102 protein-coding genes and 1 tRNA gene (1 of these 103 running past the window's edge) are annotated in these 115,343 nt (G+C 62.3%); 61 read left to right on the forward strand and 42 right to left on the reverse strand.

The genetic code is table 11. The annotated features are described in order from the left end of the window. The coding region (locus AD664_RS07870) for a transposase (protein ID WP_157061553.1) at window positions 1-254 on the forward strand (254 nt) is incomplete at its 5' end. Between the two features lie 111 nt (window positions 255-365). Here AD664_RS07870 and AD664_RS07875 read toward each other — a convergent pair. The 4 genes from AD664_RS07875 to AD664_RS07890 form a co-directional block, all read right to left on the reverse strand. Further along, the gene (locus AD664_RS07875; protein ID WP_053145740.1) at window positions 366-770 is read right to left on the reverse strand and encodes a SufE family protein; all 405 of its coding nucleotides are present in this window, start codon (window positions 768-770) and stop codon (window positions 366-368) included. After that, window positions 767-1,972 (reverse strand): cysteine desulfurase, encoded by a 1,206-nt coding sequence (locus AD664_RS07880; protein ID WP_053145741.1) that lies wholly within the window; start codon window positions 1,970-1,972, stop codon window positions 767-769. Before AD664_RS07880 ends, AD664_RS07875 begins: the two co-directional genes overlap by 4 nt. A gap of 74 nt (window positions 1,973-2,046) precedes the next feature. Then, on the reverse strand, window positions 2,047-3,081 hold the full coding sequence (gene dapD, locus AD664_RS07885) for a 2,3,4,5-tetrahydropyridine-2,6-dicarboxylate N-succinyltransferase (protein ID WP_047736705.1): 1,035 nt from the start codon (window positions 3,079-3,081) through the stop codon (window positions 2,047-2,049). Between the two features lie 33 nt (window positions 3,082-3,114). Further along, window positions 3,115-3,477, reverse strand: a complete 363-nt coding sequence (locus AD664_RS07890) for an ArsC family reductase (RefSeq protein WP_053145743.1) — start codon at window positions 3,475-3,477, stop codon at window positions 3,115-3,117. Window positions 3,478-3,684: 207 nt separating this feature from the next. Between AD664_RS07890 and AD664_RS07895 the strand changes: the two genes are divergently transcribed. Beyond that, window positions 3,685-5,322 carry a Na+/H+ antiporter gene (locus AD664_RS07895; protein ID WP_053145745.1) on the forward strand — a complete coding sequence of 546 codons (1,638 nt, stop codon included), beginning with the start codon at window positions 3,685-3,687 and terminating at the stop codon, window positions 5,320-5,322. A gap of 322 nt (window positions 5,323-5,644) precedes the next feature. Here the strand turns inward: AD664_RS07895 and dapC are convergent, their stop codons facing one another. From dapC to map, 3 genes are all read right to left on the reverse strand, one after another. Continuing rightward, the gene (gene dapC, locus AD664_RS07900; RefSeq protein WP_042732547.1) at window positions 5,645-6,844 is read right to left on the reverse strand and encodes a succinyldiaminopimelate transaminase; all 1,200 of its coding nucleotides are present in this window, start codon (window positions 6,842-6,844) and stop codon (window positions 5,645-5,647) included. Window positions 6,845-6,981: 137 nt separating this feature from the next. Next, window positions 6,982-9,684, reverse strand: a complete 2,703-nt coding sequence (locus tag AD664_RS07905) for a [protein-PII] uridylyltransferase (RefSeq protein ID WP_053145747.1) — start codon at window positions 9,682-9,684, stop codon at window positions 6,982-6,984. A 47-nt stretch (window positions 9,685-9,731) separates the two neighbouring features. Beyond that, window positions 9,732-10,514 carry a type I methionyl aminopeptidase gene (gene map / locus AD664_RS07910; protein ID WP_042732549.1) on the reverse strand — a complete coding sequence of 261 codons (783 nt, stop codon included), beginning with the start codon at window positions 10,512-10,514 and terminating at the stop codon, window positions 9,732-9,734. 464 nt (window positions 10,515-10,978) lie between these two features. Here map and rpsB point away from each other — a divergent pair, with 464 nt between their 5' ends. From rpsB to ispD, 23 genes are all read left to right on the forward strand, one after another. Continuing rightward, on the forward strand, window positions 10,979-11,716 hold the full coding sequence (gene rpsB, locus AD664_RS07915) for a 30S ribosomal protein S2 (protein ID WP_053145749.1): 738 nt from the start codon (window positions 10,979-10,981) through the stop codon (window positions 11,714-11,716). A 194-nt stretch (window positions 11,717-11,910) separates the two neighbouring features. Further along, window positions 11,911-12,777, forward strand: coding sequence for a translation elongation factor Ts (gene tsf / locus AD664_RS07920; protein ID WP_042732228.1), 867 nt, complete (start codon window positions 11,911-11,913; stop codon window positions 12,775-12,777). Between the two features lie 255 nt (window positions 12,778-13,032). Then, entirely contained in the window at window positions 13,033-13,776 is a 744-nt protein-coding gene (gene pyrH, locus AD664_RS07925; RefSeq protein WP_003189161.1) for a UMP kinase, read from the forward strand. Further along, window positions 13,773-14,330: a ribosome recycling factor gene (gene frr / locus AD664_RS07930; RefSeq protein WP_042732229.1), complete on the forward strand. Its 558-nt coding sequence runs from the start codon at window positions 13,773-13,775 to the stop codon at window positions 14,328-14,330. The genes pyrH and frr overlap by 4 nt, the downstream gene beginning before the upstream one ends. 13 nt (window positions 14,331-14,343) lie before the next feature. After that, window positions 14,344-15,099: a polyprenyl diphosphate synthase gene (gene uppS / locus AD664_RS07935; RefSeq protein ID WP_053145751.1), complete on the forward strand. Its 756-nt coding sequence runs from the start codon at window positions 14,344-14,346 to the stop codon at window positions 15,097-15,099. Next, a complete protein-coding gene (locus AD664_RS07940; RefSeq protein ID WP_042732231.1) occupies window positions 15,099-15,905 on the forward strand; it encodes a phosphatidate cytidylyltransferase in 807 nt (268 codons plus the stop codon). Before uppS ends, AD664_RS07940 begins: the two co-directional genes overlap by 1 nt. Next, a complete protein-coding gene (ispC, locus tag AD664_RS07945) occupies window positions 15,902-17,092 on the forward strand; it encodes a 1-deoxy-D-xylulose-5-phosphate reductoisomerase (RefSeq protein ID WP_053145754.1) in 1,191 nt (396 codons plus the stop codon). The genes AD664_RS07940 and ispC overlap by 4 nt, the downstream gene beginning before the upstream one ends. Before the next feature lie 52 nt (window positions 17,093-17,144). Beyond that, window positions 17,145-18,497 (forward strand): sigma E protease regulator RseP, encoded by a 1,353-nt coding sequence (gene rseP, locus AD664_RS07950; RefSeq protein ID WP_053145757.1) that lies wholly within the window; start codon window positions 17,145-17,147, stop codon window positions 18,495-18,497. 74 nt (window positions 18,498-18,571) lie between these two features. Further along, complete coding sequence (gene bamA / locus AD664_RS07955) at window positions 18,572-20,947, forward strand: outer membrane protein assembly factor BamA (RefSeq protein WP_053145759.1); 2,376 nt, start codon at window positions 18,572-18,574, stop codon at window positions 20,945-20,947. A gap of 45 nt (window positions 20,948-20,992) precedes the next feature. After that, window positions 20,993-21,496 carry an OmpH family outer membrane protein gene (locus AD664_RS07960; protein ID WP_003184901.1) on the forward strand — a complete coding sequence of 168 codons (504 nt, stop codon included), beginning with the start codon at window positions 20,993-20,995 and terminating at the stop codon, window positions 21,494-21,496. Window positions 21,497-21,499: 3 nt separating this feature from the next. Further along, window positions 21,500-22,555 carry a UDP-3-O-(3-hydroxymyristoyl)glucosamine N-acyltransferase gene (gene lpxD / locus AD664_RS07965; protein WP_042728613.1) on the forward strand — a complete coding sequence of 352 codons (1,056 nt, stop codon included), beginning with the start codon at window positions 21,500-21,502 and terminating at the stop codon, window positions 22,553-22,555. A 105-nt stretch (window positions 22,556-22,660) separates the two neighbouring features. Continuing rightward, window positions 22,661-23,101 carry a 3-hydroxyacyl-ACP dehydratase FabZ gene (fabZ, locus tag AD664_RS07970; protein ID WP_003184897.1) on the forward strand — a complete coding sequence of 147 codons (441 nt, stop codon included), beginning with the start codon at window positions 22,661-22,663 and terminating at the stop codon, window positions 23,099-23,101. After that, complete coding sequence (gene lpxA / locus AD664_RS07975) at window positions 23,098-23,874, forward strand: acyl-ACP--UDP-N-acetylglucosamine O-acyltransferase (protein ID WP_042728614.1); 777 nt, start codon at window positions 23,098-23,100, stop codon at window positions 23,872-23,874. Before fabZ ends, lpxA begins: the two co-directional genes overlap by 4 nt. Window positions 23,875-23,876: 2 nt before the next feature. Then, on the forward strand, window positions 23,877-25,007 hold the full coding sequence (gene lpxB / locus AD664_RS07980) for a lipid-A-disaccharide synthase (protein ID WP_042728615.1): 1,131 nt from the start codon (window positions 23,877-23,879) through the stop codon (window positions 25,005-25,007). 11 nt (window positions 25,008-25,018) lie between these two features. Beyond that, a complete protein-coding gene (gene rnhB / locus AD664_RS07985) occupies window positions 25,019-25,657 on the forward strand; it encodes a ribonuclease HII (RefSeq protein ID WP_172679706.1) in 639 nt (212 codons plus the stop codon). Window positions 25,658-25,873: 216 nt separating this feature from the next. Beyond that, window positions 25,874-29,395 (forward strand): DNA polymerase III subunit alpha, encoded by a 3,522-nt coding sequence (dnaE, locus tag AD664_RS07990; RefSeq protein ID WP_053145763.1) that lies wholly within the window; start codon window positions 25,874-25,876, stop codon window positions 29,393-29,395. 149 nt (window positions 29,396-29,544) lie between these two features. Further along, on the forward strand, window positions 29,545-30,492 hold the full coding sequence (locus AD664_RS07995; RefSeq protein WP_053145765.1) for an acetyl-CoA carboxylase carboxyltransferase subunit alpha: 948 nt from the start codon (window positions 29,545-29,547) through the stop codon (window positions 30,490-30,492). A gap of 131 nt (window positions 30,493-30,623) precedes the next feature. Beyond that, entirely contained in the window at window positions 30,624-31,952 is a 1,329-nt protein-coding gene (tilS, locus tag AD664_RS08000; protein ID WP_053145767.1) for a tRNA lysidine(34) synthetase TilS, read from the forward strand. A 274-nt stretch (window positions 31,953-32,226) separates the two neighbouring features. After that, entirely contained in the window at window positions 32,227-33,858 is a 1,632-nt protein-coding gene (locus AD664_RS08005; protein ID WP_042728620.1) for a CTP synthase, read from the forward strand. Between the two features lie 4 nt (window positions 33,859-33,862). Next, entirely contained in the window at window positions 33,863-34,708 is an 846-nt protein-coding gene (gene kdsA / locus AD664_RS08010) for a 3-deoxy-8-phosphooctulonate synthase (RefSeq protein WP_053145769.1), read from the forward strand. 252 nt (window positions 34,709-34,960) lie between these two features. Continuing rightward, on the forward strand, window positions 34,961-36,250 hold the full coding sequence (gene eno, locus AD664_RS08015) for a phosphopyruvate hydratase (RefSeq protein ID WP_042728622.1): 1,290 nt from the start codon (window positions 34,961-34,963) through the stop codon (window positions 36,248-36,250). A gap of 170 nt (window positions 36,251-36,420) precedes the next feature. Next, window positions 36,421-36,699 carry a cell division protein FtsB gene (gene ftsB / locus AD664_RS08020; protein ID WP_003184873.1) on the forward strand — a complete coding sequence of 93 codons (279 nt, stop codon included), beginning with the start codon at window positions 36,421-36,423 and terminating at the stop codon, window positions 36,697-36,699. Continuing rightward, entirely contained in the window at window positions 36,696-37,403 is a 708-nt protein-coding gene (ispD, locus tag AD664_RS08025; protein WP_053145771.1) for a 2-C-methyl-D-erythritol 4-phosphate cytidylyltransferase, read from the forward strand. The genes ftsB and ispD overlap by 4 nt, the downstream gene beginning before the upstream one ends. A gap of 903 nt (window positions 37,404-38,306) precedes the next feature. Here ispD and AD664_RS08030 read toward each other — a convergent pair. The 3 genes from AD664_RS08030 to AD664_RS08040 all read right to left on the reverse strand — a co-directional run bounded on the left by AD664_RS08030 (window position 38,307) and on the right by AD664_RS08040 (window position 43,176). After that, window positions 38,307-39,641, reverse strand: a complete 1,335-nt coding sequence (locus tag AD664_RS08030) for a sigma-54 dependent transcriptional regulator (RefSeq protein WP_053145773.1) — start codon at window positions 39,639-39,641, stop codon at window positions 38,307-38,309. Beyond that, complete coding sequence (locus AD664_RS08035) at window positions 39,634-41,400, reverse strand: ATP-binding protein (RefSeq protein ID WP_042728625.1); 1,767 nt, start codon at window positions 41,398-41,400, stop codon at window positions 39,634-39,636. The genes AD664_RS08030 and AD664_RS08035 overlap by 8 nt, the downstream gene beginning before the upstream one ends. 252 nt (window positions 41,401-41,652) lie before the next feature. Next, window positions 41,653-43,176 (reverse strand): fumarate hydratase, encoded by a 1,524-nt coding sequence (locus AD664_RS08040; protein WP_042728626.1) that lies wholly within the window; start codon window positions 43,174-43,176, stop codon window positions 41,653-41,655. 403 nt (window positions 43,177-43,579) lie between these two features. On the opposite strand from AD664_RS08040, the gene AD664_RS08050 reads away from it, so the two are divergent. The 3 genes from AD664_RS08050 to AD664_RS08060 are packed head-to-tail and all read left to right on the forward strand — an operon-like array spanning window position 43,580 to window position 46,392. After that, the gene (locus AD664_RS08050; protein ID WP_042728634.1) at window positions 43,580-44,686 is read left to right on the forward strand and encodes a diguanylate cyclase; all 1,107 of its coding nucleotides are present in this window, start codon (window positions 43,580-43,582) and stop codon (window positions 44,684-44,686) included. Beyond that, window positions 44,679-45,614, forward strand: a complete 936-nt coding sequence (locus AD664_RS08055; protein WP_053145777.1) for an iron-sulfur-binding ferredoxin reductase — start codon at window positions 44,679-44,681, stop codon at window positions 45,612-45,614. Before AD664_RS08050 ends, AD664_RS08055 begins: the two co-directional genes overlap by 8 nt. Window positions 45,615-45,642: 28 nt before the next feature. Further along, complete coding sequence (locus tag AD664_RS08060; protein ID WP_047736672.1) at window positions 45,643-46,392, forward strand: enoyl-CoA hydratase; 750 nt, start codon at window positions 45,643-45,645, stop codon at window positions 46,390-46,392. 185 nt (window positions 46,393-46,577) lie between these two features. Here AD664_RS08060 and pyk read toward each other — a convergent pair whose 3' ends face one another. Then, the gene (gene pyk / locus AD664_RS08065; protein WP_042728630.1) at window positions 46,578-48,029 is read right to left on the reverse strand and encodes a pyruvate kinase; all 1,452 of its coding nucleotides are present in this window, start codon (window positions 48,027-48,029) and stop codon (window positions 46,578-46,580) included. A gap of 334 nt (window positions 48,030-48,363) precedes the next feature. On the opposite strand from pyk, the gene AD664_RS08070 reads away from it, so the two are divergent. Together AD664_RS08070 and AD664_RS08075 are read left to right on the forward strand one after the other, a co-directional pair. After that, entirely contained in the window at window positions 48,364-48,735 is a 372-nt protein-coding gene (locus AD664_RS08070) for a tol-pal system YbgF family protein (RefSeq protein WP_042728631.1), read from the forward strand. Window positions 48,736-49,026: 291 nt separating this feature from the next. After that, window positions 49,027-49,386, forward strand: coding sequence for a PilZ domain-containing protein (locus AD664_RS08075; RefSeq protein WP_053145779.1), 360 nt, complete (start codon window positions 49,027-49,029; stop codon window positions 49,384-49,386). A gap of 516 nt (window positions 49,387-49,902) precedes the next feature. On the opposite strand, the gene AD664_RS08080 is transcribed toward AD664_RS08075, so the two are convergent. From AD664_RS08080 to AD664_RS08105, 6 genes are all read right to left on the reverse strand, one after another. Further along, a complete protein-coding gene (locus AD664_RS08080; protein WP_053145781.1) occupies window positions 49,903-51,234 on the reverse strand; it encodes a DUF58 domain-containing protein in 1,332 nt (443 codons plus the stop codon). A 175-nt stretch (window positions 51,235-51,409) separates the two neighbouring features. Continuing rightward, on the reverse strand, window positions 51,410-52,414 hold the full coding sequence (locus AD664_RS08085; RefSeq protein WP_042732447.1) for a MoxR family ATPase: 1,005 nt from the start codon (window positions 52,412-52,414) through the stop codon (window positions 51,410-51,412). Continuing rightward, the gene (locus AD664_RS08090) at window positions 52,411-53,574 is read right to left on the reverse strand and encodes a DUF4350 domain-containing protein (RefSeq protein WP_042732446.1); all 1,164 of its coding nucleotides are present in this window, start codon (window positions 53,572-53,574) and stop codon (window positions 52,411-52,413) included. Before AD664_RS08090 ends, AD664_RS08085 begins: the two co-directional genes overlap by 4 nt. Further along, entirely contained in the window at window positions 53,571-55,109 is a 1,539-nt protein-coding gene (locus AD664_RS08095) for a DUF4129 domain-containing protein (protein WP_053145783.1), read from the reverse strand. Before AD664_RS08095 ends, AD664_RS08090 begins: the two co-directional genes overlap by 4 nt. After that, window positions 55,096-56,070: a stage II sporulation protein M gene (locus AD664_RS08100; protein ID WP_053145785.1), complete on the reverse strand. Its 975-nt coding sequence runs from the start codon at window positions 56,068-56,070 to the stop codon at window positions 55,096-55,098. Before AD664_RS08100 ends, AD664_RS08095 begins: the two co-directional genes overlap by 14 nt. Continuing rightward, window positions 56,067-56,792: an RDD family protein gene (locus tag AD664_RS08105; RefSeq protein ID WP_053145787.1), complete on the reverse strand. Its 726-nt coding sequence runs from the start codon at window positions 56,790-56,792 to the stop codon at window positions 56,067-56,069. Before AD664_RS08105 ends, AD664_RS08100 begins: the two co-directional genes overlap by 4 nt. 238 nt (window positions 56,793-57,030) lie before the next feature. Between AD664_RS08105 and sbcB the strand changes: the two genes are divergently transcribed. Beyond that, complete coding sequence (sbcB, locus tag AD664_RS08115; RefSeq protein ID WP_053145791.1) at window positions 57,031-58,467, forward strand: exodeoxyribonuclease I; 1,437 nt, start codon at window positions 57,031-57,033, stop codon at window positions 58,465-58,467. A gap of 83 nt (window positions 58,468-58,550) precedes the next feature. Here the strand turns inward: sbcB and mvaT are convergent, their stop codons facing one another. Beyond that, complete coding sequence (gene mvaT, locus AD664_RS08120; protein ID WP_042732166.1) at window positions 58,551-58,928, reverse strand: histone-like nucleoid-structuring protein MvaT; 378 nt, start codon at window positions 58,926-58,928, stop codon at window positions 58,551-58,553. 305 nt (window positions 58,929-59,233) lie between these two features. Here mvaT and purU point away from each other — a divergent pair, with 305 nt between their 5' ends. After that, on the forward strand, window positions 59,234-60,082 hold the full coding sequence (purU, locus tag AD664_RS08125) for a formyltetrahydrofolate deformylase (protein ID WP_003178545.1): 849 nt from the start codon (window positions 59,234-59,236) through the stop codon (window positions 60,080-60,082). A gap of 75 nt (window positions 60,083-60,157) precedes the next feature. Beyond that, complete coding sequence (locus AD664_RS08130) at window positions 60,158-60,355, forward strand: hypothetical protein (RefSeq protein ID WP_042732167.1); 198 nt, start codon at window positions 60,158-60,160, stop codon at window positions 60,353-60,355. Here the strand turns inward: AD664_RS08130 and AD664_RS08135 are convergent. The 4 genes from AD664_RS08135 to AD664_RS08150 all read right to left on the reverse strand — a co-directional run bounded on the left by AD664_RS08135 (window position 60,336) and on the right by AD664_RS08150 (window position 65,313). Next, the gene (locus AD664_RS08135; protein WP_053145793.1) at window positions 60,336-61,331 is read right to left on the reverse strand and encodes a lysylphosphatidylglycerol synthase transmembrane domain-containing protein; all 996 of its coding nucleotides are present in this window, start codon (window positions 61,329-61,331) and stop codon (window positions 60,336-60,338) included. The two genes, AD664_RS08130 and AD664_RS08135, sit on opposite strands and share 20 nt — an antisense overlap. Further along, the gene (locus AD664_RS08140) at window positions 61,328-62,095 is read right to left on the reverse strand and encodes a DUF2334 domain-containing protein (protein ID WP_053145795.1); all 768 of its coding nucleotides are present in this window, start codon (window positions 62,093-62,095) and stop codon (window positions 61,328-61,330) included. The genes AD664_RS08135 and AD664_RS08140 overlap by 4 nt, the downstream gene beginning before the upstream one ends. Before the next feature lie 16 nt (window positions 62,096-62,111). Then, a complete protein-coding gene (locus tag AD664_RS08145) occupies window positions 62,112-63,233 on the reverse strand; it encodes a glycosyltransferase family 1 protein (protein WP_042732170.1) in 1,122 nt (373 codons plus the stop codon). A 190-nt stretch (window positions 63,234-63,423) separates the two neighbouring features. Beyond that, window positions 63,424-65,313, reverse strand: a complete 1,890-nt coding sequence (locus AD664_RS08150) for a methyl-accepting chemotaxis protein (RefSeq protein ID WP_053145797.1) — start codon at window positions 65,311-65,313, stop codon at window positions 63,424-63,426. A 186-nt stretch (window positions 65,314-65,499) separates the two neighbouring features. Between AD664_RS08150 and AD664_RS08155 the strand changes: the two genes are divergently transcribed. Beyond that, on the forward strand, window positions 65,500-66,990 hold the full coding sequence (locus AD664_RS08155; protein ID WP_053145799.1) for a helicase HerA-like domain-containing protein: 1,491 nt from the start codon (window positions 65,500-65,502) through the stop codon (window positions 66,988-66,990). Between the two features lie 370 nt (window positions 66,991-67,360). Here the strand turns inward: AD664_RS08155 and AD664_RS08160 are convergent, their stop codons facing one another. After that, window positions 67,361-67,816 (reverse strand): DUF721 domain-containing protein, encoded by a 456-nt coding sequence (locus AD664_RS08160; protein ID WP_042731596.1) that lies wholly within the window; start codon window positions 67,814-67,816, stop codon window positions 67,361-67,363. A 307-nt stretch (window positions 67,817-68,123) separates the two neighbouring features. Here AD664_RS08160 and secA point away from each other — a divergent pair, with 307 nt between their 5' ends. The 4 genes from secA to AD664_RS08180 all read left to right on the forward strand — a co-directional run bounded on the left by secA (window position 68,124) and on the right by AD664_RS08180 (window position 73,890). Continuing rightward, window positions 68,124-70,859: a preprotein translocase subunit SecA gene (secA, locus tag AD664_RS08165; RefSeq protein ID WP_053145801.1), complete on the forward strand. Its 2,736-nt coding sequence runs from the start codon at window positions 68,124-68,126 to the stop codon at window positions 70,857-70,859. Between the two features lie 103 nt (window positions 70,860-70,962). Next, window positions 70,963-72,180, forward strand: coding sequence for a bifunctional glutamate N-acetyltransferase/amino-acid acetyltransferase ArgJ (gene argJ / locus AD664_RS08170; protein WP_053145803.1), 1,218 nt, complete (start codon window positions 70,963-70,965; stop codon window positions 72,178-72,180). 136 nt (window positions 72,181-72,316) lie between these two features. Continuing rightward, window positions 72,317-72,949, forward strand: coding sequence for a glutathione S-transferase family protein (locus AD664_RS08175; RefSeq protein ID WP_053145805.1), 633 nt, complete (start codon window positions 72,317-72,319; stop codon window positions 72,947-72,949). Next, window positions 72,946-73,890, forward strand: a complete 945-nt coding sequence (locus AD664_RS08180; protein ID WP_053145807.1) for a Nudix family hydrolase — start codon at window positions 72,946-72,948, stop codon at window positions 73,888-73,890. Before AD664_RS08175 ends, AD664_RS08180 begins: the two co-directional genes overlap by 4 nt. A gap of 150 nt (window positions 73,891-74,040) precedes the next feature. On the opposite strand, the gene AD664_RS08185 is transcribed toward AD664_RS08180, so the two are convergent. Genes AD664_RS08185 through AD664_RS08195 form a run of 3 tightly spaced genes read right to left on the reverse strand, consistent with a single transcriptional unit; the run spans window position 74,041 to window position 77,625 of the window. Further along, the gene (locus AD664_RS08185) at window positions 74,041-74,622 is read right to left on the reverse strand and encodes a cob(I)yrinic acid a,c-diamide adenosyltransferase (RefSeq protein ID WP_053145809.1); all 582 of its coding nucleotides are present in this window, start codon (window positions 74,620-74,622) and stop codon (window positions 74,041-74,043) included. 2 nt (window positions 74,623-74,624) lie between these two features. Then, the gene (locus tag AD664_RS08190; protein WP_047736654.1) at window positions 74,625-76,661 is read right to left on the reverse strand and encodes a HAMP domain-containing sensor histidine kinase; all 2,037 of its coding nucleotides are present in this window, start codon (window positions 76,659-76,661) and stop codon (window positions 74,625-74,627) included. Window positions 76,662-76,707: 46 nt separating this feature from the next. Then, window positions 76,708-77,625 (reverse strand): putative 2-dehydropantoate 2-reductase, encoded by a 918-nt coding sequence (locus AD664_RS08195; RefSeq protein ID WP_053145811.1) that lies wholly within the window; start codon window positions 77,623-77,625, stop codon window positions 76,708-76,710. 141 nt (window positions 77,626-77,766) lie between these two features. On the opposite strand from AD664_RS08195, the gene AD664_RS08200 reads away from it, so the two are divergent. Both AD664_RS08200 and AD664_RS08205 read left to right on the forward strand, forming a co-directional pair. Further along, entirely contained in the window at window positions 77,767-78,252 is a 486-nt protein-coding gene (locus AD664_RS08200) for a YajQ family cyclic di-GMP-binding protein (RefSeq protein ID WP_042728748.1), read from the forward strand. Between the two features lie 144 nt (window positions 78,253-78,396). After that, window positions 78,397-79,233 (forward strand): mechanosensitive ion channel family protein, encoded by an 837-nt coding sequence (locus AD664_RS08205; protein WP_042728749.1) that lies wholly within the window; start codon window positions 78,397-78,399, stop codon window positions 79,231-79,233. Between the two features lie 94 nt (window positions 79,234-79,327). Here AD664_RS08205 and AD664_RS08210 read toward each other — a convergent pair whose 3' ends face one another. Next, window positions 79,328-80,674, reverse strand: a complete 1,347-nt coding sequence (locus AD664_RS08210) for an OprD family porin (RefSeq protein WP_047736650.1) — start codon at window positions 80,672-80,674, stop codon at window positions 79,328-79,330. A gap of 887 nt (window positions 80,675-81,561) precedes the next feature. On the opposite strand from AD664_RS08210, the gene AD664_RS08215 reads away from it, so the two are divergent. Beyond that, window positions 81,562-81,987 (forward strand): HIT domain-containing protein, encoded by a 426-nt coding sequence (locus AD664_RS08215; protein WP_053145813.1) that lies wholly within the window; start codon window positions 81,562-81,564, stop codon window positions 81,985-81,987. Between the two features lie 4 nt (window positions 81,988-81,991). Beyond that, on the forward strand, window positions 81,992-82,198 hold the full coding sequence (locus AD664_RS08220; RefSeq protein WP_042728752.1) for a SlyX family protein: 207 nt from the start codon (window positions 81,992-81,994) through the stop codon (window positions 82,196-82,198). 70 nt (window positions 82,199-82,268) lie between these two features. Here AD664_RS08220 and AD664_RS28025 read toward each other — a convergent pair whose 3' ends face one another. After that, entirely contained in the window at window positions 82,269-82,874 is a 606-nt protein-coding gene (locus AD664_RS28025; RefSeq protein WP_053145815.1) for a cold-shock protein, read from the reverse strand. 395 nt (window positions 82,875-83,269) lie between these two features. Here AD664_RS28025 and AD664_RS08230 point away from each other — a divergent pair, with 395 nt between their 5' ends. The 18 genes from AD664_RS08230 (at window position 83,270) to AD664_RS08315 (ending at window position 97,061) form a co-directional block, all read left to right on the forward strand. After that, complete coding sequence (locus tag AD664_RS08230; protein ID WP_030140806.1) at window positions 83,270-83,743, forward strand: Dps family protein; 474 nt, start codon at window positions 83,270-83,272, stop codon at window positions 83,741-83,743. A gap of 219 nt (window positions 83,744-83,962) precedes the next feature. Next, window positions 83,963-84,307 carry a ribbon-helix-helix domain-containing protein gene (locus tag AD664_RS08235; RefSeq protein ID WP_042728754.1) on the forward strand — a complete coding sequence of 115 codons (345 nt, stop codon included), beginning with the start codon at window positions 83,963-83,965 and terminating at the stop codon, window positions 84,305-84,307. 140 nt (window positions 84,308-84,447) lie between these two features. Then, window positions 84,448-84,669, forward strand: coding sequence for an FmdB family zinc ribbon protein (locus AD664_RS08240; protein ID WP_042728755.1), 222 nt, complete (start codon window positions 84,448-84,450; stop codon window positions 84,667-84,669). Window positions 84,670-84,744: 75 nt separating this feature from the next. Continuing rightward, a complete protein-coding gene (gene aspS / locus AD664_RS08245; protein WP_042728756.1) occupies window positions 84,745-86,520 on the forward strand; it encodes an aspartate--tRNA ligase in 1,776 nt (591 codons plus the stop codon). A 118-nt stretch (window positions 86,521-86,638) separates the two neighbouring features. Next, window positions 86,639-87,385, forward strand: a complete 747-nt coding sequence (locus AD664_RS08250) for a YebC/PmpR family DNA-binding transcriptional regulator (RefSeq protein WP_014339920.1) — start codon at window positions 86,639-86,641, stop codon at window positions 87,383-87,385. A gap of 194 nt (window positions 87,386-87,579) precedes the next feature. Further along, window positions 87,580-88,104, forward strand: coding sequence for a crossover junction endodeoxyribonuclease RuvC (gene ruvC, locus AD664_RS08255; RefSeq protein ID WP_024776477.1), 525 nt, complete (start codon window positions 87,580-87,582; stop codon window positions 88,102-88,104). A 112-nt stretch (window positions 88,105-88,216) separates the two neighbouring features. Continuing rightward, window positions 88,217-88,825, forward strand: coding sequence for a Holliday junction branch migration protein RuvA (ruvA, locus tag AD664_RS08260; RefSeq protein ID WP_053145817.1), 609 nt, complete (start codon window positions 88,217-88,219; stop codon window positions 88,823-88,825). Continuing rightward, window positions 88,826-89,887, forward strand: a complete 1,062-nt coding sequence (gene ruvB, locus AD664_RS08265) for a Holliday junction branch migration DNA helicase RuvB (protein WP_042728758.1) — start codon at window positions 88,826-88,828, stop codon at window positions 89,885-89,887. Between the two features lie 127 nt (window positions 89,888-90,014). Beyond that, complete coding sequence (gene ybgC / locus AD664_RS08270) at window positions 90,015-90,482, forward strand: tol-pal system-associated acyl-CoA thioesterase (protein WP_003205037.1); 468 nt, start codon at window positions 90,015-90,017, stop codon at window positions 90,480-90,482. Further along, on the forward strand, window positions 90,472-91,167 hold the full coding sequence (gene tolQ / locus AD664_RS08275; RefSeq protein ID WP_042728759.1) for a protein TolQ: 696 nt from the start codon (window positions 90,472-90,474) through the stop codon (window positions 91,165-91,167). Before ybgC ends, tolQ begins: the two co-directional genes overlap by 11 nt. 23 nt (window positions 91,168-91,190) lie before the next feature. Continuing rightward, on the forward strand, window positions 91,191-91,643 hold the full coding sequence (gene tolR / locus AD664_RS08280; RefSeq protein ID WP_161796096.1) for a protein TolR: 453 nt from the start codon (window positions 91,191-91,193) through the stop codon (window positions 91,641-91,643). Next, window positions 91,643-92,722, forward strand: coding sequence for a cell envelope integrity protein TolA (tolA, locus tag AD664_RS08285; RefSeq protein ID WP_042728760.1), 1,080 nt, complete (start codon window positions 91,643-91,645; stop codon window positions 92,720-92,722). Before tolR ends, tolA begins: the two co-directional genes overlap by 1 nt. Before the next feature lie 47 nt (window positions 92,723-92,769). Further along, window positions 92,770-94,020 carry a Tol-Pal system beta propeller repeat protein TolB gene (tolB, locus tag AD664_RS08290; RefSeq protein WP_042728761.1) on the forward strand — a complete coding sequence of 417 codons (1,251 nt, stop codon included), beginning with the start codon at window positions 92,770-92,772 and terminating at the stop codon, window positions 94,018-94,020. Window positions 94,021-94,072: 52 nt separating this feature from the next. Next, on the forward strand, window positions 94,073-94,570 hold the full coding sequence (pal, locus tag AD664_RS08295; RefSeq protein ID WP_003178634.1) for a peptidoglycan-associated lipoprotein Pal: 498 nt from the start codon (window positions 94,073-94,075) through the stop codon (window positions 94,568-94,570). 6 nt (window positions 94,571-94,576) lie between these two features. After that, complete coding sequence (gene ybgF / locus AD664_RS08300) at window positions 94,577-95,413, forward strand: tol-pal system protein YbgF (RefSeq protein ID WP_053145819.1); 837 nt, start codon at window positions 94,577-94,579, stop codon at window positions 95,411-95,413. A gap of 167 nt (window positions 95,414-95,580) precedes the next feature. Continuing rightward, window positions 95,581-96,228, forward strand: coding sequence for a 7-carboxy-7-deazaguanine synthase QueE (gene queE, locus AD664_RS08305; protein ID WP_053145854.1), 648 nt, complete (start codon window positions 95,581-95,583; stop codon window positions 96,226-96,228). A gap of 19 nt (window positions 96,229-96,247) precedes the next feature. Beyond that, complete coding sequence (queC, locus tag AD664_RS08310; RefSeq protein WP_172679707.1) at window positions 96,248-96,922, forward strand: 7-cyano-7-deazaguanine synthase QueC; 675 nt, start codon at window positions 96,248-96,250, stop codon at window positions 96,920-96,922. A 63-nt stretch (window positions 96,923-96,985) separates the two neighbouring features. Continuing rightward, window positions 96,986-97,061: transfer RNA gene (locus AD664_RS08315), tRNA-Lys, on the forward strand. A 147-nt stretch (window positions 97,062-97,208) separates the two neighbouring features. Here AD664_RS08315 and AD664_RS08320 read toward each other — a convergent pair. The 6 genes from AD664_RS08320 to AD664_RS08345 all read right to left on the reverse strand — a co-directional run bounded on the left by AD664_RS08320 (window position 97,209) and on the right by AD664_RS08345 (window position 104,159). Beyond that, window positions 97,209-98,639 (reverse strand): hypothetical protein, encoded by a 1,431-nt coding sequence (locus AD664_RS08320; protein ID WP_053145824.1) that lies wholly within the window; start codon window positions 98,637-98,639, stop codon window positions 97,209-97,211. A gap of 97 nt (window positions 98,640-98,736) precedes the next feature. Continuing rightward, entirely contained in the window at window positions 98,737-99,924 is a 1,188-nt protein-coding gene (locus AD664_RS08325; protein ID WP_053145825.1) for a cyanate transporter, read from the reverse strand. Window positions 99,925-100,080: 156 nt separating this feature from the next. Continuing rightward, window positions 100,081-100,992, reverse strand: a complete 912-nt coding sequence (copD, locus tag AD664_RS08330; protein ID WP_053145827.1) for a copper homeostasis membrane protein CopD — start codon at window positions 100,990-100,992, stop codon at window positions 100,081-100,083. 4 nt (window positions 100,993-100,996) lie between these two features. After that, entirely contained in the window at window positions 100,997-101,383 is a 387-nt protein-coding gene (gene copC / locus AD664_RS08335; RefSeq protein WP_042728768.1) for a copper homeostasis periplasmic binding protein CopC, read from the reverse strand. A 54-nt stretch (window positions 101,384-101,437) separates the two neighbouring features. Next, on the reverse strand, window positions 101,438-102,373 hold the full coding sequence (locus AD664_RS08340) for a copper resistance protein B (protein WP_053145829.1): 936 nt from the start codon (window positions 102,371-102,373) through the stop codon (window positions 101,438-101,440). Between the two features lie 10 nt (window positions 102,374-102,383). Beyond that, on the reverse strand, window positions 102,384-104,159 hold the full coding sequence (locus AD664_RS08345) for a copper resistance system multicopper oxidase (RefSeq protein WP_053145831.1): 1,776 nt from the start codon (window positions 104,157-104,159) through the stop codon (window positions 102,384-102,386). Between the two features lie 392 nt (window positions 104,160-104,551). Here AD664_RS08345 and nadA point away from each other — a divergent pair, with 392 nt between their 5' ends. Beyond that, a complete protein-coding gene (gene nadA, locus AD664_RS08350) occupies window positions 104,552-105,610 on the forward strand; it encodes a quinolinate synthase NadA (RefSeq protein WP_047736635.1) in 1,059 nt (352 codons plus the stop codon). 91 nt (window positions 105,611-105,701) lie between these two features. On the opposite strand, the gene AD664_RS08355 is transcribed toward nadA, so the two are convergent. From AD664_RS08355 to AD664_RS08390, 8 genes are all read right to left on the reverse strand, one after another. Next, window positions 105,702-106,190: an RDD family protein gene (locus tag AD664_RS08355; RefSeq protein ID WP_053145833.1), complete on the reverse strand. Its 489-nt coding sequence runs from the start codon at window positions 106,188-106,190 to the stop codon at window positions 105,702-105,704. A 93-nt stretch (window positions 106,191-106,283) separates the two neighbouring features. Then, the gene (locus tag AD664_RS08360; RefSeq protein ID WP_053145835.1) at window positions 106,284-106,496 is read right to left on the reverse strand and encodes a cold-shock protein; all 213 of its coding nucleotides are present in this window, start codon (window positions 106,494-106,496) and stop codon (window positions 106,284-106,286) included. Between the two features lie 394 nt (window positions 106,497-106,890). After that, window positions 106,891-108,015, reverse strand: a complete 1,125-nt coding sequence (gcvT, locus tag AD664_RS08365) for a glycine cleavage system aminomethyltransferase GcvT (RefSeq protein ID WP_053145837.1) — start codon at window positions 108,013-108,015, stop codon at window positions 106,891-106,893. A gap of 39 nt (window positions 108,016-108,054) precedes the next feature. Beyond that, window positions 108,055-109,431: an L-serine ammonia-lyase gene (locus AD664_RS08370; protein ID WP_047736629.1), complete on the reverse strand. Its 1,377-nt coding sequence runs from the start codon at window positions 109,429-109,431 to the stop codon at window positions 108,055-108,057. A gap of 105 nt (window positions 109,432-109,536) precedes the next feature. After that, on the reverse strand, window positions 109,537-112,386 hold the full coding sequence (gcvP, locus tag AD664_RS08375) for an aminomethyl-transferring glycine dehydrogenase (RefSeq protein WP_053145839.1): 2,850 nt from the start codon (window positions 112,384-112,386) through the stop codon (window positions 109,537-109,539). A gap of 10 nt (window positions 112,387-112,396) precedes the next feature. Next, window positions 112,397-112,780 carry a glycine cleavage system protein GcvH gene (gene gcvH, locus AD664_RS08380; protein ID WP_053145842.1) on the reverse strand — a complete coding sequence of 128 codons (384 nt, stop codon included), beginning with the start codon at window positions 112,778-112,780 and terminating at the stop codon, window positions 112,397-112,399. A gap of 427 nt (window positions 112,781-113,207) precedes the next feature. Further along, complete coding sequence (locus tag AD664_RS08385) at window positions 113,208-114,716, reverse strand: sigma-54-dependent transcriptional regulator (protein ID WP_053145844.1); 1,509 nt, start codon at window positions 114,714-114,716, stop codon at window positions 113,208-113,210. 213 nt (window positions 114,717-114,929) lie between these two features. Continuing rightward, window positions 114,930-115,343 carry the end of a LysR family transcriptional regulator gene (locus tag AD664_RS08390; RefSeq protein WP_053145846.1) on the reverse strand. It continues 492 nt past the right edge of the window, so the window shows 414 of its 906 coding nt (coding positions 493-906); its start codon lies off the right edge, out of view; the stop codon is at window positions 114,930-114,932.

Consider the following 115,343-nt stretch of genomic DNA (forward strand, 5'->3'; position numbering starts at 1 on the left):
CGGGAATCGCCCCCTACAACGACGACAGTGGCAATCACAGCGGCAAACGTCAGATTTACGGAGGAAGAGCGCGGGTCAGACGTGCGCTTTATATGTCGTGCTGGGTTGTCATCCGCTATCACGCCGACTTCAAGGCCCGGTACGAAGCACTTCGAGGGCGAGGCAAGAGCGCGAAAGTCGCGCTCATCGCCTGCATGCGAATATTGCTAATCAGACTGAATGCCATGCTTCGAGACGGCACTGAATGGCGGTGACGGGTGGCAGAGGTAAGACAGTTGCTCCCACAGTGAATAGGGGGTGTTCACAAGATTTGTGTTCAATGAGATCCCCTGTGGGAGCGGGCTTGCTCGCGAAGCTTTTAACGATCAGCGAGTCAGCGCAATCATCCGCTGCAACACCGCATTCAACCCATTACTGCGCGAAGGCGATAGCTGGCGCGACAATCCCAGTTCACCAAACCAGCCCGGCAGATCGACCTCGCGCAACTCGGTCGCCGACAACCCATTGACCCGCGCCAGCAGCAGCGCCACCAGCCCGCGAATCAATCGCGCATCGCTGCTGGCGGCAAATTGCCAATGTCCGTCCTGCAACCGACCCACCAGCCACACCTGGCTTTCACAGCCGTTGACCAGGTTGGCGTCGCATTGCTCGGCCTCGCTCAACGGTGGCAGGCGCTCGCCCCATTGCATCAGCAGCCGGGCGCGCTGTTCCCAGCCTGAAGCCTGCTGGAAGGTCTGCAACGCCGTGACAGCTTCGGCCGGCAGGTTCATCGCAGCATCTCCAGGGCTTGGTCCAGGGCTTCGAAGAAGCGTTCGAGGTCGGCCGAATCGTTATACAACGCCAGCGACACCCGGATCGCGCCCGACAGGTTCAGGTGCTTGAACAGCGGCATGGCGCAGTGATGCCCGGCGCGTACGGCGATGCCTTGCTCGGTCAGCAGGTGGGCCAAATCGGCGTTATGCACGCCGTCGACGCCGAAGCTGACCAGCGCCAGCCGAGGTTGGCCCACCAGGCGTATGCCTTTGCGTGCCTGCAAGCCATAGAGCAGGTAGTCGTGCAGCGCCGCCTCATGCTCGATGACCGCGGGCGCATCGAGATCGGCCAGGTAATCCAGGGTCGCCCCCAGGCCAATCACGCTGGCGATCGGCGGCGTACCGGCTTCAAACCCCAGCGGCGCCGGGCGGAACGTGGCGCTGTGGTAATCGGCCTGTTGCACCATTTCACCGCCAAACTGCCAGTGACGCAGTTCGCTCAATGCCTCGTGGCGGCCGTACAACACGCCCAGCCCGTCGGGCCCGTAGAGCTTGTGGCTGGAGAACACATAGAAGTCGCAGCCCAGGCCTTGCACGTCGTGCCGGCCATGAACCACGCCCTGGGCGCCATCGATCACCGTCAACGCGCCGTGGGCCTTGGCCAGGGCCAGCAGCGCCGGCAATGGTTGCCAGGCCCCCAGCACGTTGGACAACTGACTCACTGCCAGCAGGCGCGTACGCGGCCCGATCAGCTGCGTGGCGGCGCCCACGTCGATGACCCCGTCGGCGTCCAGCGGCAGCACCACCAGCGTCAACGCACGGCGTTCAGCCAGTTGTTGCCACGGCAGCAGGTTGGCGTGGTGTTCGAGGGCGCTGACGACGATTTCATCGCCCGGCTTGAACAGATGTTCCAGCCCGTAGGCCAGAAGATTCAGCGCGCAGGTCGCGCCGTGGGTAAAGACGATCTGCCCGCTGTCGCCTGCGTTGAGCCATTGCGCGACTTTAAGGCGACTGTCTTCGAAGGCCTGGGTAGCATGGGCGCCTGGCAGATGTTGCGCGCGATGCACGTTGGCCGCGCCGTTGGCGTAGTAGTGCACCAGGGCATCGAGCAAGGCTTGGGGTTTTTGCGTGGTGGCGGCGCTGTCCAGGTAGGTCTGGCCTTGCCGGTGCAGGGCGGCGATGGCCGGGAAGTCGGCACGCCAGGGAGAGGGGATCAACATGCTTTCGGGCCCTGCTGGGTTACGCCGGACCCTGTGGGAGCTGTTCGCTCCCACAGGTGACTGTGTGAAGCGCCTTAGTTGTGCGCGTGCAGAGCTTCGTTCAGCTCGATGGCCGATTTGTGGGTTTTGCACTCCACCGCGCCGGTTTCGGAGTTGCGGCGGAACAGCAGGTCGGGCTGACCAGCCAGCTCGCGGGCCTTGACCACTTTGACCAGTTGGTTGTTCTCGTCCAGCAGTGCGACCTTGGTGCCGGCGGTCACGTACAGGCCCGACTCCACGGTGTTGCGGTCACCCAGTGGAATACCGATACCGGCGTTGGCGCCGATCAGGCAGCCTTCGCCCACCTTGATCACGATGTTGCCGCCACCCGACAGGGTGCCCATGGTGGAGCAGCCGCCGCCCAGGTCCGACCCCTTGCCGACGAACACGCCCGCCGATACGCGGCCTTCGATCATGCCCGGGCCTTCGGTGCCGGCGTTGAAGTTGACGAAGCCTTCGTGCATCACGGTAGTGCCTTCGCCCACGTAGGCGCCCAGGCGAATCCGCGCGGCGTCGGCGATACGCACGCCGGCCGGGACCACGTAGTCGGTCATTTTCGGGAACTTGTCCACCGAGAACACTTCCAGCAGCTCGCCACGCAGGCGGGCTTCGAGCTGGTGCTCGGCCAGTTCGGCCAGGTCGATCGCGCCCTGGCTGGTCCAGGCGACGTTCGGCAGCAACGGGAAAATCCCGGCCAGGTTCAGGCCATGGGGCTTGACCAGGCGATGGGACAGCAGGTGCAGCTTGAGGTAGGCCTCAGGCGTCGAGCTCAATTGGGCGTCTTCGGCCAGCAGGGTGGCAACCAGCGGCTTGTGGCTCTCGGCCAGGCGGGTCAGCAGGGCGGCTTGCGCGGCGTCGACGCCCTTGAGCGCTTCGGCCAGTTGCGAGGCCTGGGCGGTGGTGAAGGTGATCGCCTGGTTGCCTTCGCTGTAGCCAAGGATGGGCGCGATGGCGCTGACGATGGCCGCCGACGGGTTGAGCAGCGGTTGTGCGTAGAACACTTCCAGCCAGGCGCCTTGACGGTTTTGAGTGCCGACACCGAAGGCCAGGCTGAACAGGGTAGTGGACATGGACATTACCTCAACAAAATGGACTGGGCAGGTTTACTTGAGCGCTGCCGCATAAATATCTGGCTTGAAGCCAATCAGGGTTCGGTCGCCGAGATCAAGCACCGGGCGCTTGATCATCGAGGGTTGGACGAGCATCAGTTCGATGGCTTTCGACTGGTCGAGATCGGCTTTGCGTTCGTCGTCGAGCTTGCGAAAGGTCGTACCGGCGCGGTTCAACACCACTTGCCAGCCATGTTCGTCGCACCACTGGGTCAGGTGCTCACGGTCGATGCCGGCGCTCTTGTAGTCGTGGAAGTCGTAGCGTACAGCGTGTTCATCGAGCCAGGTGCGCGCTTTTTTCATCGTGTCACAGGCTTTGATGCCGAAAAGGTGCAACGTTTTGCTTGAATCGGTCAAGGAACTGCCCCCTTTGCAGGTGCTGGGAATAAAAGGTGACGGATTATGCCATGACCGGACGGTTTCGCGGCGGCCTGGGTTGATTTGCCCCAAAGCCTTGGAGAGGGTGCGACATAGGTGTAACGGTCAGCGCCATGCTAAGCGACTAATATGGCACTTCAACGGCAAGCTGTTGCCGGATGTGTGTGGCTGTCAATGGAACCCCCTATGCAAAGCGCTTATACCGTCCTGATCCTGCTGACACTGGTGGGTGTCTCGCGTTTGATCGGGCGGTTGATCCCCCTGCCGTTGCCGCTGGTGCAGATAGGCGCAGGGGCCGTGCTGGCCTGGCCGTCCCTGGGCCTGCACGTGGCCCTCGATCCCGAACTGTTCCTGTTTCTGTTCTTGCCCCCGCTGCTGTTCTCCGACGGTTGGCGTATGCCCAAGCGTGAGCTGTGGCGCCTGCGCGGGCCGATCCTGACACTGGCGGTGGGCCTGGTGCTGTTCACGGTGGTGGGCGCCGGGTATTTCATTCATTGGCTGTTGCCCAGCATCCCGTTGCCGGTGGCCTTCGCCCTGGCCGCGGTGTTGTCGCCCACTGACGCCGTGGCCGTATCGACGATTGCCCGGGACCGCTTGCCCAAGCCGCTGATGCACATGCTCCAGGGCGAAGCGCTGATGAACGACGCCTCTGGCCTGGTGACCTTCAAGTTCGCCCTGGCGGCGGCTATCACCGGGGTGTTTTCCCTGGCCAACGCGAGCCTGGCGTTTGTGTTGGTGGCCGTCGGAGGCCTGTTGGTGGGCGTGGCCCTGAGCTGGCTGGTCGGTCGTCTGCGGGCCTGGATGGTGGCGCGCGGGTGGGATGATCCGGCCACCCACGTGGTGTTCATGCTATTGCTGCCGTTCGCCGCCTATGTGGTGGCTGAGCGATTGGGCGTCTCGGGCATTCTCTCGGCGGTGGCGGCCGGGATGATGCAGAGCTGGCTGGATCTGCTGCCGCGCCAGACCCATACGCGACTGCTCAATCGCAGCGTCTGGTCGCTGTTGGAGTTCGCCTTCAACGGCTTGATCTTCCTGCTGCTGGGCTTGCAGTTGCCGGACATCGTCAAGGCCGTCACCCGCCACGAGACCACGCTGTGGCCGACGTTGTTCTACCTCTGCCTGGAGGTGATGGCGATCTTTCTGGTGTTGCTGGTGCTGCGGTTTGTCTGGGTGCAGAGCATCTGGCGCCTGTCCGGGTGGTTGCGCCGCTGGCGTGGCAAGGGGGAGTTGACCTTGGTGCCGACGGCGCGCTCCTGCTGGCTGCTGACCTTCGGTGGGGTGAGAGGGGCCGTGACGTTGGCGGGCGTGTTATCGGTGCCGTTGCTGTTGGGCGCCGGGGAAGCGTTTCCCGAGCGCGATTTGCTGATCTTCATCGCCGCGGGGGTGATCCTGTTGTCGTTGATCGCCGCCTGCATCGCCTTGCCACTGTTGCTGCGGGGCATCGAGCAAAGCCCCGACGACAAGCGCCGCACCGAAGTGCGCGAGGCCTGGCGCAAGACCGCCGAGGCGGCGATCCGTGCGCTGGAAGTGGAAGAGCCCGCCGAGCCGGCCAGTGCGCCAGCGGCGGCCATGGCGACCGAGGTCAAGGCGCGATTGATGAGTGAGTATCGCCATCAGTTGGAGGTGTTCAACGACTCCGCCGAAGCCCAGGCCCTGGCGTTCGAAATGGACCTGCTGGAACGCCGCCTGCGCCTCAAGGCCCTGAAAGCCCAGCGCCTGGAACTGTATCGCCTCAGCCGCCATCACCAGATCGGCGACGACGTGCTGCGTGAAGTACTGGGGGAGTTGGATTTGGCAGAGGCGAATTTGGGGTTGGTCAAGTAAATCCATCCGGCGTGCTGCGCGAAAGCGGTGGGTCGTTGATTATGATGGGGCTGTGCCGCCGCCTTCGCGAGCAAGCCCGCTCCCACAGCGGTAGGTGGGATGGCTAGATGCTGTGAATGTCCACGATCCAGTGTGGGAGCGAGCTTGCTCGCGATGAGGTAATGTCCGGCAGTGAAGATTTGATGCCGGTCAGAAAGCTCTTGTGGCGAGGGAGCTTGCTCCCGCTGGACTGCGCAGCAGTCTCAAAAAGCGAGGGGCGCTTGGCGCCCCAGCGGGAGCAAGCTCCCTCGCCACAGGTTCAGTGTTCAACCGAAACGGCCTATCAACCCCGGCGTTGGATGAACGCCCGGATCCGCTCGGCCGCTTCCACGCACTCGGCCAATGGGGCGACCAGGGCCATGCGCACGCGGCCGGCGCCCGGGTTGACGCCGTCCACGTCGCGGGACAGGTAGGAGCCTGGTACCACGGTCACGTGTTCCTGCTCGAACAGGTCCCGGCAGAACGCCGCGTCATCGCCTGCCACGTTGGGCCACAAGTAGAAACTGCCGTCGGGGCGTTGCACGTCCAGCACCGGGCTGAGGATCTGCAGCACGGCGTCGAATTTCTCCCGGTACAGCGCCCGGTTGGCGCGTACGTGTACTTCATCGTTCCAGGCGGCGACGCTCGCCAGCTGGGTCTGCACTGGCATCGCGCAGCCATGGTAGGTGCGATACAGCAAGAAGCCCTTGAGAATGTCCGCGTCGCCAGCCACGAAACCGGAGCGCAGGCCAGGCAGGTTGGAGCGCTTGGAGAGGCTGTGGAACACCACGCAACGCTTGAAATCCTTGCGTCCCAGCTCAACGCAGGCGCTGAGCAGGCCCGGTGGCGGCGTCTGTTCGTCGAAGTACAGCTCGCTGTAGCACTCGTCGGCGGCGATCACGAAGTCGTGCTCGTCGGCCAGGGCGATGAGTTTTTTCAGCACATCCACCGGGATCAGCGCGCCGGTCGGGTTGCCGGGGGAGCACAGGAACAGGATCTGGCAGCGCTTCCAGATGTCCGCCGAGACGGCGTCGAAATCCGGGTTGAAGCCATTTTCGTCCAGGCACGGCAGGTAGTGCGGCTTGGCCCCGGCCAGGAACGCGGCGCCTTCATAGATCTGGTAGAAGGGGTTCGGGCTCACGACCAGCGCATCGTCACCGCGGTTGACCACGGTCTGGGTGAAGGCGAAGAGGGCTTCGCGGGTGCCATTGACCGGCAGCACGTGGCGCGCCGGGTCAAGCCAGCCGTTCGGCACGCCAAAGCGTCGCTCGCACCAGCCGGTGATGGCTTCACGCAAGGCCGGAATGCCCAGCGTGGTCGGGTAAACCGCCATCTGGTCCAGGTTGCTGGCCAGGGCCTCGGCGACAAAGCTGGGCGAGCGGTGCTTGGGTTCGCCGATGGACAGGGCAATCGGCCGCTTGTCCGGGTTGGGCGTGACGCTGCCGAGCAGGGCGCGAAGCTTCTCGAACGGGTAGGGCTGCAACTGGTTCAGGGCGTTGTTCATCGGGGGCCTCGTTCAATGTGGGGCGCTAGCCTTGTGGGAGCGGGCTTGCTCGCGAAAGCGGTGTGTCAGGTGATGGTCAGTTGACTGACACACCGCTTTCGCGAGCAAGCCCGCTCCCACAGGGGATATAGAGTGAGTCAGATACTGATGCGCGTCAGGTTGATGTCCGGTTCCTGGTTGACGCTCAAGTGCCGAACCATCTCTTCCTGCAAGCGGCTGCATAACTGTGGGTCGGACAATGGCTGGTTGTGGGCGTCGGTGATGAAGAACACGTCTTCCACGCGTTCGCCGAGGGTGGCGATCTTGGCGTTCTGCAGCGACAGGTCGAACTCCAGGAAGATGTGCCCGACCCGTGCCAACAGGCCCGGACGATCCGGGGCGCTGAGTTCCAGCACGGTGACCTGGCGCAGGGCGTCGTTGTGGATCGTCACCTGCGGGGCAAACGCGAAATGCTTGAGCTGGCGCGGCACCCGGCGCTGGATGATGGTCGGGTAGTCCGCCGGGTTACGCAGTGCTTCGGTCAGGCCTTCGCGGATCTGCTTGATCCGCGCCGGGTTGTCGCCAATCGAGTCGCCGTCGGTGTCGAGCACGATGTAGGTGTCGAGGGTGAACTGGCTGCTGGAGGTGATGACCCGGGCGTCGTGGATGTTCAGGTTGAGCTGGTCCATCGCGGCCACGGTCACGGCGAAGAAATCGTGCTGGTCCGGCGCGTAGATGAAGATCTGCGTGCCGCCCTCGAACTCGCGCTGGGTGGTTTCCTTGATCAGCACCAGGGGCCCGCCATCGGCCGGTTGTTGCAGGATCGCATCGCTGTGCCAGGCCACGTCGCCGGCGGTGTGGCGCAGGAAATAGTCATCGCCCAGTTGCGCCCAGAGCTGCTCGACGTCGTCCGGATCGGTGCCGCCGCGCACCAGGATGTCCAGGGCGGCGCTTTGCGTGCGGCGGATCTGCTCTTCGCGGTCCACGGGGTTTTCCAGGCCGCGGCGCAAGGCCCGCTTGGTCTCGGTGTACAACTGGCGCAACAGGCTGGCGCGCCAGGAGTTCCACAGGCTCGGGTTGGTGGCGTTGATGTCGGCCACGGTCAGCACGTAGAGGTAATCCAGGCGGGTTTCATCGCCGACGATCTGGGCGAAGTCATGGATCACCTGCGGGTCGGACAAGTCCTTGCGCTGGGCGGTGGTCGACATCACCAGGTGGTTCTGCACCAGCCAGACGATCAACCGGCTGTCCCACACCGGCAGTTGGTGTCGCTGGCAGAAAGCCTCGGCATCCACTGCGCCGACCTCGGAGTGATCGCCCTGGCGACCCTTGCCGATGTCGTGGTACAGCCCGGCCATGTAGATCAGCTCGGGCTTGGGCAGCTTGCCCATGAGCTTGCTGGCCAGCGGGAATTTTTCGGACACCTGGGTGTACTGCAGCTTACGCAGATGCTTGATCAGGTTCAGCGTGTGGGCATCGACCGTATAGATGTGGAACAGGTCATGCTGCATTTGCCCGACGATGAAGCCGAACTCCGGCAGGTAGCGCCCGAGGATCCCGTAGCGATTCATCCGCCGCAGGTTGCGGTGCACGCCGATCTTGCATTTGAACAGCTCGATGAACAGGCTGGTGTTGCGGATGTCATGACGGAAATCGTCATCGATCAGGTGCCGGTTTTCCCGCAGCAGGCGAATGGTGTCGGCGCGCACGCCCTTGATTTCCGGCTGCTGGGCCATGAGCACGAAGATTTCCAGCATGGCGAACGGCGTGCGGCGGAACACATTGGGGTGGCGCGCCTCGATGTAGCCGTCGTGCAGTTGGAAGCGCGAGTTGATCGGCTGCGGCGCTTCTTCGTCCTCGGGGGCGAGGATGACTTCCTCGAAGTGCTGGATGATCAGTTCGCTGAGCTGGGCGATGCTCATCACCACCCGGTAGTACTGCTGCATGAAGTTTTCGATGGATTGCTTGGCGTCCTGCCCTTCGAAACCCAGCAGCCCGGCGATGGAGCGCTGGTGATCGAACAGCAGACGGTCTTCGGCGCGTCCGGCGAGCATGTGCAGGGCATAGCGAACCTTCCACAGGAATTCCTGGGAGGAGGCCAGCAAGGCGTTTTCGCTTTCCACCAGGAAACCTTCGCCGGCCAGGGCGCGCAGGTTCAGCGTGCCGTACTGGCGACGGGCGACCCAGAGGATCGTCTGGATGTCCCGCAGCCCGCCGGGCGAGCCCTTGACGTTGGGCTCCAGGTTGTACTCGGTGTCGTTGTACTTGTGGTGACGGGCTTTCTGCTCGGCGTGCTTGGCGAGGAAGAAATCCTTGCTCGGCCACATGTGCGCGGTGCTGGTGACGTCGAGCATGCGTTGGCGCAGGTGCTCGGGGCCGGCAATGGTGCGGCTTTCCATCAGGTTGGTGATGACGGTCAGGTCGGCGCGGGCTTCGTCGGCGCACTCCTGCACCGAGCGCACGCTCTGGCCGACTTCCAGGCCGATGTCCCACAGCAGTGTCAGGAAACGCTCGATGGAATCGCGAAAGACCTCATGGTCGGCGTTGTCCAGCAGGATCAGCAAGTCAATGTCGGAGTAGGGGTGCAACTCGCCGCGCCCGTAGCCGCCGACGGCCACCAGGGCGATGTCGGCGTCCTGGCTCCAGTCGAACTGCTCCCAGGCCTTTTGCAGGATGTTGTCGACGAACCAGGCGCGGTCCTCGATCAGCCGGCGGATATCCCGGCCATTGCGAAAGCGCTGGTCCAGCACCTCGTGGGCCTGGCGGATCGCCTTCTTGAATGCCGAGATGGGGCTTGCCTTCAGGGCCAGTTCTGCCTGGAACTGGCCGCGGTCGAAGAGTTCGGGATCCACCTGCGGCATTAATGGCTTTCCTTTCTATATCTATGGAGCGATAGGCGAGTTGCGGATCAGGCGGAAACGCGTGCGATGGTGTCATCGCTGCGCAGGGTGAAGATCTCGTAACCGGTCTCGGTCACCAGCAAGGTGTGCTCCCACTGGGCCGACAGCTTGCGGTCCTTGGTGATGGCGGTCCAGCCGTCACCCAGCACCTTGGTGTCGGCGCGGCCCTGGTTGATCATCGGCTCGATGGTGAAGGTCATGCCGGCCTGCAGCTCCATGCCGGTACCGGCGCGGCCGTAGTGCAGGATCTGCGGCTCTTCGTGGAACACCTTGCCGATGCCGTGGCCGCAGAACTCGCGCACCACCGAAAAACCGTTCTTTTGCGCGTGCTTCTGGATCACTTCGCCGATGTCCCCGAGGCGGCAGCCCGGCTTCACCAGTTCGATGGCCATGTACATGCATTCCTGGGTGACCTTCGACAGACGCTGGGCCCACTCCGGCACGTTGCCGACATGGAACATGCGGCTGGTGTCGCCGTGGTAGCCGTCCTTGATGACGGTGACGTCGATGTTCAGGGTGTCGCCGTCCTTCAACGGTTTTTCGTTGGGGATGCCATGGCAGACCACGTGGTTGATCGAGGTGCAGATCGACTTCGGGAAGCCTTTATAGTTGAGCGGCGCCGGGATGGCCTTCTGCTCGTTGACGATGAAGTCGTGGCAGATGCGGTCCAGCTCTTCGGTGGTCACGCCCGGCTTGACGTAGTCGGCGATCATTTCCAGCACGTCGGCGGCGAGTTTGCCGGCGACACGCATTTTCGCGATGTCCTCAGGCGTCTTGATGGTCACGGTCATACAGGCTCTCTTTGCGCCCGACGGCGCTGTTCAAAACGAAATGAGCGGCGGATATTGATCCGGGCAGCCCTTTAAAGAGGCGATTCTAACAGACGATCCGGGCAATCCGCGCCTGGCAGCAATACCAGATCGGTCAGGCGCCATAAATAAACCGTGGCGAGGGAGCTTGCTCCCGCTGGGCTGCACGGCAGCCCCAATAAAGCGAGGGCCGCTACGCGCCCCAGCGGGAGCAAGCTCCCTCGCCACGGTTTTGTGCCCGGCTTGAGGTGTTTTGCCTGCCGGCAGAAACCGGATTTCCGTTTTCGCCCTTGCTGTGGTATAAAATGCGCCGCTTTCCGGGGATGACCCCGTAAGCTTAAATCCACACACGTGTCGACACGATGACCTGGGTGCCTTTGGCTCATGAGCCGCTGGTTGGTCATTGGGATACGTGGAGGCCAAACCCGACTTATCAAGGAACTATCATGTCCCAAGTCAACATGCGCGATATGCTGAAGGCCGGTGTGCACTTCGGTCACCAGACCCGTTACTGGAACCCGAAAATGGGCAAGTACATTTTCGGCGCGCGCAACAAGATCCACATCATTAACCTTGAAAAAACCCTGCCAATGTTCAACGAGGCACTGACCTTCGTAGAGCGCCTGGCCCAGGGCAAAAACAAGATTCTGTTCGTCGGCACCAAGCGTTCCGCTGGCAAGATCGTTGCTGAAGAAGCAGCACGTTGCGGTTCGCCGTACGTCGATCACCGCTGGTTGGGCGGCATGCTGACCAACTTCAAGACCATCCGCGCTTCCATCAAGCGTCTGCGTGATCTTGAAGTCCAGTCCGAAGACGGCACTTTCGCCAAGCTGACCAAGAAAGAAGCGCTGATGCGCTCCCGCGATCTTGAGAAGCTGGACCGCTCCCTGGGCGGTATCAAGGACATGGGCGGTCTGCCTGACGCACTGTTCGTGATCGACGTTGACCACGAGCGCATCGCGATCACCGAAGCCAACAAGCTGGGCATCCCGGTCATCGGCGTTGTCGATACCAACAGCAGCCCGGAAGGCGTTGACTACATCATCCCAGGCAACGATGACGCCATCCGCGCCATCCAGCTGTACATGGGTTCGATGGCTGACGCTGTTATCCGTGGTCGCAACAACGTTCAAGGCGGCACCGAAGTCTTCGCTGAAGAAGCTCCGGCGGCAGCCGCTGAGTAATTGACGCCCTGGCGTTGACTCAGTAAGCAAAAAGGGGGCTTGGCCCCCTTTTTGCCACCTCGAAAACCATTTGTCGCCAGCGCAGCTACTTGTTTGTAACTTGCCGCGGTCTATAAACGGTGGTTTTCCAGGAAGAATTGATCGCCCGTTCGATCGGGTGGAATGGTTGAAAACCTATCCAAGAGGATTTTGAAATGGCAGAGATTACTGCAGCGTTGGTCAAAGAACTGCGCGAGCGTACCGGCGAAGGCATGATGGACTGCAAGAAAGCCTTGACCAAGGCTGGCGGCGACATCGAGAAAGCCATTGATGACATGCGTGCTTCGGGCGCCATCAAGGCTGCCAAGAAAGCGGGCAACGTGGCCGCTGAAGGCGCCATCGCCATCAAGGACGACGGTAAAGCCGCCGTTCTGCTGGAAGTCAACTCCCAGACCGACTTCCTGGCCCTGCAGGATGACTTCAAGGCATTCGTTGCTGCCAGCGTCGAGAAAGCCTTTGCTGACAAACTGACCGACGCAGCCCCGCTGATCGAAGCTCAGGAGCAAGCGCGTCTGGTCCTGGTTGGCAAAACCGGCGAAAACGTCAACATCCGTCGCCTGGTTCGCGTTGAAGGTGACGTGGTCGGCACTTACCTGCACGGCAACAAGATCGGCGTAGCGGTTGTCCTCAAGGGCGGCGACACCGAGCTGGCGAAAGACATCGCCATGCACGTGGCAGCGACCAACCCTGAGTTCCTGCTGCCTTCGGACGTTTCGGCCGAAGCGATCGAGCGCGAAAAAGGCGTTTTCCTGCAGTTGAACGAAGAGAAGCTCAAGGGCAAGCCTGCCGACATCGCCGAGAAGATGGTGGCCGGTCGTATCTCCAAGTTCCTGGCTGAAGCCAGCCTGGTCGAGCAGGCGTTCGTCAAGAACCCTGAAGTCAAGGTCGGCGACCTGGCCAAGAAAGCCGGTGCTGAAATCGTTTCCTTCACCTACTTCAAGGTTGGCGAAGGTATCGAGAAGCCGGTCGACAACTTCGCTGAAGAAGTTGCTGCCCAGGTAGCTGCTGCCAGCAAGCAATAAGACAGGTTTTTTCAACTGTCGCCCAGAAGAGGCTGCCCGCTCACGCGCGCAGCCTCTTTTTGGATGAGGATGCCGATTTTTATTGGTTTCCTGTCGGAACTGGCTTACAAAGCCGTGTTCCGATGGCGCTGTGTCAGCGTCAAGCCAGGCTTTGAACGAAAAGTCCCGCAGGCATTTTTCGTTCAACGCACTGAGTGAGTGCAGGCTGCAAACAATCTGCAAATTTTCGTAAATACGCCGCAGGAGAGATTCGCAATGGCTCAGCAGGGCAGTGGTTATCAGGCTCGCTATAAACGCATTCTACTCAAGCTTAGCGGCGAGGCCCTGATGGGCTCGGAAGAGTTCGGGATCGATCCGAAGGTACTGGATCGCATGGCCCTGGAAGTTGGCCAACTGGTTGGAATCGGTGTGCAGGTCGGCCTGGTCATCGGCGGCGGCAATCTGTTCCGTGGTGCGGCGCTGAGCGCGGCCGGCATGGATCGGGTCACGGGCGACCACATGGGCATGCTGGCCACTGTGATGAACGCCCTGGCTATGCGCGATGCCTTGGAGCGTGCCAATATCTCGGCCATCGTGATGTCGGCCATTTCCATGGTCGGCGTGACCGATCATTACGACCGCCGCAAAGCCATGCGCCACCTCAACTCCAAGGAAGTGGTGATCTTTGCCGCAGGTACCGGCAATCCGTTCTTCACCACGGATTCGGCTGCCTGCCTGCGAGCGATCGAGATCGATGCCGATGTCGTGCTCAAGGCAACCAAGGTCGATGGTGTCTACACCGCCGACCCGTTCAAGGACCCGCATGCCGAGAAGTTCGATCATCTGACCTACGATGAAGTACTGGATCGCAAGCTGGGGGTCATGGACCTGACGGCCATCTGTCTGTGCCGCGACCACAAGATGCCGCTGCGCGTCTTTAACATGAACAAGCCCGGCGCCCTGCTGAACATCGTACACGGCGGCGCGGAAGGGACTCTGATCGAGGAAGGCCAACAATGATCAACGAAATCAAGAAAGACGCCCAAGCGCGTATGCAAAAATCCCTGGAGTCTCTGAGCCACGCGTTCGGCCAGATTCGTACCGGCAAGGCGCACCCGAGCATCCTGGGCAGCGTGATGGTGCCTTACTATGGCGCCGACACGCCTATCAGCAGCGTCGCCAACATCACCGTCAAGGATTCGCGGACCCTGCAAGTCGTGGCCTTCGAGCGCAACATGCTCGCGGCGGTCGACAAGGCGATCCAGAGCGCCGGCCTGAACCTCAACCCGACCAACCTGGGCGAGTTGCTGCTGATTTCCATGCCTGCCCTGACCGAAGAAACCCGCAAGGGCTTCACCAAGCAGGCACGCAGCGCGGCCGAGGACGCTCGGGTTGCCGTGCGCAACATCCGTCGAGATGCCCTGGGCGAGCTGAAGAAGCTGGTCAAGGACAAGGAAATCAGCGAAGACGAAGAGCGTCGCGCAGCGGCCGATATCCAGAAGCTGACCGATAAGGCCGAGGCTGACATCGATGCGGCCACCAAGCAAAAAGAAGCGGACCTGATGGCCGTATAAGGGTCCCGTTTTCATGGAAAAGACCAAGCAGGCCTTGCCGTTCGCGGTGCCGCGCCACGTGGCGATCATCATGGACGGCAATAACCGTTGGGCCAAGAAACGCTTCATGCCTGGCGTTGCCGGGCATAAGGCCGGGGTCGACGCGGTTCGCGCGGTCATCGAGGTGTGTGCCGAAGCCGGGGTCGAGGTGCTGACCCTGTTCGCGTTCTCCAGCGAGAACTGGCAGCGCCCGGCCGATGAAGTCAGTGCCTTGATGGACCTGTTCCTCAAGGCCCTGCGCCGCGAGGCCAAGCGCCTCAACGAGAACAAGATCAGCCTGCGCATCATTGGCGATCGCTCGCGCTTCCATCCTGAGCTGCAAGCCGCGATGCGCGAAGCCGAGGCTGCGACGGCGGGAACTGATCGGTTTGTCTTGCAGATCGCCGCCAACTACGGTGGCCAGTGGGACATCGCCCAGGCCGCCCAGCGGCTGGCGCGGGAAGTCCAGGCCGGCCACCTGCGTCCGGAGGACATCACCCCGGACCTGCTGCAGACCTGCCTTGCGACCGGTGATCTGCCCTTGCCGGACCTGTGTATCCGTACCGGTGGCGAACACCGCATCAGCAACTTCCTGCTCTGGCAGTTGGCTTATGCCGAGCTGTACTTCTCCGACCTGTTCTGGCCGGACTTCAAACACGAAGCCATGCGCACCGCACTGGCCGATTTCGCTTCCCGTCAGCGTCGCTTCGGTAAAACGAGCGAGCAGATCGAAGCTGGAGCCCGGGTTTAATGCTTAAACAACGAATCATCACTGCCCTGATCCTGTTGCCTATCGCCTTGTGCGGGTTTTTCCTGCTCGAGGGGGCGAACTTTGCCCTGTTCATCGGGCTGGTCGTGACCTTGGGGGCTTGGGAATGGGCGCGGCTGGCCGGTTTTCCCGCACAGTCGGCACGCATTGCCTACGCTGTGGCCGTGGCCGCCATGCTGTTCATCATGTACCTGGTACCTGGGCTGGCGCCTTGGGTGTTGGGAGCATCGGTGTTGTGGTGGGCGACAGCCACCTTTCTGGTGCTGACCTACCCTCGCACCACCCATCACTGGGCCAATACGGCGACCAAGCTGGTGATCGGCCTGTTGATCCTCCTGCCGGCCTGGCAAGGCCTGATCTGGATCAAGCAGGGCGCGCTGGGCAACTGGCAGATCATGGCCGTGATGGTGCTGGTCTGGGGTGCCGACGTCGGTGCCTATTTTTCCGGTCGGGCCTTTGGCAAGCGCAAGCTCGCGCCAAAAGTCAGCCCCGGCAAGAGTTGGGAAGGGGTCTATGGTGGCCTGGCCTTGAGCCTGGTGATCACCACCGTGGTCGGCTTCGTCCGCGACTGGACCGTGGCGCAGTTGCTGATGGGGCTGTTTGGTGCCGCCCTTATCGTCTTTGTGTCCGTGGTTGGCGACCTGACTGAAAGCATGTTCAAGCGTCAATCCGGGATCAAGGACAGCAGCAACCTGCTGCCGGGTCACGGGGGGGTACTGGATCGTATCGACAGCCTGACCGCCGCGATCCCGATCTTCGCCGTGCTGCTGTGGATGGCGGCATCGTGAGTCGTCCCCAGCTAATCACTGTCCTGGGGGCGACCGGTTCGATCGGCCTCAGTACGCTTGATGTCATCGGCCGGCACCCGGAGCGCTACCAGGTCTTTGCTCTCAGCGGCTTCACGCGCCTGGGCGAGCTGTTGGCCCTGTGCGTTCGCCATGCGCCAAAGTTTGCGGTGGTGCCCGAGGTCGGTGCGGCACAGGCGTTACAGGATGACCTGCGCGCAGCGGGTTTGCCCACGCAGGTGTTGGTGGGGGAAGCCGGGCTGTGCCAGGTGGCGTCCGATCCGGATGTCGACGCGGTGATGGCGGCGATTGTCGGGGCGGCCGGCTTGCGCCCGACGCTGGCGGCGGTGGAGGCCGGCAAGAAGATCCTGCTGGCCAATAAAGAAGCGCTGGTGATGTCTGGCGCACTGTTCATGCAGGCCGTGCGTCAAAGCGGCTCGGTGCTCCTGCCCATCGACAGCGAACACAATGCGATCTTTCAGTGCATGCCGCGGGATTTTTCCCGCGGCCTGGAAGCCGTGGGAGTCCGGCGGATTCTTCTGACCGCTTCCGGTGGGCCGTTCCGTCAGACGCCGCTGGAAGAGTTGCTGCATGTTTCGCCCGAGCAGGCCTGTGCCCACCCGAACTGGTCCATGGGGCGCAAGATTTCCGTGGATTCGGCGAGCATGATGAACAAGGGGCTGGAGTTGATCGAGGCCTGCTGGCTGTTCGACGCCAAGCCGGCCCAGGTCGAAGTGGTGATTCATCCGCAGAGCGTGATTCATTCGCTGGTGGACTATGTAGACGGTTCGGTGCTGGCCCAGTTGGGCAATCCGGACATGCGCACTCCAATCGCCAATGCCCTGGCGTGGCCAGAGCGAATCGACTCCGGCGTCGCCCCGCTGGACCTGTTCGCCATCGCCCGCCTGGATTTCCAGGCGCCGGATGAACAGCGCTTTCCCTGCCTGCGCCTGGCGCGGCAAGCGGCCGAGGCGGGCGGCAGTGCCCCGGCCATGTTGAACGCGGCCAACGAAGTGGCGGTCGCCGCGTTTCTCGATGGGCGTGTCCGTTACCCCGAGATCGCGAGTATGATCGAGGAAGTCTTGAATCTCGAGGCGGTGGTTTCGGTCGATGACCTCGACGCGGTATTTACGGCGGATGCCAGGGCCCGCGAGTTGGCGGGGCAATGGCTGCAGCGCCACGGGCGTTGACGCTGCGATACGTTAGCCAGGGTTGCCCTGGGCAGGATTGCGGAGAAAACAGATGAGCGCGCTCTATATGATTGTCGGCACCCTGGTTGCACTGGGGGTGTTGGTCACCTTTCACGAATTCGGTCATTTCTGGGTCGCGCGTCGCTGTGGCGTCAAGGTGCTGCGTTTTTCCGTAGGCTTTGGCATGCCTTTGCTGCGCTGGCACGACAAGCAGGGCACCGAGTTCGTCGTGGCGGCGATCCCGCTGGGCGGCTACGTGAAGATGCTCGACGAGCGCGAGGGCGAGGTTCCCGCCGACCAGCTCGACCAATCCTTCAATCGCAAGAGCGTTCGCCAGCGTATCGCCATCGTGGCGGCGGGGCCGATCGCCAACTTCCTGCTGGCCATGGTGTTTTTCTGGGCGTTGGCCATGCTTGGCAGCGACCAGGTGCGACCGGTCATCGGTTCGGTGGAGGCTGGCAGCGTTGCTGCCCGGGCCGGGCTCGGCGCCGGCCAGGAAATCGTTGCGATCGACGGCGAGCCGACATCGGGCTGGGCGGCGGTCAACCTGCAGCTGGTGCGTCGGCTGGGTGAAAGCGGTTCGCTGCAGTTGAGGGTGCGCGAGCAGGGTTCCACCGTCGACTCGCCCCGCGAGCTGGTGCTGGACAACTGGCTCAAGGGCGCCGACGAGCCGGACCCGATCCGCTCCCTGGGCATCCGCCCATGGCGTCCGGCGCTGCCGCCGGTGCTTGCCGAACTCGATCCGAAAGGCCCGGCCCAGGCCGCAGGCCTGAAGACCGGCGACCGTTTGCTTGCCCTCGACGGCCAGTCGGTCAGCGACTGGCAACAGGTGGTCGATTCGGTTCGTGTACGTCCTGATACCAAAATTGTGCTGCGCGTGGAGCGCGACGGTGCTCCAATCGACGTCCCGGTCACCTTGGGTGCTCGTGGCGAGAGCAAGGCGCAGACCGGTTACCTGGGGGCGGGCGTCAAGGCCGTCGACTGGCCGCCGGAAATGATCCGCGAAGTCAGTTTCGGTCCGGTGGCGGCCATTGGCGAGGGTGCGCGTCGTACCTGGACCATGAGTGTCCTGACCCTCGACTCACTGAAGAAAATGTTGTTCGGCGAGCTCTCGGTAAAAAACTTGAGTGGACCGATAACCATTGCTAAAGTGGCGGGCGCTTCTGCCCAGTCGGGCGTTGCTGATTTCCTGAATTTCCTTGCTTATCTGAGCATTAGCCTGGGGGTTCTGAATTTGCTGCCCATTCCGGTACTGGATGGGGGGCATCTGCTGTTTTATCTGATCGAGTGGGCGCGTGGTCGTCCCTTGTCGGATCGGGTGCAAGGTTGGGGGATACAGATCGGTATCAGCTTGGTGGTCGGGGTCATGCTGCTTGCCCTCGTCAACGATCTGGGTCGTTTGTAACGCTTCGCCGAATTGCGAATCTGCCGCATTTTGCGGCAGTTTGTTTATTGCCAGTTGGAATAAGAAAGGACTTCATGAAACGTCTGCTGCTAACTGCGGTTCTCACCGTATTGATGATCGCCGAAGTTCACGCCGAGTCCTTCACTATCTCTGATATTCGCGTCAACGGCCTCCAGCGGGTCTCCGCGGGTAGCGTCTTTGGGGCCTTGCCGTTGAACGTCGGCGAGCAGGCGGATGATCGGCGCCTGGTGGAATCCACGCGTGCGCTGTTCAAGACCGGCTTCTTTCAAGATATCCAACTGGGCCGTGACGGCAACGTCCTGGTCATCACGGTAGTCGAGCGCCCGTCGGTTGCCAGTATCGAGATCGAAGGCAACAAGGCGATCTCCACCGAAGACCTCATGAAAGGCCTCAAGCAATCCGGCCTGGCCGAAGGCGAGATCTTCCAGCGCGCCACCCTCGAAGGCGTGCGTAACGAATTGCAACGCCAGTACGTCGCCCAGGGCCGCTACTCGGCCACCGTCGACACCGAAGTGGTGCCGCAACCGCGCAACCGCGTCGGCCTGAAGGTCAACATCAACGAAGGCACCGTGGCGGCCATCCAGCACATCAACGTGGTGGGCAACACGGTTTTCCCGGATGAAGACCTGATCGACCTGTTCGAACTCAAGACCACCAACTGGCTGTCGTTCTTCAAGAACGACGACAAGTACGCCCGTGAAAAACTCTCCGGTGACCTGGAACGCCTGCGTTCCTACTACCTGGACCGTGGCTACATCAACATGGACATCGCCTCGACCCAGGTGTCCATCACCCCGGACAAGAAGCACGTCTACATCACCGTCAACGTCAACGAAGGCGAGAAGTACACCGTTCGTGACGTCAAGCTCAGCGGTGACCTGAAGGTGCCGGAAGACCAGGTCAAGTCGCTACTGCTGGTGCAGAAGGGCCAGGTGTTCTCGCGCAAGCTGATGACCACCACCTCCGAACTGATCACCCGTCGCCTGGGTAACGAGGGCTACACCTTCGCCAACGTCAACGGCGTGCCGCAGCCCCACGATGACGACCATACCGTCGACATCACCTTCGCCGTGGACCCGGGCAAGCGTGCCTACGTCAACCGCATCAACTTCCGTGGCAACACCAAGTCCGAGGACGAAGTGCTGCGCCGTGAAATGCGCCAGATGGAAGGTGGCTGGGCTTCGACCTACCTGATCGACCAGTCCAAGACCCGCCTCGAGCGCCTGGGCTTCTTCAAGGAAGTCAACGTCGAGACACCGGCCGTACCGGGTGTCGATGACCAGGTCGACGTGAACTACAGCGTTGAAGAGCAGGCGTCCGGCTCGATCACCGCCAGCGTCGGCTTCGCCCAGAGCGCCGGCCTGATCCTCGGTGGCTCGATCACCCAGAACAACTTCCTGGGTACCGGTAACAAGGTCAGCATTGGCCTGACCCGCAGTGAATACCAGACCCGCTATAACTTCGGTTTCGTGGACCCCTACTGGACGGCCGACGGTGTGAGCCTGGGCTATAACGCCTTCTATCGCACCACCGACTATGACGAGCTCGACTCGGACATCTCCAGCTATGCGGTGGACAGCTACGGTGTGGGTGCCAACATCGGCTACCCGATCAGTGAAACGTCGCGCCTGACCTTCGGCCTCACCGCCCAGCAGGACAAGATCAACACCGGTCGCTACACCGTCGACGAGATCTTCGACTTCGTTAACAAGGAAGGCGACAGCTACCTGAACTTCAAGGCGTCTGCCGGCTGGTCCGAGTCGACCCTGAACAAGGGCGTACTGGCGACCCGTGGTCATTCCCAGAGCCTGGTGCTGGAAAGCACCATTCCTGGCAGCGACCTGTCGTTCTTCAAGCTCGACTACCGTGGCCAGCTGTTCCAGCCGTTGACTGATACCTACACCATGCGCCTGCACACCGAGCTGGGCTATGGCGATGGCTACGGTTCGACCGACGGCCTGCCGTTCTACGAGAACTACTACGCCGGTGGTTTCAACTCGGTACGTGGCTTCAAGGACAGCACCCTTGGCCCGCGCAGTACGCCGAGCCGTGGCACGAACCCGGGTACCATCGAGGACCCGGACCAGGATCCGCTGCCGTTCGGTGGCAACGTATTGATCCAGGGGGGTGTCGAGGTCCTGTTCCCGATGCCGTTCGTCAAGGATCAGCGCTCGCTGCGTACCTCGGTATTCTGGGACGTGGGTAACGTATTCGACTCCAAGTGCGAAGACACTACCAATGCCAACGGCACCCGGTCCAACACCCAATGCAACGACATCAGCCTGAGCAACATGGCCAGTTCCGTCGGTCTGGGCGTGACCTGGGTGACCGCGCTGGGTCCTTTGAGCTTCGCGTTGGCGATGCCGATCAAGAAACCGGATGACGCTGAAACCCAAGTGTTCCAATTCTCCCTCGGCCAGACGTTCTAAGCGTCTGTCCCATGACAACGACAATGGATTTTGTAGGAGTGCATCGTGCGTAAGTTGACTCAATTGGTTCTCCTGGCGACCGTACTGGTCGCAGGCCCGGCGTTCGCCGACATGAAGATTGCCGTGCTGAACTATCAGATGGCCCTGCTGGAATCCGACGCGGCCAAGAAATACGCCGTGGATGCCGAGAAGAAGTTCGGCCCGCAACTGACCAAGCTCAAGGGCCTGGAAAGCAGCGCCAAGGGTATCCAGGATCGTCTGGTCGCCGGTGGCGACAAAATGGCCCAGGGCGAGCGTGAACGCCTGGAGCTGGAATTCAAGCAGAAGGCCCGTGACTTCCAGTTCCAGTCCAAGGAACTGAACGAAGCGAAAGCCGTTGCCGACCGTGAAATGCTCAAGCAGCTCAAGCCCAAGCTCGACAGCGCCGTGGAAGAAGTCATCAAGAAAGGTGGTTTTGACCTGGTGTTCGAGCGTGGCGCCGTGATCGATGTCAAGCCTCAGTACGACATCACGCGCCAGGTGATCGAGCGCATGAATCAGCTGAAGTAATCCATGACAGCGACTATCAAGCTCGGCCAGTTGGCCGAGTTCCTCGGCGCCACCCTGCGTGGCGACCCGGAGAGGGCAATCACTGGGCTAGCCACTTTGCAAGAGGCTGGCCCAGCTCAGTTGAGCTTTCTGGCAAACCCCCAATACCGCAAGTACCTGGCTGACAGTCGGGCTGCCGCGTTGTTGCTCAAGGCCGCCGATGCCGAAGGGTTTGCCGGCGACGCCTTGATCGTGCCCGACCCGTACCTGGCCTATGCGCGCATTTCCCACCTGTTCGATCCCAAGCCCAAGGCGGCTGCGGGTATTCATCCCAGTGCGGTGATCGCGGCGGATGCGGTGGTGGATCCCACGGCCAGCGTCGGTCCCTTCGTGGTGATCGAAAGCGGCGCCCGCATTGGTGCCGGTGTCACCCTGGGCGCCCATTGCGTCATTGGTGCGCGCAGCGAGGTCGGTGAAGGTGGCTGGCTGGCTCCGCGCGTGACCCTGTACCACGACGTGCGCATCGGCAAGCGGGTGGTGATTCAGTCCGGCGCGGTGCTGGGCGGTGAAGGCTTCGGTTTCGCCAACGAGAAGGGCGTCTGGCAAAAGATCGCCCAGATCGGTGGCGTCACCCTCGGCGATGATGTCGAGATCGGCGTCAACACCGCGATCGACCGGGGTGCCCTGGCCGATACGGTCATCGGCAATGGCGTCAAGCTCGACAACCAGATCCAGATCGCCCACAACGTCCAGGTCGGTGACCACACCGCCATGGCCGCCTGCGTGGGCATCTCCGGCAGCACCAAGATCGGCAAGCATTGCATGCTCGCCGGCGGTGTCGGCCTGGTGGGCCATATCGATATCTGTGACAACGTATTCCTGACCGGGATGACCATGGTGACCCACTCGATTACCGAGCCGGGCGCCTATTCTTCCGGTACGGCGATGCAACCGGCGGCCGAATGGCGCAAGAGCGCGGCCCGTATCCGTCAGCTCGATGACATCGCGCGACGTCTGCGCCAGGTGGAAAAGCGTGTAGGGGACGTGACCCCTGACGGTAATGCTTCATCAGATGGCTGATACCATTTCCATATCAAGTGTGCACAGCCGTTAGGGCTCCTTGATTTGCTAGCGGAGTGCGCGTTGCCCGTGCGCTCCCAATCTTTACATAGGCTTCCTCCCGAAATGATGGACATCAACGAGATTCGCGAATACCTGCCTCACCGTTACCCGTTCCTGCTGGTGGACCGGGTGGTGGACCTGGATGTTGAAGGCAAGCGCATTCGCGCCTACAAGAATGTCAGCATCAACGAGCCGTTCTTCAATGGTCACTTCCCCGCGCACCCAATCATGCCGGGCGTGCTGATCATCGAGGCGATGGCCCAGGCTGCCGGGATCCTTGGTTTCAAAATGCTCGACGTAAAGCCTGCCGACGGCACGCTCTACTACTTCGTGGGCTCCGACAAGCTGCGTTTCCGCCAGCCGGTCACTCCGGGCGATCAATTGATCCTCGAAGCCAAGTTCATCAGTTGCAAGCGCCAGATCTGGAAGTTCGAATGCCAGGCTTCGGTCGACGGCAAGCCAGTCTGCTCCGCTGAAATCATCTGTGCGGAACGCAAGCTATGAGTTTGATTGACCCTCGCGCAATCATCGATCCGACGGCCGTCCTGGCCGCCGATGTCGAGGTCGGCCCGTGGTCGATCATCGGCGCAGGTGTGGAAATCGGCGAGGGTACGGTGATCGGCCCCCACGTAATTCTCAAGGGGCCGACCCGGATCGGCCGTCACAATCGCATCTACCAGTTTTCCTCGGTAGGCGAGGACACGCCCGATCTCAAGTACAAAGGTGAAGAAACCCGCCTGGTCATCGGCGATCACAACGTGATCCGTGAAGGCGTGACCATTCACCGCGGTACCATCCAGGATCGCTCCGAAACGACCTTGGGCGATCACAACCTGATCATGGCCTACGCCCACATCGGCCATGACAGCGTGATCGGCAACCATTGCATCCTGGTCAACAACACCGCGTTGGCCGGTCATGTGCACGTGGATGACTGGGCGATCCTCTCCGGTTTTACCCTGGTGCACCAGTACTGCCACATCGGCGCCCACAGCTTCTCCGGCATGGGCACGGCCATCGGCAAGGACGTTCCCGCCTATGTCACGGTGTTCGGCAACCCGGCCGAAGCCCGCAGCATGAACTTCGAGGGCATGCGCCGTCGGGGCTTCAGCGAAGAGGCGATCACCGCGTTGCGGCGCGCCTACAAGGTCGTGTATCGCCAGGGCCTGACCGTCGAGCAGGCACTCGCCGAACTGGCCGAGGCCTCGGCGCAGTACCCGGAAGTCGCGACGTTCCGCGATTCCATCCAGTCTTCGACTCGCGGCATCACCCGTTAACCATGGCTAATCTGCGTATTGCGCTGGTGGCCGGAGAGGCTTCCGGCGACATTCTAGGCGCCGGTCTGATGCGTGCGCTCAAGGCGCAGCATCCCGCGGTGGAGTTCATGGGGGTTGGCGGCCCGTTGATGCAGGCCGAAGGGCTGGTTTCCTATTTTCCGATGGAACGCCTGTCGGTGATGGGGCTGGTGGAGGTGCTCGGGCGCCTTCGAGAGTTGCTGGCCCGGCGCAAGAAGCTGATCGAGACCCTGATCGACGAAAAGCCGGATGTGTTCATCGGCATCGACGCCCCGGATTTCACCCTCAACATCGAGCTCAAGTTGCGTCAGGCCGGGATCAAGACCGTGCATTACGTCAGCCCGTCGGTTTGGGCCTGGCGGCAGAAGCGGGTGCTCAAGATTCGCGAAGGCTGCGACCTGATGCTGACGCTGCTGCCGTTCGAAGCCCGCTTCTACGAAGAGAAGGGCGTGCCGGTGCGGTTTGTCGGGCATACCCTGGCCGACACCATTCCCCTGCAGGCCGATCGCCAGGCGGCTCGCCAGGCGCTGGGCCTGGTCGATGGGCCGCTGGTGGCATTGATGCCCGGCAGCCGTGGCGGTGAAGTGAGTCGCCTGGGTGGCTTGTTTTTCGACGCCGCCGAACGCCTCCGGGCGATGCGCCCCGACGTGCGTTTTGTCCTGCCGTGCGCCAGCCCGCAGCGCCGGGAGCAGCTTGAAGCGTTGCTGGCGGGGCGCGATCTGCCGGTCACGCTGCTCGACGGTCGCTCCCATGACGCGCTGGCTGCCTGTGACGCCGTGTTGATTGCCTCCGGCACTGCTACCCTTGAGGCGTTGCTGTACAAACGCCCGATGGTGGTTGCCTATCGCCTGGCGCCGCTGACGTTCTGGATCCTCAAGCGCATGGTCAAGAGCCCTTACGTGTCCCTGCCGAACCTGTTGGCCCAGCGCCTGCTGGTGCCGGAGTTGCTGCAGGACGAGGCCACGGCCGACGCCCTGGCCAACACACTTGCGCCGTTGATCGACGGCGGCGAGGAGCAGACCCGCGGCTTCGACGAAATCCACCGGACCCTGCGCCGCGACGCCTCCAATCAGGCGGCTGACGCGGTGCTGACCCTGATCGGCGCACAATCATGAGCCACTCGAAACTGCAGATGGGCCTGGACTTCAATCTGGTCGCCGAAGTGGAAGAATTGGTCGCCGGTGTCGACGAGGTGGGCCGTGGCCCGTTGTGCGGCGCCGTGGTAACGGCCGCGGTCATTCTCGATCCGAACCGGCCGATCCTGGGCCTCAACGATTCCAAGAAGCTCACCGAGGCCCGTCGCGAAAAGCTCTACGACGAGATTTGCGAGAAAGCCCTGAGCTGGTGCATTGCCCGGGCCGAGGTCGAAGAGATCGATGAGCTGAACATCCTCCACGCCACCATGTTGGCCATGCAGCGCGCGGTGCAGGGCCTGCACATCACGCCGAAACTGGCGATGATCGACGGCAATCGCTGCCCGAAACTGTCGATGCGCGCCGAGGCGGTGGTCCAGGGCGACGCGAAGGTGCCAGCCATCGCGGCGGCATCGATTCTGGCCAAGGTCAGCCGCGACCGGGAAATGAGCGCCTTCGAACTGATTTATCCGGGCTACGGCATCGGCGGCCACAAGGGTTACCCGACCCCCGTGCACCTGGAAGCCTTGGCACGCCTCGGGCCAACGCCGATCCACCGGCGTTCGTTCGCTCCGGTGCGGCTGGCCTATGAGGCGCGTGAAGGCGTGATCGAAAGCGAGAGATTCGCCTGACTCATTGTGGCGAGGGAGCTTGCTCCCGCTTGGGCGGTCCGACGTCTCGGGCGAAGCGCCCATAGGAAGGGGGCTGCTGCGCAGCCCAGCGGGAGCAAGCTCCCTCGCCACGGATTCAATCGCTTCAAAGAGCGGTATGGGTTGCAGGCTGATGTTTTACCCCAGGCCCGGTACAATCCGGGCCTTGTTGTTTTCATGACTTAACGCAGGATCACTATGCCGGCTTCATTCGTTCATCTACGCCTGCACACTGAATATTCCCTGGTCGACGGTCTGGTGCGGATCAAGCCACTGGTCAAGACCCTGGTGGGCATGAACATGCCTGCCGTGGCGGTCACCGACCAGAACAACATGTGTTCGCTGGTCAAGTTCTACAAGGCCTCCATGGGCGCCGGGATCAAGCCGATCTGCGGTGCCGACCTGTGGTTGTCGAACAAGGACCCGGATGCGCCGTTGAGCCGCATCAGCCTGCTGGTCATGAATGCGGTGGGGTATCGCAACCTCACCGAGCTGATTTCCCGGGGCTTCATCGATGGCCAGCGCAACGGTTCGATCATCATCGAACGCGAGTGGGTGGCCGAGGCCAGCGAAGGCCTGATCATGCTGTCGGCGGCCAAGGAGGGTGAGATCGGCCTGGCCCTGCTCAGCGGCAACCCCGAGGAAGCCGAGGCATTGGCCCGGGACTGGATGGCGGTGTTTCCCGACCGCTTCTACATCGAGGTGCAGCGTACCAATCGGCCCAATGACGAAGAGCACCTGCACGCCGCCGTGGCCCTGGCCGACAAGCTCGGCGCGCCGCTGGTGGCCACCAACGACGTGCGTTTTATCAAGCCGGAAGATTTCGAAGCCCACGAAACCCGCGTCTGCATCGGCGAAGGCCGTGCCCTTGACGACCCGCGCCGCTCGAAGAACTACAGCGACCAGCAATACCTCAAGAGCGCCGAGGAAATGGCCGAGTTGTTCAGCGACCTGCCCGAGGCGCTGGAAAACACCGTCGAGATCGCCAAGCGTTGCAACATCGAGGTCAAGCTGGGCAAGCACTTCCTGCCCAACTTCCCGATCCCCGATGGCATGACCATCGACGAATATTTCCGCAAAGTGTCGTTTGATGGCCTGGAAGAGCGCCTCAGCGTCCTGTTGCCCAAGGACACCACCGAAGATTACGAAGCCAAGCGCCAGGTCTACGTCGACCGGCTGAATTTCGAGCTGGATATCATCATCCAGATGGGCTTCCCCGGTTACTTCCTGATCGTGATGGACTTCATCCAGTGGGCCAAGAACAACGGTGTGCCAGTCGGTCCGGGCCGGGGGTCGGGTGCCGGCTCGCTGGTGGCCTACGTGCAGAAGATCACCGACCTCGACCCGCTGGAATATGACCTGCTCTTCGAACGTTTCCTCAACCCGGAACGGGTCTCCATGCCCGACTTCGACGTCGACTTCTGCATGGACGGTCGCGACCGGGTGATCGACTACGTGGCCGAGAAGTACGGCCGCAACGCGGTGAGCCAGATCATCACCTTCGGTTCCATGGCCGCCAAGGCGGTGGTGCGGGACGTGGCGCGGGTGCAGGGCAAGTCCTACGGCCTGGCGGATCGCCTGTCGAAGATGATCCCGTTCGAAGTCGGCATGACCCTGGAAAAAGCCTACGAGCAGGAAGAAATCCTGCGGGACTTCATCAAGGTCGATGAAGAGGCCGCGGAAATCTGGGAGATGGCCCGCAAGCTCGAAGGCGTGGTGCGTAACGTCGGCAAGCACGCCGGTGGCGTGGTGATCGCCCCGACCAAGCTGACCGACTTCTCGCCGATCTATTGCGATGAAGAGGGCGACGGCCTGGTCACCCAGTTCGACAAGGACGACGTCGAGGCAGCGGGCCTGGTGAAGTTCGACTTCCTCGGCCTGCGGACCCTGACGATCATCGACTGGGCGCTGAAGACCATCAACCGCGACCGGGCCAAGCTCGGCGAAGAGCCGCTGGACATCGCGTTCATCCCGCTGGACGACAAGCCGACCTACAGCCTGCTGCAGAAAGCCGAGACCACGGCGGTGTTCCAGCTTGAATCCCGGGGCATGAAGGAGCTGATCAAGAAGCTCAAGCCCGACTGCCTGGAAGACTTGATCGCACTGGTGGCCCTGTTCCGTCCGGGGCCGTTGCAATCGGGGATGGTGGACGACTTCATCAACCGTAAGCACGGTCGCGCCGAACTGGCCTACCCGCACCCGGACTACCAGTACGACGGCCTCAAGCCGGTGCTGGCACCGACCTACGGCATCATCCTGTACCAGGAACAGGTGATGCAGATCGCCCAGGTGATGGCCGGCTACACCCTGGGCGGCGCGGACATGCTGCGTCGGGCGATGGGTAAGAAAAAGCCCGAGGAAATGGCCAAGCAGCGCGGCGGCTTCATCGAAGGCTGTGCGAACAACGGCATTGATGCGGACCTGGCCGGTAACATCTTCGACCTGGTGGAAAAATTCGCCGGTTACGGCTTCAACAAATCCCACTCCGCCGCGTACGGCCTGGTGTCGTACCAGACCGCCTGGCTGAAGGCGCATTACCCGGCGCCGTTCATGGCCGCCGTGCTCTCGGCGGATATGCACAACACCGACAAGGTCGTGACCTTGATCGAAGAAGTGCGGACCATGAAGCTGCGCCTCGACGCGCCGGACGTGAACGCCTCGGAGTTCAAGTTCACGGTGAACGAAGAGGGCCGCATCATCTACGGCCTTGGCGCGATCAAGGGCGTGGGCGAGGGGCCGGTGGAAGCAATCACCGAGGCGCGCCAGGACGGACCGTTCAAGGACCTGTTCGACTTCTGCGCCCGGGTCGACCTCAAGCGCATCAACAAGCGCACCCTCGATGGCTTGATCCGCAGCGGCGCGCTGGACCGTCTCGGCCCCTATTTCCATGATGAACCCAAGGCCTACCAGGCCAACATCGACCGCAACCGCGCGGTGTTGCTGGCGGCCATGGAAGAAGCGATCAAGGCGGCCGAGCAGACCGCCCGTACCCACGACAGCGGCCACGCCGACCTGTTTGGCGGGTTGTTCGTCGAAGAGGATGCCGACGTCTACGGCAACCATCGCAAGGCCAAGGAGCTGACCCTCAAGGAACGCCTCAAGGGTGAAAAAGACACCCTGGGCCTGTACCTCACCGGGCACCCGATCGACGAGTACGAAGGCGAGATCCGCCGTTTTGCCCGTCAGCGCATCATCGACCTCAAGCCGGCCCGGGACACCCAGACCGTCGCCGGCATGATCATTGCCCTGCGGGTGATGAAGAACAAAAAGGGCGACAAGATGGGCTTCATTACCCTCGACGACCGCTCCGGGCGCATCGAGGCGTCGTTGTTCGCCGATGCGTTCCACTCAGCGCAGTCGCTGTTGCAGACCGACGCGATGGTGGTGGTCGAAGGCGAGGTGAGCAACGATGACTTCTCCGGTGGCCTGCGGCTGCGGGTCAAGCGGGTGATGAGCATGGAGGACGCCCGGACCAACCTGGCCGAGAGCCTGCGCCTGAAATTGCAGACCCAGGACCTCAAGGGCGACCAGTTGCGCTGGCTGGGCGAATTGTTCAAGCGCCATCGCGGCGCCTGTCCGATCACCATGGAGTACATGCGGCCCGACGCCAAGGCGGTGTTGCAGTTTGGCGAGGGCTGGCGGATCGACCCGGCGGATGCGTTGATTCAAGCCTTGCGTGACCAGTTCGGCAAAGACAACGTCTTCCTCCAATACCGTTGACGGCCAGGGGCCACCTCGCAAACCCGAGTGCCCCTGATCTCGACCCGAATTTTTAATCTCGACCTGAACGCGCCTCTCCCTTAAGGTAGGCGCGAATAGACAACCGGCCGGCCCAAGCTCTCTTGGACGTCGACCCAAGACGGACGCCTATGAACCCGAATTTTCTAGATTTCGAACAGCCGATCGCCGACCTGCAAGCCAAGATCGAAGAGTTGCGCTTGGTCGGTAATGACAATTCGCTGAATATCGGCGATGAAATCTCTCGTCTGCAGGACAAGAGCCGTACGCTGACCGAAGACATCTTCGGCAAGCTGACCAGCTGGCAGATCGCGCGCCTGGCGCGTCATCCGCGTCGTCCCTACACCCTGGACTACATCGAGCACATCTTCACCGAGTTCGACGAACTGCACGGCGACCGTCACTTCTCCGACGACGCCGCGATCGTGGGCGGTGTGGCTCGCCTGGAAGACCAGCCAGTCATGGTCATCGGCCATCAGAAGGGCCGTGAAGTGCGCGAGAAGGTGCGTCGCAACTTCGGCATGCCGCGTCCTGAAGGCTACCGCAAGGCTTGCCGCCTGATGGAAATGGCCGAGCGCTTCAAGATGCCGATCCTGACCTTCATCGACACGCCGGGCGCCTACCCGGGCATCGACGCCGAGGAGCGCAACCAGAGCGAAGCGATCGCCTGGAACCTGCGGGTCATGGCACGCCTGAAGACCCCGATCATCGCCACCGTCATTGGCGAAGGCGGTTCTGGTGGTGCGTTGGCCATTGGTGTCTGCGACCAGTTGAACATGCTGCAATATTCCACCTACGCGGTGATTTCGCCGGAAGGCTGCGCCTCGATCCTGTGGAAAACCGCCGAGAAGGCCCCGGACGCCGCTGAAGCCATGGGCATCACCGCCGAGCGTCTCAAGGGCCTGGGCATCGTGGACAAGGTGATCAACGAGCCCGTGGGTGGCGCCCACCGCGACCCGGCCGCCGCCGCCGCGCTGATTCGTGCCGAACTGAGCTCGCAATTGTCGATGCTGAAGAAGCTCGACCACGACACATTGCTGGCCCGTCGCTACGATCGTCTGATGAGCTACGGCCTCTGACCTGAGCGCTATACCCCTGTGGGAGCGAGCTTGCTCGCGATAGCGGTTTACCTTCAACAGATAAGTTGATTGATACACCGTCATCGCGAGCAAGCTCGCTCCCACATTGATTTGTGTGAAGGCCAATTCCTATGAATCAATCCAGGATTGATCTCCCCACCGGGCTCCTCACTCAACTGTCCCCCTGGCGCAACGCTACCGCCTGGCACATCGCCTTCTCCGGCGGCCTCGATTCCACCGTGCTGCTGCACCTGCTCGTTTCGCTGTCCAAACATCACACCTTGCCCCCGATCCGTGCGCTGCATGTCCATCACGGGCTCCAGGCTGCGGCCGATGCCTGGCCGGAACATTGCCGTCGGGTGTGTGAGGCATTGGGCGTGCCGTTGCAGGTGGTGAGCGTTGAGGTTTGCCCGGGTGCCAGCCTCGAACGCGCTGCCCGGGAGGCGCGCTACGCTGCCTTTGCTGCAACGCTCCAGGCCGACGAAGTGCTGCTCACCGCCCAGCACCAGGATGATCAGGCCGAAACCCTGCTGTTTCGCCTGCTGCGCGGGGCGGGCGTGCGCGGTTTGTCGGCGATGCCCCGGCAGCGTCCCCTCGGGCACGGGTACTTGTTGCGCCCGCTGCTCGAGGTATCCCGGGCAGCATTGGAGGCCTACGCGACGCAGCAGGGCTTGAACTGGATCGAGGACCCCTCCAACGACGACCTGCGGTATTCGCGCAATTACTTGCGCCGGCGGGTGTTTCCGCTGCTGGCCGAGCACTGGCCTCGGGCGTCCATGAGTCTGGCTCGCAGCGCCGCGCACATGGGCGAAGCCCAAGGCTTGCTGGACGATCTGGCGCGGCTCGACCTGGCCGCTGCCGCGAGCCCGGACGCGTTCGACTGGCTGGGTGTGCCGTCGCTTGAGCTGGCGCCCTTGCAGGCCCTGTCTGCGGCGCGCCAGCGCAACGCACTGAGCCATTGGCTGGCGGCGCTGACCCTGTTGCCCGACAGCGATCACTGGTCCGGCTGGGACGCGTTGCGCGATGCGGCGCACGACGCCCGGCCGATCTGGCGCCTGGCCGGAGGTGAGTTACACCGTGGTGGCGGGCGAGCCTGGTGGTTATCCGACCACTGGCTGCGCCCGGTCGCCGGCGCTGTTCAATGGCCGGATCCGGCGGCCGCGTTGTACTTGCCGGGCAATGGCCGGGTCACGCTCAACGGCCAGCGGCCGGCGGGGCCTCTGTGGATCCGCTATCGTCAAGGGGGCGAGGTGCTGCAATTGCCGGGTCGTGGGCATCGCGACCTCAAGCGTTTGCTCAATGAGCGCGCGGTGCCGGCCTTCGCTCGCGGCCGATTGCCGCTGCTGTACCAGGGCCAGCGATTGCTGGCGGTGGCTAATCTGGACGGGCTCGACCGCGCGGCAGATGGCAGTTGGCAATTGGTCTGGCAGCCAGGAAGCCAAGATCGGGGTTTGAGCTGAAAGGGGCTTTCCGGTAGACTACGCTCCCTTCTTGATACAACTTCTGTGGATTCGCCTGAATTGCAGGAGTTGCCGATTACCAAGCAGTCTTTGCTGGGCGATTCCAAAAAATGTGTAGCGAGCAACGTACCGGTGATTTCACTTCCGGTCTGTCCCAACGCGGCGGTTTTTTTGAAAGGTGCACTGTGATTAATGCAGGTGATCGGGGGCTTCGGCCTTCCTTCGCTTTCCCCGGCGGCTCGGACCGCTTTAACGCAGACTTCTAGGGTTTTTCATGACGCGCTACATATTCGTCACGGGCGGTGTTGTTTCTTCATTGGGGAAAGGCATTGCCTCGGCTTCATTGGCGGCCATCCTGGAGGCGCGGGGGCTTAAGGTCACCATGCTCAAGCTGGACCCGTACATCAACGTCGACCCGGGCACCATGAGCCCGTTCCAGCACGGCGAAGTGTTCGTCACCCACGACGGCGCCGAGACCGACCTGGACCTGGGCCACTACGAGCGGTTCATCCGCACGACCATGACCCAGAACAACAACTTCACCACCGGCCGCGTCTACGAGCACGTGCTGCGCAAGGAACGTCGTGGTGACTACCTGGGCGCGACCATCCAGGTCATCCCGCACATCACCGACGAAATCAAGCGCCGCATCATCAAGGGTGCTGGCGACGCCGACGTGGCGATGGTCGAAATCGGCGGCACCGTGGGCGACATCGAGTCCCAGCCGTTCCTCGAGGCCATCCGCCAGCTGCGTTTCGAAATCGGCGCCAAGCGCGCGATGCTGATGCACCTGACCCTGGTCCCGTACATCGCCACCGCCGGCGAAACCAAGACCAAGCCAACCCAGCATTCGGTCAAGGAACTGCGCTCCATCGGCCTGCAACCGGACGTGCTGATCTGCCGCTCCGATCACCCGATCGACCTGTCGTCGCGTCGCAAGATCGCCCAGTTCACCAACGTTGAAGAGCGTGCGGTGATCGGCCTGGAAGACGCCGACACCATCTACAAGATCCCCGGCATCCTGCATTCCCAGGGCCTGGACGACTTCGTCGTCGAGCGCTTCGGCCTGCAGTGCGCCGGTGCCGACCTGTCCGAATGGGACGCCGTGGTCGATGCCAAGCTCAACCCGGAGCACGAAGTCACCATCGCCATGGTCGGCAAGTACATGGAGCTGCTGGACGCCTACAAGTCGCTGATCGAAGCGATGAGCCACGCCGGTATCAGCAACCGCACCAAGGTCAACCTGCGCTACATCGATTCCGAAGACATCGAGAACCAGGGCACCGGCCTGCTCGAAGGCGCCGACGCGATCCTCGTGCCGGGCGGCTTCGGCCTGCGGGGCGTGGAAGGCAAGATCACCGCCGTGCAATACGCTCGCGAAAACAAGGTGCCTTACCTGGGGATCTGCCTGGGCATGCAAGTGGCGGTCATCGAGTTCGCCCGTAACGTGCTGGGCTGGAAAGACGCCAACTCCACCGAATTCGATCGCGCCAGCGGCCACCCGGTCGTGGGCCTGATCACCGAGTGGGAAGACGCCACCGGCGCCGTTGAAGTGCGCACCGAATCTTCCGACCTGGGCGGCACCATGCGCCTCGGTGCCCAGGAATGCCTGCTCGAAGCTGGTTCCCTGGTGCACGAGTGCTACGCCAAGGACGTGATCGTCGAGCGTCACCGCCATCGCTACGAAGTGAACAACAACCTGCTGCCGCAACTGATCGAGGCTGGCCTGAAGATCTCCGGCCGCTCCGGTGACGGCGCGCTGGTCGAGGTGGTCGAGTCGCCGGATCACCCATGGTTCGTGGCTTGCCAGTTCCACCCCGAGTTCACCTCGACGCCACGGGACGGTCATCCGCTGTTCAGCGGTTTTGTGAAAGCCGCTTTGGCCCAACACCAGAAAAAGGCATAAGACGATGGCCCAGAAGATCATCCGCGTCGGTGACATCGAGATTGCCAACGACAAGCCCATGGTGCTGTTCGGCGGCATGAACGTGCTGGAAAGCCGTGACATGGCGATGCAGGTCTGCGAGGAGTACGTCAAGGTCACCCAGAAACTGGGGATCCGCTACGTCTTCAAGGCCAGCTTCGACAAGGCTAACCGTTCGTCCGTGACTTCCTACCGTGGCCCAGGTCTGGAAGAAGGCATGCGGATCTTCCAGGACATCAAGCAAGCCTTTGGCGTGCCGATCATCACCGACGTCCACGAGCCTGCCCAGGCGGCGGTCGTGGCCGAGGTCTGCGACATCATCCAACTGCCGGCCTTCCTGTCGCGCCAGACCGACCTGGTGGTCGCGATGGCCAAGACCGGTGCGGTGATCAACATCAAGAAGGCCCAGTTCCTCGCGCCCCAGGAAATGAAACACATCCTGAGCAAGTGCGAGGAGGCCGGCAATGACCAGTTGATCCTCTGCGAGCGCGGTTCGAGCTTCGGCTACAACAACCTGGTGGTGGACATGCTCGGCTTCGGCATCATGAAGCAGTTCGAATACCCGGTGTTCTTCGACGTGACGCACGCCTTGCAGATGCCTGGCGGCCGTTCCGACTCCGCCGGTGGTCGTCGTGCCCAGGTCACGGACCTGGCCAAGGCGGGCATGAGCCAGTCCCTGGCCGGCCTGTTCCTGGAAGCCCACCCGGATCCGGACAACGCCAAGTGCGACGGTCCTTGCGCCCTGCGCTTGAACAAGCTGGAACCTTTCCTGTCTCAGCTCAAGGCGTTGGACGAGCTGGTCAAGGGTTTTGCGACGATAGAAACCGCGTAAGGCGGTTTTCTCCGGTAAAGTACCGCTCGTTTATCGCTCTGGCCTGCGGGCCGCACTGCTCTTGTGGGAGCATGGTTTGCCAGCGATGGCGCCCTTGAGGCCCCCATCGCCGACAAGCCGTGCTCTTGTGGCGAGGGAGCTTGCTCCCGCTGGAGTGCGAAGCGCTCCCATTCGGTCTCTTTTGGCTGAATCGCAACTGAGGGTGAGCAAGTTTTCTGCAACGTTCTAGTCAACTTTGGAGTGTTTACAACAATGGCAAAAATCGTCGACATCAAAGGTCGTGAAGTTCTCGACTCCCGTGGCAACCCCACTGTTGAAGCGGACGTGCTTCTCGACAACGGCATCATCGGCAGCGCCTGCGCGCCGTCCGGTGCTTCCACTGGCTCGCGCGAAGCGCTGGAGCTGCGTGATGGCGACAAGGGCCGTTACCTGGGCAAGGGCGTGCTGAAAGCCGTCGCCAACATCAATGGTCCGATCCGTGACCTGCTGCTGGGCAAGGACCCTGCCGACCAGAAAGCCCTCGATCAGGCGATGATCAAGCTCGACGGTACCGAAAACAAGGCTACCCTGGGCGCCAACGCGATCCTCGCCGTGTCCCTGGCTGCCGCCAAGGCCGCCGCCCAGGACCAGGACCTGCCACTGTACGCCCACATCGCCAACCTCAACGGTACGCCGGGCGTCTATTCGATGCCGGTGCCGATGATGAACATCATCAACGGCGGCGAACATGCCGACAACAACGTCGACATCCAGGAATTCATGGTGCAGCCAGTGGGCGCCAAGTCCTTCTCCGAAGGCCTGCGCATGGGCACCGAGATTTTCCATCACCTCAAGGCTGTGCTGAAGGCCCGTGGCCTGAGCACCGCCGTTGGCGACGAAGGCGGTTTCGCTCCGAACCTGGCCTCCAACGAAGACGCGCTGAAAGTGATCTCCGAAGCCGTGGCCAACGCCGGCTACACGCTGGGCACCGACGTGACCCTGGCCCTGGACTGCGCCGCCAGTGAGTTCTTCGAAGACGGCAAGTACAACCTGTCCGGCGAAGGCCAGGTGTTCACCGCAGAAGGTTTCGCCGACTACCTCAAGGGCCTGACCGAACGCTACCCGATCATCTCCATCGAAGACGGCCTGGACGAGTCCGATTGGGCGGGCTGGAAGATCCTCACCGACAAGATCGGCGAGAAGACCCAGCTGGTGGGTGACGACCTGTTCGTGACCAACACCAAGATCCTGAAGGAAGGCATCGACAAGAAGATCGCCAACTCGATCCTGATCAAGTTCAACCAGATCGGCACCCTGACCGAAACCCTGGAAGCCATCCAGATGGCCAAGGCCGCCGGCTACACCGCCGTGATCTCCCACCGTTCCGGTGAAACCGAAGATTCGACCATTGCCGACCTGGCCGTGGGCACCGCAGCAGGCCAGATCAAGACCGGTTCGCTGTGCCGTTCCGACCGCGTTTCCAAGTACAACCAACTGCTGCGTATCGAAGAGCAGTTGAACGGCAAGGCCAAGTACAACGGTCGCGCCGAGTTTCGCGGTTAAGCGGTAGATGGTAAAAAGACAGCGGGTTATGTCGGAAAAGTCGCCCATGCGGCGCTTTTCCCTCTAATCTGATGCCTTATCAAGCACAAGCCTGGGTTTTCCAGGCTTCGTGCTATCAGACGCTGCAAAGTTTGGCATGGCGGTCTTTTTTCACTGGATACTGATATTCGATGCGCAGTCCCAATTGGTTGTTTCTTGTCTTGCTCCTGTTGCTGGCCGGCTTGCAGTACCGCCTCTGGGTGGGTAATGGCAGCCTGGCGCAAGTGGCCGACCTGACTCAGCAGATTGCCGACCAGCATGCCGAAAACGAGGCGTTGCTGGAGCGTAATCGGGTAATGGACGCCGAAGTCACAGAGTTGAAAAAAGGTATGGAGACCGTCGAAGAGCGGGCTCGCCATGAATTGGGCATGGTCAAGGAGGGTGAAACCCTCTACCAGTTGGCCCAATGAGTATTCGTTTGCCGGCCTTCTGGGCCGTGATTCCTGCCGCGGGCGTGGGTGCCCGGATGGCCGCGGACCGACCCAAGCAGTACCTGCAACTGGGCGGACGCACAATTCTTGAACACAGCCTTGGCTGTTTCCTCGATCACCCCACCGTCAAGGGCGTGGTGGTGAGCATTGCCCATGATGATCCCTATTGGCCGAGCCTGGCCTGCGCCAGTGATCCGCGCATCCAGCGCGTGGACGGCGGCGAGCAGCGTGCGGACTCCGTGCTCAATGCCTTGTTGCATCTGCACGGGCAGGGCGCCGACGATCATGACTGGGTGCTGGTGCACGATGCGGCGCGGCCCAACCTGTCCCGGGATGATCTGGACACCTTGCTCGGCGAGCTGGTGAACGATCCGGTCGGGGGCCTGCTGGCGGTTCCGGCCCGGGACACCTTAAAGCGCGTCGACAAACAGGGCCGCGTAGTGGAGACCGTGGATCGCAGCGTGATCTGGCAAGCCTACACGCCCCAGATGTTTCGCCTCGGCGCGCTGCACCGGGCCCTTGCCGACAGCCTGGTGGCGGATGCGCTCATTACCGATGAAGCTTCGGCCATGGAGTGGGCGGGGCAGGCCCCTCGCTTGATCGAGGGGCGTTCCGACAACATCAAGATCACCCGCCCTGAAGACCTGGAGTGGCTGCGCCAGCGTTGGGCGCATCGCCGCTAGTACCGTACCCGTTACTTAAGGACTCCACCGCCCCGTGGCGAGGGAGCTTGCTCCCGCTGGGCTGCGTAGTAGCCCCAAAAGCTTGGGACCGCTGCGCGCTCCAGCGGGAGCAAGCTCCCTCGCCACGATAATTGATGAGCTTCAAGTGAACGGTATTACCCCTGTACCGGGGATGTTCTGTTCCAGTTGAACCGCTTCGCGAGCAAGCTCGCTCCCACAGGAAGCTGTGTACACAGTCCAATGTTGGGAGATCACCTGCCCTGAAGACCTGGAGTGGCTGCGCCAGCGTTGGGCGCATCGCCGCTAGTACCGTACCCGTTACTTAAGGACTCCACCGCCCCGTGGCGAGGGAGCTTGCTCCCGCTGGGCTGCGTAGCAGCCCCAAAAGCTTGGGACCGCTGCGCGCTCCAGCGGGAGCAAGCTCCTTCGCCACGACAAGTGATGAGCTTCAAGTGAACGGCATTACGCCAGTGCCGGGGATGTTCTGTTCCAGTTAAACCGCTTCGCGAGCAAGCTCGCTCTCACAGGAAGCTGTGTACACAGTCCAATGTTGGGAGATCACCCGCCCTGAAGACCTGGAGTGACTGCGCCAGCGTTGGGCGCATCGCCGCTAGTACCGTACCCGTTACTTAAGGACGCCACCGCCCCGTGGCGAGGGAGCTTGCTCCCGCTGGGCTGCGTAGCAGCCCCAAAAGCTTGGGACCGCTGCGCGCTCCAGCGGGAGCAAGCTCCCTCGCCACGATAATTGATGAGCCTCAAGTGAACGGCATTACGCCAGTGCCGGGGATGTTCTGTTCCAGTTGAACCGCCTCGCGAGCAAGCTCGCTCCCACAGGAAGCTGTGTGCACAGTTCAATGTGGGAGCGAGCTTGCTCGCGAAGGCGTCGGCCCAGTCGACCTGCCATCAGTTGTTCTGCAAAAACATTTCCCGGTTCAAGCCATGGCGCTGCAGCTTTTCATTGAAGGTGCGGCGCGGCAGTTGCAACTCTTCGAGCACCGCTTTCACGTCGCCCTTGTGCCGCGTCAGGGCGGCGCGCAGGCATTGGGCTTCGAAGGCCTCCTGCTGGGCGGCCAGTGACTGCCCGGGCTCGCTCTCCAGGGTGTGCGGCTGGTCCAGCCCCAGTACCTGGCGTTCGGCGACGTTGGCCAGTTCACGCACGTTGCCCGGCCAGGCATGGCTGAGCAGGTGATTCAACTGCGGGCCGCTCAGGGGCGCGGCGGTGCGGCCCAAGCGCTCGGCGGCGCTGTGGGTGAAGTGTTCGAACAGCAGCGGGATGTCCTCGCGCCGTTCCCGCAACGGCGGCAAGCGCAGCTCGGCGATGTTCAGGCGATAGGCAAGGTCTTCGCGAAAGCGCCCGGCCCGGGCTTCATCCAACAGGTCGGGCTTGGTCGCGGCGATGATCCGCAGGTCGACGTGGATGCTCTGGTTCGAGCCCAGCCGTTCGAGCTTCTGTTCCTGCAGCACCCGCAGCAGCTTGACCTGCTGGGCCAGGGGCATGCTCTCGATTTCATCGAGGAACAACGTGCCGCCGTGAGCATATTCGAGCTTGCCGATACGCTTGCCCTGGGCGCCGGTGAACGCGCCGCTTTCATGGCCGAACAGCTCCGCTTCGAACAACGGTTCGGGAATGGCCGCGCAATTCAGTGCGACAAAAGGCTTGCTCGCCCTCGGACCGAAGTCGTGCAGGCAACGGGCGACCAATTCCTTGCCGCTGCCGGTTTCGCCACGGATCAGGACGTTGACCGGCAACGCGGCCAGGTCCAGCACCTGGCGGCGCAGGTTCTGCAAGGCGCGGGACACGCCCAGCAGCGTCCCGTCGAGGCGGGCCCTGGCGTCGGCCTGTTCGTGCAGGCGACGGTTCTCCAGGACCAGGGTGCGCTTGTCCAGGGCCCGGCGCAGGCTGCCGAGCAGGGCTTCGGGGCTGAAGGGTTTTTCCAGGAAGTCGTAGGCGCCGTCGCGCATGGCCTCCACGGCCATCGGCACGTCACCGTGGCCGGTCAACAGGATCACCGGCAGGTCCGGGTCGCGGCGGCGCACTTCGGCCAGCAGTTCCAGGCCGCTGAGGCCGGGCATGCGCACGTCGCTGAGGATCACCCCGGGGTAGTGCTCCGGCAATTGCGCCAGGCAGTCTTCGGCGCGACTGAACAACTGCACCTGGAACCCCGACAGGCTCAACCATTGCTCGACGGCACTGCGGATGCTGCCTTCGTCATCCACGACCATGACTGAATCAAGCATGCAACTGCGCCTCCTGGTCGATGGGCAAGGTCACGCAGAATACCGCGCCGTGTTCATGGTTGTCCGCTGTCAGGCGCCCACCCGACTCATGAATGATCGCAAACGACACCGCCAGCCCCAGGCCCAGGCCGTCGCCCACCGCCTTGGTGGTGAAGAACGGGTCGAACACCTGGGCCAGGTGCTCCTCGGCGATCCCGCAGCCGCTGTCGCTGACGCACAGACGCCACAGCTGTTCATCGGCCTCCAGGCGCACTTCCAGGCGCTTGAGGGGCTGCCCGGCCATGGCGTCGAGGGCGTTGCGCAAGAGGTTGATCAGCACCTGTTCGAGGCGGATCGCATCGCCGCGCACCCACGCCGGACGCGTCAGGTGCAGCACGGTGCTGACCTGTTCGTCCCGTAGCCGGGTGTCCAGCAATTGCAGGGCCTGGTCCACCACCGCCGCCAGGTCGAGCCGTTCGCGCAGGCCGCTGGGGCTCTTGCGGGCGAAGGTCTTCAGGTGGCCGGTGAGGGCGGCCATGCGGGTCAGCATGTCGTCCACCGGCTTGAGGGCCTTGTAGGCATCGTCGACCCGGCCGTGGTCCAGCAGCAGGCGCAAGGTGGCCAGTTGCATGCGCTGGGCGGTCAGTGGCTGGTTGATCTCGTGGGCCAAGGCCGCGGACATCTGCCCCAGGGCCGCCAGCTTGGCCGATTGCACCAGGCCGTCCTGCGCCGTGCGCAGGTCTCGGGTACGGACTTCCACCAGCCGCTCAAGCTCTTCGCGACTGCGCTGGCGAAGTTTGGCCAGGCGCCAGCGCTGGTTGAGAAACAGCAGCAGAAACACCAGCGCCAGCCATGATCCGGCGGCGGCAAGCCCGGCGTTGCGCAGGTCCTCGAAGGCGATCTGCGGATGGCGCAGCAGATGCAGCGTCCAGCCTTCGGCGCTCAACGGCAGGGATTCCCAAAGGTAATCGGCAGTGCCGTTGGGGGCGGCGACACGGGCCAAGTGGCTGTTGTCGTCAAAGCGTCGCAGCGATTCGATGGCCAACGGTTGCAGCGGTTGCTTGTCGTACTGGCGGGTAGTCTTGAGTTCGGCGCGGTCGCTGTCGGTCAACGGCTGCAAGTGTCGATACCGCCAGCCTGGCCGATTGGCGATGAACACGATGCCGCGGGCATCGCTGACCAGCAAGGTGTCGCTGCCCTGGCGCCATTCGCGCTCAAGCTCTGGAAACTCCAGTTTCACCACCATGGCGCCGAGGAATTCGCCGTGGTCGCCGGTCACCGCGCTGGAGAGAAAGTAGCCCGGTATGCCGCTGGTGACGCCCACCGCATAAAAGCGCCCGGTGCCCTGGGTGCGGGTCTGGATGAAGTAGGGCCGGAACCCGTAGTTGTGTCCGACGTAGCTGCTGGGCAGTTGCCAGTTGCTGGCCGCGACGGCCAGGCCGTTATGGTCGAGCAGCTCCAGCGTGGACGATTGGGCGGCACCGTTGATCTGCTCCAGCTTGCGATTCAAGGCGTCCTGCTGCGCGCCCTCGACCGGCCCCTTGAGGGCCGAGCGCAACTCGGGATCCAGCGCCAGCACGGCGGGCAGGGCGCGGTAGCGTTCGATCAGGGTGTGCAGGGAGTTGGCGTACAGCGCCAATTGCTGGCTCGCTCGGTGAGCGTCCTCTTCCAGGGCGGCACGCTCGGCGTGGCGCATGGCGAGGGTGGCGGCGACTGCCGCGCCGGCAAGGATCAGCAAGGTGTACAGCGACAGACGCAAGGTGCGGGTGGTTGGCAACATGCTGGCGTGAACAGATAGAAAGTCGGGCGGGCACCATAGCATGGCTTGCACACCGTTTTCGCAGACCACCAAAAACCCTTGTGGGAGTGGGCTTGCTCGCGAAGGCGGTGTAGCGGTTAACCACGATGTCCACTGATGCACCGCCTTCGCGAGCAAGCCCGCTCCCACAGGGTTCAACAGCGGTATACAGGTATGAAAAAGGCCGGTGGGCGTTGAGCTCACCGGCCTTTTTTCATCGCGTCGAAGGGCGTTTTACTGCACTTCTACCGCCAGGCTGTCGCTGATTTTCTTTTGCCAGATGGCCGGGCCGGTGATGTGCACCGACTCACCCTGGCTGTCCACGGCGACCGTTACCGGCATGTCCTTGACCTCGAACTCGTAGATCGCTTCCATGCCCAGCTCGGCGAACGCCAGGACCTTGGATTTGCGGATCGCCTGGGCCACCAGGTAAGCGGCGCCGCCGACGGCCATCAGGTACACGGCCTTGTTGTCCTTGATCGCTTCGATGGCGGTCGGACCGCGCTCGGACTTGCCGATCATGCCCAGCAGGCCGGTCTGTTCGAGGATCTGGCGGGTGAACTTGTCCATCCGCGTGGCAGTGGTCGGACCGGCCGGGCCCACGACTTCGTCACCCACCGGGTCGACCGGGCCGACGTAGTAGATGAAGCGGCCCTTGAGGTCCACCGGCAAGGTTTCACCCTTGTTCAGCATCTCGACCATGCGCTTGTGCGCCGCGTCGCGACCGGTGAGCATCTTGCCGTTGAGCAGTACGGTTTCGCCCGGCTTCCAGCTCTGCACTTCTTCCGGGGTCAGGGTATCGAGGTTCACGCGGCGAGCCGAAGGGCCGGCTTCCCAGACGATTTCCGGGTAGGCGTCCAGCGGTGGCGCTTCCAGCTCCGCCGGGCCCGAGCCGTCGAGCACGAAGTGGGCATGACGGGTGGCGGCGCAGTTGGGGATCATGCACACCGGCAGCGAGGCGGCGTGGGTCGGGTAGTCCATGATCTTCACGTCGAGCACGGTGGTCAGGCCACCCAGGCCCTGGGCGCCGATGCCCAGCTGGTTGACCTTCTCGAACAGCTCCAGGCGCATTTCTTCGATGCGGTTCTGCGGGCCGCGCGCCTTCAGCTCGTGGATGTCGATGGATTCCATCAACACTTCCTTGGCCATGACGGCGGCTTTCTCGGCGGTGCCGCCGATGCCGATGCCCAGCATGCCCGGCGGGCACCAGCCGGCGCCCATGGTCGGAACGGTCTTGAGTACCCAGTCGACGATGGAGTCGGATGGGTTGAGCATGGCCATCTTCGACTTGTTCTCGGAGCCGCCACCCTTGGCTGCCACGTCCACTTCCACGGTGTTGCCCGGGACGATGGAGTAGTGGATGACCGCAGGCGTGTTGTCCTTGGTGTTCTTGCGCGCGCCTGCCGGGTCGGCGAGGATCGATGCGCGCAGGACGTTTTCCGGCAGGTTGTAGGCGCGACGCACGCCCTCGTTGATCATGTCGTCCAGGCTCATGGTCGCGCCATCCCAACGCACGTCCATGCCCACGCGCACGAACACGGTCACGATGCCGGTGTCCTGGCAGATCGGCCGGTGGCCGGTGGCGCACATGCGCGAGTTGATCAGGATCTGCGCCATGGAGTCACGGGCCGCCGGCGATTCTTCGCGCAGGTAGGCCTCGTGCATCGCCTGGATGAAGTCCACGGGGTGGTAGTAGGAAATGAATTGCAGGGCGTCGGCAACGCTCTGAATCAGGTCGTCTTGCTTGATCACGGTCATGAGTCGCGCTCCTCTAAAAGACGGGAACATTCTATGGGGCAGCTCCAAGCTTGGAGCTTCAAGCGGCAAGTTGAAGCAACACGCACAGCTTGCAGCTTGCCGCTTGGGGCTCGAAGCTTTCGTCGGGCATGCTGGCGCGACGCTAAAAAGGCGCGGCAGTATATCGCAGGCAGGCACCCTGTGGGGGAGCTTGCTCGCGATAGCGACGGATTGAACAGGTGTGTGGGAGAAAACCTGTGGCGAGGGGGCAGCAAACAAATGCGTCAATCTAGGCCATTGCTTTGACGCCATTTTTCTGCTCCAGAATTGAATGGTCATTTGGCCTGCACGCCACTAAAGTGGCGTCTGGCCTGTAGCGTAGGACGCCTCCTGTCAGTTTCTCTTTCCCATGGTGAGTCAACGATTGACCCATAACGCCATCCAACGTCTTTTGCTGAAACGCTTCGCTCTGGCGGCTGCGACTTACGCGCTGGCACTGGTGTTGTTGTGGCTGGCATTTTTCAGTGGTCACTACCTCGATTCGTTGCGCGGTGTCGTCATCGGCAGCTTGCTCGTGGTGGTGTGCCAGGCAGGGTTGTTCGCGTTGTTCATCACCGGTCGCAACCTGCGCTTCGCGGACCCCAGCCTGACCGAAATACAAGTGTTGATCGGCCTCGGCTGGCAGACCTGGATGATGGCGCACCTGGACCAGGCCCGAGGCGTGTTCCTGGTGTTCTACGTGCTCATCCTGCTGTTCGGCCTGTTCCACCTGACACGCCGGGTCTTCGTGCGCTGCGCGATGCTGGTGTTCTTCAGCTTTACCGGCATTACCCTCTGGGATGGCTATTTCTTCCGGCTCCCCGACCCCACGCTGGCCGGGTTGCAGGTGTGCGTGCTGTTCATGGTGCTGGTGTGGCTGGTGTTCTACGCGCGCTACGTCCAGACCTCGCGCCAGCGCATGCGCCAGCGACGGTTTGCCTTGCAGGCGCACCAGGACACGTTGCGCGGCATGATGCGCCAGCTCGAAGACCTGGTGGCCACCGATGAGCTGACCGGGTTGTTCAACCGCCGGCATTTCCTGCGCCTGGCGTCCCGCGAGCTCAACACCCTGCGGCCCGGCGTTGCCCATGGCCTGGCGTTGATCGACCTCGACCATTTCAAGCGCATCAATGACCTGCACGGCCACGCCGCCGGCGACCAGGTGCTCCAGGCGTTCGCCAGTGTCGCCACGGCCTGCCTGCGCGAAGGCGATGTGCTGGCCCGTTATGGCGGCGAGGAGTTCGTCATGCTCCTGCCTGCCTGCGACCCGTCGCGTCTGACGGCCTGCTGCGAGCGATTGCGCCTGGCGTTCACTGAGGTCGAGTTGGTCGGGCTGCAGGTCGGGGCGCTGAGCTTGTCGGCGGGCATGACGATGCTGGAAATGGGCGATGACCTGGACAACGCGTTGCAACGCGCCGACCAGGCCCTGTACCGTGCCAAGCGAGACGGCCGCAATCGTTGCGCTGCCGCTTGGGAGAGCGTCGATGCCTGAACTGACAGTCGCTGGCCGGCAATGGACGGTGGCGACGGGCAGTAACCTGTTGGACGCATTGAATGCGTCCGGTGTGGCGGTGCCCTACAGTTGCCGGGCGGGCAGTTGTCATGCGTGCCTGGTGCAATGCCTGAGCGGCGATGTGCGTGACAGCCGGCCCGATGCCCTGAGCCCGACCCAGCGTGATCAGGGCTGGCGGCTGGCCTGCCAGTGCCAGGTGGTCGAGGATGTGCAGGTCCACACCTTCGACCCGCAACGCGACGGTCGCGCGGCTCAGGTGGCGGCGGTGGATTGGCTGGGCGCCGATGTGTTGCGCCTGCGGATCACCCCCGAGCGACCATTGCGCTACCGTGCCGGCCAGCACCTGGTGCTGTGGGCCGGCGAGGTGGCACGGCCGTATTCCCTGGCGAGCCTGCCGGAGGAAGACCGTTTCCTGGAGTTTCACCTCGATTGTCGCGAGCCCGGCCAGTTCGTCGATGCGGCTCGACAGTTGAAGGTCGGCGACCCGATCCGCCTCGGCGAACTGCGTGGCGGCGCCCTGCACTATGACCCCGACTGGACCGACAAGCCGCTCTGGCTGCTCGCCGCCGGCACCGGGCTGGCGCCGCTGTTCGGCCTGCTGCGCGAAGCCTTGCGCCAGCATCACCTGGGCGCCATCCGCCTTATTCACGTGGCCCATGATGAGACCGGGCACTATTTGGCCAAACCCTTGGCCGCACTGGCGTCCAAGCATGCAAACCTGGACGTGGAGCTCTTGACCGCGACCGAGGCGCCGTCCGTGTTGGCGCAACTGCGGCTTGTTTCCCGGCAAACCCAAGCCTTACTCTGCGGCCATCCCGACCGGGTCGAGGCCTTTGCCAAGCGCCTGTACCTGGCCGGCCTGCCGCGCAATCAACTGCTGGCCGACGTCTTCCTGCCCCGTGGTTGAGCGCTGATTTCCAGACGCGAGACCGACCATGAGCGAAACCCTGTTACTTGACCGCGAGCGCGGCTTGCTGACGATGCGGCTGAACCGTGCGGACAAGAAAAACGCCCTGACCCGGGCCATGTACAGTCAATTGGCCCAGGCCCTGGCGACGGCCGACGCCGACCCGAAGATTCGCGCGGTCCTGCTGACCGGTTCCAGCGACTGCTTCACCGCCGGTAACGACATCGTCGACTTCCTCGAACAGCCGCCGGACGATCTCGATAACCCGGTGTTCCAGTTCATGCTCGCCCTGCTGGAGTGCCGCAAGCCGGTGATTGCCGCCGTCGCTGGGCCGGCGGTCGGCATCGGCACCACGCTGTTGCTGCATTGCGACCTGGTCTACGTCAGCCGGGATGCGCGGCTGCGGATGCCGTTCGTCAACCTGGGGCTGTGTCCGGAGTTCGGCTCCAGCCTGATCCTGCCGCGACTGCTGGGCCAGGCCAGGGCGGCGCAATTGTTGTTGCTGGGCGAGGGCTTCAGTGGTGAACAGGCGGTCGCCTGGGGCCTGGCCACCGAGGCGTTGGACACGGGGGACGCGGCCCTGGCCAAGGCGCGTGAGGTGGGGCTGCGGTTCGAATCGCTGCCGCCTGAAGCCGTGCGCATCAGCAAGCAGTTGATGAAGGCACCGGGTCGCGAATCGTTGCGCCGGGCGATCGAGGAGGAGGGTGCCTTGTTCATCCAGCGACTGCGCTCGCCGGAAGCGATGGCGGCGTTGTCGGGGTTTATCGAGCGGCGTTGAGCTCTCCGGCGCCTGGGTCGACGCCTTCGCGAGCAAGCTCGCTCCCACAAAAGCCTGCGTATGCACAACCTTTGTGGGAGCGAGCTTGCTCGCGAAAACGCCAGTGGGAGCGACATATTTCCAAGGCCGAAAACCAAAAAGCCCCGCCATTCACATGGCAGGGCTTTTGTTTTTCAGCCGGTCACTCAGACCATCGGGTCGCCAACATGGAGGATTTTCATCCCGTTGGTGCCGCCGATGGTGTGGTAGCTGTCGCCCTTGGTCAGGATCACCCAATCGCCGGTCTGCACCACGCCGCGCTTGACCAGTTCATCCACCGCCGCCTGGCTGACTTCGCCCGGTTGCAGGGCGGCCGGGTCGAAGGGCACGGTGTAGACACCACGGAACATGGCGGCACGGGCCTGGGTTTCGCGATGGGGGGAGAACGCGTAGATCGGCACCGAGGAACGGATGCGCGACATGATCAGCGGCGTGTAGCCACTTTCGGTCAGGGCGATGATCGCCTTCACGCCCGGGAAGTGGTTGGCGGTGTACATCGTCGCCAGGGCGATGCTCTCGTCACACCGCTCGAAGGTCTTGCCGATGCGGTGGCTGGAGGTCTTGCTGGTCGGGTGCTTCTCGGCGCCCAGGCAGATACGGGCCATGGCCTGTACCGCTTCGAGCGGGTAGAGGCCGGCGGCGCTTTCGGCCGAGAGCATCACGGCGTCCGTGTAGTCGAGCACGGCGTTGGCTACGTCGGACACTTCGGCGCGGGTCGGCATCGGGTTCTGGATCATCGACTCCATCATCTGGGTCGCCACGATCACCGCTTTGTTGTGGCGGCGTGCGTGCAGGATGATTTTCTTCTGGATGCCCACCAGCTCGGCGTCACCGATTTCCACGCCGAGGTCGCCACGGGCCACCATCACGGCGTCGGATGCCTTGATCAGGCCGTCGAGGGTGTCATCGTCGGCCACGGCTTCGGCGCGTTCGATCTTCGCCACCAGCCAGGCGGTGCCGCCGGCTTCGTCGCGCAGTTGACGGGCGTATTCCATGTCGGCAGCGTCACGGGGGAAGGACACGGCGAGGTAGTCGACTTCCATTTCCGCGGCCAGCTTGATGTCGGCCTTGTCTTTTTCGGTCAGGGCCGGCGCCGTCAGGCCACCGCCGCGACGGTTGATGCCCTTGTGGTCCGACAGCGGGCCGCCGATGATCACGGTGCAGACCAGTTCGGTGGCCGTGGCGGTATCGACGCGCATCACCACGCGACCGTCGTCGAGCAGCAGCTCGTCGCCCACGCCGCAGTCCTTGACCAGGTCCGGGTAGTCGATACCCACCACCTGCTGGTTGCCTTCGGTCAGCGGATGGCTGGTGGAGAAGGTGAAGGTGTCACCGATCTTCAGCTCGATGCGCTTGTTGGCGAATTTGGCGATACGGATCTTGGGGCCTTGCAGGTCACCCAGCAGGGCAACGAAGCGGCCGTGCTTGGCGGCGAGGTCGCGCACCAGCTTGGCACGAGCCTTGTGCTCGTCGGGGGTGCCGTGGGAAAAGTTCAGGCGGGCGACGTCCAGGCCAGCCAGAATCAGCTGTTCGAGAACTTCCGGCGAGTGACTGGCCGGGCCAAGGGTAGCGACGATTTTGGTGCGACGGACGGACATGCAAGACTCCTCAAGTTCAAGCGCCAGCGAAGGCTACTATGCTCTTTGGGTGTAGTCATTGTTCATATGCACTACTTATTCGTTTCTTTTTCGAAATGAACATTCCTGAAAATTTTTGCGCCTGTTAAGCACGAAAGCCGAACATTGCTGTTGTGGTGAGGGAGCTTGCTCCCGCTGGGGCGCGAAGCGGCCCGGTTTTTTAGGGGGCTGCTGCGCAGCCCAGCGGGAGCAAGCTCCCTCGCCACGGGATTTGCATTTACCTAAGGTAGACGTTTTGAGGCTGAAGATTTTCTTGCCCAGGTCGATACAGAGCTCAAGACAGGAGAACCTCCCCATGCGATTCGTGCTTTTTATTGCCCTGGCCCTGAGTATCACGGGCTGCACCCGTTGGTCGATGAACCATCATATGAACCTGGCCTACAAGGCCTATGACCGTGGCAATTGCGAGCAGGTGATGCTCGAGCTGTCCCAGGTCGATCGCGCCAGCCGTGCCCGCCGCTACATGCAGCCGGAAGTCTCGATGCTGCGCGGCCAATGCCTGGAGCGCCAGAAGCTGTTCATCGATGCGGCGCAAACGTATCAGTTCATCATTGCGCAGTACCCTTACAGCGAATATGCATTCCGCGCCCGCGCCCGTCTTGAAACCTTGCAGAGCCTGGGGCATTACCCGACGCGCAGTGCCGCGGCGATCCGTCCAGCGTCCTGATTCCTGCCCCCTGGCGCATGGCCGGTGAAATTCCCGGCCACTTGCGCGTTGTCGTGCTGTCCTACATTAAACATGGCTTGTGTACTGGCCGCGTCGAAACCTTCGGCTATAGTTGTACAAGTCGCATTAGAGCTAACCCTCTAAAACAAGGGGCACCTGTGACCGGCAATAATTAGGCTTAGGCGCTGGCGAGCGTCTGGCACCGGGATCGGGGAGAGCGAGCAGGTCCTTTGGCTCGTTCCGAAGTATCGGTAGCCCCTGCGCGGGGTCGTCCAAAAAGCGATACAAGACATGTACAAAAAGAGGCGTATCGAACGGCAACAGCTGCCGTACTTCCTGAAAGTGTTTAACGGCGTCAATGACAAGCCCCTCGGATTCCTGGGTAATGTCTCCCAGGATGGCCTGATGTTGATCAGCCATCTGCCGTTGATGGTGGGGGCAGACTTTGACTTGCTCCTCAAGCTGCCGGCCGATGAGGGGCCGTCGCTGAACATCAAGTTGAAAGCCACCTGCCTGTGGTGCCACGAAGACGTGACGCCGCAACACTTCGACGCCGGCTTCAGCCTGCATTGGGCGCCGCCGGAGTACAGCCAACTGGTCAATGCGTTGCGCCATTATTTCAGTTTCCACACGTTGCCAGCGTCGGCCTGATCCATACCTGAGCCAACGATGGAATGGTCATGGATTTAGCGGTCACAGGCGACCCCTTGTGGGAGCGGGCTTGCTCGCGAAGGCGGTGGGGCAACTGCACATGTATTGCCTGGCACGCCGCCTTCGCGAGCAAGCCCGCTCCCACAGGTCCTTCATCGTTCTCCAGTTCTGCAAGTCAGCGCTGGACCTTCGCTTGGTGGGCTGCCACACACTCGCGACTAAACGAGGGGTGGCGGCTGGACGCAGGTTAGTCGACCGGTGGAAAAGCGAAAGCCCGGCGCGCCCGAGGGCACCCTGCGAACAGCCACCATCAAGTGCGGGGATAGGGGGACCCGACTGGATGAAGCCTGTGCGCATCACCTTTACCACCGGGCGACTAAACCCGATCGCTGGAAATCAGCGACGCGAATCAAGTTACGGGGCAAGGCCAAGGCGCACAAGTCGGCGGATTCTGGCGGGTCTGTAGTCCGTTGCGCACGGCGCAGTAGTCGCCCGGACCTTTCTTACTGATCCGGTCTAAGCGGTTCCGGCCTTCTTCCAGGCCAGGTACTGGGTCACCAGTTGCGCGCCCAGCTCACTGGGGCGGGCGTCCAGCGTGGGAATGGCGTGGGCGCTCAACTGCTGGTGCAATTGGGCCCGCGCATTCAAATAATCCACCGTGCCGCAATAGGCCAGGGCTTCGGGCAGGGTCTGCACCGGCGCCTGGCGCAATCGGTCGAGGGCCTCTTCGCGCAGGCTCGCCACCAGGACCCGATGCTGTTGGCCCAGCCGTTTCACCGCGGCCAGCAGTTCGTCGTCGTCTTCATCGCGCAGGTTGGTCACCAGCACCACCAGCGCCCGACGCTTTTGCCGGGCCAGCAGTTGAGTGACGGCTGCCTGGTAGTCGGCGGGACGCTGGCTGCTGTCGAGGTCGTACACGGCGTTGAGCAGGACATTGAGCTGGCCGCTGCCCTTGACCGGGGCGAGGTAGCGGGCCTGGTCGCTGGCGAAGGTGCTCAGGCCCACGGCGTCGCCCTGGCGCAGCGCGGTGTAGCTGAGCAGCAGGCAGGCGTTGAGCGCGTGATCGAAATGCGACAGCTCGCCGTCCTGGCTGCGCATGCGGCGGCCGCAATCGAGCATGAAGATGATCTGCTGGTCGCGTTCGTCTTCATACTCCCGGGCAATCGGCGTGCGATGGCGGGCCGTGGCTTTCCAGTCGATCTGCCGCAGGCTGTCGCCTTCGCGAAATTCCCGCAGTTGATGGAACTCCTGGCCCTGGCCCCGCCGCTGGCGCTGGCGTATGCCGAGCTGGCTGAGCCAGTTGTCCACCGCCAGCAACTGGCCGTCGTAGAGTCGGGCGAAATCGGGGTAGACGCGGGTGGCGTCGAGGGCGTCCAGCAGGCGCCGGTCAGACCACAGCCCCAGTGGGCTCGGCAGGCTGACTTCGCAGTGTTCGAAGCTGAAATGTCCACGCTTGAGCGGGCGCAGGCGGTAGCCGACCTGGCTGCGTTGGCCGGGTTGAAGCTCGACCGACAGCGGCAGGTTGTCGAAATCCAGGCCGCTCGGTACGTGGTCGAAAAGCTGAATCTGCAAGGGTTGGGCAAAATCATGGGCAATGTCCAACCGGACTTCACCCCAGCGCCCCAGCGCCAGGCTGCCCGGCATCTGCCGCTGCACCCGCGGCGAGGGCAAGCGCTTGAGGCGCACGGCGTCGATCAGCGCCAGGGCCAGCAGGGCCAGCATCAACCCCCAGTCGATCGACAGCAACGTCGTCGGCAGCGCCACGCCCAATGCCCGCAATGCACCCAGCAGGATGCTCACGGCCAGCAGGACGGCGAGCCAGGTCAGCAGCAGGCGGGAGGGTTTCATGACTGCATTTCCTGGGAGAGCGAGTGCGCGACGACAATACCCGTGGCGAGGGAGCTTGCTCCCGCTGGACGCGCAGCGTCCCCCTCGGGTGTGCCAGCCAGGACCAGGGGGCTGCTGCGCAGCCCAGCGGGAGCAAGCTCCCTCGCCACGGGTATTGTCATCTGCAACAGGTCTTTCACAACCGCGGCGCCGGCACTTGGTCCAGCAGTTGCCCGAGCACCTGGTCCACCGAGAGCCCTTCGATGTCCAGCTCCGGTGCCAGCCGGACCCGATGACGCAACACGGCCAGGGCGCAGCCCTTGATGTCGTCCGGCACCACGAATTCGCCCCCACGCAACAATGCTCGGGCCCGGGCACAGCGCACCAGCGCGATCGAGGCGCGAGGTCCGGCACCAAGGGTCAGGCCCGGCCAGCTGCGGGTGGTGCGGGCCAGGCGCACGGCGTAGTCGAGCACCTGATCGTCCATCGGCAGGTCGCTGGCGATGCGTTGCAGCACCTGCACGTCCTTGGCCTGCAACACCGTGCGCAGCGGCTGCACGTCGAGCATGTCGGCACGGGTCGAGCGGCTGACCTGGCGAACCATGTCCAACTCCCGCTCCGCGTCGGGGTAGTCCATCCGCACCTTGAGCATGAAGCGGTCGAGCTCGGCTTCCGGCAGCGGGTAGGTGCCTTCCTGTTCGATGGGGTTCTGGGTGGCGAGCACCATGAACGGTTGGGCGATGGGCAGGGCGCGGCCTTCGAGGGTGACCTGGCGTTCCTGCATGGCTTCGAGCAGCGCGGCCTGGGTCTTGGCCGGCGCGCGGTTGATCTCGTCGGCCAGCAGGAGGTTGGTGAACACCGGCCCCTTGCGCAGCTTGAATTGCTCGGTCTGCAAGTCGTACACCGCATGACCGGTGACATCGCTGGGCATCAGGTCGGGGGTGAACTGGATGCGCGCGAACTCGCCACCGAAACAGCGGGCCAGCGCACGCACCAGCAAGGTCTTGCCAAGGCCCGGAACACCTTCGAGCAGGACATGACCGCCGGCGATCAACGCCGTGAGCACATCGTCGATCACCGCCGCCTGGCCGACCACCGCCTTGTGCAGTTCGGTACGGATGGCCTGGGCCAACTGACTGGCGCGCTGGCGCTGTTGGACGGCGTGGGCCTGGCCGTCGACAGGTTCGTTCTGTTCAGTCATAGGGCATTCCTGAGGGTTTGCAAATGGGCGACCTGACGGCAGAACTCCGCGTTGGACAGGCGCTGTTTCGGCCGCGGGCTCAAGGCTTGGCTGATGGCTCGCGTGGGCTGGCGGGTCAAGCGGGCGAGCACCTGCCATTGGTCGGCAACCGCCAGTTGTTCGAAGCCCGGATGAAGATGCCGGGCGCGGCGCAACACATCCTGCTGCAAGGCCTGCAGCAAGTACTGCCGGCCATTGTGGCGCATGTGGAAGCCGGCGCTGGCCTGCAAGTGCTCTTCCAGCTGACGCCGGGCCTTGGACGCCGGCGGCTGGATCGGGCCCAGGCGTACCGCCGAGCGCCAGAGCCACAGCGCAACCAGTGCGAGCAGTGCCACCAGCGCTTGTGGGAAATAGCGCAGCAGCAAGGTCAGCAGGCTGTCGTGGTCCGTGTTGAACAGCAGCGTGACATCGGTGTCGGCAGTCAGATACCAGAGCAACCAGGCGTTGTCGTACTGCTCGATCTGATCGTTCTTCCACAACTCGGCGTCGGTGATCACCGTGATCGAACCCAGGCCATGGTTCAGTTGCATCATGTGGGTGGACTGTGCGCTGTTCGCCCAGGCCTGGGCCAGGTTGTGCGGGTCTTCGAGGTGGAAGTCGGTGTCGAAGCCGACATACGCCGGGGCCTCTTCGTCCTCCAGGTACAGCTTGGTCAGCTCGGGATAGCGGTCTTTGATGAGTTCGGGTGGCGCTTGCTTGAGATCCTTGCTCAAGGACTGGCGCAAGCGCACGCGGTCCAGCAGCAGATCGCCGCTGCTGCCGGTGCTGTCATCCCAAAGGGCCTCGGCGACAAACAACAGGCGGCCACCGGCCCGGGTCCAGTTCAGCAGTTGCTCGACCTGGCGGGGCGTCATGTTGGTGCGTTCGCCCAGCAACAGCAGGCTGTTCTGGCGCGGTTCCAGGGCCGGCAGCCCATCCAGGTTGTTGGCGTGCGCGACGTTGATGCCTTGCTGGCGCAAGAACTGTTCGGCGGCCAGGTAGGGGTTGGCCTGGGCTTCAGGGGACGGGCCGTGATCGACGGTTTCCTGGTACGGCACGGCCTTGGCGCTGAGGTAACTCACCAGCGCCGCGAGCAGCGCGGCCACCAGGGCCAGGGTCAGCCAAGCGGCGCGCCGGCTCATGGGGTGGCTCCCGGGCCGAACAGCCCACGCCAGTCGTCACACAGTTGCTGTTGCAGGTCGGGCGGTGGCGTCCGGTGCCCATAGGCGATGTTCTGCCAATGCAGGGTCAGGCGTTTGCTGAACCCCAGCAGGCGTTCATGCTCAAGCTGTTCGACCCGGTGCAGCACCTGGCCTTCGGTGTCGGCGGCTTTCAAGGGCACCTTGAAGTCATGGTGCAAGCGGCTGAGCAGCGCCCGGTAGAGCAGGCCCAGCGCTTCCCGGGGATGGGCCGACCACAGTTGCTCGGCGCTGGCCGCGACATCCACCGGCAGGCTTTCTTCGCGGATATCCAGGCCGAACATCTGCGTCGGAGCCGGTCGGTCCAGGTGGGGCTGTTTGGCCGGGCGGCGAACCATCAACAGGTTGAGTCGTTCCCGATAGCGCCAGACCAGCCAGACGATTGCGCTCGCCAGGCAGGCCCAGAGCAGGATCTGGATCAGCCCGGCGGCGAGGTCGAAACGCTGGCCGGCCATCCATTGGAACAACCCTTTGAGCCAGTCCGGATTGGCCTCGGCCTCGGGCGATTGGCTTTTCTCTTCGCCAAAGCGATAGCGGGTGATGGTTTCCGGGTTCTTGAACGGCGGTGCTTGCAGGATCGCCTTGATGCTGTCCCTGGAGGCTTCGCTGGTGAGGGGCTGATTGAGCAGGCGCGGGCGCTCGGGAGCGTTGCTGTCTTCGTCGGCCCAGGCGGCAGGGGGCAGGGGCGCGAGCGTCAGGGCCAGCAACAGCAGCAATGGCGCGACGCCGAGCAGGCGCTGGCGCAGGCGTCGGAACACCAACTCGATGTCCCAGGCCTCGAGGATCGTGCGCCGGTTCAGGTAGAGGCTGAAGCCGCAGGCGACATAGATCGGCTCCCAGACGATCAGCAACAGGGGATAAAGAACGTTGACCAGGTGCTCGAACCACAACCAGTCCTGTTCGGTCGCGGTTATCAGCTTTTGCCAGTCCCATTGCAATTCGACCTGTTGCGGCACGAACAGATAGAACAGGACCATCAGGCCGAACCACAGGGCGGTCTCCAAATGCACGCCGATGACGGTCAACCATTGCGCCGCGCCGCCATTGCGTTGCAACAACACCCGCAAGCGCTGCTCCCGGGCCTCACCGGCCAGGCCCTCCAGTTGCACCACGGGCATCAGGAAGCTGCGGCTCAGGCTCAGCCGGCGCCAGGTCAGGCTTGCCAGCAACTGTGGCTTGAGCAGCACTGGCCATTGGCGCAAGGCCTGGCGCAGTGTCGGGGTTTCGCCAAACAGCGCCTTGGACAGAATGTACAACGGCAGGCGGTCGAAGGCCGGCTTCAGCCACCAGAACAGGAACATCACCAGGTTTGGCGACTTCCACAACAGCAACGTCAGCAACGCATACACCGGCAGGGTGATGGTGGCCCAACTGGTCATCAGCAGCCGTCGATGCTGCTGGCTCATCAGCACGCCCAGGTCCATGGCTTCCCAGGTGGTGCGGGGGCGGATCACGACGGTGGCGTCACTCAGGCGCATGGCGGGCTCGTCCGGCAAGCGACAGGTAGCTGATCACCAGCAGCCACAGCAGTGCGCCGACCGTGTACTTGGTGGCGGGCGTCACGGCACTGGAAGACCAATAGGCCTCGATGAACGCGGCGATGAGCAGGAACAGGATGACCCCGGCAATGATCTGCACGCTCTTGCCGGCGGCGAGCCGCAGCGCTTCGCCCCGGGTGAGGCGGCCCGGGGCGATCAACGCCCAGCCCAATTGCAGGCCGGCGGCACCTGCCAGGGCGATGGCGGTCAGTTCGAACGCGCCGTGGCCGATCACGAAGGGCCAGAACGTCCCGCCGGAACCGATCTGGGTCAGGTGACCGGCGATTGCGCCGATGGTCAGGCCATTGAAAAACAGGAAGAACGCGCTGCCCAAGCCAAACATCAAGCCACTGGCGAACGTCTGAAAGGCGATGCCGATGTTATGCATGATGTAGTAGCCGAACATGATCCAATCTTCGCTGGAGGCGCGCTCGACGGAGCGTCCCAGGTGTCCGGCGGCCGGATCGTACATGCCGCGCACCTGGCTGACTTCCTCGGCGCCCAGGATGCTGTAGACCAGGTCGGGAAACAGGTACACCAGCAGCCCGATGCCTATCAGGCTGCCGAGGAACATCACGCTCGCCGCCAGCACGAAGCGCCATTGCGCGCGGACCAGTCGCGGGAAACCGGCCAGGATAAAGTCCGAAAGGCTCGCCGACGGTCGGCTGCGGTCCCGGTAGAGTTGCTGGTGGCCGCGCAGCGCCAGTTGTTGCAGGGTATCCACCAGCAAGCTGCTGTAGCCTCGGGCCTGGGCCAGCGCCAGATGGTGGCAAAGCCGTCGGTAGGCGGGCGGGAAGTCGCTGTCCTGGGGCACGCGGCGGTTGCGTTCCAGTTGGTCGAGCTGCCGGGACAGGCGGTCCCATTCCTCTTGGTGACGGCTTTCGAAAAGACTTTGCTTCATGTAGGCCCCAGCAGGCCACGGGCAATGCCGTTGAGTTCGGCCACGGCCCGCGGCGGCTGGACATTCAAGGGCTCGGCCAGGATAGCGGCCAGCTCACTGACCCGTGCCTTGGACAGTTCGGCCTGGCGTTCGGCGAAACCGAGCACGGTACGTTGCTCATCGACACTCAGGGCAAAGGGCGGGCGGATCGGCGTTGCCATGGGCAGCGCCGGGCGCTTGACCGGTTGCTCGCGATACACCACCAGCGTGCCGGCTGCCAGGTCGCCCAGGCGTTTGAAGGTCGGATGCTGCAGGCAACTGATCGCGCCGAAGGTATAGCCGAAGGGCAGCATGTCGACAAAGCGCAACAGGTTGCGGATCAGCGACGCCGACCAGCCGATGGGCCGGCCGTCGTCCTGCACCACGCGCAGGCCCATGATCTGTTTGCCGGGGGAGCGGCCCTGGTGCAGCACTTCGAACAGCACCATGTACCACCAACTGATGACGAACAGCAGGATGGAGCCCAAGCCAATCCCCAGCTCACCGAAGAACGCCAGGATGATGAACAGCAGGCCCAGCACCAGGCCGCGTATCGCCAGGTCGATGGCAAACGCCAGTGAACGGGGCATCAACCCCGCCGGGCGCAATGGCAGGTCGATGCCTTCGGGCGTCTCGACCTGATACCGCGTGTCTAATGGCGGTGGCAGCGTCGCGGTCCTTTGCAGTGCTGGTGTTTCGAGCATGGGCAACCTGAGTGATGGGCCGGGTCGAACGGTCGATGTCGGCGTCGATGCTAGCAGAAAACGGTGGGCGCGAGCCTGCTCGCGAACGCGGTGAGGCTGGCGATGTCGAGGCGGACGGTGGCGCTGCCTTCGCGAGTAGGCTCGCTCGCCACGCAAGTGTTTCCAAAACAGGCGCAGTGCTGGCCGGCGGTAGGGTCGAGCGCCTAGACTTCGCCCGTCTACAGTTCAGGAACAGCCCGTGACTTCCATCTTCTGGTACGACTACGAAACCACCGGCATCAATCCGCGTTGCGACCGGCCCTTGCAGGTGGCGGGGATCCGTACCGATTTCGAACTCAATGAAATCGACGCGCCGGTGAACCTGTATTGCCGGCCCAGCGACGACATCCTGCCTCATCCGGCGGCCTGTGCGATCACCGGGATCACCCCGGCCTGCCTGGCGGAAAACGGTTTGAGCGAAGCCGACTTCATGACCCGTGTCAACGCCCAACTGGCCGCGCCGGGTACCTGCGGCGCCGGTTACAACACCCTGCGCTTCGACGACGAGATGACCCGCTACAGCCTCTATCGCAATTTCTTCGACCCGTATGCCCGTGAGTGGCAGGGCGGCAACAGCCGCTGGGACCTGATCGACCTGGTGCGCGCCGCCTATGCCCTGCGCCCGGACGGCATCGTCTGGCCCGAGGAAGACGGCCGCGTCACCCTCAAGCTCGAGCGCCTGACCGCCGCCAATGGCATAGATCATGGCCAGGCCCATGATGCGTTGTCGGACGTGCGCGCCACCATCGCCCTGGCCCGCCTGATCCGCCAGCGGCAACCCCGGCTCTACGATTGGCTGTTCCAACTGCGCAGCAAACAGAAGGTGATGGACCAGGTACGCCTGTTACAGCCGATGGTGCACATTTCCGGGCGCTTCTCGGCCGCGCGAAACTTCATCGGCGTAGTCCTGCCGCTGGCCTGGCATCCGAAAAACCGCAATGCGCTGATCGTCTGCGACTTGCACCTCGATCCCCAGGGGTTGCTGGACCACGACGCCGAAACCCTGCGCCAGCGTCTGTACACCCGCCGTGAAGCGCTGCTCGAAGGCGAGCTACCGGTGCCGCTCAAGCTCATCCACATCAACAAATGTCCGGTGGTCGCGCCGCTCTCGGTGCTGCGGGCCGAGGACCAGCAGCGCTTGCAACTGGACATGGCCGGTTACCAGCAGCGGGCGTTACAACTGACGGACGCGCAGCAAGTTTGGCAGGACAAACTTCAGGCCATTTACGCACGGGAGGATTTCGCCGCCAGCGACGATCCCGAGCAACAGTTATACGCAGGCTTCATTGGCGATCGTGACCGGCGTTTATGTGAACAAGTCCGCCTGGCCGATCCGGCACAATTGGCACAAGAGCGCTGGCCGTTCGACGATGAGCGTTTACCGGAACTATTGTTCCGTTATCGTGCGCGCAACTTCCCGGACACATTGAGTGCTGAAGAGCAGCAGCGTTGGAGAGTTTTCTGCCAACAACGGCTGTCTTCCCCGCAATGGGGCGCGCCTAATACCCTGGAAAGTTTTGATGCGGCAATGGCAGAGTGGCTGTCCCTGGCGACACCCTTACAGCGAGAAGTACTCATGCAATGGCAAGGCTATAGCCAGCAATTGCGTAAACGTTTAAGCCTTGATTTGCCGTGAAGTAAGCAAGATGACAGGCATAAAAAAACGCCAGCAATGCTGGCGTTTTTTTGTTCGCAAGGAACGGTGCGAGCCGGTGAGGCTTAACCCAGCAGGGTTGCCCAGCCTTCAACCACGTCACCGCCCCACTTGGCTTTCCACTCTTTCAGCGTCTTGTGGTTGCCACCTTTGGTTTCGATGACTTCGCCGTTGTGCGGGTTTTTGTATTGCTTAACTTTGCGAGCACGTTTGGTGCCGGTAGTTTTGACGGCGCCACGTGGAGCCTTGCTCGACTTGGCATCCGGATCCAGCAGGGCAATGATGTCGCGCAGGGACTTGGAGTATTCGCCCATCAACGTGCGCAGTTTGCCTTCGAATTCCAGCTCGGTCTGCAGCTTGTCGTCCTGGGACAGGTTTTTCAGACGGGCTTGCAGTTCTTTGATGGCTTCTTCGGTGGCACGGTATTCATTGATCAGGGACATGTGGACTACCTTATGTAGGGCTTGGGGTGACAAGGGCACAGTGCGGCAATAGTAATCAGACAGTTTCATCAAGTAAACATTTAACCGATGTTTTATTTAATTAATTAGTGCTGTGCCACAAAATCGCTATTGCAGTTAAATAGCGTCCCGCCGACTTCACGCCCGTTCACACATATAGCTAGCCGCCCAGAGCTGCGCCCTGCATGGCTCAGGGGCGCGTGGGGCACCGACCGCGTGATCGATACTGCAGTTTTGCCGCGCAATGGCTAGAATAGCCGCCTTTGCGAAGTTCTGGAGTTCCCCTAATGCGCACTTTTCGGCTGGTGATTGCTTGCCCGGACCGCGTCGGTATCGTTGCTAAAGTCAGTAACTTTCTGGCGTCCCATAACGGCTGGATCACTGAAGCAAGCCATCACTCGGACAATCAGAGCGGCTGGTTTTTCATGCGTCACGAGATTCGTGCCGACTCGCTGCCCTTTGGCATCGAGGCTTTTCGCGAGGCTTTCGCGCCGATTGCCGAAGAGTTCTCGATGGACTGGCGCATCACCGACACCGCGCAGAAAAAACGTGTGGTGCTGATGGCCAGCCGCGAGTCCCACTGCCTGGCAGACTTGCTGCACCGCTGGCACAGCGATGAGCTCGATTGCGATATCGCCTGTGTGATTTCCAACCACGACGACCTGCGTAGCATGGTCGAGTGGCACGGCATCCCGTACTACCACGTACCGGTCAACCCGCAGGACAAGCAACCGGCATTCGCCGAAGTCTCGCGCCTGGTCAAGCAGCACGATGCCGAGGTGGTGGTGCTGGCCCGCTACATGCAAATCCTGCCGCCGGCCCTGTGCAGCGAATACGCGCATAAGGTCATCAATATCCACCACAGCTTCCTGCCGTCCTTCGTCGGTGCCAAGCCATACCACCAGGCCTCGATGCGCGGCGTGAAGCTGATTGGCGCCACCTGCCATTACGTCACCGAGGAGCTGGACGCCGGTCCGATCATCGAGCAGGACGTGGTCCGCGTCAGCCACAGCGATAGCATCGAAGACATGGTGCGTTTCGGGCGTGACGTGGAGAAAATGGTCCTGGCGCGGGGCTTGCGTTATCACCTGGAAGACCGGGTGCTGGTGCATGGCAACAAGACTGTGGTGTTCTGACCGAACGGCCATCGTGGTGGGGGATCAAGCGCCCTCACCACAGCATGCCCGCCAGATGTTTACCGAAGGTGCACCATGACCGATCCACTGGACAAAGCCACTTCGAAGGCGCCGGCCACCCTCGGTGAGGGTTGCCTGAGCCGCTACGATCCCGAGGAGCTGGGCCCGGAAGACGGTACGGAGTTTCCCGACGCCGCCGAACTGTGGAAACAGACCCATCCCGAAGATCATCCCGATCCCGAGCAGCCAGCCCTCACGCCTGACGCAGGCTGATCAGCTTCTTGATCAATGGTCGCCCGACCATCAGCAAGAACACCGGCCCACCGGCCACCAGATAGAAATAATAGGTGACCGCCCGCCAGATCAGGATGGCCGCGGCCGCGGTGGATTTGCCCACCATCGGCGCGAGCAGCGCCGCCGAGGTCAGTTCTGCCGCTCCGGCACCGCCCGGCAGCAGGCTGAATTGCCCGGCACTCAAGGACAGCATCTGGATCAGGAAACTCCAGGCCCACTGCACGTCCGCCCCCAGCCCCTTCAAGGCCAGGTACAGCACGCTGTAACGCAATGCCCAATGCAGGCAGGTCAGGCCGAACACCTGGAACAGCGTCTGGCGTGGCAGTTTCAGGGTGTCAGTGAACGCTGCGAGAAAATGCAGGGTCTTGCGTCCCCAGCGATGACGGGTGGCGGTCTTCACTCGCAGATGCCGCAGCAGGCGCGCGCCCAGCAGGATCAAACGGCGGTGATAGCGCGCCACCAGCACGCAGCCGAACAGCCCGCCAAACAATGAAACAGCGCTCACGGCCAGCATCCATTCCATGCGCTGGCTGAGGTTCTGGAACAGCGCGTAGAACAGGATGCCCACCAGGGCGCAGAGAAAGAACAGCAGGTCGCTCAACTGGTCCATGGCGAACACGGCGCTGCTGTGGGCCGGGCGTACGCCATTGCGCGCCAGCAGGGCCATCAGGGTCAGCGGCCCGCCACTGCCGCCGGGTGTCGCGCACATGGCGAACTCGGTGGACATCACCACGCCCAGGCTCTTGAACCGGCCCAGGCGCCCCCGGTGCTCACCCAGCAACAGGCGCAGGCGCAGCGAATTCAGGGCCCAGCACAGCACGATCATGCCGAGCATGATCAGCAGCAAGGACAAGGGAAAGCGCTGTACCCGTGCCCACATGTCCGTGCCGCCCATCAACAGCGGAACCAGCAAGGCCATGAGCAGCGCGGCGGCCAGCCAGAGCAGCCGCTTCATGCCGCGCTGCTGACCCGCAGGCCCTGGGTGGCCAGCCAGTCGACCTTGGTCATTGGCACGCGGCCTTCATTGAGCAGGCGTTCAAGGGTCTGCAGCCAGTAGTCCCGGGAAAACCGATGGCGCATGTCCACTGGGTGCAGGCCCAGGCGAATCACCGGTGCCTGGCGCCAGCGCTGTTCACGTTGGTCGCTGAGGACTTTCGACAGGCCCCGGCGCCAGGCGCTGCGGGCGCTCCATACCAGCCCGGGGGCGTCGAGCGGGGTAAAGTCGGGCAGGCGATACAGGCGCTGGGTGTCGCTGGTGTAGCTCAGCGGTAACTGACGCAAGGCCCGGCGCGTGCCTTCGCTCATCAGCCAGGCCGGGGCGACGAAGCCTTCCAGCGGCCACTGGTAGCGTTCGAAGGTTTCGATGCCGGCGCGCAGGCGGGCGAGGGCGGCTTCTTCGCACAGGCTGTAGAACTCGCCTTCATGGGTGTAGACCCGGCGCATGAACCAGTCCTTGGGGTGGCGAGCCGCCGGCCCATCGTCGCAATGGTAATAACCGTGCAACACCAGTTCGTCGCCGCGCTCCACGCGTCGGTCGAGCAGGCGCCGGAAGCCGGGGTGGTCCTGCAATGCATTGGTGTGGTGGAAGTCCGGCACCACCAGCCAGGTCATCGGCACATTGCCCAGGGCATCGACGGCTTCGACGAAGGGCTGGTAGTCGGGCCAGGTTTGCGGCGCTACGTCATGCAGCACCAAAAGCACGCTGGGCGAGGTATTCATCGGCACGGCCCTCGCTTCAACCATTGGCCAGCAGTGGCATCTGCTCGCCGAGCACCGCGTAGTAATGCCCCAGCAGGTTGTTGACCACTGAATCCCAGGCGTAATAACGCTCCACGTGCCGGCGCGCCAGCACGCCACGGCGCTGGCAGCCCTCGGCGAACAGTTGCCGCACGGCGTTGGCCATGGCTTGTGGATTGTTGGGTGTGCACAGCAGGCCACAGTCTTCATGGACGATTTCGGTGAAGGCGCCGGCTGCCACGGCCACCACGGGGATGCCGCTGGCCATCGCCTCGAGGATCACCAGGCCGAAGGTTTCCTGGTCGCCGGCATGCAACAGCGCGTCGGCGCTGGCCATGAGCCGCGCGACTTGCGGTGCCGGGCAGAACTCATCCACCACGGTGACGTTGTCCGGCACCAGCGCCGGCATCGATGAGCCCACCAGCAGCAGGTGATAGCGCTCGCCCAGGCGCTTCATGCACTTGAGCAGCACCGGCAGGTTTTTTTCCTTGGAGCCGCGACCGGCGAAGATCAGCAGGCGGGTGTCTTCGGCGATCCCCAGTTCCGCCCGCAGCTCCGGGTCACGGGCGGCGGGGGTGAAGGTTTGCAGATCCACGCCCAGGGGTTGCACGTGGACATTCCTGACCCCCAGCCCGGTCAGCTTGTCAGCCATGACCTGGCTGGGCGCCAGGACCCGGTCGAAGTTGCCATACAGCTTGCTGACATACGCTTCGATATTGGGGGTGAACCAGTTGCCCATGCGGTTGCTCACCAGCAGTGGCAGGTCGGAGTGATAGAAACCAATGACGGGCACGTCGAGCTGGCGGCGGGCATCCAGGGCGGCCCAGGCGGTGAGGTAGGGGTCGCCGACTTCGATCAGGTCCGGTTGCAGATCACGCAGGACATTGCGCCAGGGCGCTAGGCGCAGGGGGAAGCGGTAGCCCTTGCCGAAAGGCAGCGCCGGGGCCGGGACCTTGTAGACCCCGTCGTGCTCGCTCAAATGTGCGCCGGGAATCAGCAGGCTGTGGCGAATACCGGGCCGATCGCCCAGGCGCCGGTGCTTGGCATCCAGGTAAGTGCGCACGCCGCCGCTGGCAGGGGCGTAGAACATGGTTATGTCCGCTATATGCACGATGAACATCCCTCCGGTCTGTGTTCTCCTTTGTTGACCTTTATGAAGAATAGATGTTCGGTTGGGTTGTGGTGGGGCGGGGTGTCAGTGGAGTGTTGCCTGATTTGACAGGCCCTCATCGCGAGCAAGCTCGCTCCCACAGGTTAGCGCCAATCCCTGTGGGAGCGAGCTTGCTCGCGATGAGGCCAGTCCAGGCGCTTTAAATCCTGAAGCTGCCCACCAACTGCTTGAGCCGCGCCGCCTGCCGCTCCAGGTCGGCACAGGCGCGCAAGGTCGATTGCAGGTTCTCCACCCCTTCCTGGTTCAGCGTGTTGATCTCGGTGATGTCGACGTTGATCGATTCCACCACGGCCGTCTGCTCTTCCGTGGCGGTGGCCACGGACTGGTTCATGCCGTCGATTTCACCGATGCGCTGGGTCACGCTGTTCAGGCGCTCGCCGGCCAGGTTGGCGATCTCCACGCTTTCCTGGCTGTGGCGCTGGCTGTCGTTCATGGTCATGACCGAAACCCGGGCGCCGACCTGCAGTTCTTCGATCATGGTCTGCACTTGTTGCGCCGATTCCTGGGTGCGGTGGGCGAGGTTGCGCACCTCGTCCGCCACCACGGCAAACCCGCGTCCGGCTTCACCGGCCCGTGCGGCCTCGATCGCAGCGTTGAGGGCCAGCAGATTGGTCTGCTGGGAAATGCTGGTGATCACCTCCAGGATCTGGCCGATGTTCACGGTCTTGCTGTTCAACGTCTCGACGTTGTTGCTCGACGTGCTCAGCAGTTCGGACAGGCGATTCATCGCGGCAATGCTGCGGTCTACCACGTGCTGGCCGTCCTCGGCCAGGCCGCGGGCGTCGCTGGCCTGATGGGACGCCCGGGCGGCATTGCGGGCGATCTCCTGGGCGGCGGCGCCCAGTTGGTTGATGGCGGCGGCCACGCTGTTGGTGCGGCTCGATTGTTCGTCGGAGTTGACCATCGACGAGTTCGATGCGCTCACCACGCGCAGGGCGACTTCATTGACGTGTTCAGTGGCGGAGGACACTTCGCGGATCGAACCGTGTATGCGCTCGACGAAACGGTTGAAGGCGATGCCCAGAATGCCGAATTCATCCTGGTTCTGGATCGTCAGGCGCTTGGTCAGGTCGCCTTCACCGTCGGCGATGTCCTCCATGGCCCGGGTCATGGTGTGCAGCGGCTGGATCAGCAGGCGGATCAGCATGCTCAGCAGCGCGATGATGAAGATCACGGCAATGATCGTCGCCACGACTGCCGAGGTACGGAAATCGCTGAGCATCGCGTAGGCCAGGTCTTTATCCACTGAGACCCCGACGTACCAGTTCACCGAAGGCAGGCCCTTGATCGGCACGAAAGTGACAATGCGCGAGTGGCCGTCCACCTCGACTTCGGTGATCTGTTCGCTGATTTTCGGCGTGTTGCCTGGGTAGGCTTCGGCCAGGGTTTTCATGACCAGGGCCTTGTCCGGGTGCACCAGGATCTTGCCATCGGCGCTGACCAGGTAGGCATAGCCCATGCCATCGAAGTCCACGGTCTTGAGGTTGTCGACAATGGCTTGCAGGCTCAGGTCACCCCCCACGACGCCGACGGTCTGCGTGGCGTTTCGGGCAGCACTGGCAATGGAGATGATCAGCCCGCCACTGGCGGCGTCGATGTACGGTTCGGTCAGGGTCGAGGTGCTGCTGCTCTGCGCGCCCTTGTACCAGGGGCGTACGCGAGGGTCGAAACCGTCGGGCATCTTCGCGTCGGGGCGAATGATGAAGCTGCCCTGGGCGTCGCCCAGGTAGGAAGCCATGAAGGTTGCGGTCAGTGCTTTCTGCTCCAGCAGCCGGGTGACGCTGGCGGAGTCCGGGCTGGCGGCAATGTTCTGGGCCAGGTTTTCGATGAGCAGGATCCGCCCGCTGAGCCAGGTCTGGATGTTGCTCGCGGTGACCTCGGCCATTTCATGCAGGTAGCCGTCGAGGTCGTCGCGAATGGCATTGCGTTGCAGGTAATCGTTGTATGACGTGAAGGAAGCGAAGGCGGCAACGACGATCAGGGCGGCGGCAAGGAGGATTTTATGGCTGAAACGCAGGTTTTTCTTCATGGTTCGAGGTTCCGCTGAGTCTTATGGCTCTGGGCGTGCTTTTATATGGAAAGTTCGCTAAATATCGCCGTATTGAAAAAAGCTGATATTTCCATCTCCCTGGGAATTATCCGACCTTGTTTTCAGTAGGGTCTGTCATTCCTGGTATCGGCCAAGCAGGGCCACAGATTAACCACAGGTGACGAAATGCCTGACTCACTCAAGCTTGTTATCGGCGCCGACCCGACCGGCCAACCCCTCTCCCAGGCGATGCGCCTGGCGAACCGCCACGGTTTGGTGGCGGGCGCCACCGGCACCGGCAAGACCGTGACCTTGCAGCGCCTGGCCGAAGCGTTCAGCGATGCGGGTGTGGCGGTGTTCGCGGCGGACATCAAGGGCGACCTGTGCGGCCTCGGTGCTGCCGGCAACCCCCAGGGCAAAGTGGCCGAGCGGATCGCCGGCATGCCCTGGCTCGGCTACACGCCCCAGGCCTATCCGGTGACGTTGTGGGACATTCACGGCGAATCCGGTCATCCATTGCGCACCACCTTGAGTGAAATGGGCCCGTTGCTGATCGGCAGCCTGCTGGAACTCACCGACAGCCAGCAGTCGGCGTTGTACGCCGCGTTCAAGGTGGCTGACCGCGAAGGACTGTTGCTGCTTGACCTCAAGGACCTCAAGGCGTTGCTCAATCACCTCAGGGACAACCCCGAGTTGCTGGGGGACGACGCGGCGCTGATGACCACCGGTTCCAGCCAGGCCTTGCTAAGACGCTTGTCCAGCCTGGAGCAGCAAGGTGCGCAAGCGTTGTTCGGCGAGCCGGCCTTGCAGCTCGAAGACATCTTGCAACCGGCCAGCGATGGCCGGGGACGCATCCACCTGCTGGACGCCAGTCGGCTGGTCCATGAGGCGCCGAAGGTCTACGCGACCTTCCTGCTGTGGCTGCTGGCCGAGTTGTTCGAACAGTTGCCCGAGCGCGGCGATGCGGACAAACCATTACTGGCGCTGTTTTTCGACGAGGCGCACCTGCTGTTCGCCGGCACGCCCAAGGCCTTGCAGGAGCGCCTGGAACAAGTGGTGCGGCTGATCCGTTCCAAGGGTGTCGGGGTGTATTTCGTGACCCAGTCGCCGGGCGATTTACCAGACGATGTACTGGCGCAACTGGGCTTGCGTATCCAGCACGGCCTGCGCGCTTTCACCGCCAAGGAGCAGAAATCCCTGCGGGCGGTGGCGGACGGTTTCCGCCCGAACCCGCAGTTCGATGCCTTGGCGGTGCTGACCGAGCTGGGCATCGGTGAAGCCCTGGTGGGCACCCTGCAGGAAAAAGGTACGCCGGAAATGGTCCAGCGCGTGCTGGTGGCACCACCGCAATCGCGCATCGGGCCGTTGAGCGAGGCCGAGCGCGTCGCGTTGATCGCCCGCTCGCCGTTGCAAGGGCGTTATGACAAGCCCATTGATCGCGAGTCGGCCTATGAAGTGTTGATGGGACGCAAAGGGCTGGAGCCTGAAGCCGAGGCCGCATCGGACAAACCGGCGGCTGAACAGCCGAGCCTTGCTGACAGGGCCGGGGAGTTCCTCGGCACGGCAGCGGGGCAGGCGCTCAAGTCGGCAATGCGTCAGGCGGCCAACCAGTTGGGCCGTCAACTGGTGCGCGGGTTGATGGGCTCATTGCTGGGCGGCAGCAAGCGCCGCCGGTAGTCAGGACCGAGTCGCGCCCTTTGCCAGCAAGGGAATTTTGCCGATACAGGATTTCTGCTCGACGCAATCCCCGTGGGAGCGAGCTTGCTCGCGAAGGCGGTGGGTCAGTCACTTGTTCTTAAATGACAGCCCGCTCCCACAGAAGGGCCGAGGTGAACAGAAATTTTGCGTCCGCTGAAGAACTTGTGGGAGCGAGCTTGCTCGCGAAGGCGGTGGGTCAGTCACTTGTTCTTAAATGACAGACCGCTATCGCGGGCAAGCCCGCTCCCACAGAAGAAGGGCCGAGGTGAGCAGAAATTTTGCGTCCGCTGAAGAATTCTTGTGGGAGCGAGCTTGCTCGCGAAGGCGATCGACTGGACGAAGCAAAATCTCAAGTCTTGGGGCGTGCGTGCGCTGCCAGGCGCTCCAGCGCCGCCCGCAGGTTGGGATCGCTGATGCCCTCGGCCGTGGACTGGATGGTCGCGGCGGCATCCTGGGACAGGTCCAGCGTGTGCCCCTTGGCACCGACCTGCACGGTAGGCGGCTGGACCTTGAACTGGATCCGCACCAGGCCGGCGAACTCTTCGAACGCCTGCAACTGGCGCAGCAGGCGTTTTTGCTGGTAGCGCAGGCGCGTGGCCCAATGGCCGTCGGTGACAATCAGCAACAAGCTGCCTTCGCGCCAGGACGCCACGTGACAATGCTCGCGAGCGGCAGGTTGCAGTTGGCTGTCGAGCAGCCGCTGCAGGTGGCCCAGGCGCCTGGCATGGCCGAAGATGGCTTTCAGCGGCTTGGCTTCGCGCAGCAGGATGGCGGGCGCCTTGGCGGTAAGGGGGCGAAAGGCCATGAATGAATACCGCAAGTGACAGAGGCGCCATGGTAACAGAAAGCATCGCAGGCGCCTGGGCCCGGTGGTCCGGGGCGTTTTACCTGGGCAATCAACGCTTAACTTCTGCGTTTTGTGGGTTGAAGTTCGCGCAAAAGCCCTTATTTTAAGCAAGCCCCGTCACAGCGCTGTGCCAGCATCGTGGAATAACGCCACTTTCCTCTCCATCGTTTCCGGGTAGAATGCTCGTTCGCATGCGGCCATGAGGGCTGCACGGGCGACTCACGGGGCCGCCCTCCATCCCTTTAGTGTGGAAGATCCTGCCGATATGTTTGCGCCTTTGTTAAAGAAACTCTTTGGAAGCAAGAACGAGCGTGAAGTCAAGCGCATGCTCAAGACGGTACAGACTGTCAATGCCTTCGAAGAGCAAATGGTGGCCCTTTCGGACGATCAGTTACGCGCCAAGACTGCCGAGTTCAAGGACCGCATCGCCAAGGGGGAAACCCTCGACCAGCTCCTGCCCGAAGCCTTTGCGGTTGCCCGGGAAGCCGGTAAACGGGTCATGGGCATGCGCCACTTCGACGTCCAGTTGATCGGCGGCATGACCTTGCACGAAGGCAAGATCGCCGAAATGCGCACCGGTGAGGGCAAGACCCTCGTGGCAACCCTGGGCGTCTATCTCAACGCATTGTCCGGCAAGGGCGTGCACGTGGTGACGGTCAACGACTACCTGGCCCGCCGCGACGCCAACTGGATGCGCCCGCTCTATGAATTCCTCGGCCTGACCGTCGGCGTCGTCACGCCGTTCCAGCCGCCGGAAGAAAAGCGTGCGGCCTACGCCGCCGATATCACCTACGGCACCAACAACGAATTCGGTTTCGACTACCTGCGCGACAACATGGCGTTCAGCATGGAAGAAAAATTCCAGCGTGAACTCAATTTCGCCGTGATCGACGAAGTCGACTCCATCCTCATCGACGAAGCCCGTACCCCGCTGATCATTTCCGGTCAGGCCGAGGACAGCTCCAAGCTGTACACCGAGATCAACAAACTGATCCCGCAGCTCAAGTTGCACGTCGAGGAGGTCGAGGGCCAGGTCACCCAGGCTGGTCACTACACCATCGACGAGAAGACCCGCCAGGTCGAACTCAACGAAGCCGGTCACCAGTTCATCGAAGACATGCTGACCCGCGTCGGCTTGCTGGCCGAGGGCGAGAGCCTGTACTCGGCGCATAACCTGGGCCTGCTGACCCACGTCTATGCTGGCCTGCGCGCCCACAAGCTGTTCCATCGCAACGTCGAATACATCGTGCAGGACGGCCAGGTCGTGCTGGTGGACGAGCACACCGGCCGTACCATGCCGGGCCGTCGCCTGTCCGAGGGCCTGCACCAGGCCATCGAAGCCAAGGAAGGCCTGAACATCCAGGCCGAGAGCCAGACCCTGGCCTCGACCACCTTCCAGAATTACTTCCGCCTGTACAACAAGCTGTCCGGCATGACCGGTACCGCTGACACCGAAGCGTTCGAGTTCCACCAGATCTACGGCCTGCAAGTGGTGGTGATCCCGACCAACAAGCCGCTGGCCCGTAAGGACTACAACGACCTGGTGTTCCTGACCGCCGAAGAGAAGTACGCGGCGATCATCAACGACATCAAGGAAGGCATGGCCCAGGGCCGTCCTATCCTGGTGGGTACCGCCACCATCGAGACGTCCGAGCACATGTCCGCCTTGCTGAACAAGGAAGGCATCGAGCACAAGGTCCTCAACGCCAAGTTCCACGAGAAGGAAGCCGAGATCATTGCCCAGGCCGGGCGCCCAGGTGCATTGACCATCGCCACCAACATGGCCGGTCGGGGTACCGACATCCTGCTGGGCGGCAACTGGGAAGTGGAAGTCGCCTCCCTGGAAAAACCGACCCCCGAGCAGATCGCGCAGATCAAGGCCGACTGGCAGAAGCGTCACCAGCAGGTGCTCGAGTCCGGTGGCTTGCAGGTGATCGCCTCCGAGCGTCACGAGTCGCGCCGTATCGACAACCAGCTGCGTGGTCGTGCCGGTCGCCAGGGCGACGCCGGCTCCAGCCGTTTCTACCTGTCCCTGGAAGACAGCCTGATGCGCATCTTCGCCTCTGATCGGGTGAAGAACTTCATGAAGGCCCTGGGCATGCAGCCGGGCGAGGCGATCGAGCACCGCATGGTGACCAACGCCATCGAGAAGGCCCAGCGCAAGGTCGAAGGCCGCAACTTCGATATCCGCAAGCAATTGCTGGAGTTCGACGACGTCAACAACGAGCAGCGCAAAGTGATCTATCACATGCGTAACAGCTTGTTGGCCGCCGACAACATCGGTGACACCATCGCCGACTTCCGCCAGGAAGTGCTCAACGCCACCGTCAGCGCCCACATCCCGCCGCAGTCTCTGCCGGAGCAGTGGGACATCGCTGGCCTGGAAGCGGCCTTGCGCAGTGACTTCGGCGTGTCGTTGCCGATCCAGCAGTGGCTCGACGAAGACGATCACCTGTACGAAGAGACCCTGCGCGAGAAGCTGCTCGCCGAACTGATCGCCGCGTACAACGAGAAGGAAGACCAGGCCGGTGCCGAAGCGCTGCGCTCCTTCGAGAAGCAGATCGTGCTGCGGGTCCTGGACGACTTGTGGAAAGACCACCTGTCGACCATGGACCACCTGCGCCACGGCATCCATTTGCGCGGTTACGCCCAGAAGAACCCGAAGCAGGAGTACAAGCGCGAGTCCTATACGCTGTTCTCCGACCTGCTGGATTCGATCAAGCGCGACTCGATCCGTGTGTTGTCCCACGTTCAAGTTCGCCGCGAAGACCCGGCCGAGGAAGAGGCGCGCCTGCGTCAGGAAGCCGAGGCCCTGGCCGCGCGCATGCAGTTCGAACACGCCGAGGCCCCTGGCCTGGACGTTGTCGCCGAAGAAGGCGTCGACGTGGATGTTGCCCTGGCGACCGCGCCGGTGCGCAACGAGCAGAAGCTGGGCCGTAACGAACTGTGCTACTGCGGTTCGGGCAAAAAATACAAGCATTGTCACGGGCAGATCCAGTAACCCCCGTTTCCAACGCTGAACGACCTGCGCCGCGACCGGTTTCCGACCGTCGCGGCGTTTTGCCATTTGATTCAGACATACATTTTATTTAAGGAGCGCATTCATGGCTGTTGGTCTTGGTCCGTTGCCAACGTTGCACCCGGTTGCCGGTTTTGAACTCGGTATCGCTTCGGCGGGCATCAAGCGTCCCGGGCGCAAGGATGTCGTGGTGATGCGTTGCGCCGAGGGCTCGACGGTTGCCGGTGTCTTCACCCTCAACGCCTTCTGCGCCGCTCCGGTCATCCTGGCCAAGCAACGCGTACAGGGGCCGGTGCGCTACCTGTTGACCAACACCGGCAATGCCAACGCCGGTACCGGCGCGCCAGGCCTGGCCGCCGCCGAGCGCACCTGCGCCAGGCTGGCGGAGTTGACGGGCGTGGACGCCAGCCAGGTGCTGCCGTATTCCACCGGTGTGATCGGCGAGCCGCTGCCGGTCGAGAAGATCGAAGGCGCGCTGCAGGCCGCCCTCGATGACCTGTCGGAAAACAACTGGGCCGCTGCCGCCACCGGCATCATGACCACCGACACCTTGCCCAAGGGCGCGAGCCGCCAGTTCGAGCATGACGGCGTGACCGTCACCGTGACGGGCATCAGCAAGGGCGCCGGCATGATTCGCCCGAACATGGCGACCATGCTCGGCTACATCGCCACCGACGCCAATGTCTCCCGGCAAGTGCTGCAAGACCTGATGCTCGACGGCGCCAACAAGTCGTTCAACCGCATCACCATCGACGGTGACACGTCCACCAACGATTGCTGCATGCTGATCGCCACCGGCAAGGCCAACCTGCCGCCGATCACTGAAGCCAGCGGCCCGCTGTTCGCCGCGCTCAAGCAAGCCGTGTTCGAGGTGTGCATGGAAGTGGCCCAGGCCATTGTCCGTGACGGCGAAGGCGCGACCAAGTTCGTGACCGTGCAGGTCAATGGCGGTGGCAATCACCAGGAGTGCCTGGATGTTGGCTACACCGTGGCCCACTCGCCGCTGATCAAGACCGCGCTGTTCGCGTCCGACCCGAACTGGGGCCGGATCCTCGCCGCCGTCGGCCGTGCCGGCGTGCCAGACCTGGATGTGAGCAAGATCGACGTGTTCCTCGGCGACGTCTGCATCGCCAGCCAGGGCGCTCGTGCTGCGAGCTACACCGAGGCCCAGGGGGCGGCGGTGATGCAGCAGGAAGAGATCACCATCCGCATCGAGTTGGGCCGTGGTGAGTGCAGCGAGACGATCTGGACCACCGACCTGTCCCACGAGTATGTGAAGATCAACGCCGAGTACCGGACTTAACATCGAGCTGTCCTCTTCGCGAGCGAGCCCGCTCCCACAGGCGTTTACGGGATGCCATCGTGGGAGCGGGCTCGCTCGCGAAGGCGGCCCGACAGACAACAGCCAATTTCTGTACCCATAAGAACGGATTCCAGACATGAGCCTGCACCTGATCATCGGCGACAAGAAAATCTCTTCCTGGTCCCTGCGTGCCTGGTTGGCGTTGACGCTGACTGGCGCGAAGTACACTGAAGAACTGGTCAGGCTCTATCAACCCGACACGCGGCAGAAGCTGCTCAAGTATTCGGCCACCGCCAAGGTCCCGCTGCTCAAGACCGAATCGGGCGTCATTGCCGATTCCCTGGCGATCGCCGAGTACCTGGCCGAGCAGTTCCCCGAGGCGGGCCTCTGGCCCAGGGATGTAGCGGCCCGGGCCCAGGCGCGGTCGGCGTGTGCGCAAATGCACAGCGGTTTCTTCGCCCTTCGCACCCACATGCCGTTTGACCTGGCCCATGATGCGCCGTTGTCGCCCATGCCGGCCGATGTCCAGGCGGAAATCGAACGGATGCTGGCGCTGTGGGCCGAATGCCGGGCTGCGGCGACCGACACCGGCCCTTACCTGTTCGGCACCTTGGGCCTGGCGGATGCGTTTTTCCTGCCGGTTGCCGTGCGCCTGCGCACCTACCAGGTGGAACTGCCGGCGATCGATGCGGCCTATGTTGAAACCCTTTACCAATGGCCGGCCTTCAAGGCCTGGCAACAGGACGGCCTGGAGGAAGCAGCGCGGTGAAACGAGTACACGTAGCGGCGGCGGTCATTCGCGACGCCGACGGCAGGATCCTGATCGCCCGTCGGGCCGACACCCAGCACCAGGGTGGCCTGTGGGAGTTTCCCGGCGGCAAGGTCGAGGCGGATGAGTCCGTCGAGGCGGCCCTGGCCCGGGAGCTTCATGAAGAGCTGGGCATTGTGGTCGGCGCCGCCCGGCCGCTGATCAAGGTGCGCCACGATTACCCGGACAAACAGGTGTTGCTGGACGTCTGGGAAGTCTCGGCGTTCACCGGCGAACCCCACGGTGCCGAAGGCCAGCCACTGGCCTGGGTGACGGCTCGCGAGCTGACGGGCTATGAATTTCCAGCGGCCAATCAACCGATCGTGGCCGCCGCCCGTTTGCCTGGCGAATACCTGATCACCCCCGACGGCCTGGAGACACCGGCCTTGTTGCGTGGCTTGCAGAAGGCGATTGCCGGTGGGGTCAAGCTGGTCCAGCTGCGCGCGCCCAACGGCTACGATCCGCAGTACCGCGACCTGGCGGTGGATGCGGTGGGGCTGTGCGCCGGCAAGGCGCAATTGATGCTCAAGGGCCCGTTCGAATGGCTGGGGGATTTCCCGTCCGCTGGCTGGCACATCACCGCCGCGCAGTTGCGCAAGCATGCGGTGGCCGGTCGTCCGTTCGGCAAGGATCGCTGGCTGGCGGCTTCCTGCCATAACGCCGAGGAGTTGTCCCTGGCGCAGCAGATGGACGTGGACTTCGTGACGCTCTCGCCTGTCCAGCCGACCCAGACCCACCCCGAGGCCCAGCCTTTGGGTTGGGACGAGGCGGCCCGGCTGATCGAGGGCTTCAACAAGCCGGTCTATCTGTTGGGCGGGGTAGGGCCCGCTGAACGGCAGCAGGCCTGGGAAGCCGGGGCTCAGGGTGTGGCGGGGATTCGGGCGTTCTGGCCTGGGGCATGATTTTTGTGGTTTGGCTGCTGGCCCCTTCGCGGGCAAGCCCGCTCCCACATTGGATCTGCGTCAGACACAAAATCTGTGCTCACAACCAATCGCCCTGTGGGAGCGGGCTTGCCCGCGAAGGCGGCCTGACCGGCGATACATCTCTTTTGATCACCCCCCAGGCTTGGCCGCCGCCTCCCACAGCACCTCTGCTACCCCTTGCCGCCGGGCGATGATTCGCGCCGCCACGAACAACAGGTCCGACAACCGATTGATATAAGCCAGCCCCGGCCCGGCCAGCGGTTCCACGGCGTTCAACTGCTGGCAACGACGCTCGGCACCGCGGGCCAGGCTGCGGCAGATGTGGGCCTGGGCAATCAGCGTCGAGCCGCCGGGCAGGATGAAGTTTTCCAACGGTCCCAATTCCTCGTTCCAGACATCGATCGCCGTTTCCAGTCGCTCGACTTCCGCCGCATTCAACGCCTGATAGGCCGGCATCGCCAGTTCGCCGCCCAGGTCGAACAGCCGGTGCTGACAGGGTGCCAGCACGTCACTGACTTCCTTCAGCGCCGGGTAGTGCGTGGTTTCGGCGGCAAGTCCAGCCAATAGCAGCCCTAGTTGGCTGTTCAGGGTATCCACTTCGCCGATGGCCTCGACCCGTGGGTGGTCCTTCGCCACGCGGCGACCATCGCCCAACCCGGTTTCACCGGTGTCGCCGGTGCGGGTGTAAATCTTCGACAGGCGAAAGCCCATGCTCAGCGCTCCAGTTGTATGTTTTCCTGCTGGGTGAGGGACGTGCCGGCCAAGGGCAGGCGCAAGGTGAAGCAGGTGCCCTGGCCCGGTGCCGATTGCACTTCCATCTGGCCCTTGTGGTTGTTGGTGATGATGAAGTACGACACGGACAGCCCCAGGCCTGTGCCCTGGCCGATTTCCTTGGTGGTGAAGAACGGCTCGAAGGTGCGCTTGCGCACGTTCTCACTCATGCCGATGCCGTTGTCCTCGACCTGGATCTCGGCCCACGGCGGGTTCAGCCGCGTGCGCAGGATGATACGCCCTGGCTCGCTGTCGTCCTGACGTTGGTGGATCGCCTGGGCGGCGTTTTTCAACAGGTTGAGCAGCACCTGTTCCAGCTCGTTGGCGGTGCCGGGGACCGGGCCCAGGTTCGGGTCGAACTGACGGATGATCGCCTGGCCCTTGAAGTCGAAACCGATCGCCAGGTCGAAGTCGTTGCCGGCGATTTCCACTGCCTGGTCGATCAGCGCGGGCAGGTCGCAAGGCGCCATCTGCCGCGTGCTGCGGCGGCTGAAACTGAGCATGTGGGTGACGATCTTCGCGGCCCGGGCGCCGGCCTGCTGGATGCCGTCCAGCAACTGCGGGATCTCCCGGCCTTCCAGGTAGCGATTGACCACCTGCAGTTCGATGCCCAGTTGCTCGGCCTGTTCGAGGTTCTTTGGCAGGTCCGGCGACAGGCGTCGGCGGATGTTCTGCACGTTGTGCAGGATCGCCCCCAAGGGGTTGTTGATTTCGTGGGCCATGCCCGCCGCGAGGCCGCCGACCGAGAGCATCTTCTCCGATTGCACCATCATTTCCTCCAGCGACAGGCGCTGGGTGATGTCGTCGATGCGGATCACCACCCCGCGGCCGGCGCCGCCCATCAGCGGATAGAAGGTCAGGGCGTAGTGGCGAGCCTCGTCGTCCTTGGTCCAGGTGACGCGTTCGATCTTGGCCACGGTGTGCTGCTCGACGGTCTGCTTGAGCTGCGGCAGATAGGGCTTGAGCGGTTCGAAGGCGAGGAAGATCGGTTGGTTCAGGGCTTCATCCAGGCGCGTGCCGGAAAGGGCGCTGGCCTCCTGGTTCCACTGGGTGACGTAGAGCTGTTCGTCGAGGGCGATCAGCGCCGACGGCATGGAGTCGATGATGCTGTTGAGGTAGTTCTGGAAGCCGGTGAGCTTCTTCTCGATCTTGCTGCGCACCTGGACTTCCAGCTCCAGCTTGCGGTTGGTGTGGCGGGTTTCTTCCGCCAGGCCCTGGGCCTGGTCGTAGGCGGCCTGGGAATCGTCCCGGGCGCGCTTGAGCTGTTGTTCCCGGGCTTCGATCCGCGACAGCATGGTGTTGAACGCCTCGGCCAGGCTGCCGATTTCATCGTGGTTGCCCCGGGCGGCGCGCAGGGCATAGTTTTCCTCGCGGGTGACCTGGCGTGACAGCTCTTCGAGTTGGTGGATCGGCTGGGTAATCAGGCGCTTGATCTGCTGGGCGATGACCAGCCACAGCAGCACGCTGAAGATCAGGATGCCCAGGCTGGCGGTCAGGGTGCCGGTGTAGAACGCGGTCGGCAGTTCGCTGCTGGCCACCAGGAGCAGATGGCCGGGCTCCATGCCGGGACGGGGCAGGGTGATGACCTGGTTGCTGCGAAACTCACCGGCCTGCCAGGCCTGCATCTTGCGAAAGTGGTCCGGCAGCTTGAGCTTTTCGCCCTGTTGCAGTTGTGCCAGGCGTTCGCCCTGGCCGTCGTACAGGGCCGCCGCCCGAAGCGGTGCGTAGCTGTTGAGTTCGTCGAGCAGGCGCTTGGCGCTCTGCGGCGACTGCACGGCATCGGAGATCAGGCTCGGGTTTGCCACCAGCCGGCCAATGGTCTGCAAGGCCTGGGGCGCCATGCTCTCTTGGGAGATGTAGTAGGCGGCACTGATAAAGGTCAGGTTGGCCACCAGCAGGACAGTGGTCAATAACACCAACAGGGCGGCCAGCAGCTTCTGGCCGACCGGGAGGTTCTCAAGGCGCTGGCGCAATGGCATCAGACTGGTCGCTAAAAAGGAACACGAGGGCCAGCGTAGCCGCTGCTCAGTCGCTGGGCAATCCGAGGTTGTCCAAGTGGACAATCAGTCGCTGGCGCAGTTGTTCCAGGTGCGGTACCGCCAACCGGTGCCGCTGGGCCACCTTGCAGGCGTGGCCGAGCAGGTAGCTGATCTCGGTGCGGCGCCGGTTACTGACATCCTGGTACATCGAGGAGTAGTTGGCAGCGGTGGCCTGGATCACCCGCTCGACCTCCGGTTGCAGGTCTTCGGCGGCGGCGGGCTGGCCGCAGTGTTCGAGCAGATCGGTGAGTTCCGCGCACAGGGTGGCGACTTCGCAGTGGTGGCTTTGCAAGCCGCCGTTCTTGCAGTGGTGCAGCACCGTCAGTGGATTGATCGCACAGTTGAGCGCCAGTTTGCGCCAGAGGCGGGTGAGGATATCGGCGCTCCATTCGTGGGGAATGCCTGCGGCCACCAGGTCGTCCAGCCAGAACGGGGCCACCGGGTGCGCCGGATCGCCGAGCCAGGTGTAGCCATGGCCGGCGAACACCACGCGCCAGTCACCGTCGCGAAACGCCCCTTCGGTACTGGAGGCACTGATGCAACGGGCCAGGGGCACGCGGTTGGCCACTGCGTCCTGGCTGCCGAGGCCGTTCTGCAGCAGGATCAGTTCCGAGTCGGCATCCAGGCGGTGGGCCACCGAGCTGACGGCGGCCTCGGCGTCATAAGCCTTGCAGGCCAGCAACAGGCGCTTGATCGGCTCGTGGTGGTCTGCCGTTTCGCCGGGGACCGGGTAACACTGCGCCTGGCCCTGTTCCACCAGCGTCAGCCCGCCGGCGGCTTGATAGGCTTGCAGGCGGTCTGCATTGCGCAGTACCAGCCTCACCGGCAGGCCGGCCCGGGCCAGGCGCGCGGCCCACAACGTGCCGAGGCTGCCGGCCCCCAGGACATGCCAGGTGGTGGGCATCAGTTTTTTACTCGGTTTGGCGCAGGCATCCGGGAGCTCGCAGTGTCAGTGGGGAAAGACCCGTTATAATGAGCCCGATTTTAACCACAAGCCAAGCGCGCGCCTTTGTTACCGGCGCGCCTTTTTATTGGAGAACACTACATGCCGTCATTCGACGTGGTATCCGAACTGGACAAACACGAAGTCACCAACGCCGTTGAAAACGCCGTCAAGGAACTCGACCGTCGCTATGACCTCAAGGGCAAGGGCAGTTTCGAGTTCAAGGAAAAGGACCTGACCGTCAACCTGACCGCCGAAGCCGATTTCCAGCTCGAGGCGATGATCGAGATCCTCAAGCTCGCGCTGGTCAAGCGCAAGATCGACGTACAGTGCCTCGAGGTCAAGGACGCTTTCGCCTCGGGCAAGCTGATGAAGCAGGAAGCCGTGCTCAAGGAAGGCATCGACAAGGAACTGGCGAAGAAGATCGTTGCCCACATCAAGGACGCCAAGCTCAAGGTGCAGGCCGCCATCCAGGGCGAGCAGGTGCGGGTGACCGGCAAGAAACGTGACGACTTGCAAGAGGCCATTGCGGCACTGCGCGGCAAGGAGTTCGGCATGCCGTTGCAATTCAACAACTTCCGCGACTGATATTTCAGTCGCTTGGAGACCCTGTGGCGAGGGCGCTCGCTCCCGCTGGCTGCTTAGCAGCCCCTTATCGGTGAGCGCTACGCACCCAAGCGCGAGCATCCTCCCTCACCACAATGCCGCGTGTAACAGGAAAAGGAGACAACGATGGACTTGAACGCTGAAGTGGACCACCTGGTCAAGGCTTCCCAGGCCTGGATCCCGATGATCATGGAGTACGGCAGCCGGGTGCTGCTGGCGATCATCACCCTGGCCATCGGCTGGTGGCTGATCAACAAGGTCACGCAGAAACTGGGCGCGCTGTTGGCCCTGCGCAACGCGGACCTGGCGCTGCAAGGGTTTATCAGCACCCTGGCGAACATCATTCTGAAAGTGCTGCTGATCGTCAGCGTGGCGTCGATGATCGGCGTGGAAACCACCTCGTTCGTCGCGGCCATCGGTGCGGCCGGCCTGGCGATTGGCCTGGCATTGCAGGGCAGCCTGGCGAATTTCGCCGGTGGCGTGCTGATCCTGCTGTTCCGCCCGTTCCGCATCGGTGACTGGATCGAGGCCCAGGGCGTTGCCGGTACGGTCGATGCGATCCAGATCTTCCACACCGTACTGCGCACCGGCGACAACAAGACGGTCATCGTGCCCAACGGCAACCTGTCGAACGGCATCATCACCAACACCAACCGCCAGCCGACCCGCAAAGTGGTATTCGACGTGGGTGTGGATTACCAGGCGGATCTGCAGAAGGCCCGGCAGGTGTTGCTGGACCTGGCGAAGGATGAGCGCGTGTTGGCTGATCCGGCGCCTGAAGCAGTGATTTCCACCTTGGGTGACAGTTCGATCACAGTGTCGTTGCGGATCTGGGTGAAGACGGCCGATTACTGGAGCGTGATGTTCATGTTGAATGAACAGGCTCGGGACCGGTTGAAGGATGCGGGGATCGATATTCCGTTCCCACAACGTGTGATTCGGGTGGTTCAGGAGTCTGTTTGACCTGTTGGTCAGACTATTCATGAATAGCCAGCAATGAAAAAGGCCCATCCGAAGATGGGCCTTTTTTTGATTACCGCGAACTAACTTTCGGCAATTACAGAACCGAGATCGGGTAGTCGACGATCAGGCGGAACTCGTTGATATCGCCCTCAGCCTGGTCGGTGTTGGCGCGGTGCCATGCTTGACGAACGCGGAACGACAGGTCCTTGGCAGGGCCGCTCTGAACCACGTACTTGGCTTCGACGTTGGTTTCGTGATGCTTGCCATCTTCACCATAGCCGTATTGGTTGTATGGGCTGGAGGCATCCATCTTGGTACCGTCGATATCCCAGCCTTTAACGTAACGGGCCATGAAGCTCAGGCCTGGTACGCCGTACTCAGCCATCTTCAGGTCGTAACGAACCTGAGCAGACTTCTCGTTAGGGGCGTTGAAGTCAGAGTACTGGATGGAGTTGGCGAGGAAGATCGAGTCGCCGCCACGGTTGTTGTCACCCACACCGACGTAGTCGAATGGAGTGTCGCCGTCCACTTTCTGGAAGGCCACGGTAACGGTGTGCGCTTTCAGGAACGAATACGCAGCTGCCAGCGAGAACGTGGTGTTGCTGATATCACCCGCTCTGGCGCTACCGGTATCGACGGTGCGGTAGATGTTACCATCCAGATTGAGCGACTGGTCGTTACCCATAGGGATGGTGTAGTTCACGTTGGCGTAGTACTGGTCCCAAATATCTTCGAATTTGGAGCCGTAGAGCGAAACGCTCAGATCGTCGGAGATGCCGTATTTGCCACCAACGTAATCCATGGTCTTGCCGGTAACGGCAATGCTGTCGCCGGATGCGTATGTAGCGTGCAGCTCACCGTCACTGTTCATCTCGTCCTGGCTGGAGGCCGAGTAGAAGTGACCTGCTTCCAGATCCAGGTTCTTGATTTCGCTGCTTTGCAGTTGGAAACCGGTAGCGGTTTGAGGCAACAGGCGGGAACCGCCGACAGCGAACACTGGGGAGGTGCTAGGCTGCATTTGACCGAATTTCAGTTCGGTTTTGGAGATACGCAGCTTGACGGCTGCACCGGCCTTACCAAAGTCGTCTTCGTTGTGGCCTTGGGAGTTGCGGCTCATGTTGCCCGAACCTGCCGTGCCGTCGCCGCCGTCCAGTTTGATGCCCAGATAACCGAATGCATCAACACCGACCCCTACCGTGCCTTGGGTGTAACCGGAGCTGAAGTTGCCCCAGAAACCCTGAGTCCAGTCTTTCTGGTCGTTTGAACCGTTTTTGCGGTCACGGTTGAAGTAATAGTTGCGCAGCAGCAAGTCGAACTTGGCGTCTTCGACAAAGCCCTTGGCTTCAGCTTGGTCACTTACGAAAGGTGCGGCCGTAGCCATTTGAGTACTGGCTGCTGCAGCAACGGCCAGTGCGATCATGCTCCACTTCATCACGCGCATCGTGATTTGCTCCTTTGGTTTTAGAAGAGTACTGCCGTCCCACCTGTTTTATTATCTGGGCGGCTCTTTCTTTTTGTGTCGGCGCAAACTTATATCACGCCGACCCTATTGGCGATACTTGCCCATACAACCTTTCAGCTTCTTTACGACCGTGTCGCCAATGGCTCGATCCATGTCGTATTTCGGCTGAACCAACGCAATCGGATTCACAACTTCTAAGGTTGTTTTTTCTCTCCGGCATTGGCGTAAAGAGTCCGTCATTACCGCGCTTGAAGCTCCTGAGGGCAGCCTTGCCACTTTAATTTATAGGTCTGCGGGTTTTCGCTTCCGGCGAAGCCCTTGGACGATGTGCGGATGAATGCAACAAGCATGCACAAACCCGAATTTCGTTTACATTTTTTTCACATTCTGCCGATTGACGCAGTGAAACCTCATGAAACCGGGCTCCAAAGGCCTTGTTTTAAATAGGGTTGACGACTGCGCGGCTCTGGTGTTGAACCTCGTAACGCGGTGCGCGACAACCAAAAACGTTACCGGTTCACCCCATCGAGTGAGTAAATCCCGGATGCTTCGTGCACTGAGCGTAGACCCACTGTGCTGTTTTGGTGCAAAAAATTTTCAAGCTGTACGAAAATCTGACAGCCCCGGTGCATTTGCCAGGCCCTGGGACGCTGCTGTCGGACTGCACCCTGGCCCCTGCGCCGTGTTGGTGCACCGCCCGCCCTCGTTCATACCGGTTCTTGAAAGAGCGGTGAACAAAAAGGCGATGCAGGCGTGTCGAACGAGTGCCCCGTGAACCCTTCGGCATTCGCAGGTATGCTGCCGGTCTGTGTCCGGCGCGGCCTGTGCCCGGAAACCGAACCGATCAACCATCAGGAGTGCGCGCGGTGTTTGCCTTAGATCCACGACTGCAACAAGACACATTGCCGATCGGCGATTTCCCGCTGTGTCGGTTGCTCTTGTCCAATGATTCCAACTATCCGTGGTTCATACTCGTACCGCGGCGGGAAAGTATCAGCGAATTGTTTCAATTGGATGACATGGACCAGCAGCAACTGTGGAAAGAAACCACGGCCCTGGCCGAAACGCTCAAGGACTCTTTCGACGCCGATAAGCTGAATGTCGCGACGCTGGGCAACGTTGTCAGTCAATTGCACATGCATGTCATCGTGCGCAAGCGTGATGATGCCGCGTGGCCGGCACCGGTCTGGGGCAAACATCCGGCACAGCCTTATAATGACGCGCAGGTGAAGGCCATTCGCGAACGCTTGCGCGTGGCATTGACCGATGATTTCAAGTTTCTGGAGGGCTGAAACCATGAACCTTGAAGACCGTGTAACCGATCTGGAAAGCCGTCTGGCGTTTCAGGATGACACCATCCAGGCATTGAATGATGTGTTGGTGGAGCAGCAACGCGTGGTCGAGCGGCTGCAGTTGCAGATGGCGGCGTTGCTCAAGCGCCAGGAAGAAATGGCTGGGCAGTTCGAATCCTTCGAAGAAGAGGCTCCGCCTCCCCATTACTGACCGGCACTGATTGCCAGGCCCAAAAAAACCGCGAGCAGCCAGGCTGCATCGCGGTTTTTTTACAGCAGGATCAGCGGCGCGGCAGCGCGGCGATCACGTCTTCGGCCTGCAGGCCCTTGTCACGATTCATCACGGAAAACTCTACGCGCTGGCCTTCCACCAGGACGCGATGGCCTTCGCCACGGATGGCCCGGAAGTGCACGAAAATGTCATCGCCGGAATCGCGGGAGATGAAGCCGAAGCCTTTGGAAGTGTTGAACCACTTCACGGTGCCGGTATCGCGGTTGGACATGTCGTAGTTCTGCGTGGCAGCAGCGGGCGACGACTTCTTGTAGAAGCTGACGCCCAGGTGCACGGCCACGGCCAGCAACGCGCAGCCGAGGCTGAACGCAATGGCCGGTTGGCCGGCGATTTCCGGCATGGGGGCCAGCAACGCCAGGGTTTGCAGGGCGACGGCCAATACCAGCAGGACGCTGACGAGGTTTTGCAGTTGATGACGGGGGCCTTTGTTCCAGTAAGGAATGACGGGCGCGAGGGTCAGGTTGAGCAGGCCGAAAAAGGCCAGGTACAGTGCATCGGGATGTTGCAGGTAAGGTGTGGCTTCGGAACCCAGGCTAGGGATGAAGGACAGCAGCAAGGCAGCTGCGCCCATTAGCAAGTGGACGATTTTCAACATTTTAATTGGCTCACGGTTAAGACAGATCACAAGGAAGAGCGGGTCGAGGACGGTTCGCTTCGGAAAAAAGGAGAGGCGTTGGACACGTATTCGAACCAGCCTATGCGCCACGCCCTGGAAAAAAGGCGTAGCGACACACTGCCTATTTAACAGTAAAGCCTTGGCCTTCTCAAACGCGCCGCGGACCCATACCGCGCTGTTCGTCGGCCAGCCACCCGGTGGACGCTTGCAGGGGCCAGGCGAGCGCCGTTGAATCGGGCCGTGTGTCGGAACCGCCCGGCGTCCCGGCTTGTCGGTTCAGGAGGGCCGGCGATCTGTCGCAGGCTGCCGGCGGCAAAAACCACTACAGTGGAGGGGCCGCTGTCTCATTCATCACCGTCAGGAGATCAATTAACATGGCCATTGATATCGGTATCAGTGAAGAAGACCGCAAGTCCATCGTCGACGGGCTTTCGCGCCTGCTCTCGGACACTTATGTGCTCTACCTCAAGACCCACAATTTCCACTGGAACGTCACCGGGCCGATGTTTCGCACCCTGCACCTTATGTTCGAGGAGCAATACAACGAACTGGCGCTGGCGGTGGACCTGATCGCCGAGCGCATCCGTGCTCTCGGTTTCCCGGCGCCGGGTGCCTACTCGGTGTACGCGCGCTTGTCTTCCATCAAGGAAGAAGAGGGCGTGCCCGGTGCCGAGGATATGATCCGGCAACTGGTGGAAGGGCAGGAAGCGGTGACGCGTACCGCCCGTGGCATCTTTCCCCTGCTGGACAAGGTCAGCGACGAGCCCACCGCCGATCTGCTGACCCAGCGCATGCAGGTTCATGAAAAGACCGCGTGGATGCTGCGCTCGCTGCTGGAAGATAAATAAGCCTGGCAGGGCTGCCGAGCCCTTGCTCTCCGGGAGCAGGGCGCCGGGATTTGTAGGCAGCGGGTAGGACGGCGTAATTCGTCGCCTGCCGGCTGTCGGCTTGTCCTACGTCGATGGCCATAAAGTCATCTGGATCTGCCGATGCCGTTGAGCTTCCAATAAGCGCCACAGGTGGGTGTTCCACCTGAGAGGTTCGTCTGGCAAAGGAGTGTCAACGGTATGATTCAAGGAAAAGAACCCGGCGAGGGCGCACGGGGGCGTTGTCAGCCCATCCACGTCGATCCGTTCGTCAGGGGCTTCGACATGCAACTGGCTCGGCCCTGGGCCCGGTCCATCCGCCTGAATGGCTTTGCCACGTGCCTGCGCCTGGAGCAGGTCTATTGGGATATCCTCGCCGACATGGCCCGGCTCAACCGCTGTTCCATCAGCACCTTGCTGTCCCATGTGGATCGGGAGGTGCACTTGCGCCATGGCGGCGTGCGTAATTTCAGTGGCCTGGTGCGCGTGGTCTGCGTGGTGCACAGTCTGAAGGAAACCGGGCTGGAGGTCGTAGGACGTCACTAAGACCCAGGCCAGTGCTTGAAACGGGCCGGGAGCGGCCTGTGCGGTCTTACGGCTGCACAGGCTGCATTTAATGGATATAATCTCGCCCTTTGCCGCAAAGCCCGCCTTTGCGCGAGTAACCTGATCGCCGAGACAACCCCATGCCGATGTACGACTATCAATGTGCTTCCTGTGGTCATCAGATGGAAGTCATTCAAAAGATCAGCGAGGCACCGCTGGTCGACTGCCCTGCCTGCCAGGCGCCAGAACTGAAAAAGATGCTGTCCATGCCTGGTTTCCGCCTCGGCGGCACGGGCTGGTATGAAACCGACTTCAAGACCGGCGCCAAGAAGAACCTGGCCGGTGGCGACAAAGCAGACTGAGTTGAATACGCGCGAGTTCTTGCACGGGCAGGGCCTCCAACCGAATGTCGAATTACGAGAAGTGAAACCACTACCATGATGCGCAGCCATTATTGCGGCCAACTGAACGAAAGCCTGGAAGGTCAGGAAGTTACTCTTTGCGGATGGGTTCACCGTCGCCGTGACCATGGCGGGGTGATTTTCCTCGATATCCGTGATCGTGAAGGCCTGGCCCAGGTGGTGTTCGATCCGGACCGCGCTGAAACCTTCGCCACCGCCGACCGCGTGCGCAGCGAATACGTGGTCAAGATCACCGGCAAGGTGCGCCTGCGTCCGGCCGGTGCTGGCAACGCCAACATGGCGTCCGGCATGATCGAAGTGCTGGGCCACGAGCTGGAAGTGCTCAACGAAGCGGAAACCCCACCGTTCCCGCTCAACGAATTTTCCGACGTGGGCGAAGAAACCCGCCTGCGCTATCGCTTCATCGACCTGCGCCGTCCGGAAATGGCCGAGAAGCTGCGCCTGCGTTCGCGCATGACCACCAGCATTCGTCGCTACCTGGACGAGAACGGTTTCCTCGACGTCGAGACGCCTATCCTGACCCGCGCCACGCCGGAAGGCGCCCGCGACTACCTGGTGCCGAGCCGCACCCACCCCGGCAGCTTCTTTGCCCTGCCGCAATCGCCGCAGTTGTTCAAGCAACTGCTGATGGTGGCCGGCTTCGACCGCTACTACCAGATCGCCAAGTGCTTCCGCGACGAAGACCTGCGTGCCGACCGTCAGCCTGAGTTCACTCAGATCGACATCGAGACCAGCTTCCTCGACGAAAAAGACATCATGGGCCTGACCGAAGGCATGATCCGCAACCTGTTCAAGGAAGTGCTGGGTCTGGAATTCGGCGACTTCCCGCACATGACCTGGGACGAGGCCATGCGCCGCTACGGTTCCGACAAGCCGGACCTGCGTATCCCGCTGGAACTGGTGGACGTGGCCGACCAGCTCAAGGACGTCGAATTCAAGGTCTTCAGCGGTCCGGCCAACGATCCGAAGTGCCGCGTTGCCGCCCTGCGCGTGCCAGGCGCAGCGAGCATGCCGCGCAGCAAGATCGACGACTACACCAAGTTCGTCGGCATCTACGGTGCCAAGGGCCTGGCGTACATCAAGGTCAACGAGCGCGCCAAGGGCGTCGAAGGCCTGCAATCGCCGATCGTCAAGAACATCCCTGAGGCCAACCTGAACGTGATCCTCGATCGCGTTGGCGCGGTCGATGGCGACATCGTGTTCTTCGGCGCCGACAAGGCCAAGATCGTCAGCGAAGCCCTGGGCGCATTGCGCATCAAGGTCGGTCACGATCTCGAGCTGCTGACCAGCGAATGGGCGCCGCTGTGGGTCGTTGACTTCCCGATGTTCGAAGAAAACGAAGATGGCAGCTTCACCGCGCTGCATCACCCGTTCACCGCGCCGAAATGCACCCCGCAGGAGTTGGAGGCCAACCCGGCTACCGCACTGTCGCGTGCCTACGACATGGTCCTGAACGGCACCGAGCTGGGTGGCGGTTCGATCCGTATCCACCGCAAGGAAATGCAACAGGCGGTGTTCCGCCTGCTGGGCATCGACGAAGCGGAACAGGAAGAGAAGTTCGGCTTCCTGCTCGACGCCCTGAAGTTCGGCGCACCGCCTCACGGTGGCCTGGCCTTCGGCCTGGATCGCCTGGTGATGCTGATGACCGGCGCCCAGTCGATCCGTGAAGTGATCGCTTTCCCGAAAACCCAGAGCGCGGCCGATGTCATGACCCAGGCTCCGGGTGTGGTGGATGCCAAGGCGCTGCGCGAGCTGCACATCCGTCTGCGTGAACAGCCCAAGGCTGAGTAAGGCTGACACCTGAAGGCGCATCTTCGGATGCGCCTTTTCGTTGGTGTCGATATTTCTGCTTGCCTGCCGCTGCATCGGTGCAGGGCGGGCAACGTTTCAAGAAAAACCGGAGCGAGTTATGGCAGGTCATTCCAAGTGGGCGAACATCAAGCACCGCAAAGAACGTCAGGATGCCAAGAGGGGCAAGATCTTCACCAAGTGGATCCGTGAGCTGACGGTCGCGGCCCGCCAGGGTGGCGGTGATCCGGGTTCCAACCCGCGCCTGCGCCTGGCCCTGGACAAGGCACTGGGTGCCAACATGAGCCGCGACATCATCGACCGGGCCATCGCCCGTGGCGCGGGTGCGACCGAGGCCGACAATGTTGAAGAACTGACCTACGAAGGTTATGGCCCGGGCGGCGTGGCGGTGATGGTCGAATGCATGACCGACAACCGCAACCGTACCGCTGCCGCCGTGCGTCACGCGTTCAGCAAATGCGGCGGCAACCTCGGCACCGACGGTTCGGTGGCATACCTGTTCGAGCGCAAGGGGCAGATCAGCTTCGCGCCGGGCCTGGATGAAGATGCCTTGACCGAAGCCGCCCTGGAAGCCGACGCCGACGACGTGGTCAGCCATGAAGACGGCTCGTTCGACGTGTTCACTTCGTTCGCCAGCTTCTATGCCGTGCGCAATGCCCTCGAAGCGGCCGGGTTCAAGCCGGCCGACGCGGAAATCGTCATGCAGCCGACCACCAGCGCCGAGCTGGACCTGGACGGCGCCGAGAAAGTGCTCAAGCTGATCGACATGCTCGAAGACCTGGATGACGTGCAGAATGTCTATTCCAATGCTGACATTCCAGAGTCGGTGGCAGAGCAACTGGGCTGACAGGTTTAATGCTGCTCACTTAAGGTTTGTTTGAAACCATTGTGGCGAGGGAGCTTGCTCCCGCTGGAGTGCGAAGCGCTCCCAAAAAAGGTCTGCTACGCAGCCCAGCGGGAGCAAGCTCCCTCGCCACGGGATCACTGCAGGCCTTTGATGAGTTGTATCTTCTTGCCATCGCACTATTTTTTGCAGGCGTTATGACTTTAATCCTTGGCATCGACCCCGGTTCACGCATCACCGGCTACGGCGTGGTTCGTGATACCGGGCGTGGCTGTGTGTACGTGGCTTCCGGTTGTATCCGCACGGGGGCGGGCGAGTTGCACGAGCGCCTGCAGATTGTTTATCGCGGCGTGCGGGAAGTCATCCAGACCTACGGCCCGGTCACCATGGGCATCGAAAAAGTGTTCATGGCCCGTAACGCCGATTCGGCCCTGAAGCTGGGCCAGGCCCGGGGCGCGGCCATTGTTGCCGGTGCCGAGGAAAGCCTGGAAATCGCCGAATACACCGCCACCCAGGTCAAGCAGGCGGTCGTCGGAACGGGCGCGGCGAACAAGGAACAGGTGCAAATGATGGTGATGCACCTGTTGAAGCTGGTCAGCAAGCCGCAGATCGACGCCTCCGACGCCCTGGCCATCGCCATTTGCCATGCGCATACCCGTTCCAGCCTGCTGCCGCATGGCTTGGGCACTGCACGCAGTCGTGGCGGGCGCCTGCGTCTCTGATAGCATCAGCGCACTCATTCGTGAGCCCGGGTAGGGTGCGCCGTGTCGTCGGCCCTTATGCCGGGCCGTTATTCGCCAGCCCACGGCTGGCCAACGCCCAAGGATCTGAAACGTGATTGGACGCTTGCGCGGCACCCTGGCTGAAAAACAGCCGCCGCACCTGATTCTGGATGTGAACGGGCTCGGTTATGAGCTGGAAGTGCCCATGACAACGCTGTATCGCCTGCCGTCGGTCGGCGAGCCGCTGACACTGCACACCCATTTGGTCGTGCGCGAGGATGCGCAGTTACTCTATGGCTTCATTGGCAAGCGCGAGCGGGATTTCTTCCGTGAGTTGATCCGCCTCAATGGCGTCGGCCCGAAGTTGGCCCTGGCCTTGATGTCGAGCCTGGAGGTCGATGAACTGGTGCGCTGCGTGCAGTCCCAGGACACCTCGGCCCTGACCAAGGTGCCCGGGGTTGGCAAGAAGACCGCCGAGCGCCTGCTGGTGGAACTCAAGGACCGCTTCAAGGCCTGGGAAACGGTGCCGGCCATGTTCGCCCTGGTGCCGAACCAGCCGGACGCGCCGGCCCCGGCGGTCAGCGCCGAGAACGATGCGGTTACCGCGCTGATTTCCCTGGGTTACAAGCCGCAGGAAGCCAGCAAGGCGATTTCCGCCATCAAGGAAAAAGACCTGAGCACTGAAGACATGATCCGCCGTGCCCTGAAGGGAATGATCTAAGTGATTGAAGCTGACCGTCTGATCGCCGCCACGGGTGCGCCCCGTGACCGCGAGGAAATCCAGGACCGCGCGATTCGCCCCGTCAGCCTGGCCGACTACATTGGCCAACCGACCGTGCGCGAGCAGATGGAGTTGTTCATCCAGGCGGCCCGTGGGCGCAGCGAGTCGCTGGACCACACCTTGATCTTCGGCCCGCCGGGCCTGGGCAAGACCACCCTGGCCAACATCATTGCCCAGGAAATGGGGGTGTCGATCAAGAGTACCTCGGGGCCGGTTCTCGAGCGGCCGGGCGACCTGGCGGCGTTGCTGACCAATCTCGAACCCCATGACGTATTGTTCATCGACGAAATCCACCGCCTGTCGCCGATCGTCGAAGAAGTGCTGTACCCAGCCATGGAAGATTTCCAGCTCGACATCATGATCGGCGAAGGTCCGGCGGCGCGTTCCATCAAGCTGGATTTGCCGCCGTTCACCCTGGTGGGGGCGACCACCCGGGCCGGCATGCTGACCAACCCGCTGCGGGACCGTTTCGGCATCGTCCAGCGCCTGGAGTTCTACAGCAATGCCGACCTAGCGACGATTGTCAGCCGCTCGGCGGGCATCCTCGGATTGCCGCTGGACCCGGACGGCGCGTACGAAGTCGCCCGTCGGGCGCGAGGCACGCCGCGGATCGCCAATCGACTGCTGCGGCGGGTCCGGGACTTTGCCGAAGTCCGTGCCAAGGGCCACATCACCAAGCCGATTGCCGACCTGGCGTTGAACCTGCTGGACATTGACGAGCGTGGCTTCGACCATCAGGACCGGCGCTTGCTCCTGACCATGATCGAGAAGTTCGACGGTGGCCCGGTGGGCGTCGACAGCCTGGCCGCCGCCATCAGCGAAGAGCGCCATACCATCGAAGATGTGCTGGAGCCGTACCTGATCCAGCAGGGCTACATCATGCGCACCCCACGCGGGCGCGTGGTGACCCGCCATGCCTACCTGCACTTTGGCTTAAACATCCCGACACGAATGGGCGAGATGCCGGTAGTAGACGAATTCCTCGATGCCGTGGACGATTGAACGCGCTCGATAGGCTGACTTTTTTCCGGCTCGTGCTGTCCCAGACGACGTCTGGAGCGTCAATGCATTCGAGAATGAAAAAACAGTTGCCTGGCCGATTGGCAACCTGAGGAGTAAGCACTAGAGTATGCGCGCGCAAAACGGGCTGGAGTCGTTCGCACATCGCTGTCGCGTTTATTACGAGGACACCGATGCCGGCGGCATCGTTTACTACGTCAATTACCTCAAGTTTATGGAACGGGCTCGAACCGAACGGCTGCGGGAACTGGGTTTCGCCCAATCCGCGCTGGCAGGGGAGGACCTGTTATTCGTCGTGCATTCCAGCGAAGCGCGCTACCACGCGCCGGCGCGACTGGACGACGAACTGGTGGTAAGTGCCGATGTCATCGAGTTGAACCGTGTCAGCCTGCGCTTCAAGCAGCAGGTCAGGCGGGCTACGGATAATGTGCTGCTCTGTGAAGGGCAGTTCCTGGTGGCCTGTGTGCGCACCCATAGTTTGAAACCCCGGGCCATTCCCGAAGCTCTACGTGCGGCCTTTGCCGGCGTGAGCGGCGCGGGTACACACTCAGAGCAGGAGATAAAGCGTGGAAGCTAACGTCGTCGACCATACCTCCATGTGGAGCCTGGTCAGCAATGCCAGCGTCGTGGTGCAACTGGTAATGCTGACCCTGGTAGCCGCATCGGTGACCTCATGGATCATGATTTTTCAGCGCAGCAACCTGCTGCGCGCCGGTCGCCGAGCCCTGGAGAGCTTTGAAGAGCGCTTCTGGTCGGGCATCGACCTGTCCAAGCTGTACCGCCAGGCGGGCAGCAACCCGGACCCGGACTCGGGCGTCGAGCAGATCTTTCGCGCCGGCTTCAAGGAGTTCTCCCGCTTGCGCCAGCAGCCGGGCGTCGACCCTGAAGCGGTGATGGAAGGCGTGGCCCGTGCCATGCGCGTGGCCATTTCCCGCGAGGAAGAGAAGCTCGAGCAGAGCCTGCCGTTCCTCGCCACCGTCGGTTCGGTCAGCCCGTACATCGGTCTGTTCGGCACCGTGTGGGGGATCATGAACTCCTTCCGTGGCCTGGCATCGGCCCAGCAAGCGACCCTGGCCACCGTGGCCCCGGGCATCGCCGAGGCCCTGGTTGCCACCGCCATCGGCCTGTTCGCGGCCATCCCGGCCGTCATTGCCTATAACCGCTTCGCTGCCCGCAGCGAAACGCTGATCGGCCGTTACTACACCTTCGCCGATGAGTTCCAGGCGATCCTGCACCGCAAAGTGCACACCAGCGAAGAATAAGCAGGTATTTCCCGATGGCTTTAATCGCTCGAGCCCGAAACAAGCGCAAGCCGGTTGCCGAGATGAACGTGGTGCCCTACATCGACGTGATGCTGGTGCTGCTGGTCATCTTCATGGTGACCGCGCCGATGCTCAACCAGGGCGTGAAGGTTGATCTGCCCAAGGTTTCCAGCGAAGCCTTGCCGCAGGACAACAACACCCAGGTCCTGACCATTTCGATCAAGGCTGACAAGACCTACTACTGGAACCTTGGCAGCGAAGTCGACACCGAGAAGCAGCAGGACCGGGCCATGACCCTGCCGCAGATGACCGATGCGGTGACCAAGATCATTCGTGTCGGCAATGACGCCGGCAAGCGTACGCAGGTCTTCATTCGCGGCGACAAGACCGTCGACTACGGTGCCGTGATGGGCGCCATGGGCGGTCTGCAGAAAGCCGGGGTCGGTAATGTTGGCTTGATCACCGAGGCCCCCTGATGCAGCAACAGCGAGAGCCGTCCGCCTCGGAAAGCTACTTCTGGCCCACTGTCCTGGCCGTCGGCCTGCACGTGCTGGTGTTCGGCATGCTGTTCGTCAGTTTTGCCATGACACCGGAGCTGCCACCGGCCAAGCCGATCGTGCAGGCGACGTTGTACCAGCTCAAATCCAAAAGCCAGGCCACCACCCAGACCAACCAGAAGCTTGCGGGCGAGGCGAAGAAATCCGCCGCGCGCCAGACCGAAGTCGAGCAGATGGAGCAGAAAAAGGTCGAGCAGGAAGCGATCAAGGCCGCGGAACAAAAGAAAGAGGAAGCGGCTCAAAAGGCCGAGGAAGCCAAGAAGGCCGATGAGGCGAAGAAAGCTGACGAGGCGAAAAAGGCTGATGAAGCCAAGAAAGCCGACGACGCGAAGAAGGCGGCCGAGGCCAAGAAGGCAGAAGAGAAACAATTGGCTGATATAGCCAAGAAGAAGGCCGAGGAAGAAGCCAAGAAAGCCGCCGAAGAAGAGGCCAAGAAAGCGGCCGCTGAAGAAGCGAAGAAAAAGATTGTCGAGGACGCGAAGAAGAAAGCGGCCGAAGACGCCAAGAAGAAAGCCGAAGCTGAAGAGGCGAAGAAAAAGGTCGCCGAAGAAGCGAAGAAGAAAGCCGCCGCCGACGCCGCCAAGAAAAAGGCCCAGGACGCAGCGCGTAAATCTGCCGAAGACAAGAAGGCCCAAGCCTTGGCAGACCTGCTTTCCGACAAGCCGGAGCGCCAGCAGGCCTTGGCCGACGAGCAGGGCGATGAAGTCGCCGGCAGTTTCGATGATCTGATTCGTGCCCGGGCGGCAGAAGGTTGGGCCCGTCCACCTTCGGCGCGCAAAGGCATGACGGTAGTATTGCAAATCGGCATGTTGCCCGACGGTACGGTTACCTCGGTCAGCGTCGCCAAGTCCAGCGGTGACGGTCCGTTCGACGCTTCGGCGGTCGCGGCGGTCAAGAACATTGGACGACTGACGGAAATGCAAGGAATGAAACCGAGCGACTTTGCTCCCTATCGTTCGTTCAAGATGACATTCACACCTGAGGATCTAGCCTTGTGAGAAACATTCTTCGATCAATGCTTGTCGTTATCTGCTGCCTGGCAGGGATGGCGGTAGCAGAGGAAAAGAACATTCTGGTCACCAGCGGCAGCGACCGGGCGACCCCGATCGCCGTCGTACCGTTCGGCTGGCAGGGCGGTAGCGTCCTGCCGGACGACATGGCGGAGATCATCGGCAATGACCTGCGCAACTCGGGTTACTACGCGCCGATTCCGAAACAGAACATGATCAGCCTGCCGACCCAGGCCAGCGAAGTCATCTACCGTGACTGGAAGGCCCTGGGCGCCCAGTACATCATGGTGGGCAGCATTGTCCCGGCCGGCGGTCGCCTGCAGGTGCAGTACGCCCTGTTCAACGTCGCCACCGAGCAGCAAGTGCTGACCGGCAGCGTGTCGGGCGGCGTCGATCAATTGCGCGACATGGCGCACTACATCGCCGACCAGTCCTTCGAGAAACTCACCGGCATCAAGGGCGCGTTCTCCACGCGCATGCTCTACGTGACCGCCGAGCGCTTCTCCGAGAACAACACCCGTTACACCCTGCAGCGCTCCGACTATGACGGCGCCCGCGCGGTGACCCTGCTGCAATCGCGCGAGCCGATCCTGTCGCCGCGTTTTGCCCCCGATGGCAAGCGCATCGCCTATGTTTCGTTCGAGCAGAAGCGTCCTCGGATCTTCGTGCAGCACATCGACACCGGTCGTCGTGAGCAAATCACCAACTTCGAAGGCCTCAATGGCGCGCCGTCGTGGTCGCCTGACGGTTCGCGCCTGGCGTTCGTGCTGTCCAAGGACGGCAACCCTGACATCTACGTGATGAACCTGGCCTCGCGCTCGATCTCCCGCGTCACCAATGGCCCGGGCATCAACACCGAACCGTTCTGGGGCAAGGATGGCTCGACCATCTACTTCACCTCCGACCGCGGTGGCAAGCCTCAGATCTACAAGACCAGTGCTGGCGGCGGCGGTGCCGAACGCGTGACGTTCGTGGGTAACTACAACGCCAACCCTAAACTGTCGGCTGATGAAAAGACCCTGGTGATGATCCACCGCCAGGACGGTTTCACCAATTTCAAGGTGGCGGCCCAGGATTTGCAGCGCGGTAGCGTAAAAATCCTCACTGATAGCACTCTGGACGAGTCACCTACTGTTGCGCCCAACGGCACCATGGTAATCTACGCCACCCGCCAGCAGGGCCGGGGAGTCTTGATGCTCGTGTCCATTAATGGACGCGTGAGGCTCCCGCTTCCTACCGCACAAGGCGAAGTCAGAGAACCGTCCTGGTCCCCTTACCTGAACTGACGCGGCGCAATACGTTTTACTTAACACACTGGGGTTCATTAGGAGTTTCACGATGGAAATGCTGAAGTTTGGTAAATTTGCTGCGCTGGCTCTGGCCATGGCTGTAGCTGTAGGTTGCTCGTCCAAAGGCGGCGACAACGCCGGTGAAGGCGCTGTTGATCCAAACGCTGGTTACGGCGCTAACACTGGTGCAGTTGATGGCTCCCTGAGCGAAGAAGCTGCTCTGCGCGCAATCACCACCTTCTACTTCGAATACGACAGCTCGGACCTGAAGCCAGAAGCCATGCGCGCTCTGGACGTTCACGCCAAAGACCTGAAAGCAAACGGCGCTCGCGTTGTTCTGGAAGGCAACACCGACGAACGTGGTACTCGTGAGTACAACATGGCACTGGGCGAGCGTCGTGCGAAAGCCGTTCAACGCTACCTGGTACTGCAAGGTGTTTCCCCAGCTCAGCTGGAACTGGTTTCCTACGGCGAAGAGCGTCCAGTTGCTACCGGCAACGACGAGCAGTCCTGGGCTCAAAACCGTCGCGTCGAACTGCGTAAGTAATTCGTCATGCGAACGTGCCGTCGTGCTGTAACTGTTCTGGCTCTCAGTCTCGCGCCGCTTGCGGCGTGGGCTGCGGTTCCTGTGGTCGATAACGATGCCGGCTATAGCAATAGCGGGAGCAGTAATCCGCCTGCAGGTTACGGTACGAACGGCGCCTATGCCGGGGGAGGGGTTTCGGCCCCTGTCTCGGCACAGGGCGAGCTGTTCAACCAGCTCCAGCAAATGCAGGATCAACTGTCGCGCCAGCAAGGCGTGATCGAAGTTCTGCAGAATGATATTTCGCGCATGAAGCAGGAAAACCTGGAGCGATACCAGGATCTTGATCGGCGCATAGGAACCGGCGTCGCACCTGCCGCCACTCCTGAGAATTCTGGTACCGGTGGCGACTTGAACGCCCCCGGTGCAGCACCTGCCGCAGGCGCGGGGTCAGCCGCTCCGGCGCCTGCCGCCAGCGGCGAACCGGCTGACCCGGCGAAGGAAAAGCTCTATTACGATGCCGCCTTCGACCTGATCAAGGCCAAGGATTTCGACAAGGCCAGCCAGGCCTTCGCCGCTTTCCTGCGCAAGTACCCCAACAGTCAGTACGCGGGCAACGCTCAATACTGGCTGGGCGAAGTGAACCTGGCCAAGGGCGACCTGCAAGGCGCTGGCCAGGCGTTCGCCAAGGTCTCCCAGCTGTATCCCAAGCACGCCAAGGTGCCGGATTCGCTGTACAAGCTGGCTGACGTAGAGCGCCGCCTCGGTCACACCGACAAGGTCAAGGGCATCTTGCAGCAAGTGGTGGCCCAGTACCCGGGCACCTCCGCCGCCCAACTGGCCCAGCGCGATCTGCAGCGCATGTAAGCCGGTTTGAGCCCGTATTGAAGAAACCCGCGCCTGTCGCGGGTTTTTTCGTTAGAATTCACGCCCTTTTTCTGAAACACGCTTCCTGGGATCTACGCGTTGGCGGGGTTCCTTGAGGTGCCTGACGGAGGCGGACAGCCTGTTTAGCTGTTATGCCCGTGGCGACTATGCAAGACACATTGAGAATCACCGAAGTTTTTTACTCGTTACAGGGTGAAACACGAACGGCCGGGCTGCCCACGGTATTTGTGCGCCTCACCGGTTGTCCGTTGCGTTGCCAATACTGTGACAGCGCCTACGCCTTCAGTGGCGGCACCTTGCGCACCCTCGACGACATCCTTGAGCAAGTCGCCGGCTACCGCCCGCGCTATGTCTGTGTCACGGGCGGCGAACCACTGGCACAACCCAATGCCATTCCTTTGCTCAAGCAACTGTGCGATGCCGGCTATGAAGTCTCGTTGGAGACCAGTGGTGCCCTGGATATCTCGGCCGTCGACCCGCGTGTCAGCCGCGTCGTGGACTTGAAAACCCCAGGTTCAAAGGAAGCGCATCGCAACCGTTATGAGAACATCGAACTGCTGACGCCCAACGACCAAGTCAAGTTCGTCATTTGCTCGCGGGAAGATTACGACTGGGCCGTGTCCAAGTTGATCCAGTATCGGCTTGACGAGCGGGCCGGCGAGGTTTTGGTGTCGCCCAGCCATCATGACTTGAATGCCCGTGAGCTGGCGGATTGGGTGGTGGCGGATAACCTGCCGGTGCGCCTGCAATTGCAGCTGCACAAATATCTTTGGAACGACGAGCCGGGGCGCTGAGATGACTGAACAGACGAACATTGCAGAAAAACGCGCGGTCATCCTGTTGTCCGGTGGCCTGGACTCGGCGACGGTCGTGGCCATGGCCCGGGCCGAAGGCTACCGCTGCTACACCATGAGCTTCGATTATGGCCAGCGTCACCGCGCCGAGCTCCAGGCCGCCGAGCGGGTTGCCCGCGACCTGGGCGTGGTGGAACACAAGGTGATCGGCCTGAACCTCAACGGGATCGGCGGTTCGGCGCTGACCGACAGTTCCATCGACGTGCCCGAGGCGCCGAGCGAAGGTATCCCGGTGACGTATGTACCGGCCCGCAACACGGTGTTCCTGTCTCTTGCCCTGGGTTGGGCCGAGGTGCTGGGCGCCCGTGACATCTTCATCGGCGTCAATGCCGTGGATTATTCCGGCTACCCGGATTGCCGTCCGGAGTTCGTCGAAGCGTTCGAGCGCATGGCCAACCTGGCGACCAAGGCCGGCGTGGAAGGGCAGGGGTTCCGCATACAGGCGCCCTTGCAGAATCTGAGCAAGGCCGACATCGTCAAGGCCGGCGTAAAGCTCGGCGTGGACTATGGACTGACCGTTTCCTGCTACCAGGCCGACGATCAGGGCCGTGCCTGTGGCAAATGCGACAGCTGCCGCCTGCGTGCCGAGGGCTTCGCGGCGGCGGGCGTGAGCGACCCAACACCTTATTTTTGATTTATTTCAAATTAGGTGTTGAATAGTCCTTAGAAATCAGTATTATACGCGCCACCACACAGCGGGTCGTTAGCTCAGTTGGTAGAGCAGTTGGCTTTTAACCAATTGGTCGTAGGTTCGAATCCCACACGACCCACCATTTTTAGCAGTTTTAAAAGTCTGGAAGGCCCACGAAAGTGAGGATTTCCAGGTTTTTTTTTGCCTGAAATCGAGTGTCCCCCCGCCCAAGGGCAGGGAGTCAGCCGTCCTGTCGTTGAGCAGTCGCCGCTCACGACTGCCAGGGCCTTCAGCCCTTTTTCTCGCCCGACGCGGAGCGATGAACGCCCGGAACCAGCGCTTCCCAAGCGAGCCAGCGTCCTGCCTGGATCTGCCATGAGGGCACCCGGCAAGCCCAATCTTTCTGTAATTTCCTGGCAAATACCGGTAACGGCGGTTTGCGTACAACTTTGCTATTGAGCGTGCTGATACAGAACTTCGAGTAGTTTTTCAGTTCTTTGAGTTCAAGTGACAGCATGTCCTTTGGGCACAGTAACAGTACGTCCCCGAAGGAATACAACTGGAATGCCTCGACTTCTATTTTTTGCGCGGCAACCTGGCGTGTTTTCCACAGGGTCGCACTCAGGTCTTGCAGTTTTATCTCTTCTGGCAAGGCGTATCGCTCCGCGGTTTGTTGGCGAACGGATAGGCCTTGTGCCGCGATGTAGGTGATCTGGCTCAGACTGCCCGGCGAGAGCATTGTGAAGGCGCAGAAGGCCAGGATCATTGCGATCAGGCCATTGAAGGTCCGCCGATAGATGTCCCCCTTGAAACAATAAAATACGACGACTGGTAGCAGGGAGAAGATGAGTGTCAGCCAGGACAGGCCCGCCACGTAGGGGACGGTGTCAGGGGTTTCCTTCTCCATGTATGAACGTATCGTCAGCAGGATTGGAAAGGCGGCGAAGATCACGGTGAGGAATATGGAGATCGAGAGCAGAGTGACGAGCCAGAACGCTTTGCGAGCCCTTACCCACGACTGTAGCCGGCGCCATTTTTCTTTTAGCCGCAGCCACGCAGGCGTCGTCTTGTTTTTGAATGCCTGCAAACAGGTGAGCCATTTTTGCAGATGGGCCTTCCGGGGGCGGGCAGGCTTATTTTTCTGCAGCTTTTTCCGCTTTATTTGTTGATGGGCTGCCAGGCGTTTCAAGCGGGCTCGCTCCAGCCTGGCTTGGACAAGTGTGCTTTTCCTGATGATTCTTTTGAACGGCGTGAGCGCGTACATGAGAAAGCACGCAACGAAGACGATCAGGAGTAACGCCGCAAATATCATCCAGGTGTTCAATGTGGACAGAAAGAAAGTGGCCCCGATGAACGCGCTAAATCCCACAACCGTGGGGAACACCAGATAGAAAACAATCTTCGGTTGGTTGTCCTTCATGTTTGAAAAAAGCGAAACCGAGCAGCCGAACATCCACGTTGTGGCCCCCAGGATGAACAGATACGACAGCATCAGCAGCAGGACCAGCACGACCCAGACCAACAGTGCAGACTTCACATCGATGGACGGCATGAATAGATCGATTCGTCCAATCGTCCGGGTATACAGGTACAACGTGATGAACCCAAGCCCTGTCGCGAGCAGGCCTAACGTGACGGTGATCTGGGTCCAATAGGAAAGAATGCGTTTGACGGTGTGCTTGAGCACTTCAGCGAAGGTTCTGTCAGGAATGACGGACAAGGCGTAGCTCCCTTACGAGGTAAAAATCCTGGCAGGTATAGTAACGCCAAGTCGCATCCGCTAATTCTTCAACCTATCAAGTCCTCCTGCTGGAAACTCAGCGGATGTGCTGTCCGTATTGTTTCGGGTCCAGGCGCAATACCATCCCCATCATCAACGCCATGACCGCCGTGAGCGACCACCAGGCCCACTCAAAACTCCCCAGTTGGTCGCGGAGCATCCCGGCAATCAATGGCGAGAGGCCGGCGATGAGATAGCCGACACCCTGCACGAACGCAGTAAGGCCACCGGCCCGGCGTGGGTCCTCCAGGTGGTCGAGGGATACGATCAGGCTCATGGGGAACAGGCCGCCGATACCCAGCCCCAACAGGCAGGCCCAGAGCAGGCTGAAGCGTTCCGCACTGAGGATCAGGCCGCAGAAGCCGCCGATGATCAGGGCCAGCAGGACGCTCAGGACCAGGCGTTTATCCCGGCTGCGGTTGGCAATCGCCGGGGTGACCAGGCCGGATAACACTTCCATTGCCGTGAGGAACCCCAGCAGCAGCCCGGCGTGCTGTTCGCTCCAGCCCTTCTCCACGTAGTACGGTGCCAGCCAGGCCAGCACGCAGGTGTAGGAGGCGGTGCCCAGGCCAAAGAAAATCGCCAGGAGCCAGGCCCGGGCGTTGTTGGAGAACGCTTCGTGATGCCGGGACGCTGTTTCGGACAAGGGCGTGATGTTCGATTGCTGGGCGTACCAGCAGCCCAAGGCGACCAGCGCCAACAATGCCCAGATCGCCAGGCCGACGCGCCAACTGCCCGTTTGCGTCAGGACAAAGGGTGAAAACGATGCGGCAATCGCCGCCCCGCCCATGATGGAAGTGACGTACAAGCCCATGAACAGAGAGACGTTGTCGGCGAAGCGTGATTTGATCAGCGCCGGCATCACCGCCTGGATCAATGCGATCCCAAGCCCGGCCACGATCGCACTGGCGATCAACCCGGCGGCGCTGTCCAGGTACAAGCGCGAGGCCGTGGCGATGCCAATGATTAACAGCGACAGTACGATGGTGCGGTGTTCACCGATGCGCAGGGCGATGCGCATGCCCAGGAACATCGCCAGGCCCATCGCCATGACGGGCAACATGGTCAGCAGCGAAGCGGTACTGAAACTCAAGGGAACCTCGCCGCGAATGGCCGACAACAACGGCCCGACCGCCGCCATCGAAGGCCGCAGGTTCAGCGCCACCAGGACGATGCTGAGCATCAGCCAGATGGCGTGGGTGGTCGAGGTTCGAACGTTTTCCATAACAGGGCCTTGGCTGGATAAAGCCCCATTTAGGCCAGGGCATCTTGCGATGGGCAAACTGAAAACTGGTGAGGCTTATTCAATAATTAAATGCTGCTCGCTTTTGTGGCGAGGGAGCAAGTTCTCTCGCCACGGATTCAGTGGGGCGCTAGTCGGTTATTCCATCTCCGGGCTCAGCGTCCCCAGCCACGCCACCAATCCCAGAATGATCACCGCCACAGCGAACTCCAGGACCATGCTGCGCCGTAGGGCATTCACCGCGACTTTGTGCTCGCCGCTCTGTCGAGCCTGCTCCAGCAGTGGGCTCAGGTGAAAGCGGTTCAACGCCGCGAACACCAGCATGGCGGCGAACAAGATGAGCTTGAGCGCCAGCAACTGACCGTAGGTACTGTCCAGCAGCCCTTCGACGCTTGGGCCGGCGATGAACAGATAATTCACCACCCCCGTCACGCTGATGACCGCCACGATCACCGCCCCGGCGGTTTCAAACCCGGTCAACGTCCGGGCCAGTACCGCCAACTGCGGTTCGGCCTGGCGAAGCAGCAGGGCAAACGCGGCCAAGGCCCCGACCCAGCCTCCCGCCGCCCACAGGTGCAGGAAGTCGGTGATGAAGTGCCAGTTGCGGCGTGTGCCTTCGTCCATTGCGCCGTGCCCTGCCCAGGCCAGCGTCGCCAAGGCCACGGCCCCGCCGAGCATGACCAGGCCCAGGCTGGCAGTCGGCCAACGTTTATTGAGCGTCACGGCGACCCCGGCCAGCAGCAGCGCCGCTATCCGCAGTGTCCAACTCGAGCCGAAGTCGGTCTCCAACACCATCATTTCAATGTGCGGCCACAGTTCGGCCCAGTCTGAAACTCCGCTCATGGCCCAGGCCATGCACGCCATGGCGGCGAAGGAGAGCAGCACGCCCAACACCGCCGTGGTCACTAGCAGTGGTGTGAACCGCAACTGCGCGCCCGACACCCGCTCCTGGCCTCGCAGGCTATAGAGCCCGAACGCGGCCAGGCCGAACAGCAACATCAGATCCAAATACAGGGCAAAACGCAGGGCGATGTTGATCGAGTCGCTCATCAACTCACTTCACCTTGAACGTGACGTTACCGGTGATCGGGTGAGTGTCGGACGACACCGCGCGCCACTGGACCTGATAGGTGCCGGCGGTGAGAGGGCCATTTGGGACAATGACCATGGTTTTCGGGTCATCGCTGCCGGAGACCTTGGCTGGCATGGGCATGGGCGAATGCGCCGCCATGCCGGGCATCTCGGTCATCATCAGCTTGGCTCCGGAAAACTGGGTCATCAGGTTTTCGGAAAAGTGCAGCTCGATCCTTGGCGGTGCCGCACCTTCGGCGCCCTCGGCGGGGGTAGAGGACAGCAGTTTCGGGTGTGCCTGGGCCAGGCCACTGACCAACAGGCCGGTGGACAGGGCGACAGCAACAACAGCAGTTTTGATGAGTGACATGCAAGGACTCCTACAGCTCGGTTTTTTAGTTTTTTCGTGAAACAGGTCAGTGGCTCAGAACCACATGCGCACGCCCAACACCAGACGGGCTTCGCTGTGGTCTTCGCCCTCTTCGCGAGCGTAGTCGGCGGTGTTGCCATAGACCCGATTCCAGGTAACACCCATATAGGGCGCGAACTCGCGGCGTATTTCATAACGCAGCCGTACGCCGAGTTCGGTGTCCGACAGCCCTGAGCCGACACCGCGGGTGGGGTCGTTCTTGCCATAGAAGTTGACCTCGGCGGTGGGCTGCAGGATCAACCGATTGGTCAGCAAGATGTCGTAGTCACCTTCCAGTCGCGCCGCGCTCTGGCCACCTTCGCCGATGAACGCAGTGGCTTGGGCTTCGAAGTTGTACAGCGCCATGCCTTGCACGCCGAAGGCGGCCCAGGTTTGCGCATCGCCCGGCTTGAAGTCCTGGCGTACGCCGGCCACCACGTCCCACCAAGGACTGAAGGCGTGGCCCCACAGGGCCTGAAGTTCCGCCTCTTCGGTCTTGCCGTTGAGGCGTTCACCTTCGGAGCGCAGCCACAAACGGTCGATGTCGCCACCGATCCAGCCGGAGGCATCCCAGCTCAGGGCGCTGCCGTCATCGGCGTCTTGCCACTCCAGTTGGTCAATGAGGAAAAACGAATTGATTGCACTGTCATGCACCGCGTGTCCGCCGTGATCCTCGTAGACGGCGGCGCGATCGGCGGCTGTCAGTTCCGGGATCGGCGTGCGGCTGGTGGTCGGCGCTGACTGCATGGGTTCCATGCCCTGCATCGAGTCCATGCCTTGCATCGAATCCATACCTTGCATCGAATCCATACCTTGCATCTGGCTATGGTCCATCCCGTGCATCTGGCTGTGATCCATGCCTTGCATGTCGTTGCCCGCCGCCCAGACCGAGGTGGCGCCGAGGGTCAGGCTGGCCATGAGTGCCAGGGGGTATTGAAAAACAGTGGTCATGCTCGGCTCCTCATTCCTGCACCCGAACTTCACGGAACATCCCCATCTCCATGTGGTACAGCAGGTGGCAGTGATACGCCCAACGCCCGAGGGCATCGGCGGTGACGCGGTAGCTGCGCCTGGCGCCCGGTGGCACGTCGAGGGTGTGCTTGCGCACCATGAACTGGCCGTTCTCGTCCTCCAGATCGCTCCACATGCCGTGCAGGTGGATGGGGTGGGTCATCATGGTGTCGTTGATCAGCACGATGCGCAGTCGCTCGCCGTACTTGAGCAGCAGCGGCGCGGCGTCGGAAAATTTCACGCCGTTGAATGACCAGGCGAATTTTTCCATGTGCCCAGTCAGGTGCAGCTCGATCGTACGGCCCGGTTCGCGGCCGTCGGGGTCGGGGAAGGTGCTGCGCAGGTCTGAGTAGGTCAGCACTTTGCGGCCGTTGTCGCGCAGCCCCATGCCGGGATCGTCGAGCTTGGGCTTGACGCTCATGGCCTGCATGTCTACCAGGGGGTTGTCTTTCTCGGTGTCGGGGTGCGACAGCATGCCGTCCATGCCTTGCATGGCACCGTGATCCATACCGGCCATGTCGCCCATGCCCTGCATCTGGCTATGATCCATGCCTTGCATCTGGCTGTGGTCCATCCCGGCCATGCCCTGCATCGAGCCGTGGTCCATGCCACCCATGCCCATGTCGTCCATGGTCACCAATGGCCGCGGGTCCAGGGGCGGCACCGGTGCCGACAACCCGGCCCTGGCCGCGAGGGTGCCGCGGGCATAGCCGGTGCGGTCCATGGACTGGGCGAACAGGGTGTAGGCCTCCTGGGTCGGTTCGACGATGACGTCATAGGTTTCGGCCACGGCGATCCGAAACTCATCGACACTCACCGGTTTGACGTATTGGCCGTCGGACGCCACCACCGTCATCTTCAAGCCGGGAATGCGCACGTCGAAATAGCTCATGGCCGAGCCGTTGATAAAGCGCAGGCGAAGACGTTCGCCAGGCTTGAACAGGCCGGTCCAGTTCATGTCCGGCGCCTGGCCGTTCATGAGGTAGGTGTAGGTGGCACCGCTGACGTCGGCCAGGTCCGTGGGGTTCATCTTCATCTCGGCCCACATCTTGCGATCGGCCACAGTGCTGGCCCAGCCGTTCTTGCCCACATCGTCAATGAAGTCGCCGACGGTGCGTTTGTTGTAGTTGTAGTAGTCCGACTGTTTCTTGAGCTTGCGAAGGATGTTGCCGGGGTCTTCATCGGTCCAGTCGGTGAGCATCACCACATAGTCCCGTTCGTATTGGAAGGGCTCCGGTTCCCTGGCGTCGATCACCAGCGGGCCGTAGACCCCGGATTGTTCCTGGAAGCCAGAATGGCTGTGGTACCAGTAGGTGCCGTTTTGCCGGACCTTGAACTGATACACATACATGCCGTCGGGTTCGATGCCCTTGAAACTCAACCCCGGAACGCCGTCCATGTTGGCGGGCAGCAGGATGCCGTGCCAGTGGATGGAGGTTGTATCCTTCAAGCGATTGCGCACCCGCAGGGTGACGGTGTCGCCTTCACGCCAGCGCAGCAGCGGGCCGGGAATGCCGCCGTTGATGGTCTGGGCGATGCGTGGGGTGCCGGTGAAGTTGACCGGACTTTCGCCAATGAACAGATCGAACTCGGTGCCGCTCAGGGCGTTGGGCTGGCCCGGCCCGGTGACCGCCCAGACAGGCGCGCGCCACAAGCCCAGGCCGCCGAGGATGCCGCCGGCAGTCAGGCCCTTTACGAAGGCTCGCCGGGAAGTTTTGGTTTGCATACGATGGAGGTCCGTCAGTCGATTCGCCACGTGCCCGGAGCAATCTCCTTGGCAGGTTTGAACGAAAAGATGACACAGGCGAGTGAGGCGAGTGATTACATTTCAGTCAGCTTGAGGGGAGCGCAAGTTGTCTGTCGATTTGAGCCGGCCATGTTTGGGGCTGCTTCGCAGCCCAGCGGGAGTAAGCTCCCTCGCCACGGTGGATCGCGTTCGGGGCTGGGGTCGGGCACAGGTCAGAATGATCTTTTGCATCGCCGGGATATTCTGTAGCCTTGCCGGCTTCACGCTGTCCCGTGCCTGATTGATACCCACTTTCCCGGCGGTACCCGAGTGGTCCGGAGCCGGGTGTATACTCGACTTTCGCGCTAAACGCGCTTGCAGGTCTTGCGAACATGACGCAAATTTCTGAACGCCTTCTGGTCCAGGCCCACCTTGACGCCAAGCAGCCCAAGCCGCTGTCCGCCGAACAGGAAGCCTGGTACCGCGCCGCCATCGCCGCCGAGCTCAAGGCTCAGGACGCGGTACTGGTTGCGCATTTCTACTGTGATCCGATCATCCAGGCCCTGGCCGAGGAAACCGGCGGCTGCGTGTCCGACTCCCTGGAGATGGCCCGCTTTGGCAATGCCCATCCGGCCAAGACCGTGGTCGTTGCCGGGGTCAAGTTCATGGGCGAGACCGCCAAGATCCTCAACCCGGAAAAACGCGTGTTGATGCCGACCCTGGAAGCCACCTGCTCCCTGGACCTGGGTTGCCCGGTGGACGAGTTCTCGGCGTTCTGCGACCAGCACCCGGAGCGCACCGTGGTGGTGTATGCCAACACCTCGGCGGCGGTCAAGGCCCGGGCTGACTGGGTGGTGACATCCAGCTGCGCGCTGGAGATCGTCGAGAGCCTGATGGACAACGGCGAGACGATCATCTGGGGCCCGGACAAGCACCTGGGGACCTACATCCAGCGCAAGACCGGAGCCGACATGCTGCTCTGGGACGGTGCCTGCATCGTCCACGAAGAGTTCAAGTCCAAGCAGTTGGAGGACATGAAGGCGCTGTATCCGGATGCTGCGATCCTGGTGCACCCGGAGTCGCCGACATCGGTGATAGAACTGGCGGACGCAGTGGGTTCCACCAGTCAGTTGATTGCCGCGGCCCAGAGCCTGCCGAACAAGACGCTGATCGTCGCCACCGACCGCGGCATCTTCTACAAGATGCAGCAGCTGTGCCCGGACAAGGTCTTCATCGAGGCCCCAACCGCCGGTAACGGCGCGGCGTGCCGCAGTTGCGCACATTGCCCATGGATGGCGATGAACACCCTGGAGCGCACGCTCAAGAGCTTGCAGGAAGGTGCCAACGAGATCTTCGTCGACCCGGCCCTGATTCCCCAGGCCATTCGCCCGCTCAAGCGCATGCTGGACTTTACCCAGGCCGCGCGGATGAAATTGGCGGGGAACGCCTGATCGGAGCTGTCTCCTATGGCGAGGGGGTTTATCTGTGGCGAGGGAGCAAGCTCCCTCGCCACGGGGGGTTCATTGGCCGGGTAGTCAGGCTCTACTTGGTCTTCTTCGGAATCCGCACCAGTTGCGTGTCCGAGTAGATGTCGTGCCAGCTGCGCTTGCGCTTGTCGAACAGTGCCCAGATGAAGCCCAGCCCCAGCGGCAGCCATGACGCTATCGACACCACGAACCGCAACAGCGCCTGCCACAGGCTGATGGCCGTGCCATCGGCGTTCTGCACGCGAATGCACCATACCTGCATGCCCAGGGTCTGGCCGTTGTGGGTCCAGAACTTGGCAAAGAAACCGAACAGTACGAACAGCAGCACGGTGGACAGCAGCGGGTCACCGTCCAGCGCGCCGGCTTCGGTCAGGGCGCGCATCTTCTCCTCGCCGATGATTGCCATCTGGATCATCTTGTAGGCACCGCTGGTGACGATCAACAGCGCCGTGCACAGCAGGAAGTCATAGAACATCGCCGCCAGGCGGCGACCCAGGCCGACGGGGGGGAAGTCGCCCTGAGGGGTGAGCAGGTGTTTCGGCATGACGGCCTCGGACCAAAAAGAAGCCCATTCTACGGATTTACGCCCATAAAAAAGCCCCTGATATCAATCAGGGGCTTTTGGAGGCGCGAAAGCTTATTTTTCGGCAATAACTTCGTCAGCCTGCATGCCTTTCTGGCCTTGTACGGCAACGAAGGTGACTTTATCGCCTTCTTTCAGGCTCTTGAAGCCGCTGCCCTGGATCGCACGAAAGTGCACGAACAGATCTGGACCGCTTTCAGGGGTGATAAAACCAAAACCCTTTTCGTCGTTGAACCACTTGACGGTACCGCTCTGACGATTCGACATTTTCTTATTTCCTTGACGCTAAAATTGATGACAGCCTCTTTCACATGAAAGAGTACTGGGGCTGGGTTGCAGGAAAGTAAGAGACGTCGAGCGGGATGTAGCGAACTTCATAAGCTACTGCCCAGGTCACGATTCCAAGCGACCCATGCAAACACAGTGACCAAACTCTACGCCAACCACCAACAAAAAAACAACCCCCCTGAGGGGCCCGTATTTGCTCACGTTGCTGGCATTTAAGCGCTTCGCTGGCGTGGGCTTATTCGAAAGGCGAGTGGGGTATTTCTTGACTGTTATAAGCAAGATGCCCGCGACAATTAGATGCACCTTTTTATGGCGGTTGCGTTACACATTAGTGCACGTATAACGCAATCGCGTTACTTATAGAAACAGTCAATCATCCGCGATAGTAGCGTTGTGCAACAAATGGCATTTTGCTTACAAGCAAAGGCACCTTTTTCCCACGAACTATTGCCCAGACGGGGGTATCCAGCGCGACATAGGCGCTGTCCAGATAGCCCATGGCCAACGGGCCGCCCAAGGTCGGGCCGAAACCGCCGCTGCATACGGTTCCGATGGTCTCGCCCGCGTCGTTGACGATCTCAGCGCCTTCGCGCACCGGTGTGCGTTCCTGGGGCAGCAGGCCCACGCGTTTACGCTTCACTGTGCCCTGTTGTTGGGCAAACACGGTTTCAGCGCCGGGGAAGCCACCGGCACGGGCGCCGTCGGCACGTCGAACCTTGGAAATGGCCCACAGCAGGCTCGCCTCGATCGGGGTGGTCTCGGTGTTCATGTCATGGCCGTAGAGGCACAGGCCGGCTTCCAGGCGCAGGGAGTCACGGGCGCCGAGGCCGATGGCGGCGACTTCCGGCTCGGCCAGCAGGGCGCGGGCCAGGGTTTCCACGTCGGCGGCGGGTACGGAGATCTCGAAACCGTCTTCACCGGTGTAGCCGGAACGGCTGACGAAGCACTCCACGCCCAGCAGCGTGACGCGCTGAAATTGCATGAAGGTCATATTTGCCACGTCTGGCGCCAGGCGTGCGAGTACGCTGACGGCGGCGGGGCCTTGCAGGGCAAGCAGGGCGCGCGCTTCGAACAAAGGTTCGATGGTGCACTGGTTGCCGATATGCTTGCGCAGGTGAGCCAGGTCCTGGTCCTTGCAGGCCGCGTTGACCACCAGGAACAGTTCGTCGTTGCCCAGGTTGGCGACCATCAGGTCGTCGAGGATCCCACCCTGCTCGTTGGTGAACATCGCGTAGCGCTGCATGCCCACTGGCAGGTCGATGATGTCCACCGGCACCAGGGTCTCCAGGGCCTTGGCGGCACCCGCGCCGCTCAGGCGGATCTGGCCCATGTGGGACACGTCGAACAACCCGGCCTGATCGCGGGTGTGCTGGTGTTCTTTCATCACGCCCAACGGGTACTGGACCGGCATGTCGTAGCCGGCGAACGGCACCATGCGGGCGCCGAGTTCGAGGTGCAGCGCGTGCAGCGGGGTGTTGCGCAGTGGTTCGGTGGACATATCAGCTCCTGGAAGAGGTAGAGGGCAGGGACGCACGCGTCAGCATTCGATGATGTTGACCGCCAGACCGCCGCGGGCGGTCTCCTTGTATTTGCTTTTCATGTCGGCGCCGGTCTGGCGCATGGTGCGGATAACCTTGTCGAGGGAGACGAAGTGGTGCCCGTCGCCGCGCATCGCCATGCGCACCGCGTTGATGGCTTTCACCGAGCCCATGGCGTTGCGCTCGATGCACGGCACCTGCACCAGGCCACCGATGGGGTCGCAGGTCAGGCCGAGGTTGTGTTCCATGCCGATTTCGGCGGCGTTTTCCACTTGCTGCACGGTGCCGCCCAGCACTTCGCAGAGCGCCCCGGCGGCCATGGAGCAGGCGACGCCGACTTCTCCTTGGCAACCGACTTCGGCCCCGGAGATGGATGCGTTTTCCTTGTACAGGATGCCGATGGCGGCGGCGGTCAGCAGGAATCGCACCACGCCGTCTTCGTTGGCACCCGGAATGAAGCGCATGTAGTAATGCAGCACGGCCGGGATGATCCCCGCCGCACCGTTGGTGGGCGCAGTGACCACGCGTCCGCCGTAGGCGTTTTCTTCGTTGACCGCCAGGGCGTACAGGTTGACCCAGTCCAGCACCGACAGTGGGTCGCGCAGGGACGCTTCCGGGTTCTTGCACAGTTGACGGTGCAACGCCGCTGCCCGCCGCTTGACCTTCAACCCGCCGGGCAGGATCCCTTCGTTGCGACAACCGGCCGCCACGCAATCCTGCATCACTTGCCAGATCTTCAGCAGGCCGGCGCGGGTCTCGGCTTCGGGGCGCCAGGCACTTTCGTTGGTCAACATGACCTGGCTGATGGACAGGCCATAGGTGCTGCAATGGCCCAGCAGGTCCTTGGCACTCTTGAACGGGAAGGTCAGGGGCGTGGCGTCCTCGACGATCCGGTCGGCGCCGGCGGCGCCTTCATCCACGACAAAACCGCCGCCGATCGAATAGTACTCGCGGCTGCGCACTTGCAACCCGGCGGCGTCGAACGCGCGGAAGATCATGCCGTTGGGGTGGAAGGCCAGCGGCTTGCGGATCATCGCCAGGTGCAGCTTTTCATTGAATTCGATGGGGTGTTGGCCGAGCAGGTTCAGGCGCCCGTTGCTGCGGATGTCCTGCAGGCGGGCGGTGACGGTCTCGGTGTCCACGGTGTCCGGGTGCTCACCTTCCAGGCCCAGCAGCACAGCCTTGTCGCTGCCGTGGCCCTTGCCGGTGGCGCCGAGGGAACCATAGAGCTCGACCTTGACGCTGGTGATGCTTTCAAGCAAATCATCACGGCGCAGCCCCTCGACAAAACGGGCAGCGGCACGCATGGGGCCGACCGTATGGGAGCTCGAAGGGCCGATACCGATCTTGAACAGGTCGAACACGCTTAACGACATAGGGGGCTCCTGGGGGAGCAGCTACGAGCTTCAAGCTACAAGCTGCAAGTTAAAAGCCGAGTGGCTCTTGTTTGCAGCTTGCGGCTTGTCACTTGCCGCTGCTTCTTAAGCGTAGCTTTCGATCGACGGGCAAGCGCACACCAGGTTGCGGTCGCCGAACACGTTGTCGACCCGGCCCACGGGCGGCCAGTATTTGCCTTCGATCAACGAGGCCACCGGGTACACCGCTTGCTCGCGGCTGTAGGGGTGGGTCCACTCGCCGACGAGCTCCGCCGCGGTGTGCGGGGCGTTCTTCAGCGGGTTGTCGTCTTTGTCCAGGCTGCCATTTTCCACGGCGCGGATTTCTTCGCGGATGCAGATCATGGCGTCGCAGAAGCGGTCCAGTTCTTCCTTGGATTCGCTTTCGGTCGGTTCGATCATCAGCGTGCCGGCCACCGGGAACGACATGGTCGGGGCGTGGAAGCCAAAGTCGATCAGGCGCTTGGCCACGTCATCGACACTGATGCCGCTGCTGTCCTTGAGTGGGCGCAGGTCGAGGATGCATTCGTGGGCCACCAGCCCGTTGCTGCCGGTGTAGAGCACCGGGTAGTGCTCTTCCAGGCGACGGGCGATGTAGTTGGCGTTGAGGATCGCCAACTGCGAGGCGCGCTTGAGGCCGGCGCCGCCCATCATGCGAATGTACATCCAGGTGATCGGCAGGATGCTCGCGCTGCCGAACGGCGCTGCGCACACCGCGCCTTCCTTGCGCTCCATGTTCGCGTGGCCCGGCAGGAACGGCGCCAGGTGCGACTTGACGCCGATCGGGCCGACACCCGGGCCACCACCGCCATGGGGGATGCAGAAGGTCTTGTGCAGGTTGAGGTGCGACACGTCGCCACCGAACTTGCCCGGTGCACAAAGGCCGACCATGGCGTTCATGTTGGCGCCGTCGATGTACACCTGGCCGCCGTTGTCATGGATGATGCCGCAGATTTCGCGGATGCCTTCCTCGAACACGCCGTGGGTGGACGGGTAGGTAATCATCAGCGCGGCCAGGTGCTCGCGGTGTTCGATGGCCTTGGCGCGCAGGTCTTCGATGTCGACGTTGCCACGGGCATCGCACGCGGTGACCACCACGCGCATGCCCGCCATGTTGGCGGTGGCCGGGTTGGTGCCGTGGGCCGAGGACGGGATCAGGCAGATGTCGCGACGCTCTTCGCCACGGCTCTGGTGGTAAGCGCGGATCGCCAGCAGGCCGGCGTATTCACCCTGGGAACCGGCGTTGGGTTGCAGCGACACCGCGTCGTAGCCGGTGGCGGCGCACAGCATGGCTTCCAGCTCGGTGGTCAATTGCTGGTAGCCGGCGCTTTGCTCGGCCGGGGCGAACGGGTGCAAGGCGCCGAACTCGGCCCAGGTCACCGGGATCATCTCGCTGGCGGCGTTGAGCTTCATGGTGCAGGAGCCCAGCGGGATCATGGTGCGATCCAGGGCCAGGTCCTTGTCGGCGAGCTTGCGCAGGTAGCGCATCAACTCGGTTTCGGAGTGGTAGCGGTTGAACACCGGGTGGCTGAGGATCGGCGACTGGCGCACCAGCTCGGCCGGGATGCGGCTTTGCACCGAGGCGGCCAGTGCGGCGAAGTCCGGCAGGGCCTTGCCGTCGGCCAGTACGCTCCACAGTGCTTCGACGTCCGCCTGGCTGGTGGTTTCGTCCAGGGACAGGCCCAGGCGCTGCGCGTCGACCACACGCAGGTTGATGCGCTGGGCGCGGGCCTTGTCGTGCAGGGCGGCGGTGTGCGCGCCGGTGTGCAGGGTCAGGGTGTCGAAGAAGCTGTCCTGCTCGACGCGAATGCCCAGTGCGTCCAGGCCCTTGGCGAGGATCGCGGTCAGGTGGTGGATGCGGTGGGCGATCTGCACCAGGCCCTTGGGCCCGTGGTACACGGCGTACATGCTAGCGATGTTGGCCAGCAGCACCTGGGCGGTGCAGATGTTGCTCGTGGCTTTCTCGCGGCGGATGTGTTGCTCGCGAGTCTGCATCGCCAGGCGCAGGGCCGGCTTGCCGAAACGGTCCACGGACACGCCGACCAGGCGGCCCGGCATGTCGCGCTTGAAAGCGTCCTTGGTGGAGAAGTACGCCGCGTGCGGGCCACCGAAGCCCAGCGGCACGCCGAAGCGCTGGGCGCTGCCGATGGCCACGTCGGCACCGAACTCACCCGGTGGGGTCAGCAGGGTCAGGGCCAGCAGGTCGGCCGCGACGGCGACCAGGGCGTTGCTGGCGTGGAAACGTTCGGTCAGGGCGCGGTAGTCGAACACGTCACCGTTGCTGGCCGGGTATTGCAACAGCGCACCGAAGAATTGGCTGGTGTCGCTCAGTTCGCGTTCGTCGCCGACCACCACGTCGATGCCCAGGGGCTCGGCACGGGTGCGCAACACGTCGAGGGTTTGCGGGTGGCTGTGTACGGAGGCGAAGAAGGCGTTGCTGCCCTTGTTCTTGCTCAGGCGCTTGCAGAAGGTCATCGCTTCGGCGGCGGCGGTGGCTTCGTCCAGCAGGGAAGCGTTGGCGATCGGCAGGCCGGTGAGGTCGCTGATCAGGGTCTGGAAGTTCAGCAGCGCTTCGAGGCGGCCCTGGGAGATTTCTGGCTGGTACGGGGTGTAGGCGGTGTACCAGGCCGGGTTTTCCAGCAGGTTGCGCAGGATCGGCGCCGGTGTGTGGCAGTTGTAGTAGCCCTGGCCGATGTAGGTCTTGAACAGTTGGTTTTTGCTGGCGATGGCCTTGATCGACGCCAGTGCGTCGGCTTCGCTCTGGCCGTCCCCCATGTCCAGCACGCTGGTGCCCTTGATGCTTTCAGGGATCACGCTGGCGCTCAGGGCTTGCAGGGAGTCGTAGCCCAGGCGCTCGAGCATGGCTTGCTCGTCGCTGGCCCGTGGGCCGATGTGACGGGCGATGAATTCGTTGGCGGTGCCCAGATTAACGGTCATGTGGCGCTCCTCAGGCTTGGGCGTTGGCTTTGATCAGGCGGTCGTAGGCATCCTGATCCAACAGTTGGCCAACTTCAGCGGGATTGGCGGGCGTGAAGCGGAAAAACCAGCCGTCGCCCAGCGGATCTTCGTTGACCAGTTCCGGATTGCTTTCCAGGGCCGGATTGACTTCCAGCACGTCACCGTCCAACGGCATGTAGACACCGCTGGCGGCCTTCACCGATTCCACGGTCGAGGCTTCGGCCCCCTTGGCGTAGGTTTGCAGTTCCGGTAACTGAACATAGACCACATCGCCCAAGGCGTTCTGGGCAAACGCGGTGATGCCGACTGTAACGCTGCCGTCGGCTTCGGTGCGCAGCCATTCGTGATCTTCAGTGAAACGCAACTCGCTCATGGAAACTCCTGGGGCCAGATTCGTCTGGTGGACGCGAAGAAAGGCGCGGGACTTGGCCCGGCCGAATGGCTATACCCATAGCAAGAATGCGGCCAATGTTGAAAAGGGCTTATGGGTCAATGATTTGAGGAGTATTGAGGAAGCGTTGAGCGATTGGGCTGTAGCGAAATCGCTACAGCTGGATGCCTGGATAAAATCATTGCCGGATCAAAGCCTTATCCAGCGCAGTTTACCGCTTGCTGTAGCGATATCGTTCCACTGTAGCGCTTTCAGTACAGGTAGAGGTCGCTTTTGGCGCGATTTCGGCCACAACTCAGAAGCCTGTGGGAGCGGGCTTGCTCGCGAAGGCGGTGTGTCAGCCAATGGAGATGTTGGATAGGCCCGGCCTCTTCGCGGGCAAGCCCGCTCCCACAGGGACGGAGTCAAGCTAGGGCTTGTTGGAAATCCCGTACTTGCGCAACCGATGGGCGATGGCGGTATGGGAGGTTTGCAAGCGGCTGGCGAGCTGGCGGGTCGAAGGGTAGTTGACGTAGAGGCTTTCGAGCAGGTGTTTCTCGAAGGCTTCCATGGCTTGTTCCAGGCTCTCGACCTCCACGTCGCCCTGGCGCGCGACAGAGGTGCCGGCGATGTCCAGGTCGCCTATGTCCACCAGGCTGCTTTCGCAGATAGCGGCGGCGCGGAAGATCACGTTCTGCAATTGCCGCACGTTGCCCGGCCAGCGATTGCCCAGCAGCGCCGGGTAGGTGCCGGGAGCGAGGCGACAGACCGGGCGCTGGATCTGGGCACAGGCCTGCTGCATGAAGTAACGGGCCAGCAGCAGGATGTCCTGGCCGCGCTCTCGCAGCGGCGGGACTTCGACGTTGAGCACGTTGAGGCGATAGAACAGGTCCTCGCGGAACGAGCCTTCATTGACCATTTTTTCCAGGTTGCGGTGGGTGGCGCTGAGGATCCGCACGTTGACCTTGATCTCGCGATCGCCCCCCACCCGGCGAAAGCTGCCGTCGTTGAGGAACCGCAGCAACTTGGCTTGCAGGTACGGTGACATCTCGCCGATTTCGTCGAGAAACACCGTGCCCTGGTTCGCCAGTTCCATCAGCCCCGGCTTGCCGCCCCGTTGCGCCCCGGTGAAGGCGCCGGGGGCATAGCCGAACAGTTCGCTTTCGGCCAGGTTCTCCGGCAACGCGGCGCAGTTCAGGGCCAGGAATGGAGCACTGTGACGGGCGCTGATGGCGTGGCAGGCGCGGGCCACCAGTTCCTTGCCGGTTCCGGTTTCACCCTGGATCAGCAACGGTGCGTCGAGGGCCGCGACCCGTTGGGCCCGGGCCTTGAGGGTGCGGATTGCCGGGGATTCGCCGAGCAGCGCATCAAAGCCTTCGGCGTGATCGTGGTGCAGCGCCGACAAGCGTTCGCCGATGCGGTTCGGCGGATAGAGCGTCAGCAGGGCACCGGCGTCGGTGATGGGGGTGGCGTCCAACAGCAGGGTCTGGCCATTGAGGGTGATTTCCCGCAGTGGCAGGCGAAAACCGTTCTCCAGCAACGTGCTGAGCAGGGCCTCGTCGCCGAACAGCCCGGCCACGCTTTCCCCCGCCGGCTCCCGACCGTACAGGGCAATCAGCGCGGGGTTGGCCAGCAGCACATTGCCGGCGCTGTCCAGGGCCAGCACCGGGTCGGTCATGGCCGCCAGCAGGGCATCGAGCTGCAAGTGCCGGCGCTGGCCCGGCAGGATGTCCACCACCGTCACCGCCTGCACGCCCCGCACGCTGAACAAGGCGTCACGCAATTCGTCCAGCACTTGCGGGCTGAGGGTCGGTGCGTCGATGTAGACGTTGGGTGGCACCATCTCCACGGCATCCAGGTTGAGGTTACGCCCACCGAGCAAGGCCAGGACTTCCTGGGTGATGCCGACGCGGTCGATGAAACTGACGTGGATACGCATGGGGCGGCTTAGGGTTCTGGCGTATGGAGGGTGGCAAGTATGCCTTGGGGCGGGCGGTTGGTGGAATCCTGCTGCGGCACTTGAGGCGTACCAGGCCCCTGTGGGAGCGGGCTTGCTCGCGAAAGCGACGTATCAGTCAACCTATGTTTTGCGGATGCGACGCCTTCGCGAGCAAGCCCGCTCCCACAACGTGTTCGGTGAGGCTGACACGGCTTACAACCCGGCATCCCACTCCGGCTTCTCGGGAAATTTCTGCACCAGGAAATCCAGCAGGCTGCGCAGTGCCGAGGGCATGTGCTTGCGTGAGGCGTAGACCGCGTACATGTTCATTTGCCGCGGCTCGGCATGAGGCACCAGGCGCACCAGCTCGCCGCGCCTGATGTGGGGGCCGGCCTGATAGCTGGGCAGCATGGCCACGCCGGCGCCTGCCATGGCCGCCTGCAACAGGGTGGTGGCTTCGTTGCTGCTGATGTTGCCTTGCACCGGCACCGAGACCTGCTCGCCGTCCTGCTCGAAATGCCAGAGGCTCTTGCCCACATAGGCGTGGGTCAGGCAGTTGTGCTGGCTCAGGTCCTCGACCCGCTGGGGTGTTGGGTGTTCCTGCAAGTAACCGGGCGAGGCGCAGAT

The sequence above is a fragment of the Pseudomonas sp. P97.38 genome (assembly GCF_001269745.1).
GTDB classification, from domain to species: domain Bacteria; phylum Pseudomonadota; class Gammaproteobacteria; order Pseudomonadales; family Pseudomonadaceae; genus Aquipseudomonas; species Aquipseudomonas chlororaphis_E.

Bases quoted from the DNA above. Each gene is read 5' to 3' on its own strand.
- AD664_RS08185 (WP_053145809.1), bottom strand. From the start codon at position 74,622: ATGGGCTTTCGCCTGTCGAAGATTTACACCCGCACCGGCGACACCGGT.
- bamA (WP_053145759.1), top strand. From the start codon at position 18,572: ATGAAACGTCTGCTGCTAACTGCGGTTCTCACCGTATTGATGATCGCC.
- AD664_RS08085 (WP_042732447.1), bottom strand. From the start codon at position 52,414: ATGACTGAACAGAACGAACCTGTCGACGGCCAGGCCCACGCCGTCCAA.
- tilS (WP_053145767.1), top strand. From the start codon at position 30,624: ATGAATCAATCCAGGATTGATCTCCCCACCGGGCTCCTCACTCAACTG.
- pyrH (WP_003189161.1), top strand. From the start codon at position 13,033: ATGGCTCAGCAGGGCAGTGGTTATCAGGCTCGCTATAAACGCATTCTA.
- AD664_RS08095 (WP_053145783.1), bottom strand. From the start codon at position 55,109: ATGCGCCTGAGTGACGCCACCGTCGTGATCCGCCCCCGCACCACCTGG.
- AD664_RS08090 (WP_042732446.1), bottom strand. From the start codon at position 53,574: ATGAGCCGGCGCGCCGCTTGGCTGACCCTGGCCCTGGTGGCCGCGCTG.
- fabZ (WP_003184897.1), top strand. From the start codon at position 22,661: ATGATGGACATCAACGAGATTCGCGAATACCTGCCTCACCGTTACCCG.
- queE (WP_053145854.1), top strand. From the start codon at position 95,581: ATGCAAGACACATTGAGAATCACCGAAGTTTTTTACTCGTTACAGGGT.
- AD664_RS08140 (WP_053145795.1), bottom strand. From the start codon at position 62,095: ATGAATACCTCGCCCAGCGTGCTTTTGGTGCTGCATGACGTAGCGCCG.
- kdsA (WP_053145769.1), top strand. From the start codon at position 33,863: ATGGCCCAGAAGATCATCCGCGTCGGTGACATCGAGATTGCCAACGAC.
- AD664_RS08210 (WP_047736650.1), bottom strand. From the start codon at position 80,674: ATGCGCGTGATGAAGTGGAGCATGATCGCACTGGCCGTTGCTGCAGCA.
- AD664_RS07905 (WP_053145747.1), bottom strand. From the start codon at position 9,684: ATGCCGCAGGTGGATCCCGAACTCTTCGACCGCGGCCAGTTCCAGGCA.
- AD664_RS08220 (WP_042728752.1), top strand. From the start codon at position 81,992: ATGAACCTTGAAGACCGTGTAACCGATCTGGAAAGCCGTCTGGCGTTT.
- secA (WP_053145801.1), top strand. From the start codon at position 68,124: ATGTTTGCGCCTTTGTTAAAGAAACTCTTTGGAAGCAAGAACGAGCGT.
- AD664_RS07875 (WP_053145740.1), bottom strand. From the start codon at position 770: ATGAACCTGCCGGCCGAAGCTGTCACGGCGTTGCAGACCTTCCAGCAG.
- AD664_RS08240 (WP_042728755.1), top strand. From the start codon at position 84,448: ATGCCGATGTACGACTATCAATGTGCTTCCTGTGGTCATCAGATGGAA.
- dapD (WP_047736705.1), bottom strand. From the start codon at position 3,081: ATGTCCACTACCCTGTTCAGCCTGGCCTTCGGTGTCGGCACTCAAAAC.
- dnaE (WP_053145763.1), top strand. From the start codon at position 25,874: ATGCCGGCTTCATTCGTTCATCTACGCCTGCACACTGAATATTCCCTG.
- AD664_RS08325 (WP_053145825.1), bottom strand. From the start codon at position 99,924: ATGGAAAACGTTCGAACCTCGACCACCCACGCCATCTGGCTGATGCTC.
- AD664_RS08100 (WP_053145785.1), bottom strand. From the start codon at position 56,070: ATGAAGCAAAGTCTTTTCGAAAGCCGTCACCAAGAGGAATGGGACCGC.
- nadA (WP_047736635.1), top strand. From the start codon at position 104,552: ATGACGCAAATTTCTGAACGCCTTCTGGTCCAGGCCCACCTTGACGCC.
- gcvT (WP_053145837.1), bottom strand. From the start codon at position 108,015: ATGTCCACCGAACCACTGCGCAACACCCCGCTGCACGCGCTGCACCTC.
- AD664_RS08200 (WP_042728748.1), top strand. From the start codon at position 77,767: ATGCCGTCATTCGACGTGGTATCCGAACTGGACAAACACGAAGTCACC.
- AD664_RS08055 (WP_053145777.1), top strand. From the start codon at position 44,679: ATGCCTGAACTGACAGTCGCTGGCCGGCAATGGACGGTGGCGACGGGC.
- ybgC (WP_003205037.1), top strand. From the start codon at position 90,015: ATGCGCGCGCAAAACGGGCTGGAGTCGTTCGCACATCGCTGTCGCGTT.
- copD (WP_053145827.1), bottom strand. From the start codon at position 100,992: ATGAGCGACTCGATCAACATCGCCCTGCGTTTTGCCCTGTATTTGGAT.
- AD664_RS08035 (WP_042728625.1), bottom strand. From the start codon at position 41,400: ATGTTGCCAACCACCCGCACCTTGCGTCTGTCGCTGTACACCTTGCTG.
- AD664_RS08105 (WP_053145787.1), bottom strand. From the start codon at position 56,792: ATGCTCGAAACACCAGCACTGCAAAGGACCGCGACGCTGCCACCGCCA.
- argJ (WP_053145803.1), top strand. From the start codon at position 70,963: ATGGCTGTTGGTCTTGGTCCGTTGCCAACGTTGCACCCGGTTGCCGGT.
- AD664_RS07880 (WP_053145741.1), bottom strand. From the start codon at position 1,972: ATGTTGATCCCCTCTCCCTGGCGTGCCGACTTCCCGGCCATCGCCGCC.
- pyk (WP_042728630.1), bottom strand. From the start codon at position 48,029: ATGTCCGTCCGTCGCACCAAAATCGTCGCTACCCTTGGCCCGGCCAGT.
- pal (WP_003178634.1), top strand. From the start codon at position 94,073: ATGGAAATGCTGAAGTTTGGTAAATTTGCTGCGCTGGCTCTGGCCATG.
- AD664_RS08155 (WP_053145799.1), top strand. From the start codon at position 65,500: ATGCCTGACTCACTCAAGCTTGTTATCGGCGCCGACCCGACCGGCCAA.
- lpxA (WP_042728614.1), top strand. From the start codon at position 23,098: ATGAGTTTGATTGACCCTCGCGCAATCATCGATCCGACGGCCGTCCTG.
- uppS (WP_053145751.1), top strand. From the start codon at position 14,344: ATGGAAAAGACCAAGCAGGCCTTGCCGTTCGCGGTGCCGCGCCACGTG.
- tolB (WP_042728761.1), top strand. From the start codon at position 92,770: ATGGCGGTAGCAGAGGAAAAGAACATTCTGGTCACCAGCGGCAGCGAC.
- ftsB (WP_003184873.1), top strand. From the start codon at position 36,421: ATGCGCAGTCCCAATTGGTTGTTTCTTGTCTTGCTCCTGTTGCTGGCC.
- purU (WP_003178545.1), top strand. From the start codon at position 59,234: ATGCGCACTTTTCGGCTGGTGATTGCTTGCCCGGACCGCGTCGGTATC.
- AD664_RS08005 (WP_042728620.1), top strand. From the start codon at position 32,227: ATGACGCGCTACATATTCGTCACGGGCGGTGTTGTTTCTTCATTGGGG.
- lpxB (WP_042728615.1), top strand. From the start codon at position 23,877: ATGGCTAATCTGCGTATTGCGCTGGTGGCCGGAGAGGCTTCCGGCGAC.
- gcvP (WP_053145839.1), bottom strand. From the start codon at position 112,386: ATGACCGTTAATCTGGGCACCGCCAACGAATTCATCGCCCGTCACATC.
- dapC (WP_042732547.1), bottom strand. From the start codon at position 6,844: ATGAACAACGCCCTGAACCAGTTGCAGCCCTACCCGTTCGAGAAGCTT.
- ispD (WP_053145771.1), top strand. From the start codon at position 36,696: ATGAGTATTCGTTTGCCGGCCTTCTGGGCCGTGATTCCTGCCGCGGGC.
- aspS (WP_042728756.1), top strand. From the start codon at position 84,745: ATGATGCGCAGCCATTATTGCGGCCAACTGAACGAAAGCCTGGAAGGT.
- AD664_RS08355 (WP_053145833.1), bottom strand. From the start codon at position 106,190: ATGCCGAAACACCTGCTCACCCCTCAGGGCGACTTCCCCCCCGTCGGC.
- AD664_RS08345 (WP_053145831.1), bottom strand. From the start codon at position 104,159: ATGCAAACCAAAACTTCCCGGCGAGCCTTCGTAAAGGGCCTGACTGCC.
- AD664_RS08145 (WP_042732170.1), bottom strand. From the start codon at position 63,233: ATGTTCATCGTGCATATAGCGGACATAACCATGTTCTACGCCCCTGCC.
- ruvC (WP_024776477.1), top strand. From the start codon at position 87,580: ATGACTTTAATCCTTGGCATCGACCCCGGTTCACGCATCACCGGCTAC.
- frr (WP_042732229.1), top strand. From the start codon at position 13,773: ATGATCAACGAAATCAAGAAAGACGCCCAAGCGCGTATGCAAAAATCC.
- AD664_RS08080 (WP_053145781.1), bottom strand. From the start codon at position 51,234: ATGAAACCCTCCCGCCTGCTGCTGACCTGGCTCGCCGTCCTGCTGGCC.
- AD664_RS08030 (WP_053145773.1), bottom strand. From the start codon at position 39,641: ATGCTTGATTCAGTCATGGTCGTGGATGACGAAGGCAGCATCCGCAGT.
- AD664_RS08205 (WP_042728749.1), top strand. From the start codon at position 78,397: ATGGACTTGAACGCTGAAGTGGACCACCTGGTCAAGGCTTCCCAGGCC.
- AD664_RS07895 (WP_053145745.1), top strand. From the start codon at position 3,685: ATGCAAAGCGCTTATACCGTCCTGATCCTGCTGACACTGGTGGGTGTC.
- rpsB (WP_053145749.1), top strand. From the start codon at position 10,979: ATGTCCCAAGTCAACATGCGCGATATGCTGAAGGCCGGTGTGCACTTC.
- AD664_RS08385 (WP_053145844.1), bottom strand. From the start codon at position 114,716: ATGCGTATCCACGTCAGTTTCATCGACCGCGTCGGCATCACCCAGGAA.
- copC (WP_042728768.1), bottom strand. From the start codon at position 101,383: ATGTCACTCATCAAAACTGCTGTTGTTGCTGTCGCCCTGTCCACCGGC.
- AD664_RS08195 (WP_053145811.1), bottom strand. From the start codon at position 77,625: ATGCCCACCACCTGGCATGTCCTGGGGGCCGGCAGCCTCGGCACGTTG.
- AD664_RS08235 (WP_042728754.1), top strand. From the start codon at position 83,963: ATGATTCAAGGAAAAGAACCCGGCGAGGGCGCACGGGGGCGTTGTCAG.
- AD664_RS08160 (WP_042731596.1), bottom strand. From the start codon at position 67,816: ATGGCCTTTCGCCCCCTTACCGCCAAGGCGCCCGCCATCCTGCTGCGC.
- AD664_RS28025 (WP_053145815.1), bottom strand. From the start codon at position 82,874: ATGTTGAAAATCGTCCACTTGCTAATGGGCGCAGCTGCCTTGCTGCTG.
- AD664_RS08135 (WP_053145793.1), bottom strand. From the start codon at position 61,331: ATGAAGCGGCTGCTCTGGCTGGCCGCCGCGCTGCTCATGGCCTTGCTG.
- AD664_RS08130 (WP_042732167.1), top strand. From the start codon at position 60,158: ATGACCGATCCACTGGACAAAGCCACTTCGAAGGCGCCGGCCACCCTC.
- AD664_RS08370 (WP_047736629.1), bottom strand. From the start codon at position 109,431: ATGTCGTTAAGCGTGTTCGACCTGTTCAAGATCGGTATCGGCCCTTCG.
- AD664_RS08360 (WP_053145835.1), bottom strand. From the start codon at position 106,496: ATGTCGAATCGTCAGAGCGGTACCGTCAAGTGGTTCAACGACGAAAAG.
- ybgF (WP_053145819.1), top strand. From the start codon at position 94,577: ATGCGAACGTGCCGTCGTGCTGTAACTGTTCTGGCTCTCAGTCTCGCG.
- AD664_RS08340 (WP_053145829.1), bottom strand. From the start codon at position 102,373: ATGACCACTGTTTTTCAATACCCCCTGGCACTCATGGCCAGCCTGACC.
- rseP (WP_053145757.1), top strand. From the start codon at position 17,145: ATGAGCGCGCTCTATATGATTGTCGGCACCCTGGTTGCACTGGGGGTG.
- AD664_RS08190 (WP_047736654.1), bottom strand. From the start codon at position 76,661: ATGCCATTGCGCCAGCGCCTTGAGAACCTCCCGGTCGGCCAGAAGCTG.
- AD664_RS08230 (WP_030140806.1), top strand. From the start codon at position 83,270: ATGGCCATTGATATCGGTATCAGTGAAGAAGACCGCAAGTCCATCGTC.
- eno (WP_042728622.1), top strand. From the start codon at position 34,961: ATGGCAAAAATCGTCGACATCAAAGGTCGTGAAGTTCTCGACTCCCGT.
- AD664_RS08075 (WP_053145779.1), top strand. From the start codon at position 49,027: ATGTACAAAAAGAGGCGTATCGAACGGCAACAGCTGCCGTACTTCCTG.
- AD664_RS08150 (WP_053145797.1), bottom strand. From the start codon at position 65,313: ATGAAGAAAAACCTGCGTTTCAGCCATAAAATCCTCCTTGCCGCCGCC.
- AD664_RS07940 (WP_042732231.1), top strand. From the start codon at position 15,099: ATGCTTAAACAACGAATCATCACTGCCCTGATCCTGTTGCCTATCGCC.
- tsf (WP_042732228.1), top strand. From the start codon at position 11,911: ATGGCAGAGATTACTGCAGCGTTGGTCAAAGAACTGCGCGAGCGTACC.
- tolA (WP_042728760.1), top strand. From the start codon at position 91,643: ATGCAGCAACAGCGAGAGCCGTCCGCCTCGGAAAGCTACTTCTGGCCC.
- map (WP_042732549.1), bottom strand. From the start codon at position 10,514: ATGACCGTGACCATCAAGACGCCTGAGGACATCGCGAAAATGCGTGTC.
- gcvH (WP_053145842.1), bottom strand. From the start codon at position 112,780: ATGAGCGAGTTGCGTTTCACTGAAGATCACGAATGGCTGCGCACCGAA.
- AD664_RS08040 (WP_042728626.1), bottom strand. From the start codon at position 43,176: ATGACCGTGATCAAGCAAGACGACCTGATTCAGAGCGTTGCCGACGCC.
- AD664_RS08060 (WP_047736672.1), top strand. From the start codon at position 45,643: ATGAGCGAAACCCTGTTACTTGACCGCGAGCGCGGCTTGCTGACGATG.
- AD664_RS08250 (WP_014339920.1), top strand. From the start codon at position 86,639: ATGGCAGGTCATTCCAAGTGGGCGAACATCAAGCACCGCAAAGAACGT.
- AD664_RS08070 (WP_042728631.1), top strand. From the start codon at position 48,364: ATGCGATTCGTGCTTTTTATTGCCCTGGCCCTGAGTATCACGGGCTGC.
- AD664_RS08175 (WP_053145805.1), top strand. From the start codon at position 72,317: ATGAGCCTGCACCTGATCATCGGCGACAAGAAAATCTCTTCCTGGTCC.
- lpxD (WP_042728613.1), top strand. From the start codon at position 21,500: ATGACAGCGACTATCAAGCTCGGCCAGTTGGCCGAGTTCCTCGGCGCC.
- mvaT (WP_042732166.1), bottom strand. From the start codon at position 58,928: ATGTCCCTGATCAATGAATACCGTGCCACCGAAGAAGCCATCAAAGAA.
- AD664_RS07995 (WP_053145765.1), top strand. From the start codon at position 29,545: ATGAACCCGAATTTTCTAGATTTCGAACAGCCGATCGCCGACCTGCAA.